Annotated in this window: 93 protein-coding genes and 1 tRNA gene (2 of these 94 running past the window's edge); 54 read left to right on the forward strand and 40 right to left on the reverse strand. The window is 42.1% G+C overall.

Annotated features, from left to right (window positions below; translation table 11 throughout):
• The 6 genes from dapE to PQR79_RS03470 all read right to left on the reverse strand — a co-directional run.
• A protein-coding gene (dapE, locus tag PQR79_RS03445; protein ID WP_238104115.1) for a succinyl-diaminopimelate desuccinylase crosses the window boundary here: on the reverse strand, positions 1-940 show its 5' portion. Its footprint begins 191 nt before the window's first position; 940 of the gene's 1,131 nt are visible here — the first part of the coding sequence; it begins with the start codon at positions 938-940; the stop codon falls past the left edge of the window.
• A complete protein-coding gene (locus PQR79_RS03450) occupies positions 940-1,281 on the reverse strand; it encodes an ArsC family reductase (protein WP_238104113.1) in 342 nt (113 codons plus the stop codon). The genes dapE and PQR79_RS03450 overlap by 1 nt, the downstream gene beginning before the upstream one ends.
• Positions 1,282-1,491: 210 nt before the next feature.
• Entirely contained in the window at positions 1,492-2,001 is a 510-nt protein-coding gene (crr, locus tag PQR79_RS03455; protein WP_188923794.1) for a PTS glucose transporter subunit IIA, read from the reverse strand.
• Between the two features lie 69 nt (positions 2,002-2,070).
• Complete coding sequence (gene ptsP, locus PQR79_RS03460; protein WP_238104112.1) at positions 2,071-3,786, reverse strand: phosphoenolpyruvate--protein phosphotransferase; 1,716 nt, start codon at positions 3,784-3,786, stop codon at positions 2,071-2,073.
• 11 nt (positions 3,787-3,797) lie between these two features.
• Positions 3,798-4,055 carry an HPr family phosphocarrier protein gene (locus PQR79_RS03465; RefSeq protein ID WP_238104111.1) on the reverse strand — a complete coding sequence of 86 codons (258 nt, stop codon included), beginning with the start codon at positions 4,053-4,055 and terminating at the stop codon, positions 3,798-3,800.
• 269 nt (positions 4,056-4,324) lie between these two features.
• Complete coding sequence (locus PQR79_RS03470; protein ID WP_238104110.1) at positions 4,325-5,929, reverse strand: methyl-accepting chemotaxis protein; 1,605 nt, start codon at positions 5,927-5,929, stop codon at positions 4,325-4,327.
• A 273-nt stretch (positions 5,930-6,202) separates the two neighbouring features.
• On the opposite strand from PQR79_RS03470, the gene PQR79_RS03475 reads away from it, so the two are divergent.
• The 3 genes from PQR79_RS03475 (at position 6,203) to PQR79_RS03485 (ending at position 9,102) form a co-directional block, all read left to right on the forward strand.
• A complete protein-coding gene (locus PQR79_RS03475; protein WP_238104109.1) occupies positions 6,203-6,910 on the forward strand; it encodes a DUF3334 family protein in 708 nt (235 codons plus the stop codon).
• Positions 6,911-7,011: 101 nt separating this feature from the next.
• The gene (locus PQR79_RS03480; protein ID WP_238104108.1) at positions 7,012-8,043 is read left to right on the forward strand and encodes a LacI family DNA-binding transcriptional regulator; all 1,032 of its coding nucleotides are present in this window, start codon (positions 7,012-7,014) and stop codon (positions 8,041-8,043) included.
• Between the two features lie 126 nt (positions 8,044-8,169).
• Positions 8,170-9,102, forward strand: a complete 933-nt coding sequence (locus PQR79_RS03485; RefSeq protein ID WP_238104107.1) for a DUF808 domain-containing protein — start codon at positions 8,170-8,172, stop codon at positions 9,100-9,102.
• 130 nt (positions 9,103-9,232) lie between these two features.
• Here the strand turns inward: PQR79_RS03485 and PQR79_RS03490 are convergent, their stop codons facing one another.
• From PQR79_RS03490 to PQR79_RS03510, 5 genes are all read right to left on the reverse strand, one after another.
• Entirely contained in the window at positions 9,233-9,628 is a 396-nt protein-coding gene (locus tag PQR79_RS03490) for a DUF805 domain-containing protein (protein WP_238104106.1), read from the reverse strand.
• A gap of 169 nt (positions 9,629-9,797) precedes the next feature.
• Entirely contained in the window at positions 9,798-12,278 is a 2,481-nt protein-coding gene (locus PQR79_RS03495; protein ID WP_238104105.1) for a glycoside hydrolase family 15 protein, read from the reverse strand.
• 66 nt (positions 12,279-12,344) lie between these two features.
• Positions 12,345-13,883, reverse strand: a complete 1,539-nt coding sequence (locus tag PQR79_RS03500) for an MFS transporter (RefSeq protein WP_238104104.1) — start codon at positions 13,881-13,883, stop codon at positions 12,345-12,347.
• Between the two features lie 389 nt (positions 13,884-14,272).
• Positions 14,273-16,258, reverse strand: coding sequence for a glycoside hydrolase family 97 protein (locus tag PQR79_RS03505; protein ID WP_238104190.1), 1,986 nt, complete (start codon positions 16,256-16,258; stop codon positions 14,273-14,275).
• A gap of 285 nt (positions 16,259-16,543) precedes the next feature.
• Positions 16,544-16,861 (reverse strand): hypothetical protein, encoded by a 318-nt coding sequence (locus tag PQR79_RS03510; RefSeq protein ID WP_238104103.1) that lies wholly within the window; start codon positions 16,859-16,861, stop codon positions 16,544-16,546.
• A 249-nt stretch (positions 16,862-17,110) separates the two neighbouring features.
• Between PQR79_RS03510 and PQR79_RS03515 the strand changes: the two genes are divergently transcribed.
• Entirely contained in the window at positions 17,111-17,353 is a 243-nt protein-coding gene (locus PQR79_RS03515) for a YecH family metal-binding protein (protein WP_238104102.1), read from the forward strand.
• Positions 17,354-17,529: 176 nt separating this feature from the next.
• Here the strand turns inward: PQR79_RS03515 and PQR79_RS03520 are convergent, their stop codons facing one another.
• From PQR79_RS03520 to PQR79_RS03535, 4 genes are all read right to left on the reverse strand, one after another.
• Complete coding sequence (locus PQR79_RS03520) at positions 17,530-19,500, reverse strand: alpha-amylase family glycosyl hydrolase (RefSeq protein WP_238104101.1); 1,971 nt, start codon at positions 19,498-19,500, stop codon at positions 17,530-17,532.
• Positions 19,501-19,612: 112 nt separating this feature from the next.
• On the reverse strand, positions 19,613-21,535 hold the full coding sequence (locus PQR79_RS03525; RefSeq protein ID WP_238104100.1) for a glycoside hydrolase family 13 protein: 1,923 nt from the start codon (positions 21,533-21,535) through the stop codon (positions 19,613-19,615).
• Positions 21,536-21,605: 70 nt separating this feature from the next.
• Positions 21,606-23,123: a tryptophan halogenase family protein gene (locus tag PQR79_RS03530; RefSeq protein WP_238104099.1), complete on the reverse strand. Its 1,518-nt coding sequence runs from the start codon at positions 23,121-23,123 to the stop codon at positions 21,606-21,608.
• A 92-nt stretch (positions 23,124-23,215) separates the two neighbouring features.
• Entirely contained in the window at positions 23,216-25,936 is a 2,721-nt protein-coding gene (locus PQR79_RS03535; RefSeq protein WP_238104097.1) for a TonB-dependent receptor, read from the reverse strand.
• A 502-nt stretch (positions 25,937-26,438) separates the two neighbouring features.
• On the opposite strand from PQR79_RS03535, the gene PQR79_RS03540 reads away from it, so the two are divergent.
• The 4 genes from PQR79_RS03540 to PQR79_RS03555 all read left to right on the forward strand — a co-directional run bounded on the left by PQR79_RS03540 (position 26,439) and on the right by PQR79_RS03555 (position 33,325).
• Positions 26,439-28,070 carry an alpha-glucosidase family protein gene (locus PQR79_RS03540; protein WP_238104096.1) on the forward strand — a complete coding sequence of 544 codons (1,632 nt, stop codon included), beginning with the start codon at positions 26,439-26,441 and terminating at the stop codon, positions 28,068-28,070.
• A 148-nt stretch (positions 28,071-28,218) separates the two neighbouring features.
• Entirely contained in the window at positions 28,219-29,487 is a 1,269-nt protein-coding gene (locus tag PQR79_RS03545) for a sugar MFS transporter (protein ID WP_238104095.1), read from the forward strand.
• Positions 29,488-29,613: 126 nt separating this feature from the next.
• The gene (locus PQR79_RS03550) at positions 29,614-30,828 is read left to right on the forward strand and encodes an RsmB/NOP family class I SAM-dependent RNA methyltransferase (protein ID WP_238104094.1); all 1,215 of its coding nucleotides are present in this window, start codon (positions 29,614-29,616) and stop codon (positions 30,826-30,828) included.
• A gap of 238 nt (positions 30,829-31,066) precedes the next feature.
• Positions 31,067-33,325: a bifunctional diguanylate cyclase/phosphodiesterase gene (locus PQR79_RS03555; RefSeq protein WP_238104093.1), complete on the forward strand. Its 2,259-nt coding sequence runs from the start codon at positions 31,067-31,069 to the stop codon at positions 33,323-33,325.
• Between the two features lie 91 nt (positions 33,326-33,416).
• On the opposite strand, the gene ald is transcribed toward PQR79_RS03555, so the two are convergent.
• Positions 33,417-34,532, reverse strand: a complete 1,116-nt coding sequence (ald, locus tag PQR79_RS03560; RefSeq protein WP_238104092.1) for an alanine dehydrogenase — start codon at positions 34,530-34,532, stop codon at positions 33,417-33,419.
• Between the two features lie 178 nt (positions 34,533-34,710).
• On the opposite strand from ald, the gene lrp reads away from it, so the two are divergent.
• From lrp to PQR79_RS03595, 7 genes are all read left to right on the forward strand, one after another.
• The gene (gene lrp, locus PQR79_RS03565) at positions 34,711-35,208 is read left to right on the forward strand and encodes a leucine-responsive transcriptional regulator Lrp (protein ID WP_238104091.1); all 498 of its coding nucleotides are present in this window, start codon (positions 34,711-34,713) and stop codon (positions 35,206-35,208) included.
• A 286-nt stretch (positions 35,209-35,494) separates the two neighbouring features.
• The gene (locus PQR79_RS03570; RefSeq protein WP_238104090.1) at positions 35,495-38,158 is read left to right on the forward strand and encodes a DNA translocase FtsK; all 2,664 of its coding nucleotides are present in this window, start codon (positions 35,495-35,497) and stop codon (positions 38,156-38,158) included.
• Between the two features lie 8 nt (positions 38,159-38,166).
• Positions 38,167-38,811, forward strand: coding sequence for an outer membrane lipoprotein periplasmic chaperone LolA (gene lolA / locus PQR79_RS03575; RefSeq protein WP_238104088.1), 645 nt, complete (start codon positions 38,167-38,169; stop codon positions 38,809-38,811).
• An 8-nt stretch (positions 38,812-38,819) separates the two neighbouring features.
• Positions 38,820-40,151, forward strand: a complete 1,332-nt coding sequence (locus PQR79_RS03580) for a replication-associated recombination protein A (protein WP_238104086.1) — start codon at positions 38,820-38,822, stop codon at positions 40,149-40,151.
• Positions 40,144-40,518 (forward strand): fluoride efflux transporter CrcB, encoded by a 375-nt coding sequence (gene crcB / locus PQR79_RS03585; RefSeq protein WP_238104085.1) that lies wholly within the window; start codon positions 40,144-40,146, stop codon positions 40,516-40,518. The genes PQR79_RS03580 and crcB overlap by 8 nt, the downstream gene beginning before the upstream one ends.
• A gap of 18 nt (positions 40,519-40,536) precedes the next feature.
• Complete coding sequence (gene serS, locus PQR79_RS03590; RefSeq protein ID WP_238104083.1) at positions 40,537-41,823, forward strand: serine--tRNA ligase; 1,287 nt, start codon at positions 40,537-40,539, stop codon at positions 41,821-41,823.
• Between the two features lie 25 nt (positions 41,824-41,848).
• Positions 41,849-42,028 (forward strand): hypothetical protein, encoded by a 180-nt coding sequence (locus PQR79_RS03595; RefSeq protein ID WP_274408380.1) that lies wholly within the window; start codon positions 41,849-41,851, stop codon positions 42,026-42,028.
• An 84-nt stretch (positions 42,029-42,112) separates the two neighbouring features.
• Here the strand turns inward: PQR79_RS03595 and PQR79_RS03600 are convergent, their stop codons facing one another.
• From PQR79_RS03600 to punR, 6 genes are all read right to left on the reverse strand, one after another.
• Complete coding sequence (locus PQR79_RS03600) at positions 42,113-42,451, reverse strand: TusE/DsrC/DsvC family sulfur relay protein (protein WP_238104082.1); 339 nt, start codon at positions 42,449-42,451, stop codon at positions 42,113-42,115.
• The gene (gene tusB / locus PQR79_RS03605; protein WP_238104081.1) at positions 42,445-42,753 is read right to left on the reverse strand and encodes a sulfurtransferase complex subunit TusB; all 309 of its coding nucleotides are present in this window, start codon (positions 42,751-42,753) and stop codon (positions 42,445-42,447) included. Before tusB ends, PQR79_RS03600 begins: the two co-directional genes overlap by 7 nt.
• On the reverse strand, positions 42,750-43,106 hold the full coding sequence (gene tusC, locus PQR79_RS03610) for a sulfurtransferase complex subunit TusC (RefSeq protein ID WP_238104080.1): 357 nt from the start codon (positions 43,104-43,106) through the stop codon (positions 42,750-42,752). Before tusC ends, tusB begins: the two co-directional genes overlap by 4 nt.
• A 17-nt stretch (positions 43,107-43,123) precedes the next feature.
• Positions 43,124-43,513 carry a sulfurtransferase complex subunit TusD gene (gene tusD / locus PQR79_RS03615; RefSeq protein WP_238104079.1) on the reverse strand — a complete coding sequence of 130 codons (390 nt, stop codon included), beginning with the start codon at positions 43,511-43,513 and terminating at the stop codon, positions 43,124-43,126.
• Between the two features lie 66 nt (positions 43,514-43,579).
• Positions 43,580-44,239 (reverse strand): Bax inhibitor-1/YccA family protein, encoded by a 660-nt coding sequence (locus tag PQR79_RS03620; RefSeq protein WP_238104078.1) that lies wholly within the window; start codon positions 44,237-44,239, stop codon positions 43,580-43,582.
• A gap of 183 nt (positions 44,240-44,422) precedes the next feature.
• Positions 44,423-45,325: a DNA-binding transcriptional activator PunR gene (punR, locus tag PQR79_RS03625; RefSeq protein WP_238104077.1), complete on the reverse strand. Its 903-nt coding sequence runs from the start codon at positions 45,323-45,325 to the stop codon at positions 44,423-44,425.
• A gap of 319 nt (positions 45,326-45,644) precedes the next feature.
• On the opposite strand from punR, the gene PQR79_RS03630 reads away from it, so the two are divergent.
• The 12 genes from PQR79_RS03630 to PQR79_RS03685 all read left to right on the forward strand — a co-directional run bounded on the left by PQR79_RS03630 (position 45,645) and on the right by PQR79_RS03685 (position 57,654).
• Positions 45,645-45,734, forward strand: a tRNA-Ser gene (locus PQR79_RS03630).
• Between the two features lie 104 nt (positions 45,735-45,838).
• A complete protein-coding gene (locus tag PQR79_RS03635; protein WP_238104076.1) occupies positions 45,839-47,164 on the forward strand; it encodes a tyrosine-type recombinase/integrase in 1,326 nt (441 codons plus the stop codon).
• A gap of 488 nt (positions 47,165-47,652) precedes the next feature.
• Positions 47,653-48,048, forward strand: coding sequence for a hypothetical protein (locus PQR79_RS03640; RefSeq protein WP_238104074.1), 396 nt, complete (start codon positions 47,653-47,655; stop codon positions 48,046-48,048).
• A gap of 7 nt (positions 48,049-48,055) precedes the next feature.
• On the forward strand, positions 48,056-48,952 hold the full coding sequence (locus PQR79_RS03645) for a DUF4329 domain-containing protein (protein WP_238104072.1): 897 nt from the start codon (positions 48,056-48,058) through the stop codon (positions 48,950-48,952).
• A 12-nt stretch (positions 48,953-48,964) separates the two neighbouring features.
• The gene (locus PQR79_RS03650; RefSeq protein WP_188739820.1) at positions 48,965-49,552 is read left to right on the forward strand and encodes a hypothetical protein; all 588 of its coding nucleotides are present in this window, start codon (positions 48,965-48,967) and stop codon (positions 49,550-49,552) included.
• 422 nt (positions 49,553-49,974) lie between these two features.
• On the forward strand, positions 49,975-51,204 hold the full coding sequence (locus PQR79_RS03655) for an RHS repeat domain-containing protein (protein WP_238104070.1): 1,230 nt from the start codon (positions 49,975-49,977) through the stop codon (positions 51,202-51,204).
• Positions 51,201-51,611, forward strand: a complete 411-nt coding sequence (locus PQR79_RS03660; protein ID WP_238104068.1) for a hypothetical protein — start codon at positions 51,201-51,203, stop codon at positions 51,609-51,611. Before PQR79_RS03655 ends, PQR79_RS03660 begins: the two co-directional genes overlap by 4 nt.
• Before the next feature lie 238 nt (positions 51,612-51,849).
• The gene (locus PQR79_RS03665) at positions 51,850-52,053 is read left to right on the forward strand and encodes a hypothetical protein (RefSeq protein WP_238104067.1); all 204 of its coding nucleotides are present in this window, start codon (positions 51,850-51,852) and stop codon (positions 52,051-52,053) included.
• Between the two features lie 479 nt (positions 52,054-52,532).
• The gene (locus PQR79_RS03670; RefSeq protein WP_238104065.1) at positions 52,533-54,137 is read left to right on the forward strand and encodes a BCCT family transporter; all 1,605 of its coding nucleotides are present in this window, start codon (positions 52,533-52,535) and stop codon (positions 54,135-54,137) included.
• 341 nt (positions 54,138-54,478) lie between these two features.
• On the forward strand, positions 54,479-55,435 hold the full coding sequence (locus PQR79_RS03675; RefSeq protein WP_238104063.1) for a DnaJ C-terminal domain-containing protein: 957 nt from the start codon (positions 54,479-54,481) through the stop codon (positions 55,433-55,435).
• Between the two features lie 2 nt (positions 55,436-55,437).
• The gene (locus tag PQR79_RS03680) at positions 55,438-55,755 is read left to right on the forward strand and encodes a chaperone modulator CbpM (RefSeq protein WP_238104061.1); all 318 of its coding nucleotides are present in this window, start codon (positions 55,438-55,440) and stop codon (positions 55,753-55,755) included.
• Between the two features lie 318 nt (positions 55,756-56,073).
• Entirely contained in the window at positions 56,074-57,654 is a 1,581-nt protein-coding gene (locus PQR79_RS03685) for a BCCT family transporter (protein WP_238104059.1), read from the forward strand.
• A 71-nt stretch (positions 57,655-57,725) separates the two neighbouring features.
• On the opposite strand, the gene PQR79_RS03690 is transcribed toward PQR79_RS03685, so the two are convergent.
• Positions 57,726-58,442 carry a 3'-5' exonuclease gene (locus PQR79_RS03690; RefSeq protein WP_238104057.1) on the reverse strand — a complete coding sequence of 239 codons (717 nt, stop codon included), beginning with the start codon at positions 58,440-58,442 and terminating at the stop codon, positions 57,726-57,728.
• A 10-nt stretch (positions 58,443-58,452) separates the two neighbouring features.
• Positions 58,453-60,330, reverse strand: a complete 1,878-nt coding sequence (locus tag PQR79_RS03695; protein WP_238104056.1) for a DUF294 nucleotidyltransferase-like domain-containing protein — start codon at positions 60,328-60,330, stop codon at positions 58,453-58,455.
• Between the two features lie 558 nt (positions 60,331-60,888).
• Between PQR79_RS03695 and PQR79_RS03700 the strand changes: the two genes are divergently transcribed.
• From PQR79_RS03700 to PQR79_RS03760, 13 genes are all read left to right on the forward strand, one after another.
• Positions 60,889-61,236: a carboxymuconolactone decarboxylase family protein gene (locus tag PQR79_RS03700; RefSeq protein WP_238104055.1), complete on the forward strand. Its 348-nt coding sequence runs from the start codon at positions 60,889-60,891 to the stop codon at positions 61,234-61,236.
• 118 nt (positions 61,237-61,354) lie between these two features.
• A complete protein-coding gene (locus PQR79_RS03705) occupies positions 61,355-62,035 on the forward strand; it encodes a DUF6781 family protein (RefSeq protein ID WP_238104054.1) in 681 nt (226 codons plus the stop codon).
• Between the two features lie 11 nt (positions 62,036-62,046).
• Positions 62,047-63,729: an ABC1 kinase family protein gene (locus tag PQR79_RS03710; RefSeq protein WP_238104053.1), complete on the forward strand. Its 1,683-nt coding sequence runs from the start codon at positions 62,047-62,049 to the stop codon at positions 63,727-63,729.
• Between the two features lie 914 nt (positions 63,730-64,643).
• Positions 64,644-67,955 carry a transglutaminase family protein gene (locus tag PQR79_RS03715; protein ID WP_238104052.1) on the forward strand — a complete coding sequence of 1,104 codons (3,312 nt, stop codon included), beginning with the start codon at positions 64,644-64,646 and terminating at the stop codon, positions 67,953-67,955.
• Between the two features lie 211 nt (positions 67,956-68,166).
• Entirely contained in the window at positions 68,167-70,725 is a 2,559-nt protein-coding gene (locus PQR79_RS03720; RefSeq protein WP_238104051.1) for a circularly permuted type 2 ATP-grasp protein, read from the forward strand.
• A complete protein-coding gene (locus PQR79_RS03725) occupies positions 70,722-71,600 on the forward strand; it encodes a transglutaminase family protein (protein ID WP_238104050.1) in 879 nt (292 codons plus the stop codon). Before PQR79_RS03720 ends, PQR79_RS03725 begins: the two co-directional genes overlap by 4 nt.
• Positions 71,601-71,665: 65 nt before the next feature.
• On the forward strand, positions 71,666-73,120 hold the full coding sequence (locus PQR79_RS03730) for a circularly permuted type 2 ATP-grasp protein (RefSeq protein WP_238104049.1): 1,455 nt from the start codon (positions 71,666-71,668) through the stop codon (positions 73,118-73,120).
• 1 nt (position 73,121) lies between these two features.
• Positions 73,122-74,075, forward strand: coding sequence for an alpha-E domain-containing protein (locus tag PQR79_RS03735; RefSeq protein ID WP_238104048.1), 954 nt, complete (start codon positions 73,122-73,124; stop codon positions 74,073-74,075).
• Between the two features lie 691 nt (positions 74,076-74,766).
• Entirely contained in the window at positions 74,767-75,210 is a 444-nt protein-coding gene (locus tag PQR79_RS03740) for a hypothetical protein (RefSeq protein ID WP_238104047.1), read from the forward strand.
• A gap of 216 nt (positions 75,211-75,426) precedes the next feature.
• Positions 75,427-76,632 (forward strand): class I SAM-dependent methyltransferase, encoded by a 1,206-nt coding sequence (locus tag PQR79_RS03745; protein ID WP_238104046.1) that lies wholly within the window; start codon positions 75,427-75,429, stop codon positions 76,630-76,632.
• A 215-nt stretch (positions 76,633-76,847) separates the two neighbouring features.
• Complete coding sequence (locus PQR79_RS03750) at positions 76,848-77,993, forward strand: FIST C-terminal domain-containing protein (protein WP_238104045.1); 1,146 nt, start codon at positions 76,848-76,850, stop codon at positions 77,991-77,993.
• Position 77,994: 1 nt separating this feature from the next.
• Entirely contained in the window at positions 77,995-79,830 is a 1,836-nt protein-coding gene (locus tag PQR79_RS03755; RefSeq protein ID WP_238104044.1) for a putative bifunctional diguanylate cyclase/phosphodiesterase, read from the forward strand.
• Positions 79,831-80,286: 456 nt separating this feature from the next.
• Entirely contained in the window at positions 80,287-80,463 is a 177-nt protein-coding gene (locus PQR79_RS03760) for a hypothetical protein (protein WP_238104043.1), read from the forward strand.
• Between the two features lie 93 nt (positions 80,464-80,556).
• Here the strand turns inward: PQR79_RS03760 and PQR79_RS03765 are convergent, their stop codons facing one another.
• The 6 genes from PQR79_RS03765 to PQR79_RS03790 all read right to left on the reverse strand — a co-directional run bounded on the left by PQR79_RS03765 (position 80,557) and on the right by PQR79_RS03790 (position 86,870).
• Positions 80,557-81,633, reverse strand: coding sequence for an OprO/OprP family phosphate-selective porin (locus PQR79_RS03765; protein WP_274408382.1), 1,077 nt, complete (start codon positions 81,631-81,633; stop codon positions 80,557-80,559).
• A complete protein-coding gene (locus PQR79_RS03770) occupies positions 81,630-82,253 on the reverse strand; it encodes a DUF4956 domain-containing protein (protein WP_238104041.1) in 624 nt (207 codons plus the stop codon). The genes PQR79_RS03765 and PQR79_RS03770 overlap by 4 nt, the downstream gene beginning before the upstream one ends.
• 1 nt (position 82,254) lies before the next feature.
• Entirely contained in the window at positions 82,255-83,052 is a 798-nt protein-coding gene (locus tag PQR79_RS03775; RefSeq protein ID WP_238104040.1) for a polyphosphate polymerase domain-containing protein, read from the reverse strand.
• 567 nt (positions 83,053-83,619) lie between these two features.
• Positions 83,620-84,660: an NAD(P)H-hydrate dehydratase gene (locus PQR79_RS03780; protein ID WP_238104039.1), complete on the reverse strand. Its 1,041-nt coding sequence runs from the start codon at positions 84,658-84,660 to the stop codon at positions 83,620-83,622.
• Positions 84,661-84,976: 316 nt separating this feature from the next.
• Entirely contained in the window at positions 84,977-86,128 is a 1,152-nt protein-coding gene (locus PQR79_RS03785) for an MFS transporter (protein WP_238104038.1), read from the reverse strand.
• A 91-nt stretch (positions 86,129-86,219) separates the two neighbouring features.
• Complete coding sequence (locus PQR79_RS03790) at positions 86,220-86,870, reverse strand: peroxiredoxin-like family protein (RefSeq protein ID WP_238104037.1); 651 nt, start codon at positions 86,868-86,870, stop codon at positions 86,220-86,222.
• 118 nt (positions 86,871-86,988) lie between these two features.
• Here PQR79_RS03790 and PQR79_RS03795 point away from each other — a divergent pair, with 118 nt between their 5' ends.
• Together PQR79_RS03795 and PQR79_RS03800 are read left to right on the forward strand one after the other, a co-directional pair.
• Positions 86,989-87,897: a LysR family transcriptional regulator gene (locus PQR79_RS03795; RefSeq protein WP_238104036.1), complete on the forward strand. Its 909-nt coding sequence runs from the start codon at positions 86,989-86,991 to the stop codon at positions 87,895-87,897.
• 133 nt (positions 87,898-88,030) lie between these two features.
• Positions 88,031-89,170 carry an acyltransferase family protein gene (locus PQR79_RS03800; RefSeq protein WP_274408383.1) on the forward strand — a complete coding sequence of 380 codons (1,140 nt, stop codon included), beginning with the start codon at positions 88,031-88,033 and terminating at the stop codon, positions 89,168-89,170.
• Positions 89,171-89,189: 19 nt separating this feature from the next.
• Here the strand turns inward: PQR79_RS03800 and PQR79_RS03805 are convergent, their stop codons facing one another.
• Both PQR79_RS03805 and PQR79_RS03810 read right to left on the reverse strand, forming a co-directional pair.
• Positions 89,190-90,404, reverse strand: coding sequence for a cyclic di-GMP phosphodiesterase (locus PQR79_RS03805; protein WP_238104034.1), 1,215 nt, complete (start codon positions 90,402-90,404; stop codon positions 89,190-89,192).
• 363 nt (positions 90,405-90,767) lie between these two features.
• Positions 90,768-91,550, reverse strand: coding sequence for a DODA-type extradiol aromatic ring-opening family dioxygenase (locus tag PQR79_RS03810; RefSeq protein ID WP_238104033.1), 783 nt, complete (start codon positions 91,548-91,550; stop codon positions 90,768-90,770).
• A 127-nt stretch (positions 91,551-91,677) separates the two neighbouring features.
• Here PQR79_RS03810 and PQR79_RS03815 point away from each other — a divergent pair, with 127 nt between their 5' ends.
• Both PQR79_RS03815 and PQR79_RS03820 read left to right on the forward strand, forming a co-directional pair.
• Positions 91,678-92,580: a LysR family transcriptional regulator gene (locus PQR79_RS03815; protein WP_238104032.1), complete on the forward strand. Its 903-nt coding sequence runs from the start codon at positions 91,678-91,680 to the stop codon at positions 92,578-92,580.
• Positions 92,581-93,014: 434 nt separating this feature from the next.
• The gene (locus PQR79_RS03820) at positions 93,015-93,218 is read left to right on the forward strand and encodes a nuclear transport factor 2 family protein (protein ID WP_438270804.1); all 204 of its coding nucleotides are present in this window, start codon (positions 93,015-93,017) and stop codon (positions 93,216-93,218) included.
• Between the two features lie 93 nt (positions 93,219-93,311).
• Here the strand turns inward: PQR79_RS03820 and PQR79_RS03825 are convergent, their stop codons facing one another.
• A complete protein-coding gene (locus tag PQR79_RS03825) occupies positions 93,312-94,193 on the reverse strand; it encodes a LysR family transcriptional regulator (protein WP_238104031.1) in 882 nt (293 codons plus the stop codon).
• Positions 94,194-94,278: 85 nt separating this feature from the next.
• Between PQR79_RS03825 and PQR79_RS03830 the strand changes: the two genes are divergently transcribed.
• The 4 genes from PQR79_RS03830 to PQR79_RS03845 all read left to right on the forward strand — a co-directional run bounded on the left by PQR79_RS03830 (position 94,279) and on the right by PQR79_RS03845 (position 96,793).
• Positions 94,279-94,710, forward strand: coding sequence for a PACE efflux transporter (locus PQR79_RS03830; protein WP_238104030.1), 432 nt, complete (start codon positions 94,279-94,281; stop codon positions 94,708-94,710).
• A gap of 25 nt (positions 94,711-94,735) precedes the next feature.
• The gene (locus PQR79_RS03835) at positions 94,736-95,236 is read left to right on the forward strand and encodes a phospholipase A2 family protein (protein ID WP_274408384.1); all 501 of its coding nucleotides are present in this window, start codon (positions 94,736-94,738) and stop codon (positions 95,234-95,236) included.
• A gap of 177 nt (positions 95,237-95,413) precedes the next feature.
• Complete coding sequence (locus PQR79_RS03840) at positions 95,414-95,884, forward strand: Dps family protein (RefSeq protein WP_238104028.1); 471 nt, start codon at positions 95,414-95,416, stop codon at positions 95,882-95,884.
• Positions 95,885-96,019: 135 nt separating this feature from the next.
• Complete coding sequence (locus PQR79_RS03845; RefSeq protein ID WP_238104027.1) at positions 96,020-96,793, forward strand: fumarylacetoacetate hydrolase family protein; 774 nt, start codon at positions 96,020-96,022, stop codon at positions 96,791-96,793.
• Between the two features lie 60 nt (positions 96,794-96,853).
• Here PQR79_RS03845 and PQR79_RS03850 read toward each other — a convergent pair whose 3' ends face one another.
• Entirely contained in the window at positions 96,854-97,441 is a 588-nt protein-coding gene (locus tag PQR79_RS03850; RefSeq protein ID WP_238104026.1) for a TetR/AcrR family transcriptional regulator, read from the reverse strand.
• A 483-nt stretch (positions 97,442-97,924) separates the two neighbouring features.
• Here PQR79_RS03850 and PQR79_RS03855 point away from each other — a divergent pair, with 483 nt between their 5' ends.
• Positions 97,925-99,007, forward strand: coding sequence for an L-dopachrome tautomerase-related protein (locus tag PQR79_RS03855; protein ID WP_238104025.1), 1,083 nt, complete (start codon positions 97,925-97,927; stop codon positions 99,005-99,007).
• Between the two features lie 266 nt (positions 99,008-99,273).
• Here the strand turns inward: PQR79_RS03855 and PQR79_RS03860 are convergent, their stop codons facing one another.
• Entirely contained in the window at positions 99,274-100,680 is a 1,407-nt protein-coding gene (locus PQR79_RS03860) for an alanine/glycine:cation symporter family protein (protein ID WP_238104024.1), read from the reverse strand.
• Between the two features lie 399 nt (positions 100,681-101,079).
• On the opposite strand from PQR79_RS03860, the gene PQR79_RS03865 reads away from it, so the two are divergent.
• Positions 101,080-102,477 carry a sensor histidine kinase gene (locus PQR79_RS03865; RefSeq protein ID WP_238104023.1) on the forward strand — a complete coding sequence of 466 codons (1,398 nt, stop codon included), beginning with the start codon at positions 101,080-101,082 and terminating at the stop codon, positions 102,475-102,477.
• 31 nt (positions 102,478-102,508) lie between these two features.
• Positions 102,509-103,060 carry a response regulator transcription factor gene (locus PQR79_RS03870; protein WP_238104022.1) on the forward strand — a complete coding sequence of 184 codons (552 nt, stop codon included), beginning with the start codon at positions 102,509-102,511 and terminating at the stop codon, positions 103,058-103,060.
• A gap of 136 nt (positions 103,061-103,196) precedes the next feature.
• Here the strand turns inward: PQR79_RS03870 and PQR79_RS03875 are convergent, their stop codons facing one another.
• The 3 genes from PQR79_RS03875 to PQR79_RS03885 all read right to left on the reverse strand — a co-directional run bounded on the left by PQR79_RS03875 (position 103,197) and on the right by PQR79_RS03885 (position 107,068).
• Positions 103,197-104,249, reverse strand: a complete 1,053-nt coding sequence (locus tag PQR79_RS03875) for a methionine synthase (RefSeq protein WP_238104021.1) — start codon at positions 104,247-104,249, stop codon at positions 103,197-103,199.
• A 41-nt stretch (positions 104,250-104,290) separates the two neighbouring features.
• A complete protein-coding gene (locus tag PQR79_RS03880) occupies positions 104,291-105,265 on the reverse strand; it encodes a DUF1852 domain-containing protein (RefSeq protein ID WP_238104020.1) in 975 nt (324 codons plus the stop codon).
• A gap of 1,263 nt (positions 105,266-106,528) precedes the next feature.
• Positions 106,529-107,068: a hypothetical protein gene (locus PQR79_RS03885; RefSeq protein ID WP_238104019.1), complete on the reverse strand. Its 540-nt coding sequence runs from the start codon at positions 107,066-107,068 to the stop codon at positions 106,529-106,531.
• A 641-nt stretch (positions 107,069-107,709) separates the two neighbouring features.
• Here PQR79_RS03885 and ltrA point away from each other — a divergent pair.
• Positions 107,710-109,056 (forward strand): group II intron reverse transcriptase/maturase, encoded by a 1,347-nt coding sequence (gene ltrA / locus PQR79_RS03890; RefSeq protein WP_238104018.1) that lies wholly within the window; start codon positions 107,710-107,712, stop codon positions 109,054-109,056.
• 85 nt (positions 109,057-109,141) lie between these two features.
• Here the strand turns inward: ltrA and PQR79_RS03895 are convergent, their stop codons facing one another.
• Entirely contained in the window at positions 109,142-110,083 is a 942-nt protein-coding gene (locus tag PQR79_RS03895) for a DUF4238 domain-containing protein (RefSeq protein WP_238104017.1), read from the reverse strand.
• A 1,508-nt stretch (positions 110,084-111,591) separates the two neighbouring features.
• On the opposite strand from PQR79_RS03895, the gene PQR79_RS03900 reads away from it, so the two are divergent.
• Positions 111,592-113,370, forward strand: a complete 1,779-nt coding sequence (locus PQR79_RS03900) for a protein adenylyltransferase SelO (protein ID WP_238104016.1) — start codon at positions 111,592-111,594, stop codon at positions 113,368-113,370.
• A 68-nt stretch (positions 113,371-113,438) separates the two neighbouring features.
• Here the strand turns inward: PQR79_RS03900 and PQR79_RS03905 are convergent, their stop codons facing one another.
• Positions 113,439-114,311, reverse strand: coding sequence for a hypothetical protein (locus tag PQR79_RS03905; protein ID WP_274408385.1), 873 nt, complete (start codon positions 114,309-114,311; stop codon positions 113,439-113,441).
• Between the two features lie 460 nt (positions 114,312-114,771).
• Between PQR79_RS03905 and PQR79_RS03910 the strand changes: the two genes are divergently transcribed.
• Positions 114,772-115,343, forward strand: the 5' portion of a protein-coding gene (locus PQR79_RS03910) for a SatD family protein (protein WP_238104014.1). The gene runs 79 nt beyond the window's last position; only the first 572 of its 651 coding nucleotides appear in the window; the start codon lies at positions 114,772-114,774; its stop codon lies off the right edge, out of view.

Below are 115,343 nucleotides of genomic sequence, written 5' to 3' on the forward strand. Positions count from 1 at the left end.
AACCTGTGACTTCACGTATTGCGTCACGGGTTGCATCAAGCAGTGGGCCGTCGCCTGTTAAAAAGGGTAAGCCGTTAAATACCCAATCAATATCGTAATCGAGTCCGTGAGCATCGAGTATGTTGACTACGCGACTGATTAACTCTTCTGCGGTCACTTCTGTCGAGTAACGGAAGTTAAACATCACCTTTAGATCCCCGGGGATCACATTCGACGCGCCTGTGCCGCCATTGATATTGGCAATTTGAAAACTGGTCGGCGGGAAAAATTCGTTACCATTGTCCCAATGCATTTGCGCCAATTCTGCTAGGGCGGGTGACGCTTTGTGGATAGGGTTGTCTGCAAGGTGAGGGTAAGCCACATGACCTTGAATACCATTCACGGTTAGGTGGCCGGTTAAGCTACCACGACGACCATTTTTAACAACATCCCCGAGTTTATGTGTTGAAGACGGCTCGCCCACTAATGCCCAAGTGATTTTTTCATTACGGGATTCTAAGGTGTCGATAACTCGAGTGGTACCGTTAATAAATGGGCCTTCTTCATCACTCGTGATCAAATAGGCAATTGAGCCATTATGATCAGGATGTTTTGCCACAAAACGCTCAGTTGCTACAATCATGGCGGCTAACGAGCCTTTCATGTCGGCTGCGCCGCGACCATGAATATAATCGTCAATGATGGTCGGTTCAAACGGCGGTGTATGCCAACGGTTTAAGTCGCCTGCGGGGACCACATCGGTGTGGCCTGCAAAACAAAATACCGGTTGGCCTTTTCCGCGTCTTGCCCACATATTGGTGGTGTCTTCAAATACCATAGGTTCAATATCAAAGCCGATGGCCTCAAGGCGGTTAGCCATTAATGTTTGGCAGCCTTCATCCAACGGGGTCACCGACGGACGCGAGATTAAGTCTTTTGTTAACTCAATAACGTCATTCATTATGCAAACCACGCTTGATATTGTTCTGCTTTAAAGCCGATAAGAATACTGTCTTGTTTAACCAGGACAGGGCGTTTTACTAAGGTTGGATATTGCACCATTAAAGCAATGGCTTTTTCTTGAGTGATGTCAGACTTTTCGGCATCGGTTAACCCGCGAAAACTGGTGCTGCGTTTATTAAATAGCGCTTCCCAGCCGACAACCTTTACCCACTGATTTACGGTCTCAGCAGTTAAGCCATCTTCACGAAAATCATGGAAAGTGAAATCAATTTTTTCGGCTTCTAACCATTTGCGCGCTTTACGCACAGTATCGCAATTTTTTATGCCGTATAAAGTCAAAAGAAAACTCCCTTTTGTCGGTGAGGTTATAAATGGGCTTAGCGGCTGCTTTCAGGCAAGGCCGTTGTTGCTAAAGATAATGCTGATATTGTGGCATTGAGTGGCAGCTTGAACAAGGTTATTGCGGGCTTTTGAATAGATTTCATAAAATGCAAGCTAAGAGCGCTTGCATTTGATTTGTTTGGAAGAGTATGAGCTTAGGCGCTAACGCTACATTTGCACAGTAAAAATCACGTCTTTGCCCGCTACCACACTTCCTTGAGCTTTATCGAGTTGTTTAACATCTTCCATATTGGCAAGCACCACCGGGGTTAATAAACTCTCAACATTGTCTCGTAAGAAAGCTAAGTCAAATGATAGGATAGGTTGACCGGCTTTAACTTGTTGGCCCTCTTCGGCCAATCGTTTAAAGCCATTACCTCTTAACTCAACCGTGCCAACACCAAAGTGCACAAATAGCTCAAGCCCTTGTGGAGACTCAATACTAAAGGCGTGGTTGGTTTCAAATATTTTTCCTATGGTGCCGTCGATAGGGGCAACAATAAACTCGCCCTTAGGGTCGATAGCGATCCCATCACCGACAATTTTTTCGGCAAAAACAACATCGGGTACTTTTTCTATGGCAACAATGTCACCCGACACTGGTGCTAAAATAGCAATACCGCCAGTTAATTGCGGTTGGCCTGAAATGAGTCGTCTAATGCGGCTTAAAAATCCCATAAGGAAAGGCACCTTTTATTAATATTTTTATATGTTTAATTGTAAACAGCTCTGATAACTTTACCAGTTTTAATTACAATTAACAGTGTTTATAGCTGTGCGTATTTCATCAATGCGTGTTAGCCCCTTGACCCGTTGCGCATGTGTTACAAAATCTTGATATCGGCCGTTGATGAGCACGGCTTTTACCTCGAGCAGACTCGTTGGATTAATACTGATTTCATCTAAATCTAGGCCAACTAATAACGGTAATACTTGCGGATCGCTACCCAATTCTCCGCATAAAGACACTTTAACCTTAGCTTGTTTACAGTGCGCTATAGTCATAGAGATCAACTCAATCACTGCAGGTGATAACGCGGGGTATTGCTTGGCTAAATGTGGGTTTGTACGGTCTGCGGCCAAAGTATATTGGGTTAAATCGTTGGTGCCTATGCTGACAAAATCCAGTAATGGCAACATGCTAGGTAAATTAAATACTGCAGCAGGTGTCTCAACCACAATACCGTAACTGAGTTCGCCAAAACCTTTTTCTTGTTCAATCAATTGCGCCTTGGCTTGGTCAATTAATGTCATCGCGTCCTCAAGCTCTTCTATTTGGCTTACCATCGGGAACATTAATCTCACCGGGCCATGATTTGCGGCGCGAAGCACTGCCTTTACTTGACTAATAAAGGTGTCAGGATGGGCCAAGCTATAGCGAATCCCTCGAATGCCAAGTGCGGGATTATCTTCTTGCGATTGTTGTAAGTAGGGGATTTCTTTGTCGGCACCAATATCAAAGGTGCGCACCGACAATACTTGCCCTTGGAGACTGTGCAATGCTTCACTATATAATTTGTATTGTTGATGCTCATCAGGCAAGGCTTTGGCATTCATTAATAAAAATTCTGTTCTAAATAATCCTATCCCTTGTGCGCCAACATCAGACACATGAGAGACCTCACTTAAATTGCCCACGTTTGCTAATAAAGTGATACTGTGGCCATCTTGAGTGACGCTCGGTTTGTCTTTGTAAGCTGTGAGTGCTTGACGGCGCAGGATCTCTTGTTGCTGCTTTTGTTGTAATTGATTCAATAACGCGGCTGTGGGAGAGGTGTGTAACTCGCCAGACATTGCATCTAAAATTAATGGTTCGCCGTCTTTTATGGCCTGATGGTGCTGTGAAAACTGATAATTTAACAGTGCTGGAATGCCTGCCGCACGCGCCAAAATCGCAGTGTGACTGGTTAGGCCGCCAGACTCTAATACAATGCCTTTGATATGCTTTAACGGCAAAATGGCAAATTCTGCTGGGGTTAAATCATCGGCTAATAAAATGGTGTCTTCGATAAGCGTCGATAAATCCCACTGCAAATGGCCATGCAATGCACTGATAAGCCGCTTAGCTAAACAGAGAATATCGCTACTTCGATTGGCTAGGTATGGGTCGTCTAGTTCAGATAATTGTGCAGCTTGTTGATTAAATATGCGATCAATCGCCACCGCCGCACAGACTTTAAATTGCTTGATATGCTGATGTAACTGTTGCTGTAATTCTTCATCTTCAAGCAACAAGATATCGGCATCGATCAGTTGAAAGTTTTCACATTCTTGGCAAAGATGATGCTGGCAATGTTGTAAATGACTGATGAGCAGTTCAATGGCGTGAGTTAATTGTTGTTGCTGCTGGTTAATTTGCTCAGCATTGAGCAGCTTAAAATCCAGCGGCTGCATTTGCGAGGTCATGGTCAATGCTTTACCAAACGCGATGCCTGGTGAAACAACAATTCCATTGAATGACATAAGGTGTCCTTTTAGCTGAGGGTGATCAGCAATGAGGCAATTTTGTCGACTGCCGCTTGCGCTTGCTCCCCTGTGGCAAATACCGTTACAGATACACCTTGGTATAAACCTAATGTTTGTAATTTAAATAAACTTTTGGCACTGGCTTGCTTGCCATTGCACTCTACCATAACGTCACAGTTAAATGCTTTAGCTTCTTTGACTAATAAAGCTGCTGGGCGAGTGTGGATACCATGCGGAGCAACAATCGTAACAGTTTTTTGATACATAGAGAAAATACTCATTAATGAATGACAACTAAATACTCATTTAACGCTATATTTCAGGTGGTTATGTTTTTATTTTTTCGTTGAGTTCCTTTTTATACAAGGCTGAAATACTCTGGTATTTAATCTCAAGCGCTTAATATACCCTAAAGTAAGCAGGGCTAAAAGTGATGCTAAGCGTAAACGCTACACTCCTAAGTCATCTGCTCAGTCAAACAAAGCCAGCAATAACAATTGCTGGCTTTGTTTGACTGAGTGTTTGCGCGGGTGACTTAAACCTTAAATTGTCCCAAGGTTTGGCTCATGTCTTTACTGACAGTTTGCAATGATTGCGCTGCTTCAGAATGGGCTTCATTGGTGCTTAGAGACAATTCAGTTAATTCTGAAATCGTGGTGACATTACGATTAATGTCTTCAGTGACCAATGCTTGCTCTTCAGTCGCACTTGCGAGCTGGGCCGTCATGTTACTGATATTTTCAATCTGCGCTAAAATTTCAATAATGGCTTCGCTAGATTGAATCGCTTTAGACTGTAATTGAGATGACTGCTGCTGAGTGTGGGTATTACTGTCAATAACAGATTGAATACCTTTCTGAATCTGCCCTACAATTTTATTAATTTCGTTAGTAGAGGATTGTGTTCTTGTTGCTAATGCGCGTACTTCATCTGCAACTACCGCAAACCCACGACCGTGCTCGCCCGCTCTTGCCGCTTCGATGGCCGCATTTAATGCCAACAAGTTAGTTTGGTCTGCAATACTGCCTATGACATCTAGAATACTGCCAATTTCAGCAGATGACTGACTCAAGCTCACAGAGACTTGTTCAGACTGTTTTAACTCACTCACCAAACTTTCTGTATGCTCAACGGTTTGTTGCATTAATTGCTGATTTTGTTCTGCCTGATGTTTAACGTTATTAGCGCCTTGTGCTGCATCTTGAGTATTACGAGCCATTTCTTGGCTGGTTGATAGCATTTGATTAATTGCGGTGGCCACGCTTTGGGTTTCATTGTTGACCTGATTGGCACTCTCATTTGATTGCTTAACGGTTTCAAATAAGTGCTGTGCTTGTTCGTTTAAGCTTTGTCCTAACGGTTGTAAATGCGACACCATGTCAGCTATTTTAATCACAAATTGATTAAATCCATCGGCAAGTTTAGTCACTTCATCATCACCGATAGTCGATAAGCGTTGAGTGAGGTCGCCTTCACCTTTGGCAATTTGTTCCATTGCGTAGGTGGCTTCTTTTAAAGGTTGCGTAATAGAATGATTGAGTAATAAAAAGAACGCAAAAATGGGCACGGAAATAAACAACATGATGATTAAGTAATCAATAATAATGCCGGTCATGCTTTGGTTGACTTGATCTAAATTTGCTTGGGTAATGATGGTGAACTGATTTATTGGCAAATAGGCGGCAGCGGCTAATACGGTTTGCGATTGACCGCCATTCGCCTTAAGTGATAGTTGTGCTTGTGTTGTTGACTGTTTCGCGCCATTGATTAATTGACTGTAAGAGGGACTGTTAGCACTGGTAAGTGTATTGACCGTTTGGCCCGCTGCTGCCTTTAGGGTGCTAAAAAGCACTTTATTTTGATTATCAACCACCAGTAAATCCATATACTGACTTATTTGAATATCTGCGATAAAGGCGAGTAAATCGTCTTGTGGTAATTGCTGCTGTTGTTGCAGTACCTTCAGCATGTTGACCATTAAGGTTGCTTGCTCACTAACTTGTTTTTGTTGTTGTTCAACTAAGTGAGTGTATTGTTCTTTTACTGAAAAAGACCCAAACACAACCGTGCCAATCGCGGCTAAAATCAGCATGATAAACAAACGCTTTAAAATAGTTAAACGTCTCAATAATTCAATCATTTACAGTCCCAAACAAAATATCCATATAAGGTGAGCTGATTATAGAGGATTTAAGGTAAATGATAACAGCGTAACCACAAATATGTGAGCAAGTCATAATATTTAACGTTTTTGTCATGTGATGACTAAAGTTATAAAAACACCAATATATCATGCGGTTAATCACACTTTAAGCTTGTTTGGTTATTTTACATGCTAATCAATTGTTTTAATTTTGATTTTTTTGCGTTTTACCCGCAAGATTAGCTTAAATAATGAAAAGGTACCCAAGCCATGACCCCTAATACAGTTAACAACGACGACATTCTTTTAAAACTGTGTCATTCAGTTTCTCATGTTTTATCTAGCACCAGTGCCAGCCAGGTCACTCACGCAGGTATGGTACAAAGTATTTCCCGAACTCGCTTAAAACCAGATTTAGGGTGTTTTTCGATATTTGATGGCGGCTTTTCAGGTTTAGTTGTGATTAATTTTTCTGCCGATGCGGCCATCGAGATTTATCGCCGTTACATGATCAACATGGGTATGCCGGAATCTGAATTGGCGTTTTCGCACACATCAGATGATGTAGGTAATGTGATGGGCGAATTGATGAACCAAATTTTGGGCGATTTTATTGGCAAAATTTCAAAAGAACTACAAACATCGATCAGTCAAAGCCAGCCAAAAATGTTAACAATTAATAAAGAATTAACGATTTCAGTAGATACTAATCTTGATGATGCAGTGGCAAGACGGGTGTCATTTAAAACTGAAAACAACCATATTTTTTATCTTGAGTTTGCCATGGACAGAACCGAATTTATCCGTTCTGCAGACTTTGAGGTAGATGAAGAGTTTGACCTAGACTCATTGATAGAAACTCACGGTAAAAAAACGCCTAAGAAATCAGAATCTAAAACAGATATGCTAAGTGACCCTAATGTCAAAGGATTAGTCGCTGATGATGCTGACGATTTATTGAGTGAACTTGGGTTATAATTTTTCGTAGTAAATGATATAAAAAACAGCCAATAAAGTGATTTATCTTGGTTGTTTTTGTACGTGACAACGACGATAACGATGAAGGGTAATAAATAATAATGACCTCAAAAGCGACCTCTATTGATATTGCGTACCGTGCTGGTGTGTCGCAGTCGACAGTCTCGCGTGCGTTACGAAACAGTCCGTTGGTGAATTTAGAAACTCGCCAACGTATCCAAGCTATTGCCAAAGAACTCAATTATAAAGTCGACAAAAACGCCAGTAATTTGCGAACTCAAAACAGTCTCACCTTAGCCTTGTTAATTTGTGAAGACCCCACAAATGACGATTCAATGATCAATCCATTTTTCTTATCTATGTTGGGCTCTATAACCCGTGCAACAGCACGCCAAGGCTATGATTTATTAGTGTCGTTTCAACAATTGTCGACAGATTGGCATGCAGATTATGAAGACAGCAACAAAGCCGATGGCATTATTTTATTAGGTTATGGCGATTACATGGATTACGCTCATAAGCTAGAAACCTTAATCGAAAAAAACACCCACTTTGTCATTTGGGGGGCAGAGCACAACAATAAAGCGGTGTTATCAATTGGATGTGACAACCATCAAGGTGGTTACATTGCCACTGAGCACTTATTAAGTTTGGGTCATACAAAAATAGCGTTTTTAGGTGACTCATCTAGCCATAGCCCAGAATTTCGCGATCGCTATCTTGGCCATATTGAAGCCATAAATAAAGCGGGTATTCAAGCCGATGAACAGTTACAGCATGACGCATATAATACCGAGGCATCAGGTTATGACGCCGCCAACGCGCTGCTCGACAGTGGCGTGCAATTTGAAGCCATTTTTACCGCCAGTGATCTCATTGCTATAGGGGCAATAAGGGCACTTAAAAAACGTGGTGTTTTAGTGCCTGAGCACGTTGCTGTAGTGGGGTACGATGATATTCCAGTAGCCAGTTTTGCTAACCCTGCTTTAACCACGGTAAAGCAAGACACCCAATTTGCCGGTGAAATTTTGGTCGAAAGTGTGCTTAAACAAATTCGCGGTGAAGAAGTCAGCCAACGGCTATTAAAAACCAGTTTGGTGGTCCGTAATTCTTGTGGTGCTAATATTGATTAGCGAGTAAAAAGACGTGTTGAGTATAGTAAACTGAGACCGACTATCAATGTATACTAGCCAACATAAAAGCCGATAAAACAATACGATATACACTCTATTTTTGATTGATAAAGGATACAAGCAATTATGGCTGGCGCCAGTTTATTAACCTTGTTAGATGACATTGCCACTATTTTGGATGACGTAGCAGCAATGAGTAAAGTGGCGGCTCGTAAAACGGCAGGGGTACTTGGCGATGATTTAGCATTAAATGCCCAGCAAGTGTCTGGCGTCGCATCAGAGCGCGAGTTACCTGTAGTGTATGCAGTTGCTAAGGGCTCACTTCGTAATAAGTTCATTCTGGTGCCTCTGGCGCTATTGATTAGTGCTTTTATTCCTTGGGCGATCACGCCTTTGTTGATGTTTGGCGGTTTGTTTTTGTGTTACGAAGGCTTTGAAAAAGTTTATCATTCAATGACCCATAAAAAGTCCACGCCAGTTGACGATGAAACCATTATTGCTAAAGGCAAAGCGGACATTGATGATTTGGCAGCATTTGAAAAAGATAAAATCAAAGGTGCAATTCGTACCGATTTTGTGCTGTCTGCTGAAATTATTGCCATTAGCCTTGGTGTTGCGGCTCACATGGATTTAATGGGGCAATTTTTAACCTTGTCTGTGATCGCTCTGATCATGACTGTTGGGGTGTATGGCCTAGTTGCGGGTATTGTTAAAATTGATGATTTAGGCTTATACCTTGCGAGGCGTAAAGCCGAAGGCTTAGGGCACAAAATTGGTTTAATGCTGGTATCTGCAGCGCCCTATTTAATGAAAATACTCACCGTTGTTGGCACCATTGCCATGTTTATGGTGGGTGGCGGCATTTTAACTCATGGTATTCATGTGGTATTTGAATGGATAGAACATGCGGCCGTGGTGGTTGAACAAATTAATGTGGTAGGTGGGGGGTTAGGGCTATTAACGCCAAGCGTACTCAACGCATTGTTTGGCGTGGTGGCTGGTGGATTAGCGGTATTGCTCATGAATGGCGTGAAGAAATTAATACCATCAAAAGGTTAACGCTGTAGCGTTAAAGCGCTTCATTGGTAAAACATGATTTAGTTTGATATGTACATTAAAGATGTAAATGAGCGATGAAAAAAAGGAGCAGGGTCATTGACCTTGCTCCTTTTTTAACGATACAAATAACTTAAGCGGTTAAATTGTCGTTATCAGTCAAAGTTGGCTGCGCTTTTGGATTTGGGCCGTATTCGTTGTCATCTTTACTGTTAAAGCACATTACAACCAAAATAATCAGCGCGCCAAGCAGCGGGATAAGTAATAAAAATAACCACCAACCAGAATGGTCTGTGTCATGTAAGCGGCGCACACTCACGGCAATACTTGGAATTAATACGGCTAACGAGTAAACCGTGCTCAATAAACCAGTACCGTAGATGTCATTGTACATTCCGGTACCCATGTCTACTAATGTCAGTACGACACTGATAATTGCGCTTATTAATGCGAACATCCAATATTCTTTACGACGCGCGCGACCTGTAAAGTCGAAATATTGTTTTAATACTTTTAAATACCAATTCATTCGTTAGTCCTTAACGTTAACTATTTTTAATCTGATGTAGTTGTAACAAGATGCTATTGATTTAACAAGAGGTTATTCATATTTTAGACAAAAAAAGCCGCTGCAAAAAGCAACGGCCTTTAATGAAAATCTCAGCCTATTATAGGCTGAGACAAGTAAGCCAAATCGGTTATTTGGCCAATTTTTGTGAGACAACAGGATAAAAGTCCCATACTTGCTCATCGGTCATTGAACGGACCAATTTAACGTATTCAGCATGAGTCCACGCCAGTGGTGTGGCCGAGTTAGTGCCGTCACCCATTTTGTAATTATAGCGTGTTGGGTTACCGACGCCGTCCCATGCTTGTTCTGGCAACATTAACCCCTGGTTAGCAAACGTTTCCATGCCTTGCACGTAGGTGTTAATTAATGCTTTTTTGCTATCAGGGGTTAAATTCCCGGCTGATTTTGCAAGTGCTAATTCGTAATGGCCGCGCTCGCCGGTAAAGAAGGGCCATACGCGGCCGCGTTGATCTTCGGTATTGCCTTTTTCTGCATAGCTTAGACCTGTGACAATGTCTTCACCGTAGCCGTCGTTACCGTAACGGCGAAAACCTGGCACTTTACTGCCATCTTTAGCGGTAAACTCGTATTTAACCCGTAAGTTATCTTCAAGCTGTTGATTATCAATGAGCATCACGCTGTTTTTAATGACAGGGTCTTGTGCATCAACCACACCGTAACGTACTAATTCTAAAAAACCGCCGTCTAAAATCAGTCGTTGATCTAAGCCAGGCTTACCATTGTTGTCTAAAAGTTTGTCCGCAGTGTTGGGATTACCATTAGGACTAATGCGCACATAATAAGGCGCTGCGTTACCCTCAGTATGTGCTGAATCAGTTGCACTGAGTAAGCCGCTGGTGGTGACCATAGTTGCTTCAAGCTGGCTTTGCAGTTTTTGAGCTAACTCAAGGTATGTGCTGGCATGTGCATCTTTTGCCAGTGTAGCCATGTCACTTGCTGCCACTAAACCGGCAATAATGGCAGAGGTAGTCGAAGGTGAAAAGCCTGCCTGTTCTTCCCAGCGTTCTTGTTGGGTGCTTGGCGGGCTAATGTTTGTCTCATTCCAGTCTAGTTTGACGTTACCGCCGCTGACTAAAAAGTCGGCCGCAGGTTTTAGCATGTCTTGATACCACAGAGTGATTTCGGTATCGGTTAATACTCCAGCTTGCCATAATTTCCAGCCGAGCATAATGGGCATTGCGGTTTGGTCAAGCTGTACGCCAACCCATTCGATTTGGCCATCTACGTGGGTTTTTTGTAAAAACCATCCCGGTGTGCCTGCAAAACCTGGGGTTTGTTGGTTAACCTGAACTTTCTTTAAATACTCAAACGCCACTTTAGGGGTTTGAGTGTCGCCCATGGCTAAAAAAGCCATAGCACATTGATAAAAATCCCGTGGCCATACTGCTTTATAGCCCGTACTGCCTACTTTTGCAGATACAGTGTCGCCCCAAGGGTTTGATAAGGATGCGATTAAGGCGCCAGCATGGGTTTTATCTTCTTGTGCTTTTAACACTAATGCACTGGCATACAGCAGTTTGCCGTTATCTGTGGTATTGGCGCTCATGTTAGTTAATGGCGATAAAGAGCCAAGGTAGTCTTTCCAACCTATATGCTTGTCATCACCTAAATAGGCCTGTTTTACGGCATCGTAACCGGCATCTAAAGTGGCTTGAGCTGTGGCGAGGCTGCTGGCTTTGTCTTTAGCAAATCCAATGGCCAAGTTCATTGTTAGGCTGTCATTGGCTTTGGTTAACGTTGGGTATTGCGCAGTTAATGCAACATTACCACCTTGATTGGTATCGCTGGTGGTGTGATAGTAAGAGTCCAGCTGGCCATTATCTTGTAAGTCGATAATGCCGTCTGATGTACCAACAAAGCCTGCACTTGCGTGCACAAAATCAACGTCGGTTTTAATGGTCATTACGGTTGAATTGGCGTCACTGGTGTGCGCCACAAGTGTTTGGCCTTCAACTGAGGCGATGTCATTGGCGCCGCTATTATCAATATGCGGATTAACGTACAAATGCGGCGTGATCCCAGCTTCAAAGGCAGTAAAAGTGACTTTCATCATTAAGCTATTTCTATCAGGATCGGTAAAAATGTGCTTTTCGATTTGGTATTTGCCTTCAATGTCTTTATTGATCAGCTTATATGCCAGCGACAATGGCCGCCCTTGTGCGTCGGTGTCGAGGTATTCAATGGTGCTAATGGTGTTATCTTTTTCTGTGTCAACAAAGCCATTACCACTAATAACAAATTGCAGCTCTTTTAATTGTGCATTATGAATCAGGCCAAACATGGTTTCGGTGAGTATGCCCTGGGCGACAGAAAACCATACTTTACTGACAGGGTTCGTCGCTTGGTCCTGATATTGCCCATTGATGTACGGCTCGTAAGAGGTGCCTATGCCTGTTTTACCCGAAAAAGCCCACGTCGGCTCAGCCCCCGGAGCCCCTGGCGCAACGGTCTGAATTGGCGAAGCACTAGCAGCCGTTTCAACCTTGGTTGCGGTGTCGCTAGGTGAGCAGCCAGTTAATATGAGCCCTAATAGGCTTGCCGTAACGGCGGTTGAAATGGCGCTGCGCGGTGAGTGTAGTGTTAACATATATGTCCCCAAAATATTGTCTGTGATGATGACAGAACGCTGTTATTTTTCTTTTAAGTAAATGATTTAGTTATCTTGTTTGACAAATAGCACGGCAATGCCCGACACCATCATAAAGACTCCACCTAATACCAAGGCATAGATGGGTTGACCATCAAAAAACACAGTTAATAACAAGCCCAAAATACTGGCTGCCAGTAACTGGGGGATCACAATGAAAAAGTTAAAAATCCCCAAGTACACGCCCATTTTTTTAGCCGGTAACGCAGAAGACAACATGGCGTAAGGGACTGACAAAATAGAGGCCCAGGCAAAGCCAACCCCAATCATAGGGATCCATAATTGGTTCGGGTCTTCAATAAACATAAAGCTGATTAACCCCAGCCCACCTAAAAACATATTAATGGTGTGAGTGAATTTAATACCGACCACTTTGGCTAAAAACGGAATGATGATGGCAGCAATGGCGGCAAATCCGTTGTAGGAGGCAAATAGCATTCCCACCCAGTCGGCACCATCGTTATACGCCTGGCTGAGTACGTCGCTGGTGGCGTAATGGTGTGAGGTCACCGCTGCTGTGGTGTAAATCCACATGGCAAAGAGGGCAAACCAAGCAAAAAATTGCACCACAGCTAATTGCTGCATGGCTTTTGGCATATGAAACAAATCATCGACCACATTAAACAACATGCCATTGTTTTCACGTTTGTTTTCACAGAGGCTTGTTTGAGTCAGTTTACGCGCACAAAACAATTGCAGCGGACCAAACGCAAAAATACCAATGCTAAGGATATAAAGCTGTTTATCAAGATCTTGCGTAATAATGGCAGCGGTGAATATGGCGCCAATCACCATCCAGATAATGCCGCCCGTTTGATACTGTTTATGGGTACGATTATTGGTATTTTCTATCGATTGGCTATGTTTTGCGTGCTGTTCAAACGAGGCTAGCTCTTCTGGTGAATATTCTTTGCTGGAGATAATCGTCCAGCCCACGGCGACAAATAACACTGCGCCGCCAAAGTAGAATGAGTAGCGCACAGAGTCGGCAATATCACCTGCTGCAGCGGTATTGGCTACATCAAACACGTTAGTCAACATATAAGGCATGGCCGAGGCGACAACTGCACCTATGCCAATAAAAAAGCTTTGCATTGCGTACCCTTGAGTACGTTGGCTTTTAGGTAGATTGTCGCCAACAAAGGCACGAAATGGCTCCATGGCGATATTGATCGATGCGTCCATAATCCACAACATGCCTGCCGCAATCCACAGGGTAGGCGAGTGAGGCATTATAAATAGTGACAATGTGGTCAGCACGGCACCAATTAAAAAGTAAGGACGACGACGCCCAAGGGCGTTCCAAGTGTTGTCGCTCATGTAACCAATAATAGGCTGCACTATGAGCCCGGTAAGCGGCGCGGCAATCCATAAAATCGGAATGTCGTCGATGGCAGCACCTAAGGTTTGAAAAATACGACTGACGTTGGCATTTTGCAGAGCAAAACCAAATTGAATCCCCAAAAAACCAAAGCACATATTAAAGATTTGCCAAAAGCTCAGTTGTGGCTGTTGGGTCACTTTATGATGTTTATCCGCTGACATGTTATATCCTTTTTATCAGTCGTTATGCTGACTTATTATTATGACTTTTAATGATGCTATGTGGCTCTTAAGTTTGCCAGATCCACTCTTGAGACAAGGGTGTTGATAAAAAAATGGCGAATACGCATCTCCCTAAGACAGGTATTCGCCAAGACCTAAGTGTTATCGATAGATTATTGTCCTAATACGCTATCGATAAAAGCAACAGTGGTACTTAAAGCTGGTTGCCTCTACACGTGGCTTACCAGAAACGACCTAGTCCATCTCATCCTGCAATCTGAGAACGAAATAGCAGGTTTTATAGTAGCCTCGTGCCTGTTGTTGGTTCAACGTGCTACATACGTATTCATGCCATTTGAGCAACCAAACACACACACTTTTGTAACATGCTACAGTGCTTTAAAGCGAATAGCTGTACCACCACTGGGCGCAAGTGACAGCGCAAGGGTATCGTTAGCGCTCACCACTTTGGTTTCGATAACGTAATCATACGGATTTGTTAACCAATCTGCATTTTTTCCATCACGGTATATTTGTGCTTCATAACGTTTTCCAGCGGTTAAAAAATCGAGTTTAATCCTGAGTTTACGCGCATTTTCGTCAGTTAACGCACCTAAATACCAATCTTGCTCTCCGCGCTGCTTACGAGCAAAAACGACATAATCACCAATGTCGCCGGCAAGGGCGATACTCTCGCTCCAGTCTGTTGGTACGTCTTGAATAAATTGAAATACATCAAGACGTTGTACATAGTTACGCGGTAAATCGGCCGCCATTTGAATAGGGCTATATAGCACAACGTACAATGCCAATTGTTTTGTTAGCGTGGTTTGTACGCGGTTTTCAGCGTTTAAACCTTGTGGGGCTAAATTGAAAATGCCCGGGGTAAAATCCATTGGCCCTGCTAGCATTCGGGTATAGGGTAATATGGCTGTGTGTTCGGGGTTATTAGGTGGGCTACCCCATGCGTTAAACTCTTGGCCTCTGGCACCTTCGCGGGCAATCCAGTTAGGGTAAGTGCGGCGTAGCCCCGTATCTTTAATTGGCTCATGGGTGTTTATACTAATGCCTCGCTTGGCCGCTTCGGTCACACTGTGTAAATACTCGTTTACCATAAACTGGCCGTCGTGCCATTCGTGTCTCACTATGCCGTTTTCATCAATGCGTTTGATGTCGCCACCATCGGCCACATAACCGGTTTTAACCTGAGTCACACCATGCTTTTTGTATAAGTCGTATGCGTCTCCCATTTGATTGCGATAGTTAGTCACCGAGCCTGATGTTTCATGGTGGCCAATTAAGCGCACTCCTTTGCTTTTTCCGTATTGGCTAATCGCGTCAATATCAAAGTCTGGGTAGGCTTTAGTAAAGCTAAATACATCGCCATTATGAAACCAACTGCCGTCCCAGCCTTCGTTCCAGCCTTCGACTAACACCCCATCAAAACCGTATTGCGCGGCAAAGTCCATGTAGCGTTTGGTTTCGTTGGTGGTTGCGCCATGTTTTGGGCCGCTACCCCAAGTGTTTTCGTTGAGGTGCATGCCCCACCAGATCCCGACATATTTACCCGGTTGCACCCAAGATACATCGCCTAATTTATTAGGTTCATTAAGGTTAAGGATTAAGTCTGAGTTCAGTAACCCTGGTGCATCTTTGGCTATTTGAATGGTTCGCCACGGCGTAGAAAACCCAGGTTGAGTTTTAACCCGTATACCGTCTGACCATGGGGTTAAATCTGCGCGTAATGTGCCGTCTCGGCCTTGATTTAATACCATGGCGGCATAGTCGGTGAGGGCGGCTTCATGGATACTTAGGTGTATGCCATCAGCGGTTTTAAATGTCATAGGGGTATGGGCGCGGTCGATTTTATCGAGTGTGGTGGTGCGATATAAATACTCGTAGCGGTTCCAGCCTCGGCCAGGGATCCACCATGCTGTGGTGAGTTGCGGGTTGGGGATAGCAAATTCGGTAAGCTCATCGGTAATATACAGCTTGGGTGTGCTGCTTAAAGCTGCTTGTTTGGGGACCAGATAACGAAAGCCTATGCCGTCGTTAAAGGCTTTAAACTCAATGTCAAAATCAGCTTTACCGTTGCTAAACGTGGCCACTATTTGGTTATAATGATCGCGAACATTCTCACGTTCACCCCAGGGTTGCTGCCAGGTTTGGTCAACACTATTGTGGGTCACATGCTTAATGGTAAACTCGCTGCCAAACTCACCTAACTGCTGAAATACCAGGCCAAGTTTACTGGGGGTAATGACGGTGTTGCCATTAAATTGTACTTGGTACTCAGGGCGGCCATTGTCGTCTGTTAAACTGATGCTGATGTGGGTGTCTGGCGAGGTTACTTGCACGGTTTTCGCATTCACCATGCTCGAAAATGCCAAGCCACAAACGGCTAAAGCGCAGGTTAACCCTATGATTGATTTGTTAAATAGAGCTTGAGTATCAACACCTGGGCGCAAAGCCGCTGGCTGTAGGTATGAGGATGTCATACGGTATCCTTGTTGTTTATTATTATATCGTTATCAACAAGTAATATATGACGCTTTTAGATTTTACCGCAAAGATCTGCATACGTATTCAGCGGGCGAATGGCAAGATGGTATTATCATGCCTGCAACAAGTGACATGCTAACTCAGAGGGGTAAGGTAAGTTACTCACGTTTTACTAGCGCAAATTTACCTTTTACTCGTTGGCCACGTGAACGTTCGCACCAAAAGCTGTAGATAGGATAAATGAGTGCAGCGCCAATTAGCGAAAAAATGAAACCTAAAAAAGCATACATCAAGCTAGCGAACCAAAAGGTTGTATCTTCTGAACCTTCCACATGGATTTGTGTTGAAATGACCAAATGAAATGCGATTGAAAAGGATAAGGCTCCACCAAAACAAATCCAAAGTGCGATGGCCATAAAAGAAAAGAAGCTGAGTTGGATCCGCGCTTCGTTACTGTAGTGTTCATGTATTTCCATATTTATTGTTTCTGCCTATGCGAAATGAATTGTTGACCAAGCTCATCAATTTACTCATCGATTAATTGGTTTTTATTGTGGATCAAACCAAGACATATGAACAATAAAAAATGGTCTGTAAACGGGGGGAGTCTTAACTGCCTGTTGCTTTGTTGATAAGGATTTACCGAACTTGTGTGCGAGATCAGGGTTTCTCTGACAATAATAAGATATAAAGTATAAATAATTTACATCTTAATTGGAGATACAATGTCTGAATCAATCCATGGTCATCAAGTGATGCAGATGATGCTAGAACATGGCGCTGCGCTAACAAAACAAGATCTTAAAGAGATGATGCATACAACATTTGGTGTTGATGCGTGTTATCACACTTGTTCGGCAACAGAAATGGATGCAGATATGTTGATTACGTTTTTAGAAAATAAAGGCAAGTTTATCGACAGTGACAGTGGGATCACCACTGCCGCAGATAAGATTTGTAATCACTAAACGACACTATTTTAGTCAGCGCAATATACAAGGCGTTGAGTTAGATTGAATAGAAGGGGCTCTTTATAATGAGATGTCCTTACTAAACAATGATTGGACTGATACATTGATATCAATAACAAGCGCCGCAGATAGCTTATCTGCGGCGCTTTTGTTTAAACGGACACAAATTGACCTTAGTGTTTTTGAGTTAACTCAAGTACCACAGATTGCAACGGTTGTAATTGAATTTGAACACTGGCGTGGTCATTATTATCTACTATCAAAGCGTGTTCATATGGCTGCTGGGTGAGCAAATCAATCAACGTTACGTTTTCAACGATGTGCCATTGGTCGAGAAGTGTTTTGGGTAGCGCAAGCGTAAATGCTTTAGACTTGGTTGGGCTAAAGTTACTGGCAATGAGCAATTGCTGCTCAGCATTATAGCGGCTAAAAGCAAACACCTGATCATCATATCCTTGCGTATTAAGCTTGCGCTGTGGGGTATCTAATTGTAAATATTCGCCGGTTAACGCAGGCGCACTATGGCTAAGGTTTAATAAGGTTTGATAATAAGCACGTAATGCCTTTTCATCTTGGGTGGACTGTCCGCCATCAAACTTGCCGTTATTCATCCAGCGTTGATGTGCAGGCACGCCAACATAGTCAAAGATACTGGTGCGAGTCGGTTGGCCAAACCCAGCCATTTGCGCGCCTTGTTCACCCACATCTTGGCCAAAATACAGCAGCGTGGGTGAGCGGCTTAATGTGGTCGAGATTACCATTGCGGGCAGGGCATTGAATGCATTACCGGCAAAGTCTGCGGTGTTGATACGTTGTTCGTCGTGATTTTCTAAAAAGTGCAGCATATGTTGTTCAATGTCGCTCACTTTTGCTTGCACTGTAGCGATAACCGCTGTGCTGGCTTTGCCTTGAATAATGGCTTTTAAGTTGTCGTATAAATCAACTTTGTCGTATAGATAATCCATTTTACCTAAATGAATATAATCACGATATAAATCAGGGTTATATACTTCAGCTAAAATAAAGGCATTGGGATTAGTGTGTTTAATGTGGCTGTTAAGGTAACTCCAAAATTCAACCGGTACCATTTCGGCCATGTCGTATCGAAATCCATCAACCCCTTTGGCTAGCCAGTATTGGGCAATGCGTTCAAACTTACGCCAGGAGTCTGGAATATCATCTGTGGTCTGTGCTTGCCAAAAAGCCAGATGCTCCGCAGCCGTTTTGTGAGCATATTCAAGTGGCAGTACCGGGAAGTCATGGCTGCCGTCTGGCTTTACACCATAATTTATTTTCACGGTCTCGTACCAGTCGTTGGCATCGGGTTTGGCTAGACGCGAGCCATTACCTGTCCACTTTGCTGGCGATTCAGCAAATTTGCCGTCGCTCAGAGGGTGAACGTCGCCGCCTAGTGGTGCGTAATCATTGGGGGCGTCTGGTACGGTAAAGTCTTCACCGATAACATAATAAAAGTTGTTATGTTTGCTATAAACCTGAGAGGTATCGTCATTGGCACCAAAGTCTGGTTCGCCTTGTGGGGCCGATAGAGAGTGATAGTTACGGGCGATATGATTGGGGACTATGTCGATAATGACTTGCATGCCATTAGCATGGGTACGTTCAATTAAGGCTTCAAATTCTGCCAACCGATTAGCCGGATTGGTCGCTAAATCTGGGTTGACGTTGTAATAATCTTTTACCGCATAAGGTGAGCCTGCACGGCCTTTTACCACATCGGGGTCGTCGTTACTGATCCCTATATTGGTGTAATCGTTAATGAGGGCATGATGTGGTACACCGGTATACCACACGTGAGTGGTACCAAGGGATTTGATGTCTTGTAAAGCGGTATCGGTAAAGTCGCTAAATTTGCCGACGCCATTGTCGGCAATGGTGCCCCAAGGTTTATTGGTAGTATTAGTATTGCCGTATAAGCGAGTAAAAACTTGGTATACCACGGGTTTTCCGGTTGTAGATACTTGCTTAGTTTGAGTCAAAGGCGCTGCCGATTGCCTCACATCTTGAGTCTTTCGTGTGTCTGTATTGGTGGGTTGGCAGCCACTGATACTTAAGCTTAATCCCAGAGCGGCGAGATAAGCGAGGGGACTCATATTAACGAATAATGGTACAGAGGGTAATAGCATAGGGGCTCTTTTTATCTTGGTATCCACTTTGTTGTGGCGAATGAGGTTGTGTGTTTCATCATGGCAACGCTAATCCATAATGCATTAGCGCAGCCATCATCAATCTGGTGATTTACTGACGACTTAACGATAAAATAGTCACGCCTTTATGCTCAAGCTTAAGCGGAGTATCTAATTGATAAGATTGTTTATTGATGATATCAGTGCCTTGGGTATTACCATTAAATACGCTGCTAAAGCGTTGTAAGTCGAGCTCAACGCTTTGCTCATTTTTGTTGTAAATAATTAACAAGGTTTCATTATCAGCATGGCGACTTTGCACGTAAACGCCATCTTTAGGCACAAAATGACGCAAATTGCCATGTTGTATTGCCGCAGAATGTTTACGGTAATTAAGCAAGCTGCGCATAAATGATAATGTGGCTTGTTGCTGATTATTTAAGCCTTCACCAGTAAAAGCGTTGACTTTATCTTGCGGCCATCCCCCCGGAAAATCACCACGCACGGCACCATCGTTTCTTCCTTCACTTGGGCTTTGCATTAGCACTTCTGTGCCATAAAAAATCTGTGGAATACGGTTACTGGTGACTACGTATGCCATTGCAATATTAAACAAGCCTAAATCGTTTTTCATTAAGCTGTATAAACGGTTGGTGTCGTGATTACCTTCAAATAACACCAAATCTGTCGGTTTGGCATACACTACATCGTCGGCTAAGCGTTGGTACAAATTAATTAAACCTGTGTCCCAACCTTCGGGTTCGGTTAAGCTGGCAATTAACGTGTCGTAAAGTGGAAAGTCCATCATGCTTGGGGTGTATGAGGTGTAACCATCGCTATTTTGCTTACCTGCCTGCCAGTAACTGACAGTAATAGGATTGCCCGTCCACTCTTCGCCAACAATATTAAAGTTAGGGTATTCGTCCATAATGGCTTTAGACCAACGGGTTAAAAATGCTTTATCTGCGTAAGAGTAAGTGTCTTCGCGTATACCACTCAGGCCTGCATATTCAACCCACCAAATACTGTTTTGAATTAAGTAAGTCGCCATGTGTGGATCGGTTTGATTCATGTCGGGCATGGTGTCGGTAAACCAGCCTTGATCAAAATCAGCGGTGTCACTGGCTACAGCGTATGGGTCTTGTACTGTGGTGCGACGGTGGCTGGTGTATAAAATATCTTGCGGATTTTGCTGCCAGGCTTGCTGGCCGTTAACCCAGGTTTCGCTCGGAAAATCGGCCATCCATTGGTGACCTGAGCCCATGTGGTTAACGATGACATCTTTAATGACCCCAATGCCAAAGCTGCGTGCTTCTTGCACAAGTGCTTGGTACTCTTCATTGGTACCAAAACGTGGATCAATTTGATAAAAATGGGTGGTGGAATAACCGTGATAAGAATACTTATCTTGGTTGTTTTCAAGCAGTGGGTTAATCCACAACTGAGTCACCCCTAAATCGTGTAAGTAGGGTAGCGCTTTACGGATCCCCATAATGTCGCCACCGTGGCGACCACCATCAAAGCTGCGATCGGCTTTTTCAAGCATGCTTGGGTGATTATCGTTGTCTGGATTGCCGTTAACAAAACGATCTGGGGTGATTAAGTAAATGACATCTTTATTGCTAAACCCTTGGCGTTCGCGCGCACCGGGCTCACGTGCTTGAATAGCATAATCAAATTGCTCAACTAGCTGATCATTATTATAAAGGCCAATTTTTAGTTGTTGTACTTTGGCATCTTGTAAATCTAAATTAATAAACAAATGATTGGGGCTTGCGGTTTGCTCAACGTTAACCAGCTTGACGCCCTGGGCGTTGAGCAGTTTAACCTGATGGCCGCTAATGTTGTCACCAGCAACCAATAATTGCAGTTGTGGATTATGCATGCCAGCCCACCAAGAAAGCGGCTCAACGTTGACCTGTGCATTTACAGACAATACACAGCAATTCATTGCCAATCCTAAGAAAACTGAGCCGGCTAACAAACGGTTTTTTGTTGGCTTTACGGTGTGTCTATAGCGAGTTGATAACGTCATTTTGTGTCCTATGAAATTTTTGTTTGGTTATTGGTATTGTTTTTGAGTCTCGTTGCGTAATTTGAACGCGTTAAAGTCCCCGAATAAACGCGCTATGTTCAGGCATGCTGGCAACCGTGGTGTTAATCACTTTGCTTATGTTGCCTAAGTAGTCATGTAATGCAGTCGGCTCAACCGCTGCAGCAAGCGGATGAAAGTCTGTCGGTTTAATGCCTTGGCCGAGCATCACCTGTATCCAGGCGGCTTCGGTAAACAGTTCATCTTGATGCCTAAATACGCAGGCGGTTTGGTTAAATAAATCAATTTTTTGTTGCAACCCCTCTGGAATACTCATGTCACGGCAATGTTGCCATAACCCTGCATTTTCAGGCTCTTTTTGTTTGGCGTTGAGGTGATAGTGCAAAATAATAAAGTCGCGAATTTGTTCAAACTCAGTTTGTGATTGGCGATTAAACTCATCGATTTGCTGCGATTGAATGCCGTGATGCGGGAACAATTTCGTTAAGCGAATAATCGCCGATTGCACTAAATGCAAGCTGGTGGATTCTAGCGGCTCTAAAAATCCACTCGATAAACCAATCGCGATACAGTTTTTATGCCACTGCTTAACTCGTCTACCCGTGGTGAAATTGATTTTACGGGGCTCAGCTAATGGTCTGCCATCAAGGTTGTCGAGTAACAGCTGTTTTGCTTGCGCATCGCTCATGAATTGGCTGCTATAGACAATGCCATTGCCGGTACGGTGTTGTAGTGGAATTCGCCATTGCCAACCTGCATCATGTGCAGTGGCTTTAGTGTAGGGCAGAAGTGGGGTTGTACTTTCACATGGAACGGCGTAAGCGCTGTCACAGGGTAACCAATGTTGCCAGTTTTCGTAATCGACACCGAGCGCTTGTTCAATTAATAGGGCGGCAAAGCCTGAGCAGTCGATAAATAATTCGCCGGCTATCGTCTGGCCGTTTTGCAAGATAACACTGGCGATATTGCCACTGTTATCAAGTGTAGTGTTATCTATTTTACCTTCAAGGCGCTTAACGCCTCGCTGCAAACAATATTGTTGCAGCAGGGTGGCATATAAGCTGGCATCAAAATGGTAGGCATGAGTAATGCCCGACATTTGTGCATTGGGGATATTAGCAATAGGTTGAAATTTATTGTGTTTAGCGGCCTGATAATTAATGGAATAACGCCAAAAGTCTGCCGGATTGTATTGTGTGTCTGAGGTGTGAGCTGCTTGGGCGCAAAGCCAGTAATGATGAAATGAAGTAAAGCCTAGGTCGCGACCTACATTACCAAAGGCGTGCATGTAAGTATCACCTTGTTGATACCAGTTTTCAAATTCGATGCCCAATTTATAAGTCGCTTGGGTTGTGTGAATAAAATCACTTTCTTTAATGCCCAGAACACGATTAAAAATTTGCAGTGGCGGAATAGTGGCTTCGCCCACACCAATCGTACCAATGGCCTCTGACTCGATGAGGGTAATATTGAGTTGGGTGTTAAATAATCGGCTCAACATGGCTGCAGTCATCCACCCAGAGGTGCCGCCGCCCACAATGACAATGTTTTTTATTGTTGTTTGGTTCATTGTAATCGCCTTTATATAATGTGTGATGAGGTTAATAAAGAAAAAAAGCCCCTGTATAAAGGTACAGAGGCTTTTTGTCAGCTTATTGCAAATTAAAACTTGTAGTTGGCACCTAACATAAAGTTACGGCCATAGTTTTGATAATCGCGAACTAAGCGTTGGTCATCACCTGTGTACGAGGTAAAAGGCTCGTTGGTCAAGTTATTCACTTGGAACTGAACCGATAAACCGTATAAGGCATCGATTCCGCTCTCGGTAAAGTCATAACCAATTTGCGCATCGACTACGGTTTCTGCTTTCACGTTAACGTTGACACGCGTTAAGCTGATTGCGGTGACTTCACCTAAGAAGTCACTACGGTAGCGAGAACTGATACGCGCTTCAAAGCCTGCATTTTCATAATAAACTGTAGCGTTAAAGGTTTTTTCAGATAGACCTTCTAGCTTTTGTGGATCACTGTCTGCAGTTTCTTTTACTTCGCTGTCATTGTACGAGCCACTTAAGATAGTACCAAACCCTTCTAGTTGGTCGGCAAACAAACCAAAATCTAGCGATAAAGAGGCTTCAATACCTTGAACATATCCGCCGTTACCATTTTGTGGTTGGGTGACTAAACCAATTGGATTGTCTGTTGGTGCTTGTGGTAAAAAGGTACTGAAATCAAGCGCTGTCTGTTGATCATATACGAAGTTTTCAAGGTCTTTGTAGTATACCGCTAATGCAAAGTAACCTTGATCGCTAAAATAGTTTTCGTAGCTTATGTCATACTGACGCGCTAACCAAGGGCGTAACTCAGGATTACCTGCACCACCTGACCAGTTAACACCGTCAGTTGGATTCTGATTGTAGCTAAAGTTAACGTTGGCATTCATTTTGTCCATGCGCGCACGGGTTAGGGTACGAGCGGCGGCAAAGCGAACCATTTGACCATCGGCCACTTCAAAACCTAAGTTTAAGCTTGGCAACCATTCAACGTAAGAGTCACCTGCGGTGCGAGGAGTGACGATAACCTCGCCATCTTCAACCGTCGCCACTGTCCCGTCTGAACTTTGGTCAGTGTGCACTGCCTGAATACCAATATTACCTGTTACCGGTAAACCAAATAATTCAGATTCTAAATTGGCTTTAACGTATAGCGTTGACACTTCTTCTGAAATGGCCCAAGAGTTAGTTGCGCGAGATAAATCGACATCTGCTACGTCAGTTTCGGTGTAACCGCCAGCATGATAAAATGCCAGCGCGTCGTAACTTAATACATCACCCATACCGAAAAAGTCTAATGACGTTGGCGATAACAAGAATTCATCAGGCACGGTTTCTAAGTAGTTATCTGAGCCGTCATAACCCGCTAAGGTGAGGTAATAACCTTTGTCTAACTTGCTCTTATCACGGTTAGTGCGGTTAACACCAAATTCAACGCTACGAACAGCACCTTCATCGAATATGTATTCAGCACTTAAACGGAACGAGTTTAGCTCATCTTCAATTTCTGGTTTATTGATAAAACCGTCTTGGGTGTTAGGCCCTAATGGACTGCCCCAGCCAAGTGGATCACCTAATTTAATGACATTAGGGTCTGCGTAATCTAAGTTGTGAGTAAAGTCGTAACCGCCATTACCATTATAGGCAAAGCCTAAGTCATCAACAGCGCCAACACCGGTACCACGACCAGTACCGCTGTAGGTTTCCATACCGATGTCGGTACGGTCAACTTTTGACATCGCGATGTCAGCTTCAATGCTCCAGTTGTCGTTGATGGTGTATTTATTGTTCCAACCGATTGAAATTGAGTCAGCATCACGTTTGTTAACGTCGTTACGTACAACCACTTCTGCACCAATAATGGTGCCTTCAGTGACAAGGCCGTTTTCAGTTGCTGCAGCCGTTACGCCGCCATTAGCACCCCATGCTGCAGGGATTTCAATGCCGCGTAAGCGTTGGTCGTCGGTAAATTTAGTGTAATAAACATCAACGACAGAGGTAAATTGCTCGTTAGGTGCATATTCAAATACCGCTAACACACCGTCACGTTCTAATTCACTTGAACGTACAAACGGTTTTGCTCCGCCTAGTATGCTATCACCCGCGTCATTTGTTGGGTAACCCCAAGCTTGCCAGCGCTCTTCTTGGTTTGGCGACACCATACGGGCGTAACCTAATGCCACACCAATGGTATCGTCTGCAAATTGGTCAATGTACGAAATACTGCCACGGTAGCCAGTGTCATCCGAACCACTGTTTAACGAGCCTAAATCGTTCATTTCGCCGCGTAAAGACACCGCAATCGTTTGCTCGCCATGTGTTAATGGGCTAATGGTTTGCATGTCTACTGTGCCGCCGATGGCTTGTGCCATAACAGATGCATCAGGGGTTTTATACACCACCACACGGTTAAGTAATTCTGAAGGGTATTGGTCAAATTCAACGCCACGGTTGTCGTTGACTGACGCTTGTTCGCGACCGTTTAAGGTAGCAGTGGTAAAGTCTGGGCCTAAACCACGAATTGAGATTACGTTTGCACGGCCGTCTAAACGTTGTGCGGCAATGCCGGGTAAACGTGCTAGTGACTCAGCGATACTGACGTCTGGTAATTTACCTATGTCTTCTGCAGAAATAGCTTCAACAATTGAAGATGAAGACATTTTTAATGATTGTGATTCTTGTAAGCTGCGGCGAATACCTGTGACTTGAATCACTTCAATATTTTCTTCAGCAGCTTCAGTTGTTTGAACATCATCAGCAGCGTAAGCACTCATACTTGCACCTGCAGCGGCTAATGCTAGCGTTAGTAGGCTCGGTTTAAATAGCAACATTCATCTTTCCCCTTTGTTGAACACTTAACTCGTTAATTTAGGTCGCGAGTTAGTGTCCTTTTGAATTTTGGTTACAGTCTTTTATTGTGTTTATGCTCCGACATGCTTAATTAACTTTATAAGTGACTGCATAAGTGCCGAAGTTATGACCAAATTGTTGCACAACAGTAACGATATTACTCTCAGTTCACTTTTGCCGACAATGTTATGCATACGTATTCAAAGGTTGGCGACATGATGTTGTGACGCTTTATTACATTTATTAAACATCTTTTTAATCCTGCATTTTAATTGTAAGTTATTGATTGTGATTGTATTTTGTTGGTCTGTATTTTGTGAGTGATAAACGTATTTCTTTGCATACGTATGCAGACGTATTGAACCTGATTTCCTTATTCACGTATCCTCGGGGATAATAAATAACAACAGCGTTCTATTACGCGAACGCAACATTAAGTTAACTCACGGGTCGAAATTGGGTTAACTCATTCAAGGGGAAGTAATGAATCAGGTTACCTGGTGGCGTGGTGGAGTGATATATCAAGTCTATCCTCGTAGTTTAATGGATTCTAATGGCGACGGTGTGGGTGACTTGCAGGGCATTATTGCTAAGCTTGACTACATTGCGAGCCTCAACGTGGATGCGATTTGGATATCACCTTTCTTTAAATCGCCAATGAAAGACTTTGGTTACGACATTAGTGACTATCTTGAAATTGATCCTTTGTTTGGCACCATGGCTGATTTTGAACAGCTTATTGAACAGGCACATCAACGCAATATTAAAGTGGTGATTGACCAAGTGTTAAGTCATACCTCAGATCAACATGCGTGGTTTGAACAAAGCCGCCAAAGCCGTGATAACGATAAGGCTGATTGGTATGTGTGGGCAGATCCTAAAGATGATGGCAGCGCGCCTAACAATTGGCTTGCTATCTTTGGTGGTTGCGCATGGGAATGGGAACCTCGCCGCCAGCAGTATTATTTACATAACTTTCTTAAAAGCCAACCGGATTTAAACTTCCATAGTCCGCAAGTTCGCCAAGCGGTGTTAAATAACGTGGAATTTTGGCTTAAAAAGGGCGTGGATGGTTTCCGTCTGGATGCCATCACTTTCTGTTACCACGATGAACAATTACGCGATAACCCTGCAAAACCTAAAGACCAACGGCAAGGTCGTGGCTTTAGCGAAGACAATCCGTATGCGTATCAATACCATTATTACAATAATACCCGTCCACAAACGGTGGGTTTTATTGAAGAGTTGCGGGCATTGATTAACCGCTATCCTGGGGCCGTGACATTAGGTGAGGTCTCATCAGAAGATTCACTCGCCACTATGGCTGAATATACCCAAGGTGAAGACCGTTTACATATGGCCTACAGTTTTGAGCTGTTAACTGATGATTTTAGCGCGGCCTATATTCGCCAAACCGTAGAAGAATTAGAAGCCAGTATTGGTGATGGTTGGCCATGTTGGGCAATTGGTAACCACGATGTTCAACGAGTTGCTACGCGTTGGGGCAAGCAGCAAGCTAACCCGACCATGATAAAAATGCTCAATGCAATGTTGTTTTCATTACGCGGCAGTGTCTGCAGTTATCAAGGTGAAGAGCTTGGTCTGACAGAAGCGCCAATTGAATTTAACCAGTTACAAGACCCGTTTGGTATTGCATTTTGGCCGATGTTTAAAGGTCGTGATGGTTGTCGTACGCCAATGCCATGGGTTAAGTCTGAAGACAATGCAGGCTTTAGCCATACGCAGCCTTGGTTACCGATATCTGCACAGCACATTTCTAGTGCCGTTGATGTACAAGAAGCCGACAGTGAGTCTGTTTTAAACAGTTACCGTCACTTTTTAGCATGGCGTAAACAGCAAAACGTGTTGATCGCTGGTGACATTCAGTTTGTAAATGCTCATCCTAATGTGTTGGCTTTTGTCAGAACGCTGGGTTCACAGCGGATGTTGGTATTGTTTAACTTATCAATACAACAATCACAGTTTGAGTTAGCTGATATTAAGGTTAACACCGTGCTGGATGACCATGGGCTAGCAACAGGGCATCAAGATAAGCTGCAACCAAGTACCATTGTGCTACCAGGGTTTAGTAGCTTTTATGCCTTTGTCGATTAACGTGATTAAGCCGAAGTGCTATGAGCATTTCGGCTTTTTAGATCTCAAGGCTACTCTTGAGCTGTATCGGCCTTGTATGGCATCACTGTGACATAGCAACAGTGAGCAAAATAACTAAATAACAATAACTAACGAGAAGAGACCAATTATGGCTTCAACAATGCAAAGTACAGAATACACGGCTACTGACGGTGGTAATGGTAATTACCGGTTTGCGTTAGTGTCATTAACCTCGCTGTTTTTTATGTGGGGATTTATCACCTGTTTAAACGACATTTTAATTCCGCACTTAAAGGCGGTGTTTTCACTTAATTACACCGAGGCGATGCTGATCCAATTTTGCTTTTTTGGCGCTTACTTTTTGGTGTCGTTGCCCGCGGGTAAGTTAGTTAAAAAAATGGGTTATCAAAAAGGCATAGTATGTGGATTATTAATCGCCTGCTTAGGTTGTTTGTTGTTTTATCCCGCCGCGGCGTTTGCTACATACGGATTGTTTTTAGGTGCATTGTTCGTATTGGCATCAGGCATTACCATTTTACAAGTCGCAGCCAATCCTTATGTTAATGCATTAGGCAGTGTTGAAACCGCATCGAGCCGCTTAAATCTGACCCAAGCATTCAATGCACTGGGTACCACGGTTGCACCTTATTTTGGTGCTGTACTCATCTTGTCTGTGGCAAGTGGCGCTGCTGAAGGTTTAAGCCATGCGCAAGCCGAAGCGGAAGTGGTTAAACTGCCATACCTTATTTTGGCCGCCATGTTAGGTCTTTTAGCGTTTATTTTTGCCAAACTTAACTTACCGACCATTGCTGAGCACAATGAAGTGTCTGACAACAAAGGGGTTGTTACACATAACGGCAAAACCAGCGCATGGCAGAGTACCCATTTAGTGTTGGGCGCGGTGGGTATTTTTGTTTATGTGGGCGCTGAAGTCTCCATTGGTAGCTTTTTGGTTAACTTTTTAGGCGAAGAGCATATTGCCGGTTTACAAGAAGCCGATGCGGCTAAATACATTACCTATTATTGGGGCGGGGCGATGGTCGGTCGTTTTATTGGCTCTGCGGTAATGCAAAAAATTCCGGCGGGTACCATGCTCGCTTTTAATGCCTTAATGGCTGCTGTGCTTGTGTTAGTGGCAATGACTAGCAGTGGCGCTATTGCCATGTGGTCAATTTTAGGTGTGGGACTGTTTAACTCAATTATGTTCCCAACCATTTTTAGCCTGGCATTGCGTGGCTTAGGCCCACACACCTCACAAGGCAGTGGTATTTTATGTTTAGCCATTGTGGGCGGCGCGATTGTACCGTTATTGCAAGGTGTCATGGCAGATGCCATGGGCTTACAACTGGCGTTTATTTTACCGGTTGTGTGTTATGGCTTTATTTTATTTTATGGCGCTAAAGGCTCAAAAATGTAATTGGTGATATCCAGTTTACTGGCATACCAACTCAGCGACCTTCGGGTCGCTTTTTCTTGCTATCAGTGGCCTAAATCCCTATGATCGGCACGTTTTTACACTGATTGTTATTTTATGAGAGAGCCCATGTTAACGTACCCGCTGTCTGGCAGTTCATCTGAATTAGTATTAAACGTACTGACGATGGTGTTAACCCGAGGAAAACCACTAGATCGCGCTTATTCTGAGCATTTTTCTGGTTTATCGCTTAACCCGTCAGAGCAAGCGCGGATCACCCAAGTTACTGGCGATATTTTACGTCGGCTTAATCTGTATTGTTTTTTAGTCGATATCACCCCTGACGAGTTTGATCGCCAAGGGTCGAAACTGCTTAATGGTTGGCATGTCTTTCATGGCCTTGATTTACCTAAGATGCAGTACTCGTTACAAATCGAGCAAGCATCATTTGATGCCAATCTTGAAAAAGCCAAAGCCGATCCTGTGTTGTGGGATGGTTGTCCTGAATGGTTAAACGAATTAGGTCAAACCCAATTAGGCGATAAGTGGCCGGCAGAACGTGCTGCATTAGCAGAGCAACCTAAGCGCTATTTGCGCGTTAATGAGCTTAAGTGCGATCGTGAAAAACTGATTGCTCGTTTGCAAAAAGAGGGCGTAACGGCCGTTGCATTGCCCGATGTTGCCTCTGCCGTTGAGGTGACCTCAGATTCGGCACTGTTTCGTACCGATGCCTTTAAAGATGGTTGGTTTGAACAACAAGATGCCGGCTCGCAATTAGTGGCCGACGCAGTAGGCGCTAAACCGGGTATGCGTGTCGTTGATGCCTGCGCGGGTGCGGGGGGTAAAACGCTGCATATTGCTGCGCAAATGCAAGGTAAAGGCCGCTTACTGGCAATGGATGTTGAGCAATGGAAACTCGACAATTTAAAAGCTCGTGCCAAACGTGCAGGTGCGCATAATGTTGAAACCCGCATTATTGCCAGCTCTAAAACCATTAAACGTTTAAAGCTCAGTGCCGACCGAGTATTACTCGATGTGCCTTGTTCAGGACTTGGCGTGTTAAAGCGTAACCCAGATTCAAAATGGCGTGATACCCCCGAGCGTTTGCCCGTATTGATTGATTTGCAAAAGCAGATTTTGCAAAGCTACAGTCGCATGGTCAAAGTGGGCGGCATGCTCATTTACGCAACATGTTCAATTATGCCAGAAGAAAATCGTCATCAAGTGGACGCTTTTTTAGCTGAAAACCCGCAGTTTACTTTATTAGAAGATGAGAATATTTTAGTGTCAGAGCGCGGCTTTGACGGTTTTTATCTTGCTAAGATGGAACGCGTTGCCGAATAATATTTGTGCAAGATTTTATCAACGCTATTGGATTGCGCCTGGTGTAACTTATAATTAACAATTACTTAACAGTGCTTTTTGGGCACTGTTTTTTTATTCGTATAATAATAATTAGATTTTATAGCGCGGAATAGAATAAAAGAATAATTTAACATTGATAAACGTTCTATAAATGCATAATGTTATTAACATATTATTCAGTTGTATTATGAGTTAACTCATACCATTACGGAGCCACATGGATATAGGACCGAATATCGATAATTCAGCACAGCAACCTCAGCAAGATGGTTACCATGAATCAAGATTAGAGCGCTATAGCACGATCTTGAATATGGTTTTACAAGGTCTGCCACTCGGCGAAATGCTAAATGCTTTGGTGCTACTGATTGAAGCGCAAAAAATCGGCACAAAAGCATCGGTTCTGTTGCTCAGTGAAGATGGTAAACGCTTATTGTCTGGTGCTGCGCCCAATTTACCCGATACCTATAACCAAGCCATTAACGGTCTCGAAATTGGCCCTGAAGTCGGCTCATGTGGTGCGGCGGCTTTTTTAGGCGAGCGTGTAATAGTCGAAGACATGGATACCCATCCTAATTGGCTGCAATATAAGGAAATTCTTATTGGCTGTGGTTTAAAAGCCTGCTGGTCGGAGCCGATTACAGACAGTGAAAATAAAGTGCTTGGCACCTTTGGAATGTATTACGACACCTGTAAATCTCCCACAGAACAAGATTTAATCCTTATTCAAGAGGCGGCGCGCTTAGCAAGCTTGGCCATTGAGCGTAGTCGCGGTATGCACGTTCAACGTTTAAGCAGTAAGATTTTTAACAGTCTGCCTTTGGCATTGGTTATAACCAGTGAAGACAACTCGGTGCTTTCTGCAAACCCCGTGTTTAAATCGTTAACTTCTACTTACTATGCCAACCTTAAGTTGTTTGATGTGCAGCGCTTTTTAAGTCATTCTCCCAAAGAACTCGTTGATGACTTATTTGAGCATTTATCTTGTGGTCATGCTTGGCATGGCGAGCTTAAAGGCTTACGAACAGATAATGACATTATTGATATCTCGTTAACTGTTGCGGTTATCCGCGATTCATTTACTCAACAAAATTGTTTTGCGTGGCTTATCAATGATATTTCTTCTAGAAAAAATGCTGAGCAAACCATTCATTTTCAGACTAATTATGATCAACTTACCGGCTTAGCCAACCGTAATTATTTGTTTCAAAGCCTGCAAGTTATGGTTGAGTCAAACGACATTCATCATGAAGGAGAACATGCCTTTAATTTGATTTTGATCGACATTGACCACTTTAAGCAAATTAACGACACATTAGGTCATGACAAAGGTGACTTAGTCTTAAAGTTAATTGCTAAACGGTTAGTGAGTGCAATCCCTGAAAATGTGTTGCTGTCGCGCATTGCCGCCGATGAGTTTGCATTAGTATTGCCGGGTAAAATGACCACAGAATCATTAGTTGATATGGTTAATGAGGTCACTGCGGTACTCGACAACCCTTTTTCGGTTGGCGGGCAACATCTTAAATTAACTATCAGTGCTGGTATTGCGCGTTACCCCGAAGATGCTAATAAAGTGGAGCAGATACTCAATTGTGCCACTCAAGCGATGTATAATGCAAAGTCACGTGGTCGAGATGGTTTCCAATTTTTTAATCAGCAAATTCAAAAGGATGCTGAACGTAATGCAGAGTTACACTTACGTTTAAAGTCAGCTATTAGTGGTAATGAATTTGCTTTGTACTACCAACCCATTGTTAATCCGAATACGGGCAAAATCGTTAAAGCTGAAGTCTTATTACGCTGGCAATATAACGGCCAATTTATCTCTCCTGATGAGTTTATTCCGATTGCAGAAGAGTCGGGGTTTATTGTGCATATCGGTGAGTGGGTTAGAACTGAAGCCTTAGCTACATTAAAGCAATTACAAAGTAAAAAACTCGCGGTGCCGCTGGCGATTAATGTCTCGACCATTGAGTTTTGGACCGATGATTTACAACAACGATTTTTAGCATATTTCGACAATAAACAAGTTGAACTTGGAAATAATCAGTTGCCGTATCATTTGCTGACACTTGAGATCACTGAATCGTTAATGATGAAGCAACAAGACAACGTTAGTCAGTTGTTTATAGAACTTCGTCGACGTGGCATGCAGATTTCAGTAGATGATTTTGGTACCGGGTATTCGTCACTGTCTTATTTAGCTAATTTCCCTGTCGATCAGGTAAAAATTGATAAGTCCTTTATACAAAAAATTTCAATGGGAACTCGTCACGAGGCACTCATTGAAGCGATTGTTAGTATGAGCCGCGCTTTGGATTTGTCGATTGTGGCTGAAGGGGTTGAAACCCAAAACGAACTGGACTTTATTAAACAACAAGACATTGAGGCTGTGCAGGGGTATTTCTTCTACAAACCTATGCCGAAAGAGGCTTTTTTTGAACTGCTTGCCAAACAAGCACAATTAAATTAACAAGTTAATTTGGTTGTTTACCCATAAAAATGCCGCATTTAATGCGGCATTTTTAGTAAAACAAACCGTTGCACAATGCGCTCAGCTGAGATTAGTTAAGCATGCTCTTTGGTTCAGTAAACTCAAGGCTTAATGCTTCAGCCACTTCTTTACAAACTAGTTTGCCATGGATAACGTTTAAGCCATTTAATAAATGTTTGTCATTTAATAATGCTTGTTTGTAACCTTGGTTAGCTAACTTAATGATGTAAGGTAGCGTTGCATTGTTTAATGCAAACGTCGATGTACGTGCAACAGCACCAGGCATGTTAGCAACACAGTAATGTACTACATCATCAACAATATAAGTTGGCTCTTGGTGAGTGGTTGCGTGTGAGGTTTCAACACAACCGCCTTGGTCGATAGCAACATCAACAATGGCACTACCAGGTTTCATGCGCTTAACTAATTCTTTAGTGATTAATTTCGGCGCAGCAGCACCTGGCACTAATACACCACCAATCACTAGATCGGCTTCAAGCACGTGACGTTCAATCGCATCTGCTGTTGAATAAATGGCTTTAACAGCAGAACCAAACTGAACATTTAAGCGGCGTAATGCATCGATGCTACGGTCTAAAACAACCACATCAGCACCCATACCTACAGCCATTTGTGCCGCATTAGTACCCACCATGCCGCCACCGATAATGACAACTTTAGCGGGTTCAACACCTGGAACACCGCCTAATAACATGCCACGACCACCGAGTGATTTTTCAAGGGCTCGCGCTCCCGCTTGAATAGACATACGGCCAGCGACTTCAGACATGGGTGCAAGTAGCGGTAAACCACCACGGTCATCTGTTACTGTTTCGTAAGCGATACACACGGCACCACTGGCAATTAAGTCATTAGTTTGTGCTAAATCTGGTGCAAGGTGTAAATAAGTAAATAGGATTTGATCTTCGCGTAGCATTGCACGCTCAACAGCTAATGGCTCTTTTACTTTCACAATCATTTCAGCTTTGGCAAATACGTCAGCTGCAGTAGCTAAAATCGAAGCGCCAGCATCAATATAATCTTGATCGGTAAAACCGATCCCCACACCTGCGTCAGCTTGAACATAAACGTCATGACCTTTAATGGTCAATTCGCGCACGCTTGACGGTACCATGCCTACACGGTATTCGTGGTTTTTGATTTCTGTAGGTACACCAATAATCATCTTAAAGCCTCGATTTATAAAAAACCCACTTTAAGTGGGTATAGTTGTTATTAATTGTGACCTGAACGTGCTTATTTCAGGGAACTCTAGTATAGTGCCGGTTAGGCAGATTATGCTGCTGAAGATCCCTCTTAAAAAGGTTTAAATATTGTTTTAGGGACAAAACAAGGTTAAATATATGGCAAATAGCAAAAGCTTCTCAATTAAAGATTTAGACCGCATTGATCGTAATATTCTCCATGAACTGCAAATTGACGGCAGGATTTCGAATGTTGAACTGTCAAAAAGAGTTGGCTTAAGCCCGACTCCCTGTCTGGAAAGAGTTAAAAGGCTTGAAAAACAAGGGTTTATCAATGGTTATACAGCATTGGTTAACCCGCATTTTTTAGGGGCATCCTTGCTGGTTTTCGTTGAAATAACCTTGAATAGAGACACACCAGACATTTTCGATCGCTTTAATCGTGCTGTTCAGCTGCTAGATGATATTCAGGAATGTCATCTAGTCTCTGGTGATTTCGACTACCTATTGAAGACTAGAGTGTCAGATATGTCTGCTTATAGGCGATTATTAGGTGAAACCTTGCTGAAATTACCTTCAGTTTCAGATACTCGTACCTATGTGGTGATGGAAGAGGTAAAGCAAACCAACAAAGTGGCACTGTACAACTTAGGATAACCTTAACTTAATGAATAAGTGGTTTTACCTGTTTGTATCATTTTTATTTGCCATATCACGATGAAAAACACTGCCGCTAATTGATGTGGTTTTGTTGTTTCATTAGTGATTAATTTACCGGAAAACTCCTCCGTTTTATCGTTAACAATATCACTTTTGATGGGCTGGATTAATTCGCTGTCACAATCCATTGAGCTTCAGCAAATCAAGGTGCATAATCACTGCAAATACAGTGATATTCTGTTATCTTAACCCTTATTTTTCACTCTTTTATGGATGTTTTCGTTTGACTCAGGAAAATAGTCTAAAAACACTCAGCGGCTTACAACGCTTGCTTGAAGGTGGTTTAATTCTTTGTTGCATGGTTGCAACCTACATTCTATTGGCGCTGTCGAGTTTTAACCCTAATGATCCGGGGTGGAGTCAGTCGCATTTTCAAGGTGAAATCCATAACTGGACAGGCGCTGTAGGTGCTTGGACGGCAGATGTGCTGTTTTATTTTTTTGGTTTTATCGCGTTTTTAATCCCAGTGATTATTGCTACAACCGGTTGGTTTATCTTCAATCGTGCCCATCGTATTTTTGAAATCGATTATTTTTCAGTAGGTTTACGTATTATTGGCTTTATGTTGATGCTTTTGGCCCTTGCGGCTTTAGTGAGCATGAATGCCGACAACATGTTTGTTTTTTCTGCGGGTGGGGTTGCTGGAGATGTAATAGGCCAAGCTATGCTGCCTTATTTTAATACCCTAGGCACCACTTTACTCTTGATGTGCTTTATTTGCGCAGGGTTTACCTTAGCCACAGGCATTAGCTGGCTTACCATTATTGAGCTCACAGGATTTGCCGCAATTTGGTGCGTTAAACGGGTGTGGAGTTTACCAAGTTTATTTAAACGTGAGCGTGAAACAGAAGACACCAAAGGTTTTATGTCCTTGGTCGACAAATTTAAACAGCGTCGTGAAGAGCTCGACGAGCTAGCACCATTAGAGGGTAATCACAATGCAGCGTCGCAGACAATAAAAGAAGCGGTTGCAAACAACGTTGACTCTGAAAATGACGATATTGCCCCCGTGGTAGAGAAAAAACGCCGCTTCTTTGGCCGCAAACCAAAAGTCGTCGACGTGTTTGAACCTCGCGACATTGACGATGAACACGTAGACAGCGATGACCGTCATGAGCCGTCGATTAAACTTGAAGACGACGACCCGACATTTGCGCCTTGGGTTGCGACCAAAGATGATGACGATGAAATCAGCTTTAATGCAAATGATGACAGCGAGATTGACGATGAAAACGCTGATGGGATAAGAGTCGACTCATTTGCTGGCGCATTTGAAAAGCCGCATTCGACAGGGGCTCTTGTTGCACAGCAGCAACCCAAGAAAGAAGCCAAAATTGTAGATGGTTTGGTGGTTATTGATGGTCAAGCACCACAAGAAAAACGCAAAATGGACCCTTTACCGAGTATCACCTTGCTCGATGTACCCGATCGTAAGAAAAACCCGATAAGTGAAGAAGAGCTTGATCAGGTTGCAAGGCTTGTTGAAACCAAGCTGGCCGATTTTAATATCATTGCCAATGTCGTTGGCGTGTACCCAGGTCCTGTGATTACCCGTTTTGAACTTGAGTTAGCACCTGGGGTAAAAGCCTCAAAAATCTCTAACCTTGCTAAAGATTTAGCCCGTTCTTTGTTAGCAGAAAACGTGCGAGTAGTAGAGGTGATTCCAGGTAAAGCCTATGTGGGGATTGAATTACCCAACAAATTCCGCGAAACCGTGTTCATGCGTGATGTGTTAGACAGCGCAGCCTTTAATGACAGTAAATCGACTCTGTCTATGGTGCTAGGCCAAGACATTGCTGGCGAACCTGTTGTAGTTGATTTGGGCAAGATGCCGCATTTATTAGTAGCAGGTACTACAGGTTCGGGTAAATCTGTAGGGGTTAACGCGATGATCACCAGCTTACTGTATAAGTCTGGGCCTGATGATGTTCGGTTTATCATGATTGACCCTAAAATGCTTGAACTGTCAGTATATGAAGGCATTCCGCATTTATTGTGTGAAGTGGTCACCGACATGAAAGAAGCCGCCAATGCACTTCGTTGGTGTGTGGGCGAAATGGAACGTCGTTACAAATTAATGTCGGCATTAGGCGTACGTAACTTAAAAGGTTACAACTACAAAATTAAAGAAGCAGCAGCTAAAGGCGAGTACATACCCGACCCATTATGGAAGTCATCTGAAAGTATGCTAGATGAAGCGCCGCCATTAGAAAAATTACCGTCAATCGTGGTAGTGGTTGATGAATTTGCCGACATGATCATGATTGTCGGTAAAAAGGTTGAAGAGCTGATTGCCCGTATTGCTCAAAAAGCGCGTGCTGCTGGCATTCACTTAATTTTAGCGACGCAGCGTCCATCGGTGGATGTCATCACCGGTTTAATTAAAGCCAACATACCAACCCGGATTGCGTTTCAGGTGTCGTCACGTATCGACTCGCGTACCATTTTAGATCAACAAGGCGCAGAGACCTTATTAGGTATGGGTGACATGTTGTATTTACCACCAGGTACCAGTGTGCCTAACCGGGTGCATGGCGCATTTATTGACGATCATGAAGTCCACAAAGTCGTTGCCGATTGGTGTGAGCGTGGCCAGCCACAATATATTGATGAAATTTTAAATGGGGTATCAGAAGGTGAGCAAGTATTGTTACCGGGTGAAACCTCAGATACCGAAGAAGAATATGACGCGCTTTATGATGATGCCGTGGCGTTTGTAACCGAAACCCGCCGAGGCTCCATTTCAAGCGTACAACGCAAATTTAAAATTGGTTATAACCGCGCCGCCCGTATTATTGAAATGATGGAAGCTCAAGGTATTGTGAGTGCACAAGGCCACAACGGTAACCGTGAAGTGTTGGCTCCGCCACCACCAAGAAGCCAATAGGAATAATGATGAAAAAACGTATTACAGTATTAGGCTTACTATTATCAGCCAGTATGTTGTCAGCCGCTGCATATGCAGACGATGCCACTGAATTACGCGCTAAGTTAGCTAAAATAGATAATTTACATGCCACCTTTACCCAACAAGTGACTGACATCAATAAAAAGCCTATTCAAAGTGGCAATGGTGTGTTTGCTTTAGCTTATCCTAATCAGTTTTATTGGCACTTAACTGAGCCAGATGAGTCGCTCATTGTGGCCGATGGCGCTAACTTATGGGTATTTAACCCGTTTGCTGAAGAGGTCACCGTAATGGACGTATCGCAAGCTGTTGATGCATCACCCATGGCATTATTGGTACATCGCGACGATGAAACATGGAACAAATATTCTGTGATGAAGCGTCAAAACAAAGCGCAATCGAGCTGTTTCGATATTCAGCCTAAGCAGTTAAACAGCAGTGTCGTTGCCGTGAGCGTGTGCTTTAACGACAGCAAGCTTACCCAATTTAACTTAACGGACGAACAAGGTAACCTCAGCCAATTTCAACTGTCGGCTCAGCGTGCAGTATTACCTGCAGAAAGTGACTTGTTCAAATTCGCCATCCCAGACAATGTTGATATTGATGACCAACGTTTAAAACAAGCAAACTAAGTGGTGGCATGGCTAATTTAGGTTTTGATTTTGCTCCAGATTTTCGTCCTTTGGCTGCACGTATGCGCCCAAGGGCGATCAGTGAATACATTGGCCAAGCTCATTTGCTTGGTGAAGGCCAGCCGCTGCGTAAGGCGCTAGAGGCTAATCGGGCCCACTCAATGTTATTGTGGGGGCCACCCGGCACCGGTAAAACCACCTTAGCAGAACTGATAGCACATTACGCAAATGCCCATGTAGAGCGCATCTCAGCTGTTACATCGGGTGTAAAAGACATTCGTGCCGCCATTGAACAAGCTAAAGCCATTGCTCAAAGCCGTGGCCAACGCACCTTATTATTTGTCGATGAAGTGCACCGTTTTAATAAAAGCCAACAAGATGCCTTTTTACCGTTTATTGAAGACGGCACGGTGATCTTTATTGGTGCCACCACTGAAAACCCCTCATTTGAAATCAATAACGCCTTATTGTCCCGTGCCCGTGTTTATTTAATCAATCGGTTAACGCCGGATGAAATCGGCTTAATTGTCAATCAAGCCTTAACGGATGTTGAGCGTGGTTTAGGTAAACGACAGTTAACTTTACCACATGACGTTGCCCAGCAACTCGCTGACATTAGTGATGGTGATGCTCGTAAAGCACTCAATTTACTTGAGCTTATGAGTGATTTAGTGAGCGATGGCGGTGAATTTACCACAGACATGCTTACTCAAGTTGCCGGCCATCAAGCGGCAGGTTATGACAAAAATGGCGATCAGTTTTATGATTTAATCTCTGCCGTGCACAAATCAGTACGAGGCTCGGCGCCAGATGCCGCACTCTACTGGTTTTGCCGAATTTTAGAAGGCGGCGGCGATGCGTTATATGTTGCCCGCCGTTTATTGGCTATTGCCTCTGAAGACATTGGTAATGCTGACCCAGTTGCCATGACCGTTGCGCTCAATGCCTGGGACTGTTATCACCGCATTGGTCCAGCAGAAGGTGAGCGCGCGATTGCACAAGCGATATTGTATTTAGCCAGTGCGCCTAAAAGTAATGCGGTATATAGCGCATTTAATCAAGCGCGTGAACTTGCTAAACAAACCGGCCATGAACCCGTACCTAACCATTTGCGCAATGCGCCGACCAAACTGATGAAAGAAATTGGCTTTGGCAAAGAATATCGTTATGCACATAATGAACCTAGTGCTTATGCGGCAGGTGAAAACTACTTCCCAGAATCTCTTCAACACAGCCAATTTTATCAGCCGACTAACCGTGGGTTTGAGAAACGCATTCAAGACAAACTGACTCAACTTAAGGAGCTTGATTTGCAAAGTGAGGTCAAACGCTATGACTAATGTGTTGCTGGTGGCGATTGGAGGCTCAATTGGTGCAGTTTTGCGCTATCTTCTGTCAATATTTATGATCCAGCTATTTGGAAGCAGTTTTCCTTTTGGTACACTGATGGTCAATATATTGGGATCGTTTTTAATGGGTGTTGTTTATGCGCTCGGGCAATTGAGTCACGTTAGCCCTGAAATTAAAGCCTTGGTAGGCGTGGGTTTATTAGGTGCGCTTACCACGTTTTCGACTTTCTCGAATGAAACCTTATTGCTGATGCAGGATGGCCTTTGGCATAAGGCTATTTTAAATGTGTTGTTGAATGTCACCTTGTGTTTATTAATGGTGTATATAGGTCAACAACTTGTATTTTCTCGCGTTTAACTAAAAAGAACTGACGACATGCTAGATCCAAAATTTTTGCGTAACGAACTCGAAGTCACCGCCGAGCGTTTAGCCACACGTGGTTTCACTCTTGATGTAGAACAATTGACCACACTTGAAGAAAAACGTAAATCACTTCAAGTTGCTACAGAAGACTTACAAGCATCGCGTAATGCGATTTCTAAGTCGATTGGCCAAGCAAAAGCACGTGGCGAAGACATTAGTTCCATTATGGCGCAAGTGGGCGATTTAGGTTCGCAGTTAGATGCGAAAAAGGCTGAGCTTGCTGAGCTTTTACAACAAATTAACTTAATCGCCATGAGCGTGCCTAACCTGCCAGACGAGTCTGTACCCGTCGGTAAAGATGAAAACGAAAACGTTGAAGTACGTCAATGGGGCACGCCTAAAACCTTCGATTTTGAAGTGAAAGACCATTTAGATCTTGGCGAAGCATTAGGCGGATTAGATTTTAAAAGTGCGGTTAAAATTACTGGTTCACGCTTTATTATTATGCGTGGTCAAATTGCCCGTTTAAACCGTGCTTTAGGTCAGTTCATGTTAGACCTACACACCACTGAACACGGCTACACAGAAGCTTACGTGCCGTTATTAGTTAACGAAGACAGCTTATTAGGAACAGGTCAATTACCTAAGTTTGGTGAAGACTTATTTCACACCAAACCGGCGACTGAAGAAGGCCAAGGTTTATCACTTATCCCTACCGCTGAAGTGCCATTAACTAACTATGTGCGCGACATGATTGTTGATGAAAGCGAACTACCAATGAAGATGACTGCATTAACGTCATGTTTCAGAAGCGAAGCGGGTTCATACGGCCGTGATACGCGTGGATTAATTCGTCAACATCAGTTTGATAAAGTTGAGTTAGTGCAAATTACACATCCAGATCACTCAATGGCAGCATTAGATGAAATTACTGCCAACGCAGAAAAAGTATTACAGTTATTGGGCTTGCCATACCGCACAGTTGTATTGTGTACTGGTGATATGGGCTTTGGTTCAAGCAAAACCTATGACATTGAAGTATGGCTTCCTGCGCAAAACACCTACCGTGAAATTTCATCGTGTTCAAACATGAAAGATTTCCAAGCGCGTAGAATGCAAGCCAGATACCGCAGTAAAGCTGACAACAAACCGGCTTTATTACACACATTAAATGGTTCAGGTTTAGCGGTTGGGCGCACGTTAGTGGCGGTACTTGAAAACTATCAAAATCAAGATGGCACCATTACTGTGCCCGAAGTTTTGCGTCCATACATGGGCGGTTTAAGCGTTATTGGTTAATGGGTTTTATGCATTGTCGTGCTTAATGAGCACGACTAATTACCCCTGTTTTGATACTTTCAGAGGACAACAAGCGGTGGCTACTGGTCAGCGTAATAACAGTAAATTTGTATCGTCTTCAATTGGGATGTTTTTTGTCTTATTGGTATTCGTATTACTTGGACAAGTGGCATTTATCGTATTAGACAACATATTTCCGCAATAATGATTACGACAGCAAAAAAGCCCGGTTAAATGATTTAACCGGGCTTTTTTTTAAAAGGAGGTTAAGTTATTCCTGTTCGATAAGCTATAAGCACTTTGCCGGTTTCGGCAGCCCAGCAATTTTAGTGGCTTGCTTGGCAGGGCCTATTGGGAACAGGGTGTAAAGGTATTTAGAGTTACCTTTATCAGCGCCCAAGCTTTGACCGATGGCTTTAACTAATACTCTAATAGCTGGGCTGGTTTTGTACTCTAGGTAAAAATTGCGTACAAACCAAATCACTTCCCAATGCTGTTCTGTGAGTTCAATGTTTTCAGTTGCCGCAATTACGGGTGCCATGGATTCTTGCCAATCGGCGACATTTTTTAAATAACCTTGATGATCAACTTCAATGTGCCGACCATTAAATTCAAAAGAGTTTACCAAGTGATGACCTTGTTATGCTTAAGTGATTGTTCTACAAAATCTGAGTAATCAATAATATGAAAAAATTCGGCTGACATATGTTCTGCAATGGCTTCAACTCGCGGCTGTAATCCCCGCGCTTGAATATCATCTTGCAACACAAATAGGTTCACCGAGGCTAAACGCTGTTGCCACTGAATTTGTAATAAGCAATTAACCGCATCACCAGCCAATAATATGCTGTCATTTGGTTGAATGTACCGTAAGCAAGTACTGAGTGCACTGTCGGTTAATGCTGACGTTTGAATATGATGTAAAATCAAAATACTAATACCTCATCAACTGCTTGCAGTGTTTTAGTTATCATATCAGCACCCACTACTTCAGCCTCAATATTCAATTCGCTGGCGTTAAGCCCTAATTGTTGCAACGAGTCGCTACACACTAAAACCGTCTCAATATCATATAATGGCAGTGCTTTTAGAGCTGATAAGTAATCCTTTGCACCTGCTTGCTCTGGGGTTTGCCCACCAAGAAGATGCAGTACCGCTTCGTCAGTAAAAATGAGACTGACCTGTTGCTCAAAGCTTGCGCTAAGCATCGCCACATCTAGGCCTTCTCGGCCACTTGTTGACCCAAAAGGTGCATGGCGAAATACAATGGCCAAAGATTTCATTATTGATCCTATCGATTTTAAAAGCTGATTAAACGATCGGCTTTTTCTATGCCAATCACTAATTCACCCAAGCCGCCCATGGAGAAATGCTCACTACTATTCCAATGGTTTTTACCGTTTTCAACGGCTTCTTGTTCAGACAGCACACCGCGACGCAGTGCAGCTGAAACGCAATTGGTTAACGGTACTTTATGCTGTTGTGCAAAGGCTTGCCATTTAGCATGCATGTCTAGTTCGTCAGACGCTGGGCAGGTGAGGGCATTACTGTTTGTTACGCCATCTTGGTAGAAAAACACATTGATAATACTATGACCATTCGCCAATACACTTTTGCAAAAGGCTAATGCCCGAAAACTGGCACTGGAGCCATAAACGCTGCCGTTTACTTGGATGATAAATTTACTCATGATAATAAAAAATGGCCCTTAATTAGGGCCATTTTATCTTAATTTGAAGGTGAACTCTATCGACGATTAATCGTCGTTGCCCATACCCATTAAATGTAAAAGACTCATAAATAAGTTTAAGAAGTCTAAAAATAATGACACAGTAGCGCGGATATAGTTAGTTTCTCCGCCATTTACGATACGGCTAGTGTCATATAAAATAAACCCGGTCATCAATAATGCAATACCCGCATTCATCGCCATGAACATGATTGAGCTTTGCACAAATAAGTTGATGACTAAAGCACCAATCATCACAAGCATACCCGCAAATAAGAACCCGCCCATAAACGAGAAGTCTTTTTTGGTAGTCAGAGCATAAGCTGATAGCGCAATAAAGATGACGGATGTTAAGCCAAGCGCTTGCATAATTAGGCCAGGACCATTTGCCATGCCAGCATAATGGTTAAGAATGTAACCCAGTGACGCACCTTCCATACCGGTAAAGGCAAATACCCAGAAAATACCCGCAGCGGTGTCAGCTTTTTTCAAGGTCACAAACAATAATACTAAACCACCAATTGATAAACCTAGCGAAGGCCAGCGACCAATTTCAAATAACATGCTTAAGCCAGCGGTTAGCGCGGCGAAAGCCAGTGTCATTGATAACAGCATATAAGTGTTTTTTAGCAGTTTATTGACTTCAGTAGTCGATAGACTTGGGGATAAAACTGATTGTTGACTCATTATCGTCTCCAGAGATTAACTCAATGATTTGTTCAGAGTGAAAACCTATTGTTTTCACTCTGACACTAAACCCAGCGTAAGCAATATTCATTAAATATAAATTAATTTATCATATCGTTTAATGCCGCTACGTTACCATAAAGTTAACGTTAATATAACCTTATCATCGTCAATGGCTTCCGTTTAGCTCAACCATTCTTTTTTAAGCTTGGGTGTATCGCCCAAATAATCCAATACCCACTGCATAGCAGGGGTCATATTGGCGTTATTCCAGGCTAAACAGCAAGCGGTATCTTGTTTTGGTTTGTCTAATTGTTTTTCAATTAATGCCCCAGCTTTAATAAACACATCAGCCAAATGGTACGGCATATAACCTACACCTAAGCCTTCACGGAAACAATTTAATGCACGGATCCAATCAGGCACCACAATGCGGCGTTGGTTATTGAGTAGCCAATTAGGCCTGTGAGCAATATTACTGGCAGTATCTTGTAAGCAAATTGATGGGTAGGGCAGTAACTCGGCATCAGTGAGTAAGTGTTCTGCTTTAGCTAAAGGATGGTTTTTACTCACCAAAAAGCTCCAAGGTATCATACCCATATCTCTAAATTTAAACACACCACCCACCGGAATGGTGGATGTTGCGCCAATTGCGATATCACTCTTGCCAGTAGACAGGGACTCCCACACACCGTTATACACTTCAAGACGAATGATTAATTCGATATCAGTAAAATGGCGATAAAAGTCGGCAATTAACACACTGATTTTGTCGGCGCGAACCATGTTATCAATAGCGATCGACAAAGAAGGGCGCCAACCATTAGCAACTTTCTGTGTGTCACGTTTAATATTGTTAAGTTTGGTGATAATTTCACGCGACTGTGCCACAAAGTGCTCACCTGCTGGCGTCAAGCTGACACTGCGATGATGACGTTCAAATAAGATAACTCCAAGGTCATCTTCAATTTGTTTTACGGCATAACTCACCGCTGAGGGGACTTTATTTAATTTATTCGCAGCGGCGGTAAAACTGCCCACTCGGGCAACTATATCTATCATTTCGAATGCTTGTTCTGAAAGCATCTCGCTATCCTTGGCATCGGTAACATTACTTGCAGTAAAGGTAAACATTAACCCCAATCAAATCAAGCAAAGTCACCGTTATTAGTTGTTCAATCACATAATGTGCTTAGCAGAATATGAGGTAATCTAATTAAAGAGTGAAGATTATTTCAACATCTTGTAAATGATAGCTAGGTGAGTGGTTACAGACTGACTTTCCCCACAAAGCGTTTTCTTTTCCCGTTTTACTTATCATTCTGAGTGTTTAATCACCACTTGAACAATTATTTTTAATTTAGCCTTTACACAAAACTTTCATTGTCATATTATTCGCCCGCTCGGAGGGATGGCAGAGTGGTCGAATGCACCGGTCTTGAAAACCGGCAACGGTTTATCCCGTTCTAGGGTTCAAATCCCTATCCCTCCGCCACATTAAATACGAAAAAAGCCGTTGATTATCAACGGCTTTTTTTGTTTCTGGCGTTTGAGGGGCTCTCCATAAGGATTGACTCAGACAATGTATCTGCTCTTTACATGAGCAGAGCACCCAACAACGTATACTTCACACGTATCTGTTTAGCCAAATATTTACGCGACAAGGGCTTTCCCTTTGACGTAAAAGTCTCCTTACTGACTCGTGACAGAGCAGAAGCGGTTATCCGCAACATTGAGGTTGCCGGAACACTCAAAAAAATCATCAAGTCTATTGACCATAAAACCCGTATTAACGACTTTATTCGCTACGTTGATGAAGTCATTAACAATCTTAGAGCTCAGTTTGATGCTGATGATTCTGATATTACGTTCAACATCACGCCGAAACCTCATTTCATCCCAATCAGAGACACTAAGTTGTCAGAGCATCGTGAAACCACAGCTGTTGCGCAAGCAAAGCCTGTTATTGGGTTAAACGAAGCATTAAGCGCATTTATTATTTCAAAACAAAAATCAGCCATCAGACCTCTATCTATTAAGCAGCTTGAGCAGCGTACTCGACATTTTATTGATACCGTATCATCAAAATCCGCTCTTAAAACCAAGTTTAAAACTGATGATAAATGTGTGCACGATATCACCAGCGCTGATGCGATGACCTATCGCGATGAGTTGCTGACTCAAGGCCGAAGCTACAAAAGCAATAAAGAATACTTAGCCGCCATATTTCAGTTCTTTAAATGGTGTCAGCTAATGAACTACTCAAATCACAACCCATTCGAAAGTGTCACCGTCGGTCAAAAACCGAAAGCCAAAGCGAATCAAGGTCGCAACCGCTGGACTGCATCTGAATTAAAACGATTAATACGCTCGACTGCATTTAACGACTCAACCGACGATTTTAAGTGGGTCACACTCAAGATGCTTTATGGCGGTTTAAGGCCATCTGAAGCGTGCCAGCTGCTATTAAGTGATATCAAGCAAGTAGATGGCGTTGACTGCATAAGCGTTGATGACAGCGGTGCAGGGCAACGAATAAAAAACATCAATGCTAAGCGCTATGTACCAATTCATAGTGCATTACTCGAACAAGGCTTTATGGCCTTTGTGACTCAACGCAAAACACAACAAATACAGCTGTTTGACTATAAACCCGTTGGAATTAACGAAGACTGGTCAAAAAACTACTGTAAACAACTCGCAAAGCTTCAAAATGAAATCGGCATGCAAGCGAATAAGCGTCCAACCGCATACGGCCTAAGACACACGTTTATTGATGAAATGAAGCAATTAGGTATCAGCGAGCATATCGTGGCGCAAATCGTTGGTCACGCTAATCCCAACATCACTTTCAGTCGTTACGGCAAAGATGTAAACGTTGCTGCATTGCTGAAGGATATTGAGAGAATTGAATATCAAATTTGATGATCGGGTAGCGTTAAGCGACAAAATTTATACTGAATTAACAACCTGTCCCAATAGGCAGCAACAGTGCCAAATGAGGCACAAACACTGCCAAAGCTGTCATTATTTCACTACAGCAGAGAGTGAAATATAATGGTATTGAAAATGGCTCACTGTCAGTGAGTGCGAAGCAAAAAACAGCCCACAATTATGTGGGACCAGTACGTAACCCGGTACGCTTGTATCCCACTTTTTGTTCCAAAAAGGTCGGATACAAGCTCGGGCAAGGGGAACCCCTTTGAACCCCAAAAGCCAAACACAGTTGAGCGCAATCGCACCCAAGCTTCACCTATGACAATAACGGTAACCGGCTCACGGGCGATGGCGTAACGTTAACCTATAACGACCAAAACAAGCCGTTAACGGTTGACCGCAATAATGTAAAAAGCACATTCAGTTACGATGCCAATGGTAACCGCTATAAACAGGTTAAGCAGCAAAACGGTAGTGTGGTATCGACCACGTATTATGTGGGCAGTTTCGAGCGTGAAGCGACCCTAAGCAGTACGGTAGATAAAACCTACATTGGTGACCACACCATTAAGATGAAAGCCCATGTGGGCAGCTTAGGTAATCAATCACCGTTCCAGCATGTGCTGCGCGACCACTTAGGCAGTGTCGATACCTTGATGGATGCCAAAACCGGAGCTGTACTGCAGCACCGTGGTTATGATGTGTTTGGTCGTCCAAGAGACATAGCATCAGGTAATACATTATTATCTGGAACTAATTGGCAAGGTGTCACTAAAGGCTATACAAATCATGAGCATTTGATTGACCAAGAGCTCATTCATATGAACGGGCGGATATACGATTTCAACATCGGCTGTTTTTTTAAGTGTTGACCCGTTTTTGCAGTTCCCAGAGAATAGTCAAAGCGCCAACCCGTATTCGTATATTTTGAATAACCCGATGAGTGGGGTTGATCCTACGGGATATATATATGAAGAATTAGATGAGGTTATATCAGGAAAGACGTTTGAGAAGCTTGAGAAAGATGAAAGTGGTAATCTCTATGTGACAGCTGATGGGGAAACTTATAAATTAACTTCAGTCTTAAATGGCGAGAAGAACTTTTCCATATCATTTGACGGTAATGGCGGCGGTACCGCGCAAGTTGGTAAAACTACAGGAACCGTTAGCCTACATAAAGGAAATAGTAGTACCAGTGGAAATGAAAGCGTTGATTTAGCAGGTTCTGGCGGTGACGAAAACCCCGGCGTAGCCAACTCTAAATCGGCCGAAAAATTTCTGCTTGAAGATGGAGAGCGTGCAGGGGAGCTGTTTTGCCAAAGCGACTGTTCCGCCAATGAGAATCTGGCTCACATTGGCGCTGCCAACCGGTATCTAGGGGCGTCAATAGCCGCCAATAGAGAAGCTAGCTGGAGAGTTTATGAGCTTGACGATGGCACATTTTCTTTTACCTATGCCAATATAGGGTCTAAAGGGAGTGCCTACGTCAGGCTGCCAACGCCGAATGAGTCGCTGAACCTTGCTAGTGCAGGACATACGCATTGGGATTCAAATGGTAACTTCAGTCCTCAAGACTGGCGGCTAATCACACAAGAAAAAAATAGAGGGTTTGGAATAAAACTTTATCTAGCAAGTAGGGATGGGAAGCTACAATACAGCACCCCGAAAATGGCTCGTAAACACGGAATTAGTCGTGGGGCAGGTTATTTCCCGCCATACAAAAACTTTTCAGGAAAAGATGTTTCGGGTTCTAACCTTTCAACATCTTGGAAATAATAGGTAATAATTATGAAAAGCTTATTCAAAATCACAATGCCTTTTCTTGTTTTGTGTAGCCCTTTTTTAGTGGCTCAAGAGCAAGAAATCGATAATAGAATGCTAGAGTCATGCGTACTTGGAAATCTACCTCAAGAAATTCAGTTTAACATGGTAGGTAACCCAATTTTTTTGAGTGGGAAGGTGTTTCCCAAAGAGAAAGCTGTTGAATTGCAGAATCAATTAGATGGTAGGTTGATTGGCTTAATTGAAAAGTCGGTATCAAGAACTAACTCTGAGTTTAATGTTGAAGCCCTTGTACTTGATGATTTGAATAGTGAGTATGTAAGCGGACTCGTTTCAAATATGGCATTGTATGCACCTGACATTTTTGGAGTGGTCTTTTGTGGGCAAAGTGAGCTTGTAGCAAATTTTATATTGGCGCAATTGTTTCAATACCTAGCTAAGGCATCAATTGGCTCTGATGAAAGGGAAGTCGATTGGCTCAAATCAAACAAAGAGGAGTTGAATGATTTGGGTGTGATTATAACTATTGTTGCCATTTATCTAGCTGGTAAGGATGAAAATAAGCTGCATAAGTTTATCGAATCTTTGGGTTAACTCTACATGTGATGATGGAGTTGACAACTCTATCATCACAGCTTCGCACCGACTTCAGCATTACTAGCAATCTTCATAAAACATAATTAAGACACCCATAATTATTTCATCGTAACTGCGACTATGACGCCGCAGATAATATCCTTGTTAAAGGCGATTACGGCAGTCAGTATCTTTACGGTAGTGTAGGCAAAGGTGCTGGCGGTAATGCAGGCCCTAACGCTATTAGGCAGTTTATCCGTGGTGGTACAAAAACCTTCACCTATGACAATAACGGTAACCGGCTCACGGGTGATGGCGTAACGTTAACCTATAACGACCAAAACAAGCCGTTAACGGTTGACCGTAATAATGTAAAAAGTACATTCAGTTACGATGCGAATGGTAACCGCTATAAACAGGTTAAACAGCAAAGTGGTAGTGTGGTATCGACCACGTATTATGTGGGCAGTTTCGAGCGTGAAGTGACCCTAAGCAGTACGGTAGATAAAACCTACATTGGTGACCACACCATTAAGATGAAAGCCCATGTGGGCAGTTTAGGTAATCAATCACCGTTTCAGCATGTACTTCGCGACCATTTAGGCAGTGTCGATACATTGATGGATGCCAAAACCGGAGCAGTACTGCAGCACCGTGGTTATGATGTATTTGGTCGCCCAAGAGACATTGCATCAGGTAATGCGTTATTAAGTAGCTGGCAAGGCGTCACTAAAGGCTATACAGACCATGAGCATTTGATTGACCAAGAGCTTATTCACATGAACGGGCGGATATACGATTTCAACGTTGGCCGTTTTTTAAGTGTTGACCCGTTTTTGCAGTTCCCAGAGAATAGTCAAAGCGCTAACCCGTATTCGTATATTTTGAATAACCCGATGAGTGGGGTTGACCCGACTGGGTATAGATCTGAAGAATTAGACGAGGTTATATCAGGTAAGGCGTTTGAGAAGCTTGAGAAAGATGAAAGTGGGAATCTTTATGTGACAGCTGATGGGGAAACTTATAAATTAACTTCAGTTTCAAATGGCGAGAAGAACTTTTCCATATCATTTGACGGTAATGGTGGCGGTACCGCGCAGGTTGGTAAAACTACAGGAACCGTTAGCCTACATAAAGGAAATAGTAGTACCAATGTAGGTGTAACAGGTAGCACTGAAAAAGCTAGTGATGCTAAGTTTGCAATACCTAATAAGGATGTTCTAGGTACAAAAGACACGCATAAGCAAGCCACTGATATTCTTACTAGCTTTGAGATTGGAGGTACTAAGGAGCAAGGGGTGGCAGTGAAAAATGCGGGGGGTAACATTACACCTGATTCTTGCGACAATGAGGGATGCACCTTTAATAAGCTCCCTGCAAATATTCGCTTTGTTGCTCATTCGCATGTTGAAAGCAATCATTACCATAGCGGCATGGCAGAGGCTGTAACAAAAAAACGGGAGATGCCAGGGCCTGGCGACCACGCATTCTTAGTCAAGAGGAGTGCGCCTAATTATTTTCGAACACCTTCAGGGGTTATCAAGGTACTGGAGTTTAAAGGTGGTCAGTATCATGTCAGAACCTTGAGTACAGGCTCTATTTCACCAAACTGGAACCCTGCTAATGCAGAGTTATCAAGAAGAGAAAAGGGAAAGGCTATGAAGCTATGAAGTTATTTAAATTGATATTTGTGCTTTTATTAATGAGCACCTCTGTTTCTAATTTTTTGCAGGCGAAGGAGGATATTGGATTTTCTTCAATTTCCATATATGAAGTACTTGTTAACCCTACCAAGTTTCATGGAGAAATGGTTGAAATAACAGGGGTGTATAAGTTTGATATAGATTCAGCTACTTTATTTCCTAGCAAGGAGTATTTAGTTGAAGACGTCTTTGAGTCATCGATAAGTGTTCGTTTGCCTATGGATATGAGTCAGGAAAAATTAGAATATCTCACTAAGCTAGATGGAACCTATGTCAGGGTTTTTGGAGAGTTTGATGCTAAAAATAAAGGTTACGGCGGCTTCAATAAAGGCAAAGTAATCAATGTTCAAAGGATAGTAAGGCACTCTAATTAGTCATCCTGTTGCCTGTCAGTTTGGTGTGACAGGCAATTTTCATCACCGTGTAAAGAAAACCGTCGTTTATGAACCACTGCCATCATCATGGCTAATCATGGTCAAAACAGCCGATAATCGGTAAAGAAACTTGTAAAGTTATCAATGTTCACACCTACTTCAGCATTACTAGCAATCATCATCACCGTATAAAATATTCCCATTTCCAGCTATAATCGGGAAAGTTAACGGAGCCAATATGAGTAAAGTTGTAGAGTTCAAGCGTCATCACAGTACCACCCCAGACATCGAAAATCGGAAAATTCTTCCAACCCCACCCAAATACAGCCAAGTTCGTGAACGTGAATATCTAACAACATCAGAAATTGAACGCATCAGTAAAGCTGCCAAGTCCATTATTTATCTTAGCTATAGCGCCATGGATAAAACCAATTTGAATTGACAATTTTTCATTTCAATCATATAGTCAATCTTAGTTAGCAATTGCAGACTTTGAAGATGCAAATCTCTGCAACCAAATGAATTTAAACGACTATTTTACCTATTTAATTCGAGAGTCTGGGTTCAAATCCCTATCCCTCCGCCACATTAAATACAAAAAAAGCCGTTGATTATCAACGGCTTTTTTTGTTTCTGGCGTTTGAGGGGCTCTCCATAAGGATTGACTCAGACAATGTATCTGCTCTTTACATGAGCAGAGCACCCAATAACGTATACTTTACACGTATCTGTTTATCCAAATATTTACGCGACAAGGGCTTTCCTTGTTGATATATGTGATCTATACGCGATAAGGGCTTCCCCTTTGATGTATGTGATGGCATGCAAACCCCTTGTACTTTATTATCTATCTAATCAGTACCAATCAAAAATGGAGTTAGTTTCTCTTATTCCTTATTCGAATAGTGAAGCCTGTTAATTATGAAATTTAAGTCAAAAAAATACAGTATAGAATCAACTGATTATCAGGTTGGTCAAGATAATATTTTCAAGTGGGGCATGGATGTCCACAACACCGTTTTTAGCGTTTCCGTCGGTTTATCCATTTTATTTATTGTGGCTCTGCTGGTTTTCCCCCCCGCGGATGCTAAAGCTGCTATCGATTCAGTGAAGGGCGCCGCTTTATCTCACTTTGACTTCGTGTTTATGTGGACTGCTAACATTATGCTCATTTTTGCTATTGGGATTGCTTTCTCTCCATTAGGCAAAATTCGCTTGGGCGGTGACAACGCCACAACGGATTACTCGACAGTGTCCTGGGTATCCATGCTATTTGCTGCAGGTATGGGCATTGGCCTTATTTTCTGGGGTGTGGCAGAGCCAACAGCGTTCTACACTGATTGGTTTGGCACCCCGCTGGACGTGGCCCCCTTTACACCTGAAGGCCGTGAATTAGCGCTTGGTGCTTCTGTATTTCACTGGGGATTTCATGCTTGGGCTATCTACGGTATGACTGCGCTCTCATTGGCATACTTTGTTTATAATAAGGGCTTGCCACTCTCAATGCGTTCGGTTTTCTATCCCATGCTAGGTGATAAAGTCTGGGGCAAAACTGGTGATGTGATCGACATTATGGCGGTACTGGTTATTTTGTTTGGCCTTGCAACGTCACTGGGTTTAGGTGGCTCTCAAGCTGCCAGCGGAATAAGCCATGTGTTTGGTTTTGAAAATAGTATTTTTCTTCAACTGACGATTATTCTGGTCATTATGGGGCTTGCTATTCTCTCAGTGGTTCGTGGCATGGATGGCGGGGTTAAATTGTTGAGTAACATCAACATGATTATTGCCTTTATATTCCTTGGTTTTATCAGCATTCTTAATTTCACGACTGTGCTTGATTCATTGGTGACAGGTGTTGTCGGTTACGTCAAAAACATCATACCATTAAGCCAGAATTCAGGTCGTGAAGACACTAGCTGGTTACACGGTTGGACGGTATTCTACTGGGCTTGGTGGATTGCGTATGCACCGTTCTTTGGTATGTTTGTAGCGCGAATTTCACGTGGCCGTACCGTACGCGAGTTTCTGGCTTGTGTGTTGATTATCCCCACTTTAGTGACCACAGCTTGGATGTCATTTTTTGGCGGTATTGCGATTCAACAAATCATTGATAAAGTTGGTCAACTAGGCGTAGAGCAAGGTATTACAGACGTTTCCTTGAGTTTGTTTTATATGCTTGATGCTTACCCTATGGGAGATATTCTGTCCATTATTGCGGTGATACTGATTATCGTGTTCTTTGTGACGACTTTAGATTCAGGCTCTATCGTGGTCGATAGCATGACCGCAGGCGGTAAGTTAGAATTACCGATGAAGCAAAAGATTGTATGGGCGGTTATCTCTGCGCTAATCGCGATGGTGATGTTGTGGATCGGTGGCACTGACTCTATCAAAGCGCTTCAGTCGGTTACCATTATCGCAGCACTTCCGTTTGCGATTATATTAGTGCTTGCTTGTGTTAGCTTGGTGCTTGGCATGTTTACTGAGGTAAAAAAGCCGCAATTAAGTCGTAAACAATCCGCTTAATTACTATGAAGGGGCTTACATGGTACATTCTTGTAAGCCCTTGTTTTAGTATACGTCATACCCCTTTCGCATAAGTTCGTCCCATTGTGTTCGCACCCTCCAAACGTCAAGAAACAACCGCATAATTATTATGGCCAAACCAAGACTGGCAATCGTTAGCCTAGAGAACAGTTAGCGGTTATTTTTTATTAATTAATGCGTGTTAATTCAACAAGGCGTACTGTAGTAATGTTGATCAAGATCAAGCGTATTGTTTGTTTGTAGGCCTAAACTTATTTATGTTGAATGAGTTAAAACCAGTTTGATGCTCCGTTGCAAACGTGTTTTTGTTAGGGGATAAAATGAATTTTAAAGACTATTACATGGTATTGGGTATCGATCCGCAAGCGAATGTAAAAGCGGTAAAAGCCGCTTATAAAAAACTGGCGGTAAAATATCATCCCGATGTCAGTAAACATGCTGATGCCGAGGCAAAATTTAAAGAAATTGGTGAAGCTTATGCGATATTGAGTAATGCTAAAAAGCGTGCTGAATATGATGAAGTTCGTCAGCATCATCTAAATAGGTCACAAAGACATTACGCCGGTCAAACAGGCGCCAGTGGTGGTCAAGATTGGGGACAACAGGAAAGCGACCAAGAGTTTGCCGATTTCTTTAATTCAATCTTTGGTGCACGCCATTCAGGCTTTGACCCAAACCAACAGTATCAAGGCCGTCAAACCCAACCCGCTAAAGGTCAAGATGTAGAAATTGAATTCCCAATGTTTCTTGAAGAAACATTGGTCGACACTCTTAAACCTGTCTCGTTTACCCTGCAACAACGCGATGCTCATGGTCATATTGTTGAACATCCCAAATCTTTAAAAGTGAACATTCCAGCCGGTGTGAGTAATGGCCAACGTATTCGTTTAAAAGGCCAAGGCGGACCCGGTCAAACCAAAGCCGATAACGGCGATTTGTATTTAACCATTCGTTATGCACCACATCCTTTATTTGATGTTGATGGTCGAAATTTAACGATTGTTGTACCTGTGGCTCCTTGGGAAGCGGTATTGGGTACCAAAGTTACATTGCCTACCTTAACAGGGCATATTCAATTGAGTATCCCAGCGAATAGTCAATCAGGTCAGCGATTACGTATAAAGGGTAAAGGGCTATTGAGTAAAAAAGAGCAGGGCGACTTATTTGCTGTGCTTAAAATAGTGGTGCCGACGGTACCAGATGCAGCGAGTAAGCCTTTGTGGACTGAATTAGCTGAAAAAAATACATTCGACCCTCGTGCCAGTTGGAGTAAATAGTGATGCTGCAGATTAATATAAGCGAACAAGATTGTTGGTTGAGCAGTGACGAACTGTGCGAATGCAGTGAAATTAGCTCGGCATTATTACTTGAGCTTGTAGAGCACAGTATTGTGATCCCGCAAGAGGGCGAGGTAATAGAACAATGGCAATTTAGTATTGATAATTTACATCAAGTTAAAAAAGCCACGCGCATTCAACGTGATTTAGCGCTGGAATGGAGTGGTATTGGGCTAATTTTACAATTACTCGATGAAAGAGACCAACTGGAAAATGAAGTGCATAGGCTCAAGCAGCAATTAAGTCGATTTAAAGCATAGATAGATGAACCGCATCGTTACCGTCGTGTATGACGCACCTAAACCTGAAGATAGGCGCTTGGATTAAGCCATCATTCATCAACAGCATATGATGATTAAGCGGTAACCAAGTTTCCTCGATTTACCGCTACAAAATTTAACCTGCAAAGATCAACTGGTCTTAGTGAGTTGTGAGTTAATATTTTAAATAAATCATATGGCTAAATAAGTTTGAACCTTAAATAAGCCTGAAATTATTATCTATTTTTGCTAAAATCAGCCAGATAAATTATATCGACCGTCACTTTCAAAGTGTCAGGTCGCGCTAACAGAGGTTTTGTGATGATGAATAAGGACAAGTACAGTATAGATAATACCGATTATACTGTTGGGCAAGATAACATTCAAAAATGGGGTTTTGATATACATAACGCCGTCTTTGGAATTAGTGCAGGATTAATCCTTGCTTTTTTAATTGCCATATTATTAATTGATCCGGGGACATCAAAAGATTTTTTAGACGGTTTAAAATGGCAAATTATTGGTACATTTGACAGCCTCTTTATGTGGTCGGCAAATATTTTTGTGGTTTTTTGCTTGGCATTAATCGTTTCTCCTTTCGGCAAGATCCGCTTAGGTGGTGATGGTGCAAAAGCCGATTATTCAAGACTTTCCTGGATTGCGATGCTATTTGCTGCTGGCATGGGAATTGGCTTGATGTTTTGGGGGGTTGCTGAACCGTTAGCCTATTACACTGGCTGGTATGAAACGCCATTGAATGTGGCAGCGAACACGCCAGAAGCGGTAGAGATGGCACTTGGTGCGACCATGTTCCACTGGGGATTACACCCTTGGTCAATTTATGGTGTGGTTGCCTTGTCTATGGCTTTCTTTGCTTTTAACAAAGGTTTACCACTTTCTATTCGTTCGGCTTTTTATCCAATTTTGGGTGACCGTACATGGGGCTGGCCTGGACATATTATTGATATTTTTGCCGTATTAGCCACATTGTTTGGTCTTGCAACGTCTTTAGGCTTAGGTGCTCAACAAGCCGCATCTGGATTTCATCATGTGTTTGGCATTGAGGCAGGCTTAACCTTGCAAGTCACTATTATTGTTGTTGTGACGCTGTTAGCTGTTATCTCTGTTGTCCGAGGCCTAGAAGGTGGGGTTAAAGTCATAAGTAATATCAATATGTTACTTGCTGTTGCTTTGCTCATCTTTGTTGCTCTTGTGACTTTTGCTGTTTCGATGGGAACCATTCCGACAACTGTGATGGGTTATATTAAGAATATTATTCCACTGAGCAATCCTATCGGTCGTGAAGATGAAGCCTGGATGCACGGTTGGACTGTGTTCTATTGGGCTTGGTGGATCTCATGGTCACCATTTGTGGGCATGTTTATTGCTCGTATCTCTCGTGGTCGTACAGTACGTGAGTTCCTTGCCACCGTATTGATCGTGCCAACAGTCGTGACTATCTTATGGATGTCTGTGTTTGGTGGTGCCGCTATTGACCAAATTATCAATAATATCGGTACGTTGGGGAGTAAGGGATTAACTGAGGTTCCGCTTGCTATGTTCCAAATGTTTGATTCGTTGCCATTAGGTAATCTGTTATCAATGTTGGCTGTGTTATTGGTATTGGTATTCTTTATTACCTCTTCAGATTCAGGCTCACTCGTTATCGACAGTATTACTGCAGGTGGTAAAATTGATGCTCCTATTCCACAGCGTATCTTTTGGGCTGTTATAGAAGGTGCAATTGCTGCTGTTTTATTGTGGGTTGGTGGCACTAAGGCGATTGAGGCATTACAAGCGGGTGCCATTTCGACAGGCCTTCCGTTCACCATTATTTTATTGTTGATGTGTGTTAGTTTGTTGATGGGTATGCGTACCGAAAAGCATAATAAAAACTAGCTTTTGAGTTACAACAAAATGCCGATGATAAATTCATCGGCTTTTTTTATGCATTTTGATTTAGGTTAACATTATACCCATAAGTTTTTAATTGCAGTGTCGGGACTAAAGTGATACTTGATTTGTGCCTGCAGTAATTCAGCCGTGGCAATAGCATCAGTTAATGCATCGTGGGGCGCGTAAGCGGGTAAGTTATAACGTTCACGGCTATTCGCTAGCCGAATTGAATGCGGACGCTTACGTTTAAATAAATTAAATAAACTCTGAGATTTTGCCCGATGCAAATTGGCTTCAATTTGCATGGTGTCTATTACCGGAAACACAATTCCCTCATTGATTAACAGGCGTAGCGTGTGATTAAGAAAATCACGCTCAATATGTCGATAATGTACCACCACCACTTTACCCGCAAGTTGATCTAAAAGCTGTTCTAAAATCAATAGTATATCAGGTGCACCTTGTAAATCTGAGTGGGTGATGCCGTGAATAATAATTGAGTTTTCTTGGAGCTTATCTTGTGGGTTGAGATACCATTTTTTGGCTTTACGGCAATAAATACGCTGTAATGTAAAAGGCACTAAACCAATGCTAATGATGCTATTTTTCTCTGAGTCTAAGCCGGTTGTTTCAAAGTCTAGGGCAACAAAATCAATGTCACTTAATGGGGTTTCATTGTGGTAGGTGCCTGCATGGTAAAAATCAAACAAGCGTCGATCTTTGCTGTTTTGCATTTTTAATTCGAGAAAGGCTTGCCAATTTAAAATCTCCGTTTTACTGAAATGTGTCATAAGTTCGCCTTTAACGTTTGTTGGAGCTGTAGCGATATTTCAAAAAGTTCTGCGCATTGCTTAACACTAAAAAAGCATCTTTAAGATTACGGCGTTCAAAGTCAGACATATTTTCGGGTTCAATATTATTATCAGGTTCAATCCCCGATTCAATGTCGGATGATTGGTGACGCAGGCGTACCAGAGAGATAAGTTCCATCGCATGTTGTAAATCTTCCGCCTTTGAAGTGGGAAGAATGCCAGCGTCGATAATATCCTCTAAGCGTTCAAATGAGTTTTGCGATTGTGAGCCAATGGCGAGTGCATGTACTCGGATCAAGTCTGCTAATGGCGCAGTGCCACGACGTTTTAAATTGATGGAGTTGTTATGACGGCCATCTTTTTCCATTACAAAATCTTTAAAAAATCCCAGTGGGGGGGTGCGGTTGAGTGCATTGTGCGCAAGGCAAGCTAAAAAGCGGTTGTTTTTCTTGGCTTTATTCAAGATAAATGCATTTAATTGTTCAGCCCATTTAACCCGACCATAAACCCCAGTTAGATCGAAGAAGATAGAGCAGTTTAATAAGGCTTGCGGGTTAGGTTTTTCTATCCAATCACCAAAACAGGCTTCCCATTCTGAGCGTGTTTTACGGTATTCTGGGTTACTGGCCATGATTTCTCCAGTACAATAACTGTAACCGCAAGCGGCCAAGCCATCACACACAAAGTCTGCTAACTTTGCAAAATACTCACCGTGCACGGCGGCTTTATAGCTATTATCCAGAATAATCGCATTGTCTTGATCGGTTACCATTAATTGCTCATCGCGAGCCATTGACCCCAGTGCTAAAAAACAATATGGAACCGGTGGCGGGCCGAATTTTTCTTCTGCAAGTTCTAATAAACGCTGCTTAAAGTTACGACCAATTTCAGACATTGCCCGCCCGACCATATGTGAGTTGGCATCTTCATTAACCATGCGCACAAAGCAACTTTTTAATTGCGACGATAGCAACACTAAATCTTCACAACTTTTCTGCTGAAAGATACTACTAACAAATAACAAACTATTTTGCGACTCGTAACGAATGATATCGGCAACTTCAATCAGGCCTATGGGGATTTTATTTTTAAGAATAGGCAGGTGGTCAATTTTATTACGAAGCATAAGTAACATAGCTTCAAATATATATGCGTTATGATCCAGTGAAATTAGCTCGGTCGACATGACTTGTGAAATAGGACTATCGACATTCACTCCTGCAGCAATCACTTTAGCGCACAGATCATGTTCGGTAATAATACCCACAAAACTACTGTCTTGTTGATCGTCTTTATCGGGGTCATTAATTAATACCGCAGAAATATTTTCTTCGGTCATGATTTGGGCAACAGTTTGTATCGTGCTATTACAAGGGAGAATCACAGGCTCTCTAGTCAGTAAAGTTTTCACTTTAGAGGTGGTAAGTGCATTAGCATCGGCGGTTTTGCCCTTTACTGCTTGTTTTAAGCGAGTGGTATCCTCTGCTTCAACAAAATCAGCAAAATCATCATAATTTTCGCATAAGTCATTGAACACTGATTCTGGAATACAGTATACGAGAGTGTCTTTTACCGCTTTGGCTGGAAAGCGCACTTTATTATTGGTCAATAACCCCATTTGACCAAATAACTGCCCCTGATCAAGACGATTATAGAGCTCACCCTTACGACGATATAACTCTACGACGCCACTGCGGATCATATAAAGTTCGGTAATCCTGTCATTAAAGTTAACAATCATACTATCGGTACGGTAATAAGAGATCTCAACACTTTTGGCAACGTCAATTAAGACGTGTTCTGGAAGCTGATCAAAAGGAGCGTGCTGTGCAATAAAGCTCTGAATTTCGAGTAGTTCGGCTGACATGAATAGGCCTGCTAATGTGTAATAAATGGCGCTGTGTTTATGACTATGTCGTTATTATACGAGTAAATGACTCAACATGGGGATCTATCGGTGCTATTGAATCTTTTGCAGTGGAAAAGCTTTCAATATCGAACAAAGTCGGAGCTTTAGTGACCATTTGACTAACAGAAAACCTAAAATGCCCTGACCAAAAACGACAATCGTGAACATCGAAGGTACCCCTGACAATTACTATTCTAGGTTGACGGTTTTGGCAAAGTCATTGTTATTTGTTGTTGATAATACTTTCTGACAACCAATTCATGAAACCCATAATTAAACAATAAGGGCTAACTGATTTTATGGAATGATTTGAGTGCTTTTTTTATGGCATATTTGTTTTTTGCTATTTAATGATGGCTATTAATCATTGTTTATTTATTGCTCAGTATTTGCTGTGGCATTGAGGTACATCAAGGTTTCAAGGAGATATTTGACTTAGATTTATTAGGTGAGCGTCATTTTATTTAACGGTTAGCTCGCAGCTGAGTTCAGTGCGAACACTAATGAGGCAATCCTATGACAAACTTTCCTGAACGCTATAAAGAACTCAGTCTCTGGATGGATAAACTTGGGGTGGCTATTCCTCAGACCATGAAAGGGTTTTCTGAATTGCATCAATCATCTATTGCTCCCGGCGTTTTGGACAGTAAAACGAAAGAGCTTTTAGCCCTTGGAATAGCTATCGTGGTGAGATGTGAGGGATGCATTACTTTTCATGTCCATGACGCTTTGCATGCAGGAGCCAGTAAAGATGAAATTGCTGAAACCGTGTCAGTAGCCATACTTATGGGTGGTGGTCCCGCTGTGGTTTATGGTATCGAAGCCTTGCAGGCTGTGAGTCAATATCAAGCGCTGGGCTTATAAACCATAACAGAATACTCAGAAGCCAAGAACACTGTGAAACTGAATTAACTTTAGTCGATTAATCAGTCCATTTTGTGTGGCTTATCCGAGCAGTGTTACATTGTGTAGGAGAATAGTGATGGGTACAGTTAACAGCGACACAAGCCATAATCAACCTCTCGAAGGCGCTATTAAAGATGTGGTTGAGGCAGATAATAATATAAGAGAAAACGTTCGTCGTATTACCCTTAACGCATTGAGTGACGGTAAATTAGATCTTGATGAGATTTCTCAAGTTACTCGACTCGTGGCGAACGGTGCGGGGGTAGGGGCTGTTATTTATGGACCCGATGGTCGAAACCCGTTGGCAAAAGCGGTCGAGGGGCTTAATGATGCATTATGCACTGCTGCTGAAGCATCAAAATTAGCCATTGAAGAAGCCAGTTCTCACGTCAACACATTCGGGAAACAAGATTTACAGCACGCGATTAATGACCTTAACGAACTTGAAACGATGTATTTAGAGACATTGAATGACGTGGCTAAAGAGACAAGTGAGACAGTGTCAGAAACCCTCAATGATTTGGTTCGTCATGGTCGCTTAAGTGGCACCGCCATTGGTCAAAAAGCATCAGAAACGGCAAAACTGTTAAATGACCAATTGAGTGAGAGGTTAAGCGAAACCGTTTCTGCTGGCGTTGATTCTGCATCGAAAGTAACCAGTAACCTAGCATACGCGGCGGCAGGATTTCTTGAAGCGATTGCACAAACCTTGGACAAAAAACTGACCTCTAAATCTTCAGAAAATGCACATAAATAGATAGGTGAGCCATGCTGTGGGAAACGTTAAGTACTGCACGAGATATTGGTCGACTGAATGAACTCGCTTCGGTGTTAATTCGTTATGGCTTCGGTGATGTGCTTCGCCGCCTAGGCTTGGTGAATATATTTATTGGTGCTGGTAAAGCACTGAATTGGAAACAGACTTCGGATATCTCTAATCTAGAATCTCCCGTTAGGTTTTGTCATGCATTGACCGAAATGGGTCCCACATTTATTAAACTCGGTCAGATCCTTGCGACACGCTCAGATTTGTTTTCTTCTGAATGGACGACTGAGTTTAAAAAGCTACAAAATCAAGCTTCTCCGGTATCATTTGATTTAATCATTGAACAATTACAACAAGATTTGGGGTGTAGCCCACATGAGGCTTTTGCCGAGTTTGATCCTACCCCTTTTGCCGCGGCATCTATTGCCCAGGTTCATCGAGCCCGATTACAAGATGGAACAGAGGTGATTGTCAAGGTGCGCAGGCCGGGTATACAACCGTTAATGGAAGCAGATTTGCGTTTACTTGCGCGTGTTGCTGAGTTAATGGAGTCTGAGTCAACAGCTTTACGCCGTTTTAAACCTCGTGAAGTGCTTCGTCAATTTACCCGTTCTTTGAGGCGGGAATTGGATTTGTTGGATGAGTGTCGCAATGCTGAAAGAGTCGCTAAAAATTTCGCTGATGATCCTAATATCGTTGTCCCTAAAATGTATTGGCCGTGGTGCAGTGAACGTGTGAATGTGCAGCAATTTATTGATGGCATTCCTGGCCGAGATATCGCAGCAGTGGAGCAGGCGGGTTTAGACAGACACCTGTTAGCCCACTATGGAGGACAAGCTGCTTTAAAAATGATTTTAATTGATGGTTTTTATCATGCAGATCCTCATCAAGGTAATATTTTTTATTTGCCAGGAAATAAGATTGCCTTTATTGATTTTGGTTTGGTGGGACGTTTGTCTTTTGAGCGCCGCCATCAAGTGGTCACACTGTTACATGGCATGGTTGAGTTAGATGCTCCTCGAGTGGTTGAAGTGTTGCTCGATTGGGCTGGCGATCCTCCGTTAAATGGTCAAAATTTGAGTGTTGAAGTTGAAGAGTTTATTGATAAATATCACGGTGTGTCATTAAAAAACTTCCATTTAGGCATGATGCTCACTGAATTGATGTCACTGCTCAGAGAGCACAGGCTTAGCTTACCTCCTGATATCATTATTTTGATTAAAGCGTTGATAACACTTGAAAGTGTTGCGCAACAGTTAGACCCTGAATTTAATATGGTGTCTGATGCAAAGCCTTTACTACACCAGCTAATGTTAGATAGAAACACCCCCGATGCCATCGCTAAAAGAGGTTGGCAGGCCTTTGTGGACACCACAGAACTACTTGCGGGGTTACCGCAAGATTTACAACAATTGCTACGTTCGGCACGCAGTGGAAAATTCCAGTTACATGTTGATATCACGCGGTTAAAAACCTTTGGGAATCAACTTGACCGAGCGGCTAGCAGGGTGGCTATTGGAAATGTGGTAGCGGCGATGATTATTGGCTCCTCTATCGTCATGACGGTTGACGGTGGGCCAACCTTATTTGGTTTACCAGTATTTGGTATATTGGGGTTTATAAGTGCTGTGATAGGAGGAATAGGGTTGTTGTTCTCTATCTGGTCGAGTGGCAGGTGGAAATGAACCTATATCGGTTGTGGCTTTAGTAACGTTTAGACCCAAAAACGTCGACAAGGTGTTGTAATACCAATCCGGATTAAAAAGTGAACATCAGAATGTGTCCAGCGGTTTTTGATTAAGACATCGCGATGTCGAAATGGTTATCCCCTTTCAAATAGCGATAACGCAGAGCAAAAACGGTTGGCATTCCGTTAAGCTCTCGCTAAGTCATCACTTATTAACGCACAATGGTTTAAATGCCAACCTTAGCTGTGCGTTTAAGTATTCATTGCAAAAGCCACAATTTGCTTATACCAGATTTCAACATTTTATGTTGTATTGGGTTAAGTCGATTTATGACATATAAATTTTTTAAGCTATTTCCTGTCAACGAGGTTAGATGTCGGTAAGTTGATTGTATCAAACTGGGCTATCGGCAAATCAATCAAAACAAGTTGTGTAACTGGTTAAAAAAATGGGTTATCCATTTAGCAACAATCAAAGTTAATGGTGTTTGTCTTAATGGCATATCACTATGGGCGGACTTCTATTGTTTACTCACCATTCATCGCATGCTGTTTTGTTATCCGTACAATGTCAATTGGGCTAAACATATGGTGATAACATGCTTAACTTCGTAAAATTTATCTCTTTATGTGAACGGTTTTCATGTAGGCTTTCTTTAAGAACAATGTTCGGTTACTGTTTGATTTACAGGGCATAGTACTTATTTGGTGCGCTTGCTGCACTATGTTAGAACTGTGCATTTGAATTTAACATTTTTTGTAAAGACAATGTCTACCAACAAGACTTATTTACTCGATTTAACAACGTAATTGCCATAATTTAATTGGAATAAATATTGCTAGAGCAACAATAGAGTACGACGTGTTTTAGAGTTTTTATATGGTTGCACACTATTAAAGAGGGGTTTATTGATGACAATTACAGTTGGTATAGCGCACCATACTCAATACAAGTACGATCGGTTAGTGAATATGGGGCCGCATATATTCCGCTTACGTCCAGCACCGCACAGCCGCACTAAGATTAAAAGTTACTCTTTAAAAATCATTCCAGAAGATCATTATATTAATTGGCAACAAGATCCTTTTGGTAATTATCAGGCGAGGGTAGTGTTCAATCAACCCACTAATGAGTTTAGTTTTACCGTTGACTTAGTGGCTGAAATGACGGTGATTAACCCTTTCGATTTTTTCTTAGAAGACTACGCTGAAGAATTTCCGTTTGTTTATGATGCGGTCACAAAAGCTGAACTTAGCCTTTATTTAAAAAAACGAAAACCCAGCAAAAAGTTCCAAGAGCTCATCGAATCATTAAAACCCAAAGAGCCACTGCGGAGTGTTGACTTTTTGGTTGCCGTGAACAGAGCCATTTATGATTTAGTCGATTATGGTATTCGCCTCGAGCCTGGTGTGCAAACGCCTAATGATACCCTCACCAAACAATCAGGATCATGCCGTGATTCTGCCTGGTTATTAGTACAACTTTTTCGTCATTTAGGGTTAGCCTCGCGCTTTGTTTCTGGCTATTTAGTGCAATTGACCTCGGATCAAAAATCGTTAGATGGCCCAAGCGGTCCAGAACAAGACTTCACTGATTTACATGCTTGGACTGAAGTATATATCCCAGGAGCAGGTTGGATTGGCTTAGATCCTACCTCTGGTTTGTTTGCCGGAGAAGGTCATATTCCGTTAGCATGTACCCCTGAACCAAGTGCCGCCGCACCAGTGACGGGTGGGATAGATGAATGTGAATCTGAGTTCAGCTTTTATAATAAAGTGACTCGGGTCCATGAAGACCCACGTGTAACTAAACCTTATTCAGAAACACAATGGACTTCAATTAATCGCCTCGGCTTACAAGTTGATAAAGCCTATGATGAACAAGGCATACATTTGACTATGGGCGGTGAACCGACATTTATTTCTATTGATGATATGGAGCATCCGCAATGGAATACTGAAGCCGACGGTAAAGAAAAAAGGGCATTGGCTCAACATTTATTTGTTGAAATGAATAAGGTCTTTACTCAGGGTGGGTTTACTCATTATGGACAAGGCAAGTGGTATCCGGGAGAGCCTTTACCGCGTTGGCAATATGCGTGTTATTGGCGTAAAGACGGGGTGGCGTTATGGCATGATGCGAGTTTACTTGCTGACCCAAACAAAGATTATAAATTAGATCATACTGACACCAAAAGGTTTGCCGAAAAGTTATGTGAAATCATTGGTATTGATGATAAAGCATTGACCACAGCTTACGAAGATATCCTCTATCATTTATGGCAAGAAGCCTCATTGCCGATAGAAATTGGACCCAAACAACCCGAATTGCTGCATGCTATGAGCCGTAAAGGCTTATTAGAAAAAATGGAGCGCGGCATTGAAAAGCCTGTAGGTTATGTGGTGCCATTGCAATGGAATGATAGTCGTCATTGCTGGCAATCTTGCACTTGGGAATTTAAACGTGGTCATTGCTTTTTATTGCCCGGAGAGTCGCCATTAGGTTATCGCTTACCATTAGACAGTCTTGAGTGGTCGGGTAATATTATAGACCGTGATCCATATGATATTCCTGATACTTTTGCGAAGACAAAAAAAATTAAAAAAGGCTTTGTCGGCAAAGAGATGATTAAAACCGCGCTGGCTTTTGAGGTGAGAGAAGGGCGTTTATATATCTTTATGCCACCCACAAGTCATTTCGAGCATTACATGGGATTATTAACTGCCATTGAAGCTGCGGCAAAAGCACTGAGTATCCCAGTTGTCATTGAAGGTTATAGCCCGCCTAAAGACAGTCGTATTGAAAAATATGCCGTAACCCCCGATCCTGGTGTGATTGAGGTGAATATTCATCCTTCGAATTCTTGGCCGCAGTTAGTTGAAAGAACCACCACACTATACGGGCTAGCTAAAGCATGTCGTTTAGGCACCGATAAGTTTATGGCCGATGGCCGCCATACCGGTACCGGTGGCGGTAACCATGTGACGTTAGGTGGCGAAACCCCAGACCAAAGTCCTTTTTTGCGTCGACCAGATATTTTACGCAGCTTTATTACTTACTGGCAGCATCACCCTGGGTTGTCATATTTATTCTCTGGTTTATTCATTGGCCCAACGAGCCAAGCGCCTCGTGTTGATGAGGCTCGAGATGAAGTGCTATATGAACTTGAGATTGCATTTTCACATATGCCAGAAGGAGAGGTGCCCCAGCCTTGGTTAGTTGACCGTTTGTTACGTCATTTACTTGTTGATTTAACTGGTAATACTCATCGAGCTGAATTTTGTATCGATAAGTTATATTCCCCAGACTCTCCTACAGGTCGCTTAGGCATCGTAGAGTTTAGGGGCTTTGAAATGCCGCCTCATGAGCAAATGAGCCTAGTGCAAATGCTTTTGCTGCGTACCTTGTTGGCTTGGTTTTGGAAAAAACCTTACCACAAGCCATTGATCCGGTGGGGAACAGAATTACATGACAAATTCTTATTACCACAATATGTCGAAAACGACTTAGCTCAAGTCTGTAGAGACTTGCAACAGGATGGTTTTCAGTTTCAATTTAACTGGTTAAATCCATTTTTTGAATTTAGATTTCCTGTTTGTGGTACGCGTGAGCTTGATAATGTGACGTTAGAGTTAAGAACAGCCATTGAACCCTGGCATGTCCTCGGTGAAGAAGCGAGTGCTTCGGGCACGGCGAGGTATGTTGATTCGTCATTAGAAAGGGTGCAAATAAAAGTCAAAGGCAGTATTGGTGATCGTTATGTGGTGACTTGTAATGGCCGTCATGTCCCACTGAAACCGGTTAAAGGTAACGCTAAAGATGAACAGTTTGCTGGCATTCGATATCGAGCCTGGCAGCCACCATCAGCGTTACATCCAACCATTGGCGTTCATGCTCCGCTTGTTTTTGACCTGATAGATACATGGGAAGGTCGGTCGTTAGGTGGTTTTGTTTATCATGTTAGTCATGCGGGCGGACGAAACCCTGAAACATTGCCTGTTAATGCATTTGAAGCAGAAGGGCGCAGAGTGGCAAGATTTTGGGAGCATGGGCATACACCGTCGATATTACCATCGGATCTGCCAAGTTGGTTGCCATCTGCGGTGACTCATCGATTTGAGGCGGCTGACAAGGTTTGTGAGTTTGTTGTACCAGAGGTAGAAAGTATCAATCCAGATTACCCCAATACTCTGGATTTACGCCGACAACCTAAGTTTAAGTAATCATAGCGATTTTTGTATCATTCCACCGTAAATAATTTTAAAGTGGAATGATACAGGGTCGACTGATTTTTCATGGCAGTAGCGTCAAATGACGTTGTTTTAATCTTGCTTTATGACTCAGAGTAAAATGATTGTTGCCTTACTTTTGGACAGCAATTCACAGACGAAACAGACCCTCGTGACCCTATGCATTTATCACGGTTTATCATAGATGAGTGTGATTATTGATGTTAAAACGGAGCTCGTTCAATTGTATATTAACAATAGCACTATGGCTGAATTGCCTGACTGGCTTTTTAAATACCTAAATACATCACATGCTCATGATGAACTCGCCAATCACAGCGGTAAGAGTCCAGATCATTGGGACACCTTGTTCAATGGATTATCTAGCTTAACTGCAGAAGATGTCAGCGAGCGCGCTATCGAAATCAGCCAATTATTTCAAAATGGCAATATTAAACTCGACAGAAACCAAAAATGGCATTTTGATCCCTTACCCTTTATGTTTTCCAAAAGTGACTGGGCTTTATTGGAAGCAGGCATAAAGCAAAGGACAATATTACTCAATAAAATTCAACAAGATATTTATGGTGAGCAAAAGTTATTGCTTGATGGACATATTCCTGCTCAGCAATTATTTCAAGATAATAACTACTTGAGAGAAGGGTTTAACCTGCCTCAAAATGAACTCAAACTGTTTTTTACCGCGCTAGATATATACCGCGCTCCGTCTGGCGAATTTAAAGTGTTAGTCGATCACTGCCAGTGTCCATTGGGGTTAGGTTTGTTGCTCGAAAGCCGAATTATTGCGCGGCGTGTGATGGCCGAAGAATTTGCTGAATGCAATGTTCAACAAATTAAAGGCTTTTTGAAGCGATTTACTGATGCTATCAACGAATATACCCGATATATGGATGACCCAAGGATTGTTATCCTCACCCAGGGAGTCGATGATCCTAATTATAATGAGCACGCATTTTTGTCGACTTACTTTGGTTATACCCTAGTACAAAGTGCTGATTTAACTGTGCGTCATGGTGAAGTTTGTTTAAAGTCGTTACCCGGCTTAGGTAAAATAAACGTGATTCTTCGGTGGATACCGGATCGCAGCATTGATTCGTTAGAACAAACCGAATACTCACTTCACGGGATCCCCGGGTTACTTCAAGCGGTAAGAGAAGGCACGGTTAAAGTGTTAAATCCATTTGGCAGTGGAGTATTGTCATCACCCGCTATTCAATGTCGACTCGATGAGTTGTCTCACCATCTTTTAAACGAGCCTTTGCTTATTGGCGAGCCGAGTCATTATGACCTTGAACAAGCAAAAAACCTCGATTGGAGTCTGCTTGAATTAGTCAGTTATAACGATAAACATTTTAAACTCGACGGCGCGAGTGAAGCAGATAAAATTCGAGTTGCAATTAATGAACATCCCGATGCGTATTTTTTTCAAGAGAAACCAATATTTAGCTGTGCACCTTTTTGGAGCGAAGGAAAGCTGGTGGCCAAACCTGTGTTGTTTAGGTGTTATGCATTAACCACCGAAAATGGGATAGAAGTACTGCCTTCAGCCTTATGTTTTTCTAACGAAAACGATAAAGACCCGAGTGTGTCGGGTTGGCTTAAAGACACCTGGATAAATGCCGCAGATAACCTTGTGGCAGGCGCTCATAATATACCTGCTCCCGTGAAAAAAAGAATGGATGTGACTTTACTCGAAGGGGTTGTTTCGAGTCGCACCGCAGAACATTTATTTTGGCTGGGCCGCTATCTAGAGCGCAGTGAGAACACGATTCGCATCTTACGTATTTTTATCGATAGATACACTGAATTGGCCATTTACCCCAGTACCATGCGGCGAAATATTGTCACGCGATTGTTAAGTGCCATTAAGTCTCAGCACATTGTTTACCCTTATATTGAACCTACTGACATCTCTGATGAATATGAGCCTAAGCAGGCTAAACAAACTGCTTTTCAATTGCTTGCAGATGAGCAATGCGCAGGGAGTATTATTAATACCCTCACATATTTGTTTAATGCCACGTTGCAAATTCAAGAGTTGTTATCCAATGACAGTCGCCGAATTATTGAAGACATTAATGATCAAATTCAAAAACTTAAGCGTGTCGCGGTTAATATCTCTGCCCGTGGGATGCAAAGCAGCTTAGATCAAATCATTGGGTTTATTATGGCGTTTAACGGCTCTATTACTGATTGTATGCCTAATAGTAATGGTTGGTTTATGTTAGAAATCGGCCGCAGAGTTGAACGTAGTATTCAAATTAACTCACTCACTGCGTCGTTATTGTCTGAAGAAACGCTTGAGACAGAAGAACTTGCCATATTAGAAGCGGTATTGAGTTGCCAAGTGAGTTTGGTTACTCACAAACGCCGTTATCGCATGTACCAAAGTATTGGAACCGGTATCGAATTATTGATGCTAGATGCTGAGTATCCGCGCTCATTATTATTTCAATTAGAACAAATTGATTTACTTTGTCAAAATCTCCCAATAAAACGGCGACCCGGAGTCATATCTGCACATGAAAAAGCTATTTTGCTATCTAAAACAACGTGTTACTTAACAGAGAAAGATTATTTACAACACAGTGAAGATGGACAGCGTAAGCAGTTAAAGGAGTTTAGCCATAATATTCGAACGAATTTGAATACGTTTTGTGATGTATTGCTAGTTCAGTATTTCTCTCATACCCAAACGGCTAGTAAATTGAACTGGTCGAATATTGAGCAAATTCAGTCGTGAAATATAAAATTAAACACTCAACAACATACCAATATGCTGACTTTGTTAGTTTATGTCAGAATCATGCCCGATTAACGCCAAAAACAATTCGTGGCCAAATATGCCATAGCAGTCGGATTGAAATTACACCCCCAACAAGTTATTTGCAGCAATTTACCGATTACTTTGATAATACCGTCACTGTGTTTGAGATCACTCAGCAACATAATATGTTGACTGTGACCATGGTAAGTGAAGTCGAATTATTAGTCAGTAGCAATGACAATTTAAATAAAGTGGATATGCCATGGACTAAGGCACGGGATTTATTAAATAAGCCGACAACACATGAATTGTTAAAAGCATCCGAATTTGTCATGCCATCACAACATACGCCAATCGATGAGATGGTTAAAGCCTATGCATTAGTGTCATTTAAACCCGACGTCAGTTTAATTTCTGCATGCAAAGATTTAATGGCACGAATTTTTCATGAGTTTTTATATGATCCTGGTTTTACAACCATTAGCACGCCTTTAAGTGTTGTATTTGCACAAAAAAAGGGCGTTTGTCAGGATTTTGCTCACTTTGCGTTAGCGTGTTTACGTAGCATGGGGTTAGCGGGAAGGTATGTGAGCGGCTATATCGAAACATTGCCACCAGAAGGTGAAGAGAAATTAGAAGGCGCTGATGCAACCCATGCATGGTTTGCGGTGTTTGTCCCTAATTTTGGTTGGGTCGATTTTGATCCAACAAATAATGTATTACCTAAAGAACAACATATTACTTTGGCGTTCGGTCGTGATTTTTCTGATGTCACCCCTCTCAAAGGAGTGGTATTTGGGGGGGGCAATCAGCTATTAGGTGTAGCAGTGGATATGATTAGGTTAGATTAGATTAATTTGTATCAATCTTATCATTTCATATTCGATATGACTCAATGGTTTATAGGCGGAAGTGTATGAGAATTGATTGGAAAGCGTACAACACCAAAGGGTTTTTTGATGAATTAATTGACGGCCAAGGAAACGTAAGATTACACGGACAAAAATTAGCTCAATTTTTTGCTAATCTTTCAGCAGATGAATTAAAAAAAGCCAGAGCCGTGGCTGATTTAGCCATTAAAGAAATGGGCATTACTTTCACTGTTTACAATGAAGGTAGCATGATCGATAGGGCTTGGCCTTTTGATATTATCCCTCGTACGATTGGCAAAAATGAATGGCAAAAAGTCGAACTGGGTTTAAAGCAACGTGTTGAAGCGTTAAATCTGTTTATTGATGATTTATATCATGATCAAAAGATCATTAAAGACGGTGTATTTCCAAGAGGCTTACTCGAAAAGTCGGTTAATTTTAGGCAACAGTGTGTCGGGATTAATCCGCCAAATAAAATTTGGGCACATATATGTGGTTCTGATTTAGTCCGCGACGGTAAGGGAACTGTGTATGTATTAGAAGATAACTTACGCGTTCCTTCTGGTGTCTCTTATATGCTCGAAAACCGTTCAGTTATGAAGCGGGTTTTTCCTGAGTTATTTGAGCAAATGTCTATTTTGCCTATCGATGATTACCCCTCGCAATTGTTTGACATGCTAGCTGCCATGTCGCCTCGTCCACAGGACAAACCTGAAGTGGTTGTATTAACCCCTGGGGTATTTAATTCTGCTTATTTTGAACATTGTTATCTTGCTCAAGAAATGGGCTGTGAATTAGTAGAAGGTCGTGATCTTGTTGTTGAAAAAGATGATTGCGTCTACATGAGAACCATTACAGGTTTGCAACGAGTGGATGTGATTTATCGTCGTATTGATGACTTGTTTTTAGATCCAGAAGTGTTTTTACCCGATTCTCAATTAGGCGTACCCGGATTAATGCGAGCATGGTCTAAAGGGAATGTCGCGTTAGTTAATGCGCCTGGAGCTGGGGTGGCAGACGATAAGGTGGTATACGCCTATGTACCAGAAATCATTAAATATTACCTTGATGAAACCCCTAAATTAGAGAATGTACCAACGTACAAGTGTCTTGATGAAAAAGAATGCGATTATGTCATCAAAAATATTGATAAATTGGTCGTTAAGCCCGCAAATGAATCCGGTGGATACGGTTTATTAATAGGCCCTAAGTCTACTCAAAAAGAACAACAAATTTGTATTGAACAAATAAAAGTCGATCCCCGTAATTGGGTTGCCCAACCTACATTAAATTTATCTACTGTTCCAACTTTCGACGGCCTTGAACCCGATGGACGCCATGTTGATTTAAGACCCTTTATTTTATCATCGGGTAAAGATATTCAAGTCACTACAGGCGGATTAACTCGTGTTGCCATGAATAAGGGATCGTTAGTGGTGAACTCATCTCAAGGTGGTGGCAGTAAAGATACATGGATTGTTGACGAAGAGGCGGAATAATATGCTATCAAGAGTGGGTGAAACCTTATATTGGGTGTCTCGTTATATTGAACGTGCTGAAAATGTTGCGCGGGTCATTAATGTAAACAATATGTTGTTGCTGGATTTGCCAAAAGGTGTTTGTACCGGCTGGGGGCCTTTAATTGACATTATTGGTGCACGACAAGCTTATCTAGAAAATAATGCCGATTTTTCAGAGTCTAAAGCGCTTAAGTATTTATTAGTCGGTAAAGATAATCCTTCTTCAATCTTAAACTCTATTATATCAGCACGAGAAAGCGCTCGAACCATTAGAGATGTCATCCCAAGAGATGTCTGGGAAGAGATAAACTCGTTATATTATTATGTTAAAAATAATCAAAGCGAAGGTTTGAGTAAGCGTGGACGTTTTGCCTATTTAAAAAAGATTATTGAGTCTGCGCATCTTATATTTGGTACGTTAAACGCGACAATTAATCATGATAATGGCTACATTTTCATTCGGTTTGGCTCAATCATTGAGCGAGCGGATATGTCATCACGGATTTTAGATATCCGCTCAGAAACGCTGATTACTAATGAAGAAGCAAAACCTTATGAAAATATACAGTGGATCAGTTTATTGCGCTCACTAAGTGCATATCAAATGTACCGTCAAGAAATGGGAGTGAGAGTGCAACGTGCGGATGTGATTGAGTTTGTGATGCACAGTGAAGTGTTTCCGCGATCAATTTTATTTTGCCTCAATGAAATGAAATCGTTAGTTGAGCCACTGGTTAATTCGGCCGCTATTATTACTATCATAGATAATGCGAGAGATGATCTAAAAGGTAAGAACGTTAGGGAGCTTAAAAATGGCTTTTTGCATAACTACGTTGATGAAATACAAATAAAGTTAGCGGCAATTCATAACGTATTGGCTGAGTCATATTTTTTAAAATTGCCTTCTCAAACACAATCTCAATCACAAGGTTAGTTAAGTTTGTTTAGCGCCAGTAAAACAATACTGGCGCTTGTATTTTGTGTTTGTCATGTCGCCTTACTCCGAAAATCCTGATATCAGCCCCCGAATGCTTTTTACCCAGCGATGCCATCATTAATTTAATGTGCCGATAGCTCTACGTTAACAACCACTAAATACTGTAACTGCGTTTTACAACAGAACAAGGTAGTTGATTCGATCGCTTTGTGTAATTTTTAGCGCCGGTATGGGTCTCCACAGTGCCTAAGATGCGTCACAACATAACTCAATACAACAGACTAAATGTTTGCATCAATCTTGATAGTATCAGGTCGGGTCCTTTAGATTAATGCCCTTTCAACCATGCTAATTATGACAAGAAGGTAAGTAAGAATGAACGATGTTCAGAATTATATTCGTGGTGGTTATGCATACTATAGATATAAAGGGTTTTCTCATTCTAGTTCGATTTCCATGATTTTACTTTCATCATTAGGTTTTATTTTACAATGTTACCCATGTTGTGTTGATTTTTTGCAAGCCTTTTATGGCTATATTGTTATTTGTTGCTTTGCAAAAAATGTAAAAAATACGAGTTTGATTTTGTAAGCTATATAGATTCAAAGTACGTTAGGTTACATTGTTATGTCACATACCTTTTGATTGCGACATTCATTATTGTTCGATTGTTTATTTAAAGGGATTTATGAATAAGTTTATTGTGTGTTTATTTATTTTATTCTTGTCTGCCTGTGCCACTATTCCTAAACAACAAGTAGAGAAGGGGTTTAAGGTTGAGTTTGGTTACATCACTGACGTTGATGAGGCTTATGTCATCAGTCCTAATTTAAAAATAATATCAAAGGATGGCGTTCCTCTTAATCGGTTTGGGGGTAGAGTTGAAAACATCGATAAAGTAAGTTACTCATTGGGCTACTATATTTTTAAGTTTAACTCTGTCACTGAGAGCTATGAAAAATTCGCAGCAGAGGGTTACTGGATAATTAAGCCGCCGATGAATTTAGAATATGAAGCTTTTTTATTTGAAGATAAAAAGCCGTTCTTCCCTGGTGCATATCAGTTTGTTGTTATAGTCGAAGAACAAATTCTGCAAGCCATAGCGTTTGACGTGGTAGATAGCGACCTTTAGGCACATCTATCCATGTCAGTACTTGTGGTTTTCTGATGATGAGCGGAGCCCGTTAGTTACTCAAAATAAACTAATCCAAATCAATAGGGGAGTCGTACCCGCGATATGGTGTAGAATAGGCCATCATAATCAGTCGCAAGTGATGCTCTCGGATCAGGTGTACTAAGATCATTTGTGGCATGCCGCTTTAAATTTTTTACTGTAAACGAGATTTTAATGTCAAACGTAACTTCCCTCGAACTCAATGGCTTTGTACAAGAATGCGCTAACGCGTTAACAGACAATACATTACAACGTTTAGTGTTTTCTAAATACCGTGGCGACGACAAAGAGCTTAATCGTATTGCTGTACGCAGCGTAGAGCTTAAGGGTCAACGTCTTGCATCTTGTTTATATGAATATCGCACCCATCATATTACCAAAAATGTTGAGCAAATAGATGCTGCCGCACTTTGGCTGCAGTGGTTAGAGGGTGATTTTCAAAGTGCACATTTAATCACTCATGAGTGGGAAGTGCAGTTGAGCATCAGTAAAAAAGGCAAAGTGCTAATCAATAAATACCGCAATAAAAATGCGCCAAAAAACCACGACAAGCAACTTAGCGTCGATGACACACTGTCACACAATCGGGCCAAAAAGCGCTTTGTTGAACAAGATCGTCCTTATTTACGCGAGCTAGGTATTACCGATGCAAAAGGCGAGATTATTCCGTCGATGTCACGAAAGTGGAAGCAAATCAATAAGTTTATTGAAGTATTATCACGCGCCATTGATAACACCGGCTTAGCCGATAAAAAGGAAGTGCACATTGCCGATTTTGGCTCGGGTAAGGCCTATTTAACCTTTGCGGTACATGACTATTTTATTGATAAGCTACAGGTGAAAACCCTGGTGACAGGCGTCGAGTTACGCCAGGGGTTGGTTGATTTGTGCAACCAAACCGCGGCAAAGTTAGCGTTAACCGGAATTAAGTTTGAACAAGGTGATGTACAGCACTTTAAAGCCCAGGGCATTAACATCATGATTGCCTTGCATGCGTGTGATATTGCGACTGATTATGCACTGCATATGGGGATCCGAACTGGTGCAGAAATTATTATGTGTTCGCCATGTTGTCACAAACAAATTCGCCCACAAATGCAAAGCCCACAGTTACTTGCGCCATTATTGCAACATGGTATTCATTTAGGTCAAGAAGCTGAAATGGTCACTGATGGCCTTCGTGCACTGTTATTAGAAGCACATGGTTACGACACCCAAGTATTTGAGTTTATTTCACTCGAGCACACCAGTAAAAACAAAATGATTTTAGCGCAAAAACGTAAGCAACCAAGAGATAATAGCGCTATTTTAAAGCAGATTGCTGACATTAAAGCGTTTTACGGTATTAAAGAACAATGTTTAGAAACCTTACTAAGCTAAGCGATTAACGTTTGCGATAGAGCGGTTGTTCCGTGTATTGGGCCTAGATAGTGCATTGTTTTATGGTGTAAAACGTAATAATGAAGTTGATTTATCATTTGTTTATAATGGCTTAGTGTGACTTTAACCACAGTTACCTATTTACTGTTTAGGCATGGTTGTATTTTAGGCTATGATTATTAAGCCATTTAATGATAGGGAACATCAAATAAACAATGACAGCCATATTTACCAACATCGAGTTTTTAGATGACGCCACTGAAAAGGATGTTGTCGCATTGATAGCGCAAACTGTCAGCAAAGATGCACAATATATTTTAGTGGTCATTGGCAGTCAGTCGACAGTCTCTATTGAGTCTATACCCGCAATAGCAGCGACAACATCTGTTCCTGTTAATGCCTGTGTTATTCCTGGTGTGGTGTTTGGTCGGCATTACAGTTATAGCGGCACACTGATACTGGGGTTTAAAGGGCCCGTCACAAGCTTGTTAATTCCTGATATTGGTGCAAGCCACGAGGTATTGTGCCAACAATTACAGCAGTTCGTGGCAACCAATGGTACCTATGGATCTGCTGGTATTTTTGTTGATGGTTTAAGCCATGCTGTTGAGCCATTTATTGCCACCGTGTATGAAAATTTAGGCAGTGACAGAATTTTAATTGGTGCGGGAGTTGGCGATCTTAATCACCCGACGAATGTGTCAATTGCCAATGAGCAGGGATGTTATCGCAATGCGGCAATTATTTTTTGTTATTCTAACTCTTTTAAACTGCAAGTTGAGGGCAAACACGACTTGCCTCAAGTCGCTGGGCCATATTTAGTCACAGAAGCCAGTGCCAACCTCATCCATAGCTTGAATTATCAACCTGCGGCAGCAGTGTTTAGTGATGCGATTTCAGCCGTCAGGGGTATTGAGATCTCCCAAGATGAAATAGTGCAACATATACACAGTTATCCTTTTGGTTTAAAACAATTAAATGAAGAGTATTTAGTTAGAGATATTATTGCGGTTAACGGTAATAGTCTTTTGTGCGTGGGTAACGTTGCTGAAAATAGTTTGGTGTATATTCTGAATGCCACCCAAGATATTTTAATTACAGCGGCAAGCGATGCGGGTAAACAATTTTCACAAAAATTATTGCCTGCTACTGCAGACCAAATGCGCTATGTCGTGTTAATTGACTGTATTTCGCGCGCGCTCTATTTAGGTAATGACTATCAATTAGAGTTAGATGCCATTTGTGAGCAACTGCCTGAGGGTAAAATACTTGCCGGAGTATTATCCATTGGTGAAATTAAAAATACATGCCAAGGTGCTATTCAGTTTTTAAATAAAACAATAGTGCTAGGAGGCCTGTAAAGTGTCAAATTCATTTGCCAATTTAGCCACATTAGAGTTGGTATCAATTCAGTATGAAATTACGCGTAGCCTCAATGCAAATGCTGACCTAAGGTCGTTGTGCCGTCGATATATGGAAACCTGCATTCGCCGTTTGTCGGTAAAGGCTGCTTACCTCTATATACCAACACAGATGGCTGGCGATTTATTTACCAATACCGAAGTCAGTCATCATGATTGGGGGCGGGTGAGTATGCCAAGTGTTACGGTATGTTATCCGGATCAAATTAGCGCCATTAATCATATTTTTAATCAAGTATTGAGCCAACCTGCAACAGAACAAATAGAGACTCAATTAATAGAACATAGTGGCACTTTTTATCAGCTTTTTTCCTTATCAAACCAGGCTATTTATATTCTAGAGCGCAATGATAGCCCATTACCGCTTCAGGTCATTAATGCCATAACGCCAGCCGTTAAAGATTTGTTTTATGCATGCCGAGCTTCTTTGCAGCATTCACAAGTGGTCAATGAAGTTGAGAAACGAAAACAAGCCGAACAACAATTAACGTATATTGCTTTTCATGATGAGTTGACCGGTTTACCAAACCGCACGCGATTAATTAATGTGCTAAATCAACAAATCGAATTGTGCGCACAATATGACAATTCTGGCGCATTAATGTTTATTGATTTAGATAATTTTCGAGATATTAATGATTCGCTTGGGCATCAAGTGGGTGATGAATTGTTGTGTCAAGTAGCGCAGCGACTACAACAGATTTGTATTAAGCAAGAAATCTTAGGGCGTTTTTCTGGAAACGCATTTGTTATTGTTTGTCCTAATCAATTAATGCAACAACAGTATATTGATGAATTATTATTGCATGTTCACCAATGTTTTGACGAAAACTACAAGATTGGTAATCGCAGTATTGATGTTAATGCGAGTATTGGACTGACGTACTTTACAGCGAACAGCTGCGATGCATACACCGTTTATATGCAGGGTGACTTAGCCATGTCGAAGGCAAAAGCATCCACAGGAACCAACTCGGTGTTTTACCAACAAGATATGGAAAAACAAACTCGTCGCCGTTATTTACTGGATGCCGATATGCGCACTGCCTTAGCCCAAAATGACTTTTTTATGGTAGCGCAACCTCAAGTTAATCAACATGGTGACATTATTGGCGCCGAGTTACTTATCCGCTGGCAACATGCCGAGTTAGGGTTTATTTCACCAGATGAATTTATTGGTATTGCTGAAAAATCAGGATTTATTATTCCCTTAGGTGAGTGGATTTTTGAACAAGCATGTTTATGCATTACTAGGCTGCAACACACGCCTTTGAAGCAACACATTAAAGTGGCGATTAATGTCAGTGCCAAACAGTTTTATCAAGCTGAGTTTATTGAACGGATCAGTGGCTTAATCAGTAAACATAAGATTAAGGTCAGTGACATCGAACTTGAATTAACCGAAAGCGCCATGCTTGAAGATATTCAATTGGCGGTAACTAAAATTACAGCGTTAAAACAAATTGGCTTTGAGCTTTCTATTGATGATTTTGGTACCGGTTATTCATCGTTAAGTTACCTTAAGCATTTGCCTGTTGATAAAATAAAAATTGATAAGAGCTTCGTGTCGCTTATTGATAAGCGTGAAGATAGTCGCGCTATTGTAGAGGCTACCATGTTAATTGCCAGAACCTTTAAATTAGGTTTGATTGCAGAAGGGGTTGAAACCGCAGCAGAAGTGGCCACCTTAAGTAACATGGGTTGTAACGAGTTTCAGGGATATTATTTTCATAAACCAATGGCGTTAAACGACTTCATTTCACTGCTTACCGCCTGAAATTGGCAATAGGTAAAGTATTTTACATGCTAAATTAATGGTTTATCACTATTTGATGGGGCATTGAAATACCATGGCGATTTGATTACGACAAAACGGTTAACGTGACGGATTAATGTCGATTTCCCGGACCTGAAAGTCTATAAAGGCGAAGGTTTCAGCTTTGTCTATATCAAGAAAAATGCCTTTGAGACCAACGGTATGTCCGTTATTTACCAGAATGCAGTCTTTAGGTCCCCCTTACTATTGAAACTGCGACCTTATACCCATTTTTAATTTGAATAAATGGTTGTGTTGTTCCGTTAGTCATGACGTTCATCCTTTTATGTTTCATTGATGGTTTAGGGTATGATGATGAGACTCGGTCAAAAATATGGCGAGGGCAATGATAGTTAAACCATTGAAAAGTCAAAGTGTGAAACTTGATCGTATTGATTAACATAAGTAGGAGTGAATATGAGTAACGCCATAAAATATTTATTATTGGGCGCATTAGTTTGTTTAGCCCTAATTTGTTATTCCGTTGGTAGTGCAACAGGTGCAGTGGCGTTTATTATCATGGGGGTATTGCTTGAGATAGCATTTTGGCTTGGTATTATTAAGTCTACTCGTTCTCGTAGAACATCACGATAATAGTAAGATGCGGTGATAAAAACGGTAAGTCAAACAACACAAATTTTCATAATCTGTGTTGATTGACTATATACTTGGTAAAGGGTTTAGCCTTTAAAAGCTGTATTGCGCACGAAACGAAAACGCATTGTCATAACCATAAGTTGCGCCATCTTCCTGATGTTTTGCTCGTATAAAGTTGGCTTTAAACATTAAGTCTTGATTGACCAAATAGTTTACCCCAACAGCAAACGTTTGCGCCTTACGATTTTCTTGATCTAATTCGAACTGACTCATTCGCCATGTGAGTTCCCAATCATGTTCGGCTTTAATTGTGTCCAGTTTCCCATCTTTATAACGACGATTTTTACCTGATAATGGGTAACTCATTTGGTAATATCCGCCTTGGTAGTGGTAAGTTCCACGGCTGGGATCGTCTATATCGGTTTCAATCCATTCAGCCATAGAGACAAAACCTAAGTATTGCCACATTAATTCAACACTGGCTAATGACATATCTTCGGCGTCTAGGCGGGTGCCTTCTAGTAATGAGTCGCTTGAATACACTTCTAATGTCTGATTAACTCTATATTCATCGCCACCGAGTTGCCGTTCACTTAACGCCGAGCCGAGATGAAAAAAATTGTCGTCGTCATCGACTAAAGCCCAAGTTAGTCGGCCAGTGATACCATAACTGTTTTGTGAGTTGTCTTCTTGAAAGTAACCTAAATCCCAGGTGAAATCACCAGGAGTCCCGCTGAGCTTTACGCCAATGTTGCGCCCAGGAGCTAGGACTTCGGTGACCATGCTGCGTTCAATCATAAAGGTATCTCTAGAACTGGTGAGTTTTTCCAGTCCCAAAGGCTCTTTTTGCTGGCCAACCGTGATATCAACCCAATCAAATCCTTTATATTGAACATAAGCATCTTTAATATTGAACTCACCATCAGCAACGTCTACCTGAAATTTACTGCGCCAATTTTCACTAAATTTGGTCTTAACGCTTAATCTTGCACGGCGTATGTCAGTGCCATGATTAGATTTTTCATCATCTTCTAGATAAAGATCTGAAAACTGATCATGGTCGAGCATGATATAACCACCAAAATTTAATTCAGGATATTCTGTAGCCATTGCGCTGGTCGTGACGACCAATAAAGCGGGCACGATATATGATATTAATGTTCTCATGAATTTGCTTCTACTTGATTATTACGATTAGTGGCGAGCGTTTGTTGAGCAGGAGTGGGGATGTAGTAAACGATGAGTTCGGCAGTATCTCTCAGGAAGTCAATGTGCTCTATTTCTGCATTGGTAACATGCAAACCTGTGCGGTCACGTAAATCTTCGAGTAATAACGCTTTGTTTTGCGGTTTAATATTGTCGATTCGTTCATACGAAATACGTTGTATTTTATGTTGTCCTTGAAAAAAGCGTGTATCGACTAAAAAAGCAATGAAACATAAAAATGCATTGATTAAAAAGAGCTCAAATGTCGGTAGTTTACTCACAGCACAAAGTAAAGCAATAGCCGTTACCATAAACAAATACGTCATTTCTTTAATTGAGATGGTGTCTGTGCGATAACGCAACATACCAAATACAGCAAATAAGCCAAATGCAAACTCCATTGACATATCAACACCGTGGAGTAAGTACGTAATTAAAAATATCCCGATACCAAATAAAACAAGCGAACCTGCTACCGTTGCATTTTTATTGGTTCGGAAATAACAACCGTAACATAACATCACAATTGATATAAAGTTAACTAAAAATAAAACAATAAATTCTGGGGTGATTTCTGTCATATTAATGATTCCATAATACGGTATGTTGGTTTGGTTGGTTTAAAGTAGAAAGTTTCATGAGTGTCGGTTTGAAACGATTATATTTAATTGCTTGTTGGCGTAGTAATACACAACCAATGCAATATTTACTGAATGGGGTCGGTGAAAAATAATGTTGTGGTAACAACTGATAAAATGGCGAACTTTTTGAGTGTTTTTGCTGTTTTAACTCAACAATAAAAAAACCGTTTAGATCAATACGGTTTTCTCCTGTCGATGATTGATACCAAAGGTTAAAGTCAATCGTTATGCGCTCAGGAATCGCTTCATTTGCAAGAGCTATGCGTTGATAACCACCTTGCTGCGAAACAGACAGTCGAGTAAGGTCATAACCCAAATGTTGCTGAATAAAAGCGTGGTTATTGTCGTCTGATAGCGCATTATCATTGCAGCGTATACGGCTTTTTATGGTGCGTTTGTGATTGTTTTTAAATTTAACTTCAAGGTATTGTGTTTGTGTATCGAGGTAAGTCCGTTTACGTACTTTAAAGCGGTTTAGTTTACCATTGTGATGATCTTTATAAAAATGCATATCTTGAGTATCAAAGTATTGATTAAAATAATTTGACGTACGCTTGCCATTGATCTCTAACACGCTGTAATGATGATGAGCAGCTTGTAGTAAATGAGGTAAAAATGCCAAAGGTAAAATGAATTTTGAGTCCACTCTATCTTGTAAGTTAGCATGTTGTAAATCGTTTAAACTATGGCTCTTAAATGTTGATAGCAACTGCTCAATGTTCGGATTGTTTATATTCATTTGAGGTACTTATTATTATCGATATGGTTTTTGTTTTATTTAGTTATCGTTGATTTAAGTCAAAGTGAAGATGGTTTTTTAATAATTTATTTTGAATGTGATCAATATTAAATCAGTGTTAATTGTACAAATACAATGTGCAGAAAGTATGATGTAAGTGTGGAGAAAGGCTGAAGATGGTAGATTTTATTTGTTTTTATATTTTAAAAAATGATTTACGCTTTCATATAGTGTTAGGTGATATTAATTTGGGCATGAATATTCGTTATATATGTGGGATATAAATGACTATTTGGGTGTTAATTAATGACCTCAGTGACCTTTATTCTTGGCTTACAATGCGTTGCATGACTTCGAAAGAGAACCACTATTCATTCAGTCATGTGTCTTGTTTAAGCCCTTTTCACCGCTCGCTGAGTCATTACTTATTAATGCACATTGGTATGATTTAAACGACATGATAATACTGAGCAGTAAGTCAATCACACTCAGGCTAATGAATGTAACGTTAACAAATAGGTCGTGAGCGACAGCTGATCATTCACGGCGTGTTAATTATGATAAGTGCTAAACGTTTATTGGCTTAACGTTTGTAATTTGCTTAATGGCCTTTGGGATATAGTCAAGTAAGTCACTGGCGAGCACTGAATATTCGCTTAATGCCTGCGCGGCTAAATCACCTGCTAGTCCGTGCAAATATACACCTAAGCAAGTTGCATTTAATGGACTTAGGCCTTGAGCGCAAAATCCGCCAATAATGCCGGTTAATACATCTCCGCTGCCAGCTTTTGCTAGGGCGTTATTGCCTGTGGGGTTAATAAATGCGTATTCACCGTCGCTTATCACCGTGTGGTAACCTTTTAGCAGCACGATGGTGTTTAATTGCTTGGCTGCTTCTGTTGCATAGTGAACGCGATCTGCTTGGATTGCTTCAACGTCAATATTAAGTAGACGTGCCAGTTCTTTAGGATGTGGGGTAATAATACTGTTTTTAGGTAAGTGCAACGGTGTTTGTGGTTTACGCGGGGAATGATGTAAAAAATGGCTAATAAAATTGAGCGCATCAGCGTCAAATACCATACTTTGACTGCGAGTTTGCAGGGCGCCAAGTAAGGCCAAGAAAAAACAATGATTCCCCTCGGCAATTGCCATGCTGCTTAAAGGTGCTGTTGAGTCGTTAAACTCATCTTTACTTTGGCCAATACTTAGGCCACTGCCCACGGTGATAACCGATGCTTTCTCTAATAAATCATGCAACTGTATTACCGCTTTTTCATCTATTGACTCAGTATCGATAGATTGTAATCCGATACACACTGAATCGGTCATTTGCGGACTTAATTCGGCGTAAATAACCGGTCGAGTCGGTAACGGCCGCATGACAATGTTAGGCGTTAATGCGCTTACGCTCTGACAAACACCAGGACTGCTGGCCAGTGTGACGTAACCTGCGCCAGTTCTAAGTGCCGATAAACTCGATAAATACGCTGCACCGCGATAATGCATTGAGCCGGCAATATTGAGCACATGGCCAAAGGTCGCTTTATGGCTATTATCAGGGCGCATTGGTAACAATGAGGTAATGTATTCTTTGGTGAGAGTTTGCATATTAGCGCCCTAAAATGATTATCTAACATTAACCATAACATAAGTGTGGTCAATTTTTGTGCGCTAACGCATAAAATGACAACAAGTTAAGCTGTTGTCATTTATGCATATTAAGCTTTATCGAGGGTTAAGCGTATCGCGTTGATACACCGACTTATCTGCTACATACGTTTCAAAGATGTTACGGTCATCACCGAGCATAGCCAGTGAAAATAGTGACTTATTAATGCGGTTGGTATAACAGTAATATGCTGCTTTTAAATTAAGTGTCTACGGATTGAATCATCACTGCGTTGCGACTGGAGCTTAATTGCTCCTATTGCGAGCAGATTACCTTGTTGTCGTTGTGTTGCATGAGGATCAATACCACCGATACTATGCCTGCCAACAACATACAGGCATAAAAACTTGCTGCGGCTCCACCAGGAATAAACTCAACAAATGACGTAATAAACTGCCCGCCAAACACTGCCATGGTAAAATAGGATAAATTTTTACCTCTAACATTGGCTGCACTTTTTTCTACTGTCATATGATTAAGTAATGGAATACTGAAGCCAAAACCAACACCCGCAAACACAGAACCCACGAAAAATATCGACAAGCCATTGGCGTTTGCAAATACAAAATGGGCGATAACATAGGCAAAAAATGCAATCGCGAGTAAATAGCTTGTGCTCATGTATCTGGCTACTTTTGGCATAAAGTGCGCTGCAACAACGGCAACTAATGAGATAAACGCTAAAACATTACCCACTAGCGCTTCATTAAACCCTTGTTGTGCCATGCTATTGGGGAGTTGAACAATCGCGGTAAAAAACACCACCATTGCCAATGTAGCAAATAGATACACGTGCTTCAGTGCTAAGCCTTGTTGGGGCTGGGTGCTATTGATTTGTGTTTCAGCGGTGAGAGTTGGGTGTTTACGTGGCACAAACAGCAACAACATCAGTAAAAATAACCAAGCAACCAAGTATAAACTTAAAGGATAAGCCCAATACAAGCTGGCCAGTTTACCGCCCAAAAACAAAAATAAAACCCCGCCAAGTTCAATCGCCATACCTTGTTTAGCAATCATGTTGAGGCGTTCATGACCCACATACCATTGCGAAATCAATATCGTACTACTCGCCATCACCACAGCCGTAATGCCGCCTAATAAAATACGATTAGATAGTACAAACCACGGACCTTGTAGCCAATACACGGCAAACCCCAGCGTGCCATACAATATCAAACCGATGATAAGTGAACGATAAGCGCCAAATTTATCAATTGATTTACCTGCAATGGGGGCAAATAAAACCGCGCCTAAGGCCGGAAATGTCACTAACCATACAGCATACTCATTGATGCCTAATGCCGTAGATATACTGATTAGCCCAGGAGCGACAAGGGCACCAACCATAATGGTCAGACTGGCAATACACAGCAGCGTAAAACTGCCCAATTTAGATAAATGAGTCATGGGTATTTCCTGTGAAATAGTCGCTCAATGGCCGCTAAATAGAAGCGACCCTACGAGTGAACCTGTAATGCGAGGACGAAAGAGTCGGAGGTTAAGATAATGCTGTCAGTGCATTGATAATATCGTCGGGCTCTGAGCGGGTGCGGTAATCAACATCCACAAAGCGCCAGGTCACTTTGCCTTCGCGGTTAATCACAAACGTTGCCGGGATGGGTAATATCTTGCTGTTGCCATTATTAATGGCCTCTAAGTCCAGCTCGCGATCTACGCGCATATGCTCACTCAAAAACTCAGGAACCTGCCAGGCGACGCCAAATTGCGCTGCGACTGTTGCATCTTGATCCGATAGCACCTCAAAATCCAACTTGCTGATTTCATCTTGGGTCATTGTACCGTCGGGTATTTGTGGGCTAATCGCAACAAGCTGCGCGCCGAGGGCGTTAATATCACTCAAGCGTGCTTGCAATGCCCGCAGTTGTAAATTGCAATATGGGCACCAACTGCCACGGTAAAATGTCACCACCACAGGGCCTTTTTGCAATAAATTAGCCAATGAAATGGTTTGTCCATTGGCATTAGGCAGTGAAAATTGAGGCGCTGTTTGTGCAAGTTTTAACGCGTCGTTACCTTGTAGAAACGATTTTGATTGAGCAATGATTTCGTCTACTTTTTGCATAAACGCAGGATTTTTTTGTCTTCCTTCTGCGATTTTCGCATCGGTTTGCTGTTGTAAGCTTTGCATGGTGTTTCCTCTCTTTTACAGCCTTAAATCAGATTGCTTGTAGAATAAACACAATGGATCTATAACAAAAATGTTATTATTTTATAGAATCTATACAAATTATGTATTTGAGGTGGTTGTGGACATTAAAACATTAAAGAGTTTTATTAGCGTAGCGGTACATCAGAGTTTTTCAGCTGCCGCGCGCGAACTCAACACGGTACAGCCTGCCATTAGCCGACATATCGCCATGCTTGAAGACGAGCTTGGAGTGGCGCTGTTTATTCGTAACTCGCGCGAAGTCATCATTACCAGCGCAGGTGAGCAGTTACTGCATGACGCAAAACAAATTATTGCCTTAGCTGATAAAGCCAAAGATCAGGTTAAGCGCGCGCAGCAAGGGCTGATGGGCGAGTTAAACATTGCCTATTTAAGTTCAGCTTGTTTAAGTTTTATGGCAGATCTTATTCGTGATTATTCTGAGCATCACCCTGATGTGCATGTCAGTTTATTTGAGATGACCGCGACAGAACAAATAGAAGCATTTAAGCATAATCAAATTGATGTCGGTTTTTCTCGGCCATTACCAACAGGGATCCAAGATGAATTTATCAGTACCGATATCTATATCGACAAGCTCGTTGCCGTTGTCGGAGCACACCACCCGTTAGCCCAATACACTGAGATTGCGTTGAGCCAGTTACAGCAACAAAAATTAATTATATTCCATCGAGATGAAGCCGTCGGCTTGTTTGATGACACTATTATGTTGTGTAAACAAGCTGGGTTTTCAGCCAATATTGTGAGCCAGCCTCGGCATATGCAAACCTTACTCACCGAGGTGGCCGCGGGGTTAGGCGTGGCTATTGCGCCGTATTGTATTAGTAAATTATACCGCCAAGGTTGCCATTTTTTAACGCTTACTGATGCGCATAAATCAATTGCGACACAGTTGCATGTCAAGTCAACTAATCACAGTGCTACGGTCGATGCTTTTGTGGCGCTTGTCATCGCTAATCAACCAAGCATTGCAAAAGGTATGGCCTAGTAAAAATCGGGCTTTTTGTTGCCGTATGCTACTCATGCCCTAAAATAGCCTTAATAGTATTTTATTGCTGATATTGATCACTACACCATCACGGCATACTTCTACACGAATAAGCCAGAGGAAGGCATTGATTATGGACAAGGCTTTACCCCAAAGTAGACGCTATTGTGAACTTGATTGGTTACGGGTGATATTAATTTTTGCTGTTTTTCTGCATCATGTCTTTATGCCATTCAATGGTGATGACTGGCATGTCATGAACAGTGAGTCCAGCAAAGTGCTTGATGACATAATGGTTTATTTTGAACAACTGAGGCTACAAACGTTATTTTTTATTGCAGGGGCCGGTAGTTTATTGTTACTGCAAAAAATGTCGGCAAAGTCATTTATGATCAGTAAATTTCATCGGTTATTTATACCATTGCTGGTGGGGATGATATTGATTGTACCGCCGCAAAATTATATCGAAAATATCGCCGATTATGATTCGTTTTTATCAGCCTACGGTCAGCTCATGCTGTCGTTTGATACCAACCACTTATGGTTTATCGAATTTCTGCTGGTATTTATGCTATTGGCCATTCCTTTTAAACACTTTTTAGCCAGTAATATAGGCAAGCGTTGGCTCAATTGGCTTGAGCGATTAAGTCAGTTTAAATGGGGGTTACTGGCGTTAGTTATCGTGTTGGCACTGATCCGAGGCTGGGCAAAATACCTGATGCCTGATGACAGTCATCATATTGAAAACCTGTCTCTGAGCGTGTTTTATGTGTTTTTCTTTTTTGCAGGCATGAGTTTTATATACAGTGCGCGTGTTTGGCAAACATTGGCTTTACATCGTCGCACCTATTTAATCAGTTTACTTATTAGCACGTTACTGTTTTATGCATACTATTACTCGCCAGACTTAAGTGCGTATTTGTCGTTAACGGCTCGCTGGCAGATTTGGTGGTGGGTGTGCTGTTTAGTGTCGTGGTCTGGATTATTGACCATGGTCGGATTTGCCAGTGCGTATCTTAACAAAACCCCCATCTGGCTGAAGCAAACCAATGAGCTCATTTATCCATTTTATATTTTGCATCAAACGGTCATTGTGATGTTGGCGTTTTATATTGTGCAGTGGCAGGTGGGGATCATGGTAAAATCGCTCAGTTTGCTTATTAGCGCCTTTATTATATGTACCGCGCTGTGCTACTGGGTAATCAAACCTTTTAATCTGATACGTTATTTATTTGGCCTAAAAAAGGGCACTCGTGAACATCAAAACACCTGAGTTTTGTTGAATGTTGTCATTAACCTTCGTGAGCCAAAAACTCGATAATTTGTTCCATATTGAGATTGTAATCGTCAGCCCGAACGCACTTTACAATTAAATCGTCGGTGACGGTGGCCAGGTCAATTTTCTGGCCAGCTTCAAAGTGATCTGGCTTTAAATGGTAAAACGGTTTCACTAATGGGCGGATAGGATCTTTAGGGTTATGCCCTTCAACAATGGCCAATCTGTTAGATTCTAATTGCACCACTGAGCCAACAGGGTAAACCCCCATACAGCGAATAAATTCGTCGACTAAATCTTTGTCGAGTTCATTTTTGTCTCCCAAAGCCCGTAATATGCTAAAGGCTTTAACTTGGGCATAACCTTCTTTATAACAACGGTGAGACGTCAGCGCATCGTAAATATCGCAAATGCTGATCATCCGCCCATATAAAGTAATTTTTTCGGCCGGTACCCCAAAAGGATAACCTTCACCGTTGAGTTTCTCATGGTGTAAGCTGGCGACCTCAAGGCTTAATGGACTGATACCTGGGGTGCTTTTCATGATTTCAATCGAATAGCTGGCATGAGTTTTCATGATATGAAACTCATCTTCAGTCAGTCGATCGGGTTTATTTAAAATCCGATCGGGGATCATGATTTTGCCCACATCATGCAAAAATGCCCCCACGGCTAATTGATTAACAATGTCTTTGTCTATTTTTTTATAAACAGCAAACATGGTCATTAATACAGACACAGAAACCGAATGCTCTAATAAATACTCGTCTTTATTACGGATGTTAATCACGCACGACAAGGCATTGGGATTATTAAAAATAAGGTCGGTTGATTCAGTGGTAATTTTTTGTACCGGATCCATGTCTAATGGCAAGCCATGTTGCGCATTATGAAACAGCTTTTTTTGAATATCTTTTGATTCGTTAAACACTTGGCGCGCTCTAACGATTTCTTGATTAAAGAAATTAGGCTTGGTTATTGGGCGTGTGCTACTGACTCTATGAGGTGGTTGCAGTGGTGCTTTGGCTTTTGCCACACTGGGCTCAACAATGACTTCGGTTTTACTGGTGTCAATTAATAGTTTAGTGACAGATTTACGCCTTAATGCCTCAATAACACGTTCACTTTTAAGCACGCCGGGCTTGGTCAGTGTAAATGTATCTTTAGGCTCGGTGATTTCGACCACATACATCCCAACTCGTACGTCAGTAATGTCATGTTCAATCAGCATAAATCGGTTCCTTGAGGCTACTTATCAACATCAAATATATCAACGAATTTGTCTCTATATTTATACGCTATGTTACAAGATAACTCATTTGATAAAGTAATATAAGCGAAATTATACGAGGTTTCGTTAGCTTTTAGACAAAGCTCAAAAAGCATTATTTTGTGATGTGAATCAATGGTGTTTAGCAACACATGCTTCTGAGTTTATGCTGATTTACGCAGTAGATCCATTAGCTTTGGCAAATTGTGACTTTTTTGGAGTATTTTTGTTCAGTTAAAGTCAGTTTATATCGTAAATACAGTTATTTAATGTTACTGAGGTCTTTTAATACTCGGTCGTGATTGAATTTATATTTCTAATCGCTTAAGAGAATGAATAAGCATCAAGTGCTAACAATTCATACTCAACATCTTGGTGTATTTTGTGAGCTTGAGTGTTGCCACTTGCACCAAGTACCGACATTAACGGTAAAAAATGCTCCTGAGTTGGGTGGTTAAATTGAGCATGCGGAGCAAGTTGTTGATAGTTCAATAGCGACTCAATATCATTATTTATCAGCTTGTGTTCAACCCAATGCCTAAACTGGTTCATCATGTCGATCCCATTAGGTGTTTTAGTGCGTGCAAATACCTCCGCTAAATTATGACTTATCCCGCCCGAACCTATAACAAGAATATTGTCATTTTTTAATTGAGCTAAAAGCTGGCCATAACGATAATTCTGCGCGGCGCCAATACGGGTGTTAATTGAAATCTGTACGATGGGAATATTGGCCTGTGGGTACATTAACCTGAGTGGGATCCACACACCATGGTCCCAGCCTTGTTGGTTGTCTAACTTGGCATTGATATTGGCGTCGGCAAACAGTGTGGCAATGCGCAGGGCAAGCTTTGGCTCCCCGGGTGCCGGGTAGCGGATTTGGTAAAGTTCATCTGGAAAATGATAAAAATCGTGAATAGTTTCAGGCTGCTGCCCTGCAGTAATGATCACATCGTGTTTAACATCAAAATGGGCAGAAAACACCACAATGGCACTCGGTGTAGGAATAGCTTGGCCTAATTGTTGTAAAAACCGTGACGTTTGGCTTTTTTCTACTGCCATCATTGGCGAGCCGTGAGATATAAAAAGTGGTTTTTGCTGCGTCATATCATGAGTCTCATGTTGGTTGTGCCGAAACGGCGACTTTACACCTGTGCTAATCACTATATTGTTAACCTATTTATAGATAAATATGCTAAAAAGAGATAAACAATCAACAATATGTTGTTAATCAATGGATAAACTCGACACCATGCGGGCCTTTTTGACCGTAGTGCAAGAAGGGGCATTTACTAAAGCGGCCGATAAATTAGCCGTTTCGCCACAATTGGTAAGTAAGTACATTTCGGCTCTAGAGCAAAGTTTGCAAACGCGGTTATTGCAGCGCACCACTCGTCGATTGAGTTTGACCCAAGCGGGCAGTGACTATTACCAACGCTGTGTGCAAATTATTGCTGATATTGATGATATGGAGAGCCGTTTAACAGAGCATGCTCAAGTTGTCTCGGGGACTTTAACCATTAGTGCGCCTATGTCTTTTGGCACTTTGCATTTACCTCATCTATTGATGAGTTTTCAGCAACTTTATCCGCAAATCAAATTGAAAATCACCTTAACTGATATCAAAGTTGATATTGTTGATGAGGGGGTGGATGTGGCAATGCGTATTGGACAACTGGCTGACTCGTCTTACATTTGTAAAAAAGTGGCGCCAATCAATATCGCTATTATGGCTTCACCAGATTATCTTGCTACACGCGGGTTACCTAAAACACCGGCTGAATTACAGCATCATCACTATTTGAAGTACGCTTATTCTGATGATGCAATGCTGTTTTCTGGGTTTGATAACATGCGTCATACTATTGATTTTAATGATAACTTAATTGCCAACAATGGTGAGTTGCTGGTCAATACAGCAATATTAGGCGGCGGTATTGTTATTCAACCAACGTTTATTGCGGGTAAGGCGCTCGCCGAGGGTAAGTTAGTGCGCATTTTACAAGGTTATGAGCCTAAGCCTGTAGGCTTGTATATGGTGTATGCAAATCGGCAATATTTAACGCCTAAAGTGGCCTGTTTTATTGAGTTTGTTAGCCAATATTACTCAACGCCGCCATCTTGGGAACAAGTGTAAAACCGAGGTTAACAGCTTTTATTTTTTAGGAATTTATTATGTCTTTGACTAGGGCCTGTTGATCTTTGCTGGTTAAATTTTGTTCGAGTTAAAAACGTGTTAATCGAGGCGAATGGATTGATGCCTAGCCATCTAAGCAACTCTTTATTCGCAAAGAGTCATTCAACAAAAAGTAAAACGTTTTTAGCCGAACCCTTCGGGTAGCGTTTGTTGGCCATTTTTACGGCGTTATCGACTTTTTATGTAGAATAACTACACCTCGAAGTCTCTGCCGCGCAGTTGTAAATGTGAGTAATGGCCAACAATTCGCCGCAAAAACAACCTTGAAAGATCAACAGGTCCTAATCAACTTGGGTTAATTGTTCACTGAGCTTATGGCGATGGTTAATAATATGGTCAGCGCCTAAATCTTCTTGCCTAAAATGGACATGCCAATGGTGGTAAAAACTAACCATAAAATACTGGGCGAAGGTAACTTTGTGTTGTCGATTAGCGAAGGCACATTCATGCAGCAACATGTCGCATTTTATGACTTGTTCCGTGTACAAGAAGGCAAAATTGTTGAGCATTGGGATACGATTGAAACTATTCCTGCTCAACAAGATTGGAAAAACAACAACGGTAAATTTGGCTTTTAATCAAATCGCTTATTTACATACAAAAGCCGCATTTGCGGCCTTTGTTGTTTTTAACGAGGTGATGTTGAGGTGATCATCATTGTGATGTCAGCCCTAAGGCGTGAGTAGTTGCCTTAATGCATGTCTAAATTGCTTAAACATCGGTTCTAGGCTGTAACGATGATGTTGGATTACATCGACACTGGCTTGCCAACCCATATCGTGAAATTCGCTGGGGAGTAACACCAATTGGCCACCTTTTACATATTCATTGGCGATATGATTGGGCAGTAAACACCAACCATTGCCCTGTAGTGTTAGTTCAAGTAGCACATAATAATTGTCTGCGTACCAAATGTCGGGGCTCAAGGCGAGTTGAAAGTTACTCGATTTGTTATTACGCGATCGCATCAGCAACTGCCTGTGCAGCTTTAGGCTGGCTAAGTTATTCGTTTCTTGTTGGGCTAATGGGTGAGCGCTCGCAACATAGATATCAAACTTAATAGAACCAATGGATTCATAATCAATGTGCGATGGAATAGACAGTTCGCTAAAAATTATCCCGGTGACGGCTCTCTCTGTGTCAATCAAGTCGATAATATCGATGCTCGATGCGGTAAAAAATTCCAGAGCGGTATTGGGAAAATCGATTTCCAACTGATTGACAATACTCGAGAGTTTTTGAAAAGGTATGCCTTCATCTAGGCCGATAGTGAGCTCTGAAATAAACGGTTTATCGAGATGTTGAACGCAAGAACGTAAGCGTTGATGCTGCGCTAATAACACTTGAGCGTGAGATAAAAGCTTTTTGCCTGCCTGTGTTAATTGCGGATAACGCCCACTTCGGTCAAACAATATCGCATTGCAATCTATTTCAAGGTTGATGACATGCTGACTTACTACGGATTGGGCTTTGTTAAGTGTTCTAGCCGCCGCCGAAAACGAGCCTGTTTTAGCCGTTGCTACAAATGCTTCTAGCTGATCAATGCTATACATATCGCTTTTCCAGATAGTATCTAACTATTAAGTATCCTTATATTGGATGAGAATAACTCAAACGTCACCAATAATTGAGTTCAGTATGCAAACAAAAGAGAGAATATTCCACGCTGTGTCTTTTGAGATATTGGCGGCAGCCATCATTGTCCCTGTGAGTGCAGTATTAATGGATAAAAGCACTACAGATATGTTGGTGGTCAGTATTGGTTTGTCACTTCTTGCGGTGATGTGGAACTACGTCTACAACATTTGGTTCGACAAGCTGTTGGGTAGCGACCGAATTAATCGTACATTATCAATGCGTATCGTTCATGCCACGGGTTTTGAAGGCGGCTTGTTAGTGGTAACCCTGCCATTAGTATCCTGGTATTTAAGTTTAAACCTTATCGATACCTTGATGCTGGAAGGTGGCGTGTTATTGTTTTTCTTTGTTTATACCGGCGTATTCAATTGGGCCTACGATAATTATCAACCTTACCAGCGCTGGTTTGGTAAAACGTTAGGCATTAGCTAAAAGCCTTTACGAGGGAGTCGATGCAATGTCGACTTCACTATGGCATCATTACTGCGTTTTTTTACCCAGCAGGATGCCAAGCGAAATGCATTATCGGTTAAGTGTATTGTTACTTACTGTGTTCACCATACTGCTCCCGATCCACTTTGTGCGAGCGGATACATTAGCGCCTTTTACCAGCGACGGTTGCAGTGCTTTTCCTGATGGCACCTTTGAACAGGGGGAATTATGGCTTGGTTGCTGTCAAAAACACGATTTTGATTACTGGAAAGGCGGTACGTTTGATGAGCGACTGGCTTCAGATAAAGCGTTGCGAGTATGTGTTGCTAAAGTCGGCCAGCCACAAATTGCCTTGTTGATGTTAGCTGGGGTGAGGGTTGGCGGTACACCGTACTTGCCTACTCAATTTAGGTGGGGCTATGGCTGGCCTTATCCCAGAGATTATGGCGCATTAACTGCCGATGAACTCAAACAAGTCGAGTTATTATCGACAAACACAATAATCCGCACGACCTCAAAAAAATAGATTAAAAAATGTAAATCTAATAGTTTTTTTGATTTTAAAATGATCTATTATCACCTCAATAAAGTATAAATATGCAGATTTAGACAATATTGCGCCAAAGGCGACAGAGATCACGATTTCGCTGGGTATATGCGTTGTATTGTCTTGTTGATTAATTCATTAATATAAGGAGTTAACATGACTGACATCGATATTGGTATCAAAAAGGATGACCGCCTTAAAATCGCAGAAGGCTTAAAAAGTTTGTTGGCCGATTCATACACACTTTATCTGCAAACTCATAACTTCCACTGGAATGTCACAGGGATTCATTTTCGCGAATTACACCTGATGTTTGAAGAGCATTACACTGAGCTTGCGACCGCAGTGGATGATATTGCAGAGCGTATTCGTACCCTTGATGTTGCCGCACCAGGCACATACAAAGAATTTGCTCGTTTAAGCTCAATTAAAGAAGTTGAAGGTGTACCGTCTTCAGCGGATATGGTTGATTTACTCACAAAAGGCCATGAGCAAGTGGTAAAAACCTCGCGTGAAGTGCTTAAGTTAGCCCAAGAGGCTGATGATGAGTCAACGTCAGCGTTAGTGTCTGACCGTATGCGCATACACGAAAAAACCGCATGGATGTTACGCGCTACCCGCAAGTAACTTAACCTCAATTCAGATTAATAATATTAAAATGATTTTAGAACCGTTGGCTTACCGCCAACGGTTTTTATTTGGCGCTAGAAAAAGCCAATCAAACCCGTTAATGTATGATTTTTATTTTATGATGATGCAGCCGTGACCGACAACACACACCTTACTGAACTTGCTAATCACTTATTTGCACAACGAAATCACGCTAATCCTAACGCCCATTTTGACGCTTTTACTGCACAAAATATTGACCAGGCTATCACCGTTCAACAAAAAATGGCTGAGTTAAATGGTCATATTTCTGGCTGGAAGTGCCTTGTGCCGCAAGCAAACGATCAACTTATTGTGGCGCCTATTTTACAAGCCGCTAAGCGGGGTCAACAGTGTAGCATTATCCCAACGTTCAAAAGTGAGCAGGCTTTAGCATTAATAGAGCCAGAAATTGCCTTTATCTTAGGCGAGGATATTGAGCCTTATCGACACTATAGTCATCAAGAGATTGACAGTGCAATTAGCGCGACTCACATGGCCTTAGAGTTAATTCAACATCGTTTTAGCCGCGACAGTCAACCAAGCTATTTGCAAAAATTGGCTGACGGTTTAAGTAACCAGGGGGTGTATATTGGCCCTCAAATTCCTAAGTCGGTTGCTTATCAAGCAAGTCAGGTTGATATTGTGGTAACTGCAAATAACGATACACAGGCATTTAACGGTAAACATCCGTGTGAATTACCCCAATTACCCGTTTACTGGATGATTAACTACTTAGCACAAAAGGGCATTAAACTCAGTGCAGGGCAGGCGATTATTACCGGCTCATATTGTGGGGTGGTTAACGTGCCAATGGCGACTGAAATCAGTATTGAATATAAAGACATTGGTCAATTTACCGTGAGCTTTGTAGATGCATTAGCTTAAATTAGCTTAGGATTTAGCCGAAAAAAAAGCGCCTCAGGCGCTTTTTTATTGAGCTTCTATTTATTGTGCTTCTAATTGAGTAAAAAACTCTTCAAGTTGTTGGCTAACCGTGTCGGTATCGCCTGTGGCTTTTAAGTACGAACGTAAGCCAATAATGTGAACCTGGAGTTTTTTAGCAACCTTTTGTTTATCAAACTCTGCAGACAAATCACCTTGCTGTTGTGCTTGTTCAACAATATCAGCAAAACGGTTTTCAACTTGGGTGAGTAAATCCTTGGCAATATCAAGGGTTTGCTGATGCGATTCATCAAGCTCGGCAAGTGTTCGCATCACCATGCATAACTCACTAGGTACTTGTGCACTGCAAGGCACAATTAAGCCGCGAAGATATTGTTTTAATCCATCCCAAGCATGATCATGCTGGGCTAAATGCTCATTTAGTACATGTGCTGACGTTTGAGCATAATGAATTAACGTTTGATGAAACAAATCTGCTTTGCTACCGAATGCGGCATAAATACTACCTGGTCGCATGTCCATGGTAGTTTGAATCTCTCGCGTAGAGGTGGCCAAAAAACCTTTTTGCCAAAATAGATTTTTTGCTTTTTCTAGTACGTCTTCGCGATCAAATTTTGAAATATTAGCCATGTGCCCCTCTTTAGTTACCCTTATTTTACGATATCGCAAGGAGGTAAGGCCAGTTTATTGCATTAATTTTTAATCACGAATGAGTATATTCAATAATGTTCCACCATGCACACTGCATAACGTCTGTAATAACGCCTTGAGATATCACGCTATAACTCACGAGCGTTAAGCCTCTGCCGTTCTGAGTATTTTACACACCTTTGCATCACTTCTGACCATTTACAGTTATGAAGCAAATTCAAATCCATTACCTCAATGAGCCGCATATAGATTTTGCTGAGTGATGTTAGACCTGCCAAACCAATGTATGTTTTTTAAACTGCATTTTCTCACACGATTATCAAATAATATTTGATAATAATTCGTTTATTGGCGCGTTTATCTCTATGTGATTGGCCGTTAATATGCCCCCATCAACACTAAGTCGTTCTGACAATCGCAAACGACTTTTTACTTACATTCAGGTTTATCTCGAGGTTTATTATGAAAAAGATGACAACATTATTTGCTGTGGTGACAGCGCTTATATGTAGCACAACACAAGCTGCTGAACTCGAAGTCGTAGCAAGGTTTGATGGAACACGTCCTGGTAATGTAACGGTAACCGAACAGGGACGTACATTTCTTTCAATGCAACCGCTTGATGCTCCAGAGTTTCGTGTCGTTGAATTATTAAAAGACGGCTCAGTAGTCCCATTTCCAACTGTCGATTGGGCCAATGGGCCAACCAAAGGTGAGGTGGGTTTATCATCTGTGATTGGTATTGATAGTACATCAGACGGCGTTGTGTGGATCCTTGATATGGGCAGTACGGATGCTGCGGCGCAAATTGTTGCTTGGGACACTGTTAACAATAAACTTTTTAAGCGTATCGAGATAAGTAAAGGTGCCATGGTCGACAACTCATTTTTACAAGACTTCGTCATCGACACTCAACGCCAACAAATTTATATTGCCGATACCAGTTTAGGTAATTTATACGGAGAGCCAGCGCCTGCTTTTGTTGTGGTTGATTTAGCCACCGGTAAATCACGCCGCGTATTACAGTCTAATAAAGCGTTATTATCACCAAAGCATGATGTGATTATTGATGATTCGTTATTAGCAACAAAACGTGAAGATGGCAGTGTTGATGCGCTTTACCTTGGTATAAACCCAATCACAATCGATGCTGAACAACAGTGGGTTTATTTTGGTACCGTTAACGGTAGCGCTGTTTATCGTATTGCCGCAGCGGCGTTAGCCAATGACAAATTAACGGATAAAGAACTTGCCAACAATATTGAGTTTTATAGCGAAAAACGTCCCAGTGATGGCATGATCATCGATAAAAACAACAACATTTATGTGGGTGATGTTGAACGTAATGCCATTGGTGTTATTGGTCAAGACGGCTACAAAGTGTTTGCACAAGATGACAAATTATTGTCTTGGGCAGATGGTTTTTCTATTCAAGGTGGATACTTGTATGTGACCCAAAATTCATTGCATTTAAATCCTGCACTTAACGAAGGCGAAGAAGGTGCTGCAAAACCATTCCATGTGTTACGCATCAAACTAGATTAATTTATTTGCACCGCTTGCAATACAATGGGGTAGAGCGTTGGGTTTTTCTAACGAGATGACTGCGACGTAAGATTATCAGTTTTGCTGTGCAGAAAAAGATCTCAATACCGTGGGAAAAGGGGTTATACGAGCATTGTTAATCAACACAACTTGGTGTGTTTAATCACAAACAACCCGTAATGGCATGACCAGTACGGGTTGTTTTTATATTCACTCACTTGGTTAAAGTGGTTAAAAGAACGAGGTGGTCATTCAGCTTTATGGACTTAGGACCATACACCGTCTTCGGTTTTACCTTGAATTTTTACATCGGCCAGTTTGAATTCAGGTTTGTTGGTGGCGTGAAGTTTGATTTGATAGTCGCGGGTTAAGTTAACAATGGTTGGCGTTAACAGCATCAATGCGCTGATATTCACCACCGTCATTAAGCCTAGCGCCATGTCGGCCATGTTCCACACTTCTTTTAAACTGGCGTTTGCGCCCCAATACACCATGCCTAAATACAATAAGGTGTAACCCGTACGGCCATAAATATTATCCAGTTTAAACAGGTGTAAGTTACTCTCGGCATAGGCGTAATTGGCCACCACAGAGGTAAAAGAGAATAGGGTGATAATTATGGCCACAAACATATCGCCACTCATGCCCATGTGATGAGTCATGGCATTTTGAGTAATACGAATGCCTTCCATTTCGCTGCCGATATTACCTTGCGCCAGTAAAATCACAATGGCGGTACAGCTACATAACACCATGGTGTCGATAAACACCCCAAGCATTTGCACGTAACCTTGCGCAACCGGATGGTTAGGCACAGGCGTTGCTCCCGCTGCGGCATGGGGAACACTACCGGCGCCGGCTTCGTTAGAATATAACCCACGTTGAATACCATTTTTTATCGCCGCACCTAATGCACCAGCGCCAGCTTCGGTTAAGCCAAAGGCCGAGTTAAAGATATCCATTAATACTGCAGGCACTTGCTGAATATTGATTAAGGTCACCGCCACGGCTGCCAAAATAAAGGCGAGGCCCATAAACGGCACAATTAATTCTGCAAAGCGGGCGATACTGCGCAGGCCGCCCATTACAATAATGCCGGCAATCACTGTAATGACAGCACCTGAGTATACGCTTGATATTTCAAAGGTATGATTGAGGGCGTCGGTGATGGTGTTAGCTTGCATGGCACTAAAACTAATGCCGTAACCTAAAAATAAACACAGGGCGAACAATACGGCCAGCCAGGGTTTATTTAGCCCTGCACGAATGTAATAGGCCGGGCCGCCGCGGTATTCTTTATGGTCATCGCGTACTTTATACAGCTGGCCTAAAATACTTTCGGCAAACCCCGTTGCCATACCAAGCAGTGCTATTACCCACATCCAAAATACGGCGCCGCTGCCACCAAGGGATATCGCCATGGCGACGCCTGCTAAGTTACCGGTACCCACCCTTGCTGATAACCCAGTGCACAAAGCTTGATAAGAACTGATCCCTGATTTATCGCCCTGGGTACTGCCTTTCATCACTTTAAACATGTAAGCAAAGTGGCGCAGTTGAATAAAACGTAACCTCAATGAAAACCACACACCGGCAAATACTAATATGTAGATCAGTACTTGGTATTCGCCCCATAACACATTGTTGGCGAACGACACAATTTCATTAATCATTGAACAAATCCCTAGTTTTATATTATTTTTTGAGGCTTTTATTTACCGTATTACACTGCTTATCGGTAGGTCGACAGCCAAAAACTCAAGCAGTCAGTAAGCATTTTTATCGCTAATAGCTTAATAAATAGACTTAAATAGAAATGAATTAAAGTACTTGGGTGAATAGCTATGCAGTAAAATTACATTAGTAACACTAAAGCCGTTAAATTTGAAGCGTCGTTAACAACATACGGATAAAAAAGTCACTCACAAACCCATTTCACGGTAGTCTTGAGAGGTATGAACAATATAGATCTGTTTTTGCGGGTAAGATTTACGTCATTAATCCGTGACGTTAGGTTGATTATTGTTTGCTGTGAGATAATTAGGTTGCGTGGTTAAGTTAGGATGTTAAATATGGCGAATCTGAATGTGCCTTTTAGTGCTAATCAACAACAATTAGCACTATTACGATTGGTTAACTGGGGCCTAAAAATAGGCCTTATTGTGTTTGCAGCTGATTTATTTGGTTTAACCACCCCCCCGACAACATTAAATTATGTGCTTATCTTCGAAGCTTGCTATGTGGGCTTTAGTTATCGATTTCATCGCCTGAGTATCGACAATCATGGTTTATTGTTTTTAACCTTACTACTGGATACTTTATTTTGGGCCACTTGGTTATATTTCACCGGTGGTGCAACCAATGCCTTTGTATCATTACTGTTGTTGCCGATAGCGATTTCAGCCATTACCTTACCTCGGTGGGCGCCTTGGTCGCTCACTGCGCTGTCGACGGCGATTTATAGTCTAATGATTATGACTATTCCAGAACATGGCGTTGATGATACAGCTAAGCCTGCTGCCGCTATGGCAGATATGCATGCAGGCCATGATATGAGCCAAATGGCAATGGACATGCCTGCCAGCCCCAATATGAGTCACAGCATGGACATGGGGTCGCATTATTTAGGTATGTGGTTTAATTTTGTTATTTCAGCGTTAGTGTTAACCATTACTGTCGGTTTTATTGCTAAGCGAATTAGGCAAAAAAATATTGAGTTACGCTATTTACGTGAAGCGCAATTAAGGCAAGAAAAAATCCTTGCATTAGGTACCGCATCTGCGCAAATGGCGCACCAACTCGCCACGCCTTTGGCAACGTTACGCTTATTAGTGGATGAAATATCAGACACAGCCCATGTTGCAGAGCAAACTGAATTACTGGCTGAGATGCAACAAGCACTCAACCGCTGTGAAGTGACCTTAAGTGACTTACGCTTAGCGACTGAGTCAATTCGAGAGCAAAAACTAGTGCAACAATCGGTTGAGCAGCTGGTGGCGCTGTTGTCAGAGCAGGTCAGTTTATTAATGCCCAAAACACAATTAAGCCTGCATATTTCCCCTGAAGCAGAAACCGCCATTTTGCATACTGACATGAGTTTACTGCCGGCGTTATTGGCGCTTATTCAAAATGGTGCCCAGGCTAGCGAAGATAATCAGCAGGGAGCCAAAGTCGATATTAATATCAGCGTGTCGCAATCGCCATCTCGTTCGCCATCTACTCAGATCATGCCTCAAGAGATCAGTATGATTATTCGTGACTATGGCGTGGGTATTGCGACACATATATTACCTACATTAGGCCGTAATATGGTCAACAGTCCTAAAGGCATGGGGATTGCGGTATTATTAAGCCACACCAGTTTTGAGCGTTTAGGCGGTAAGTTATACCTTAAAGCACATCCGCAAGGCGGGACTGAAGCTATTGTGATTTTACCATTAGATGCCAAGGTGGATCACATCGGGGTTTAACGATTATCGTTAGAGGTAAATTGAGAAGTCGATGAATAAATTACTCATAATTGAAGATGATATTGCGTTAGCCGCGATTTTATCTCGGCGGTTAGCGCGTCACGGTTTTGACTGTAAAACCTGTGACAATGCCAGCGACAGTCTGCTCATGGCCAGACAATTTATGCCAACGCACATTGTACTCGACATGAAGCTGGCACAAAGTAATGGTTTGTCGTTAATTAAACCGTTAAGACAACAATTGCCCCATGTGTATATGGTCGTGCTGACTGGTTTTGCCAGTATTGCCACTGCGGTAGAAGCCATTCGTTTAGGTGCCGATAACTACCTTGCTAAACCTGTCGACACCCAAACCTTGCTCAATGCACTGCATTCATCCAGCACGACTTTTAGTGCAGAACCCAATGAATTTGAAGCCATCACTGAACAGCCCCTCAATCCCAAACGCCTAGAATGGGAGCACATTCAGCAAGTGCTCGCCAATAATAATGGCAACGTATCAGAAACCGCCCGCCAACTCGGCATGCATCGCCGCACTTTGCAGCGCAAGTTATTAAAAAAGCCCACAGCAGATAATCGATAGTGTTGATGGTTGTAAAAGGTCAAGGGAGATATTGCCTGTAATCATTAACGCGTTGATCCCTGCCAATGCTATGACTTTTAATCAGATAAGCGTTCCCTTATCTGATGACAGGCTAACTAAAATGTTAACCGTATAGCTAACGTGTTTTAGCCAAAAGCTCTTTTCTGACAATATCTGCACCGGCAGTTAAGGCGTTGAGTTTACCTCTTGCTACTTGGTGAGATAACGGCGCCATGCCGCAGTTGGTACAAGGGTAGAGCTTATCAGCATCAACAAACTGCAATGCTTTGCGTAAGGTGTCTGCCACTTCTTGTGGTGTTTCTATGGTGTTGCTTGCTACGTCAATTGCGCCTACCATGACTTTTTTGCCGCGAATGAGTTCAAGTAGCTCCAGTGGCACATGAGAGTTGTGACATTCGAGTGAGATGATATCAATATTCGATTGTTGCAGTTTTGGAAACGCTTGTTCGTATTGACGCCACTCGGAGCCTAAGGTTTTTTTCCAGTCGGTGTTAGCTTTAATGCCATAGCCATAACATATATGTACTGCTGTTTCGCATGTCAGGCCTTCTATGGCGCGCTCTAAACATGCGATACCCCAGTCATTCACTTCATCAAAAAATACGTTAAACGCCGGTTCATCAAATTGGATAATATCGACTCCTGCAGCTTCTAATTCTTTGGCTTCTTGATTGAGTATTTTGGCAAATTCCCAGGCGAGCTTTTCACGGCTTTTATAATGGTCATCAAATAGCGTATCAATCATGGTCATGGGGCCAGGTAGCGCCCATTTAATGGGTTGTGTGGTTTGTTGACGTAAAAATTTGGCGTCTTCAACAAAAACTGACTTTTGCCGACTCACAGGCCCAACAACCGTGGGGACGCTGGCATCATAACGGTCACGAATTTTAACGGTTTTACGTTGTTGAAAATCAACGCCGTTGAGGTGCTCAATAAAGGTGGTAACAAAGTGTTGCCGCGTTTGCTCACCATCACTGACGATATTAATACCAGCTTGCTGTTGGTCGTGTAATGACAAACGCAGTGCATCTTGTTTACCGGTGACTAACTCTTCACCTTGCAGTTTCCAGGGGGACCAAAGTGTTTCAGGCTCTGCAAGCCATAAAGGTTTAGGTAAACTGCCTGCCGTTGAGGTTGGTAATAGCGTGTTTTTAAGTGATGTTTTCATAATTTTAATGCCATAAATTGGGTTAAGGTTTAGCGTAGCGATTACGCATAATTCGCAGACCATTGCTCAAGCACTGCTTGATAGGGTTTAATAAAGTGCTCAGCTGCAAATTTGCCTTGTTCACTAGCAAGTTGACTACGTTCAGCGCGATCGTAAACAATCTGAGTGAGTGAGTGGTCAAGGTTGTTTAAGTTCGGTTGATAGCATTTACCGGCAACGGCATTGGCATTATAAATCTCAGGGCGGTAGATTTTTTGAAAGGTCCCCATGGTGCTAATGGTGCTTATTAACTCTAGGTGGCTGTAATCATTGAGTAAATCACCAACAAAATAAAACGCTAGTGGCGCTACGGTATTTGGCGGCATAAAGTAACGAACGTGTAGGCCCATTTTTTGAAAATATTGCTCCGTTAACGACGACTCATTAGGGCAGTATTCAACCCCTAATACGGGATGTTGATTTTCTGTGCGGTGATAGGTTTTGTTATCGGACACACTGAGGCAGATAACCGGTGGCTTAGCAAAGTGCTGTTTGTAAGCATCTGAATTCACAAAATACTTAAACAGCTTGCCATGCAGTTCGCCAAAGTTAGCTGGAATACTAAATTGAGCTTGATTTTTGTTATGTTCTGGCAGTAAAACGCTAAAGTCGTAATCGCGTAAATAAGATGAAAAATTATTGCCCACAATACCGTCAATGCGTTTGTTGGTTTTGTTGTCAACAATCGTGGTTTTCAAGATTTCAATCGACGGGAAGGGTTGTCCACTGCCTTCGATATCCATATTGACCGAAATGATCTCAATTTCGACAGTATAACGATCGCCTTTGGGGTTATCCCAATGCGCTAAGGCATTAAAACTATTGTTTATCATTGTTAACGCGTTGCGTAAGTTGGCTTGACGACAATTTCCACGGGCTAAATTAGCAAAGTTAGTGGTGATGCGCGTTGTGTCTGAGGGATGATAATTTTCATCAAGACAAATGCGATTAATTGTAAAGGTAAATTGTGTATTCATGATGTTTAAGTTCCCCATTGTCTTATACCCACTCGAGCCGTTGCCTAGCGCTTTAAGACACTGCTCATCTCGCTGAAGATTGCAGTGCCTTTTTCAAACTGACGGCTTAATTAACAGCTTAATATCAACTCTAAATAAGCTTGTTTGCTAAGCGTTGAGTTATTTATACGTGGTTTATGACATGAACAAAAACGGGTTTATTTCACCTGCTACATGAGCGTAATTCATCATCAGTAAACAGTGTGATCAGCATAGGTTGTCGCCTGACGTTAACATGGGTTGTTAGCGACTTTCTCGTCGTCCCGGCAATGTTTTTGAGCCGGGATCCAGGTTTTTGCATTGTACTTTTGTATTCATGGCCTGCGGCCACTAACGTCGTGGTGCTTCGCCCACACCAGACCAAGAGGAAACCAACGGCTATTCCCTCTTTACTTTTTATAAAAGAATTGGCCCAGCCGTCACCTCAAAATTATCATTATTGACTAAAAAACAGCTGAGATAATTTCGCGACGTGGTCAGATCCAGCTTTTAACCGCATTTGAAGTCTGCTTCGGCCACCTCTTTATGGTAAAGAATGAAAATGCTAACGCTTCAGATGGGGCGTCCATTCCCTTCTAAAGCTAGCTCGCCGTCTATGGCCAGCTCACGTATTCTTTTGTAAAGAGTCTTCAACGGCCTCAAGTTCGGAGTTGAATTTGGGCACTTCAAGCTGAGACATCTAACTCATTTTTGTATAGAAGCTTGTTAGCTACTTTCTCGTCGTCCCGGCAATGGTTTTGAGCCGGGATCCAGGTGTTTTGTTCTTTATGGCCTGAGGGCACTAACGTCGTAGCGCTTGTGATACTCCACAAAGTGTTTTGGGTATCACAAGTTAAGGCTCTGGCGTAGTTCGACTTTTGTTTTCAGTGATGATTAGGGACACAGAAATAATATTGAGTAATGCCAAGCTCGAATAAACAAGCTCGAATAAACAAGCTCGAATAAATAGATAAGAAAGCAGGATTATATTCACCAAGAGATGGATCGCAGTTCATTATTGTAATAAATAGCTAACCAGAAAGTGAGTTAAGTCATTTCTTTAAAGAGAGTAAATGAACCGCGCTCGGCAACATGCTCCTGCGTTGCTCTACCTCTTGAATCTGACCGCCATGGACGGCGGGAAAGCCATATTGATGCCTGGAGCATAATTGGCCATTCAGTCGTGTGCGGAGCCGCATGCAGGGTGGTGTGGGGGCTGGAGGCTAGATACCTCCGGCTACCCGATTATGCTTTTTGACTCGACTCAGAAGTCTTAGTTTCACTGTTCGGTTGCTTCATAACTTCAGCTAGAAACTCGAGCCTCATCTCAGGCTTATCTGACGCGATGTTAATTTTTCCAAAATAACTGTTTTGCCAATGCCAAAACTCAACTTCAAAGTATTTGGCTATATATTTAGAATCAGCTTCCTTTATGCTAACCATGAAATTTAACTTTTTATAGAAATGTTCAATTTTTGAAATTTTTTGCCACTCTTCTGTTGATAAATTGTGGTAAAGATTATCCCAAGAAGGACTCTCAATATCATTAAATGCTTTTCTTAACGCCAGCCCCGCATCGTTCCGAATTTGAATATAGCCTGGCGATGTATATTCTTGAATTAAATCAAGAGCCCTATTTTTCCTCTCTCGATTTGTTTCATGGAGAACAATGAGTGTTGCAGAAATTCCGGCACCTATTGCGGCACCTAATAATGCAGCACCAACACTTCCCGAAAGTGCACCGATTATTGCGCTAAAAATACTTGTAATTGTTATTGTTTCCATTTAATTCCCATAAATTAGTTGTAAACATTGTACTATTGCATAACGCTTGTATTTGGCGCATTTTTTTTTTGTGTTGCTTGGTCTTTTTCAAGCGACGCAAAAAATGTCGCTCAAGATACTTTTGTGTACGCCCAGCATGGGCATGAACTAATGAGGTGAAAGTCCTCTGTAGGAAGGTCACCGTTTAAATAACATACTGTTATTAAACGTTAACTACTAGCGAATGGCAAGGGCTTAATTGCGAGGTTTGGTCCGGAGGAAGCCGCTAGCAAATTTGTGAGCTGATGAACAAGAACATCATATGAGGCGTAGGCTAGAGATGAGTTGGCACAAGACGACGAAATCACGTGATCTAATGGCCACCGTAAATGATGCAGCAGTGCAAAGAAAGTTCATGTTCTTATCTGGGGAGATCTGCTTAACACGCGATCGGTCATTAACCAGTAAGGCTCTGGTTTATAAGTGCCTTGGCTTTTCAATTTCATCGACTGAAAAGAGCGAACCAGATGGAAACCGATAGCGCATGACGGGGTAACTTGGCATGTGATTAAGCAGAAGTCAGCAGACGGCATAGTAGCCCAACGCCCATTGTAATGATTGGGACATGGTGAAGGCCTGAACATTTAGAAGAAGGAGGAGTCTTGTCAAACTTGTCGATACCCACTACGTCGCCAGACGATTACTATCGGCAGCGTATTGATATGCAACCGGCCTTCAACCGCGATCTATTTCAACAACTGCTCGAACCTGAAAATCTGCACCGAGCTTGGCGTCAAGTTAAAGCCAATAAAGGCGCGGCGGGCATCGATGGCATGACCATCGAAGCCTTCCCGCTCTGGATGCAACAAGGCGGCTGGCAACGGTGTAAATCTCAATTAGAGCGAGGTGAATACCAACCCTCTGCGGTCAGGCGCGTGGAGATCGACAAACCCGATGGCGGTAAACGCAAATTGGGGATCCCTAACGTCATTGACCGTGTGATACAGCAAGCTATTGCTCAAATACTCACGCCACTGTTTGACCCATTCTTCTCAACCAACAGCTTTGGCTTTAGGCCGAATAGAAATGCCAAACAAGCGGTACTGCAAGTAAGGGATATCATCAAACAGAAACGCAAATTTGCCGTCGATGTTGATCTGTCTAAGTTCTTTGACCGAGTTAATCATGATCTCTTGATGACTCAACTTAGGAGCAAGGTGCAGGATAAGCGTCTGTTGGCGCTTATTGGTAAGTACCTTCGAGCAGGTGTGATGGTCAATGGCCAATTTGAAGCAAGCTTTGAAGGCGTACCTCAAGGCGGCCCACTCTCGCCATTACTATCCAACACTATGTTGGATAGTCTGGATAAAGAGCTTGAAAGCCGAGGGCATAAATTCGCCCGTTACGCGGACGACTTTATCATTTTGGTAAAGTCTATTCGAGCGGGCGATCGGGTACTCAAGAGCATTACTCAATATCTGGCCACGAAGCTAAAACTGGTTGTTAATGAACAGAAAAGCCAAGTGGTTAAGGTAGGTCAAAGCAAGTTCCTAGGTTTTACATTTAACCGAGGAAAGATCCAGTGGCATGCTAAAACATTACACATTTTCAAACAAAAGATGAGACGACTGACGAACCGAAATTGGGGAGTTAGTATGGGATATCAATTGTTTAAAGTGCGGCAGTACATGCAAGGCTGGATCAACTACTTTGGCATAGCCAATGCTTACCAAGGATGTGTCGATTTAGACCATTGGATCCGTCGTCGCATACGTATGTGCTACTGGCGTCAGTGGCGAAAACCACGGACTAAGGTGCAAAATTTACTTAAGCGTGGCGTCAGGATCCAAGTAGCTGTTGCTTGTGGTATCACAAGTAAAGGCCCTTGGCGTAGCTCGAAAACACCAGGAATACAGCAAGCGCTGAGTAATGAGTATCTGAAGAAAGCAGGATTATATTCACTAAGAGATGGATGGGTCGCAGTTCATTATCCTAACCAGAAAGTTTAGTTAGGGGTTCTAAATGAACCGCCCTGTGCGGAGCCGCATGCAGGGTGGTGTGGGGGCTGGAGGCTAGATACCTCCGGCTACCCGATTAGGCTCCGATTTCCCGCAGCAAGTCTTTACCACTTAAAATATCATTGTTTTTACCAAAAAATTTGAAGTCAAATTTAGGTGCATATATTTGGCAATTTAAGTTAAAAAGCATTTTACTATTGAGTACCGCTACTAGTCCCTCATTAGCTTCTATTGTTTTATCTTCTCCATCAAACTCACCAATTAATGCTAACTCTTGGGAAATAGGAAAATAAACTTCTGTACCCATTAAGCCGAAACCAGGGCTAGCTCTATAAAACGGGGGGATTTTTTCAGGCTCTTTCCAAGACAGATTCATGGGTCTATCTGTTGTAATAAAAGGGCCTGTTTCGTCATTTGCAACTACTAGTAGCCATTTGCGATTGAACAAGCAAGGCAATATTGCATCAATTTGAATCATTTCCATTCTAATATGATGCTCTCTTGCGACGTCGATAGTGTATTTTTTGGAATCAAAAAATTCTTTAGCGTCCTCGTAACTTACATTATTAGCTTGATTACTATCATCTTCCAATTTACTAATTTGGCTCTCCCACCTACCTTTAGAGTCTAAAGTCATTCCCATTATTCTTTCAGCGATTTGAGCCTGAAATTTTCTCATGTGCTCTCTGCGTTCTGGGGAGCGTACAGCAATCAACGCGATTAGGTTTAACAAAATGTCTTTTGTTTCCCCCGAAAAATCTAATGTTTCTCGCAGTTTTTTAAGTGCTGTAGCGGCTTGTCCTTCAAACTTAGATAGTTCTGATTCCAAATGATTAGGATCGACCCCCTCAATTTCAACTCGATTAAAATCGCGTACACCACCAACATTACGAGGTGTTGTTTCAAAGGACTTCTTTCCTTTAGCGTCAATTACAGCAAGCTTTGATTTCTTGGATTTACCCTTAGTAAATCCTTTTAGATAACATTGCGATAAGAAATGGTGATGTCTAGCAGTCATAGGAGCCTAACAGCTTATTGAATGGCAAAGTAAATTTAAAATCGGCCGTTCAAGTTATTGATTAATAACATCCTACATTTGCTAACTTATTGTTGTAAAGCAGTTTTAGTTAACTCTACTGACAAATAAAAGTGGGCTTGCGCATTAAAAGTGGACTCAAGATGCTGCAATAAATAAAAATTCTTTTATTTCAGTGTATTACAAAATAAACAAATTATTCATCGTACTACTTTAGTTTACTTATTAGCCGATTTGCCTTAAAAACACGCCAAAAACCATTACAACTGTTTTTGTGGCCCGAGTAGAATTCAGTTGAATAAATGGAAATCAATTAATAAACAATAGCTTATGAGCGCTTCTTGTTTTTATAAATGAATTTTCATATCTTTAAAAATTCCTAAATTCAACTCCTAAATTGAGGCCGTTGAAGAAAATGACGTGAGCTAGCCATGGATGGCGAGCTAGCTTTAGAGGGGAAGGGACGCCCCATCTGAAGCGTTAGCATTTTCGAATAAGGCTGAAGAACACCGAAACGCGGTCAAAAGCTGGATTCAACCACGTCGCGAAATTATCGCTGCTATTGCTTAGTAAAGAATGATAATTTTGATATGTCGGCTGGGCCAATTCTTTTATCGAAAATAAAGAGGGAACAGTCGTTGGTTTCCTCTTGGTCTGGTGTGGGCGAAGCGCCACGACGTTAGTGGCCGCAGGCCATGAGTATAAAAGTACAAAGCTAACACCTGGATCCCGGCTCAAAAGCATTGCCGGGACGACGAGAAAGTAGCTAACAAGCTTCTATCCAAAAATGAGTTAGATGCCTCAGCTTGAAATGCCTAAATTCAACTCTGAACTTGAGGTCGTTGAAGACTCTTTACAAAAGAATACGTGAGTTGACCAACGCATGCACCTCACTAAACTACTCTTTAAAACTTGCTGATAAGACAAACATTAACAGCTTCATCATGGTGGTTTGCGAGCCGACCGTCCGACCCATGGACGGGTCGGTCGAGCTACATGGATGTACTAGCGCGTGTCGGTAAGTGAATGCCATGTTGAAGCCAAATAAAACCTTACAGCTATATGTTTTGCAATGTGTGAAGCGCCACGACGTTAGTGGCCGCAGGCCATGAGTACAAAACAAACACCTGGACCCCGGCTAAAAAGCACTGCCGGGGCGACGGTTAAATTAGCCTGCGTCAGTTACAACTTACTACCTTAATTTGGTGTGGGCGACGCGCCACGATGTTAGTGACTGTAGGCCATAAGTCAGAATCTATCCCTATGACAAATTATCACTTTTGTCGATATCGCAAAGTCTGCTTTTCATTAGTACAAGCTGTCGTTACCATAGGTTGGGTTATCTTAGGCTCTTTCAAATAATACAGCGCAGGCCTTCGGTATATCTGCTAACCAGTTCCATTACATAACTTGAATAAATCGACTGATTGTCGATACGCTGAGCCATCAAGTTGTGAACAAACCTTCTACTTAATTAACCAGGTATCCCTATGACTAATCAACTGTCCCAGCAAACATCAGCAACGGTCGATACCGTCGACGATCTCGCTAAATGGGTAAACTACTCGTTGATGAACACGCTTAAACGTGATCCTGATGCAACATCTGATGGTGCTGATCATAGGCCTAGGCAAGTCTTTTCGGGCCACTATGTTCCCGTTAACCCCACACCGATTGAAAACCCTGAGTATGTGGCACACAGCCATACTTTTTTTAAAGAATTAGGGTTTGCCGACAGTATGGCGCAGTCGTCTGATTTTATGCGTTTGTTTTCTGGTGATCTTACACATGTCCCTGAGCCAATGAGTAAAGTGGGTTGGGCGTGTGGTTATGCATTGTCGATTTATGGCACTGAATACATTCAACAATGCCCGTTTAGAACCGGTAATGGTTATGGTGACGGCCGAGCTGTGTCTGTGGTTGAGGCGGTTATCAATGGCAAGCGTTGGGAGATGCAACTTAAAGGTGGTGGCCGCACGCCTTATTGCCGTGGTGCAGATGGCCGTGCGGTATTGCGCTCAAGTGTGCGTGAGTTTTTAGCGCAAGAGCATATGCATGCGTTGGGTGTACCCACGTCTCGCTCGCTCAGCTTATATGTGTCTAAAACCGACACGGTGCAGCGGCCTTGGTATTCCGAAGGATCGCGTGAGCAAGACCCCGACCGAATGATCACCGAGGCGGTGGCAATTTCGACCCGTGTGGCGCCGTCATTTATTCGGGTAGGGCAGCTTGAGCTTTTTGGCCGCCGCGCCCGCAAACATGAACATCCGCAAGCGATGGCAGAGCTTGAACAGCTGGTGCTGCATTTAATTGATCGTGAATATGCTGATGTTATTGACCCGAAGTTGTCTTTAAACGACAAAGTACTCAAGCTTGCGTATGAGTTCCGTCACCGTTTAACCTCATTGGTGGCTAACTGGATCCGTGTGGGCTACTGCCAGGGTAATTTTAACAGCGATAACTGCGCAGCGGGTGGCTTTACCCTAGATTATGGCCCATTTGGTTTTTGTGATGTGTTTAACCCACAATATCAACCTTGGACCGGCGGCGGACAGCATTTTGCGTTTTTAAATCAAGACGCCGCTGCAGAGCGTAATTTTTTGATGTTTTGTACTGCATTAAGCCCATTACTGGCCAATGAAGCCGATGCTATAGATGGGCTTCAGCAATTGGTTAATGATTTTGCTACCGATATGCAAACAAAAATGGAGCAGATGTGGGCGGCTAAATTGGGGCTTAGCACGTTTAACGCGCCGCTGTGGGCTGAGCTTATCAGCCTAATGCAGCAAACGTCCGTGGATTACACCTTGTTTTTCCGTGAGCTTTCATCCTTGCCTGATGATATTGAGCCGTTAACTAAAAGCTTTTACCGAGATTTGTCGCAAGGGCAAGGATTAGCGCAACGCTGGTCGGCGTGGTTAGCACAGTGGCATTTGCTACTAAGCAGTGAGGCCAATAGCACTGTAATAAATAGCCCTGTAACAAATAGCCCTGCGGGCATGACTGACACGACCATACCACGCAGCCGTGACGATATCGCCAAGCAGATGAAACAAGTTAACCCTAAGTACAGTTTACGCGAGTGGTTGTTGGTGCCAGCATACCAACAAGCGAGCCAGGGGGATTATACCTTGCTGCGCGAATTACAGGCGGTGATGACCAATCCTTATGCTGAGCAATCTCAAGAGGTTGAGGACAAATACTATCGCCTTAAGGCATCTGAATATTTTGGGGTTGGTGGGTGTTCGCACTTGAGCTGCTCGTCATAACGTTTAGTTAACGATTTAGTATCGACGACAAACTCTATTGGTGAATTGATAAATAAGAGTAGGAAGGCTTAAGGCGTTGCCTTCCAAAATTCATCTAAACTGCCACAATCTGTTTTTCCATAAAGGACATCACCATAGTCAAACTGCCTGGTATAGAGTTCAAACATTGAAAAATGTTCTATCCAAACAACGACTCCGTCTTTAATACCGTAAGAATAAGACGGTCTGTTGTAGGTTAATACGTTGGTATCGATTACAGAATGAGTTTGCTCAGGCTGACCTAATACGGCGAGTATATGTGTTTCTGTGTCGCCGAGTTGAATGGTGCTTGCTAGCTCGTAGCGATTCGTAATGGTTTTCTGCTCATTTTCATTCTTTCCAGTCATTTCATCATGAATCATAAAAGGTGCAGCGACGAGCAGTGCGGGTGAATACACAATGAGCGTTAAGGTATTGGCTATCACTGTATTGGCTGGCGTTTTGTCTGTGGTTGCTTTTGGATGATTAACGCGAAAATTAAGCCCCTTACTTAATTGGTCTTTTGATTTTATCCAATCATGGTAGGGCGTTATCCCTGCACTTAGCCAGTGTTTTCTTTTGGTTTTAAACAGTGTTCTGCAGGAGAATAAGTCACGAACATCGTCATCTAACATGACTGATTGTAATGTGTCGTCTTTAAAGTAAAGACCGATGTTGACGTTGGTGTCGACATTGATTGCTTCAATATAAGAGTAAGTACTCTGACCTTCTATAACATCAAATGCATTAATGCGTGGGTAAGTTATCAGTTTGAGGACATCTTGCTTCGATTTACCTAAAAAAAGTTTTTTAAGGATATGCTCTTGCGCTGAAACGTACTGTTCAGCCGGTATGTGTTCTATTGGCTGTTGGGTACTACAACCAGTGAGTAATACCGTGATCATCATTACCATTCGTAGCATCGAGTTTTCTCACTTTCGAAGAATGTAGCAGTATTATATTGATCCGTGGGCAATGTAAATAACCTGAGCTCGGAAACAGTCCTTTGCTCTGCTCACTGCGTTGAATCGACTTACAATAGGCTAGCTATTGACGCGTCAATTCGCCTTGTTAGCAGAACAAATGACAAGCTTGAAAGTGAGAATGGGTAACATGTTGATTTTAAATAGTATAAGTTCATCCCTTATCCCGAGATCAGGTTAAATAACCTAAGTCCCAAATCTTAAAACCCAATGCTCTGTGCATAATAAAACGACAATTGACATTAGCTGTTAATGGCTAAATGTTAATATTTAGCCATTAACGGCTAAATTTATCGATAGGGCTTGGATTATTAATTGCTATTAGCCAAAAAAGGCTAAATTTGCATTATTAGCCTAAAATGGCTAAATTGGTATTAGTCTGCAAACAAAGGAGCGTTATGTGGAGCCTATCTATAAACCCATCGCGGTGATTGTTGGCGATGTTGTTGACTCAACCAAGCTTACATCAACCCAATTTGAGCACCTGCTTGAACGGATTAAATCGATTCAGGCATGGATAAGTAAAGGGCATAGCGCCAATGCGCACAGTATTGAGCGCGGAGATGAATTTCAGTCTGTGGTGCATGATATTGAAAATGCCTTGCGATACACGATTATTTACCGAATTGGCATAAAAGCACTGGGTAAAGCCTTTGATAGCCGCATTAGTTTTGCCATTGCTGCGCATGCTGAGCTGCGTGAGTCGGTGTCGGAGTCAATGGGGCCTGCCTTTGTGCTTTCTGGGCGAGGACTTAATAGCCTTAAGCATGACCGATTATTGTTTAGCTCAGATAATGTGGCTTTGGCAGAGTATTTTGACTTGTTGTTTAAGTACCTTGATAAGCAACTGACCGAGCTAACTGCGCGCCAATGTGAAGTCATGCTGCCCATGCTGCAAACACTTAATGAATTATCAATTAGTGAGTTAGCAGAACAGCTTGATGTGGCGACTGCGACTGCCAGTAAGTCACT

This window comes from Shewanella metallivivens, assembly GCF_028750675.1.
Classification (GTDB): Bacteria; Pseudomonadota; Gammaproteobacteria; order Enterobacterales; family Shewanellaceae; genus Shewanella; species Shewanella metallivivens.

Excerpts from the sequence above, each read along its gene's own strand:
- PQR79_RS03885 (WP_238104019.1), bottom strand. The coding sequence starts at position 107,068 with ATGGAAACAATAACAATTACAAGTATTTTTAGCGCAATAATCGGTGCA.
- PQR79_RS03535 (WP_238104097.1), bottom strand. The coding sequence starts at position 25,936 with ATGTTGCTATTTAAACCGAGCCTACTAACGCTAGCATTAGCCGCTGCA.
- PQR79_RS03860 (WP_238104024.1), bottom strand. The coding sequence starts at position 100,680 with ATGATTAATGAAATTGTGTCGTTCGCCAACAATGTGTTATGGGGCGAA.
- PQR79_RS03855 (WP_238104025.1), top strand. The coding sequence starts at position 97,925 with ATGAAAAAGATGACAACATTATTTGCTGTGGTGACAGCGCTTATATGT.
- PQR79_RS03830 (WP_238104030.1), top strand. The coding sequence starts at position 94,279 with ATGCAAACAAAAGAGAGAATATTCCACGCTGTGTCTTTTGAGATATTG.
- PQR79_RS03495 (WP_238104105.1), bottom strand. The coding sequence starts at position 12,278 with ATGTTAACACTACACTCACCGCGCAGCGCCATTTCAACCGCCGTTACG.
- tusC (WP_238104080.1), bottom strand. The coding sequence starts at position 43,106 with ATGAAATCTTTGGCCATTGTATTTCGCCATGCACCTTTTGGGTCAACA.
- PQR79_RS03840 (WP_238104028.1), top strand. The coding sequence starts at position 95,414 with ATGACTGACATCGATATTGGTATCAAAAAGGATGACCGCCTTAAAATC.
- PQR79_RS03850 (WP_238104026.1), bottom strand. The coding sequence starts at position 97,441 with ATGGCTAATATTTCAAAATTTGATCGCGAAGACGTACTAGAAAAAGCA.
- PQR79_RS03730 (WP_238104049.1), top strand. The coding sequence starts at position 71,666 with ATGAGAATTGATTGGAAAGCGTACAACACCAAAGGGTTTTTTGATGAA.
- PQR79_RS03695 (WP_238104056.1), bottom strand. The coding sequence starts at position 60,330 with ATGTCAGCCGAACTACTCGAAATTCAGAGCTTTATTGCACAGCACGCT.
- punR (WP_238104077.1), bottom strand. The coding sequence starts at position 45,325 with ATGCTTTCAGAACAAGCATTCGAAATGATAGATATAGTTGCCCGAGTG.
- PQR79_RS03505 (WP_238104190.1), bottom strand. The coding sequence starts at position 16,258 with ATGGTGAATGCGAAAACCGTGCAAGTAACCTCGCCAGACACCCACATC.
- PQR79_RS03705 (WP_238104054.1), top strand. The coding sequence starts at position 61,355 with ATGGGTACAGTTAACAGCGACACAAGCCATAATCAACCTCTCGAAGGC.
- PQR79_RS03555 (WP_238104093.1), top strand. The coding sequence starts at position 31,067 with ATGGATATAGGACCGAATATCGATAATTCAGCACAGCAACCTCAGCAA.
- PQR79_RS03815 (WP_238104032.1), top strand. The coding sequence starts at position 91,678 with ATGGATAAACTCGACACCATGCGGGCCTTTTTGACCGTAGTGCAAGAA.
- PQR79_RS03500 (WP_238104104.1), bottom strand. The coding sequence starts at position 13,883 with ATGTCAGCGGATAAACATCATAAAGTGACCCAACAGCCACAACTGAGC.
- PQR79_RS03710 (WP_238104053.1), top strand. The coding sequence starts at position 62,047 with ATGCTGTGGGAAACGTTAAGTACTGCACGAGATATTGGTCGACTGAAT.
- lolA (WP_238104088.1), top strand. The coding sequence starts at position 38,167 with ATGAAAAAACGTATTACAGTATTAGGCTTACTATTATCAGCCAGTATG.
- PQR79_RS03805 (WP_238104034.1), bottom strand. The coding sequence starts at position 90,404 with ATGCTGATTGAACATGACATTACTGACGTACGAGTTGGGATGTATGTG.
- PQR79_RS03650 (WP_188739820.1), top strand. The coding sequence starts at position 48,965 with ATGAAAAGCTTATTCAAAATCACAATGCCTTTTCTTGTTTTGTGTAGC.
- PQR79_RS03745 (WP_238104046.1), top strand. The coding sequence starts at position 75,427 with ATGTCAAACGTAACTTCCCTCGAACTCAATGGCTTTGTACAAGAATGC.
- ptsP (WP_238104112.1), bottom strand. The coding sequence starts at position 3,786 with ATGTCATTCAATGGAATTGTTGTTTCACCAGGCATCGCGTTTGGTAAA.
- PQR79_RS03715 (WP_238104052.1), top strand. The coding sequence starts at position 64,644 with ATGACAATTACAGTTGGTATAGCGCACCATACTCAATACAAGTACGAT.
- PQR79_RS03875 (WP_238104021.1), bottom strand. The coding sequence starts at position 104,249 with ATGAAAACATCACTTAAAAACACGCTATTACCAACCTCAACGGCAGGC.
- PQR79_RS03530 (WP_238104099.1), bottom strand. The coding sequence starts at position 23,123 with ATGAACCAAACAACAATAAAAAACATTGTCATTGTGGGCGGCGGCACC.
- lrp (WP_238104091.1), top strand. The coding sequence starts at position 34,711 with ATGGCAAATAGCAAAAGCTTCTCAATTAAAGATTTAGACCGCATTGAT.
- PQR79_RS03870 (WP_238104022.1), top strand. The coding sequence starts at position 102,509 with ATGAATAAATTACTCATAATTGAAGATGATATTGCGTTAGCCGCGATT.
- PQR79_RS03765 (WP_274408382.1), bottom strand. The coding sequence starts at position 81,633 with ATGAGAACATTAATATCATATATCGTGCCCGCTTTATTGGTCGTCACG.
- PQR79_RS03865 (WP_238104023.1), top strand. The coding sequence starts at position 101,080 with ATGGCGAATCTGAATGTGCCTTTTAGTGCTAATCAACAACAATTAGCA.
- PQR79_RS03515 (WP_238104102.1), top strand. The coding sequence starts at position 17,111 with ATGTCTGAATCAATCCATGGTCATCAAGTGATGCAGATGATGCTAGAA.
- PQR79_RS03690 (WP_238104057.1), bottom strand. The coding sequence starts at position 58,442 with ATGACACATTTCAGTAAAACGGAGATTTTAAATTGGCAAGCCTTTCTC.
- PQR79_RS03635 (WP_238104076.1), top strand. The coding sequence starts at position 45,839 with ATGAGCAGAGCACCCAACAACGTATACTTCACACGTATCTGTTTAGCC.
- PQR79_RS03790 (WP_238104037.1), bottom strand. The coding sequence starts at position 86,870 with ATGCAAAGCTTACAACAGCAAACCGATGCGAAAATCGCAGAAGGAAGA.
- PQR79_RS03510 (WP_238104103.1), bottom strand. The coding sequence starts at position 16,861 with ATGGAAATACATGAACACTACAGTAACGAAGCGCGGATCCAACTCAGC.
- PQR79_RS03485 (WP_238104107.1), top strand. The coding sequence starts at position 8,170 with ATGGCTGGCGCCAGTTTATTAACCTTGTTAGATGACATTGCCACTATT.
- crcB (WP_238104085.1), top strand. The coding sequence starts at position 40,144 with ATGACTAATGTGTTGCTGGTGGCGATTGGAGGCTCAATTGGTGCAGTT.
- tusD (WP_238104079.1), bottom strand. The coding sequence starts at position 43,513 with ATGAGTAAATTTATCATCCAAGTAAACGGCAGCGTTTATGGCTCCAGT.
- ald (WP_238104092.1), bottom strand. The coding sequence starts at position 34,532 with ATGATTATTGGTGTACCTACAGAAATCAAAAACCACGAATACCGTGTA.
- PQR79_RS03525 (WP_238104100.1), bottom strand. The coding sequence starts at position 21,535 with ATGACGTTATCAACTCGCTATAGACACACCGTAAAGCCAACAAAAAAC.
- PQR79_RS03550 (WP_238104094.1), top strand. The coding sequence starts at position 29,614 with ATGTTAACGTACCCGCTGTCTGGCAGTTCATCTGAATTAGTATTAAAC.
- PQR79_RS03700 (WP_238104055.1), top strand. The coding sequence starts at position 60,889 with ATGACAAACTTTCCTGAACGCTATAAAGAACTCAGTCTCTGGATGGAT.
- PQR79_RS03825 (WP_238104031.1), bottom strand. The coding sequence starts at position 94,193 with ATGTATAGCATTGATCAGCTAGAAGCATTTGTAGCAACGGCTAAAACA.
- PQR79_RS03595 (WP_274408380.1), top strand. The coding sequence starts at position 41,849 with ATGAGCACGACTAATTACCCCTGTTTTGATACTTTCAGAGGACAACAA.
- PQR79_RS03780 (WP_238104039.1), bottom strand. The coding sequence starts at position 84,660 with ATGCAAACTCTCACCAAAGAATACATTACCTCATTGTTACCAATGCGC.
- PQR79_RS03580 (WP_238104086.1), top strand. The coding sequence starts at position 38,820 with ATGGCTAATTTAGGTTTTGATTTTGCTCCAGATTTTCGTCCTTTGGCT.
- serS (WP_238104083.1), top strand. The coding sequence starts at position 40,537 with ATGCTAGATCCAAAATTTTTGCGTAACGAACTCGAAGTCACCGCCGAG.
- PQR79_RS03905 (WP_274408385.1), bottom strand. The coding sequence starts at position 114,311 with ATGCTACGAATGGTAATGATGATCACGGTATTACTCACTGGTTGTAGT.
- PQR79_RS03775 (WP_238104040.1), bottom strand. The coding sequence starts at position 83,052 with ATGAATATAAACAATCCGAACATTGAGCAGTTGCTATCAACATTTAAG.
- PQR79_RS03665 (WP_238104067.1), top strand. The coding sequence starts at position 51,850 with ATGAGTAAAGTTGTAGAGTTCAAGCGTCATCACAGTACCACCCCAGAC.
- PQR79_RS03735 (WP_238104048.1), top strand. The coding sequence starts at position 73,122 with ATGCTATCAAGAGTGGGTGAAACCTTATATTGGGTGTCTCGTTATATT.
- PQR79_RS03820 (WP_438270804.1), top strand. The coding sequence starts at position 93,015 with ATGGTGGTAAAAACTAACCATAAAATACTGGGCGAAGGTAACTTTGTG.
- PQR79_RS03475 (WP_238104109.1), top strand. The coding sequence starts at position 6,203 with ATGACCCCTAATACAGTTAACAACGACGACATTCTTTTAAAACTGTGT.
- PQR79_RS03835 (WP_274408384.1), top strand. The coding sequence starts at position 94,736 with ATGTCGACTTCACTATGGCATCATTACTGCGTTTTTTTACCCAGCAGG.
- PQR79_RS03480 (WP_238104108.1), top strand. The coding sequence starts at position 7,012 with ATGACCTCAAAAGCGACCTCTATTGATATTGCGTACCGTGCTGGTGTG.
- PQR79_RS03895 (WP_238104017.1), bottom strand. The coding sequence starts at position 110,083 with ATGACTGCTAGACATCACCATTTCTTATCGCAATGTTATCTAAAAGGA.
- PQR79_RS03900 (WP_238104016.1), top strand. The coding sequence starts at position 111,592 with ATGACTAATCAACTGTCCCAGCAAACATCAGCAACGGTCGATACCGTC.
- PQR79_RS03720 (WP_238104051.1), top strand. The coding sequence starts at position 68,167 with ATGAGTGTGATTATTGATGTTAAAACGGAGCTCGTTCAATTGTATATT.
- PQR79_RS03760 (WP_238104043.1), top strand. The coding sequence starts at position 80,287 with ATGAGTAACGCCATAAAATATTTATTATTGGGCGCATTAGTTTGTTTA.
- PQR79_RS03770 (WP_238104041.1), bottom strand. The coding sequence starts at position 82,253 with ATGACAGAAATCACCCCAGAATTTATTGTTTTATTTTTAGTTAACTTT.
- PQR79_RS03545 (WP_238104095.1), top strand. The coding sequence starts at position 28,219 with ATGGCTTCAACAATGCAAAGTACAGAATACACGGCTACTGACGGTGGT.
- PQR79_RS03800 (WP_274408383.1), top strand. The coding sequence starts at position 88,031 with ATGGACAAGGCTTTACCCCAAAGTAGACGCTATTGTGAACTTGATTGG.
- PQR79_RS03490 (WP_238104106.1), bottom strand. The coding sequence starts at position 9,628 with ATGAATTGGTATTTAAAAGTATTAAAACAATATTTCGACTTTACAGGT.
- PQR79_RS03810 (WP_238104033.1), bottom strand. The coding sequence starts at position 91,550 with ATGACGCAGCAAAAACCACTTTTTATATCTCACGGCTCGCCAATGATG.
- PQR79_RS03670 (WP_238104065.1), top strand. The coding sequence starts at position 52,533 with ATGAAATTTAAGTCAAAAAAATACAGTATAGAATCAACTGATTATCAG.
- PQR79_RS03620 (WP_238104078.1), bottom strand. The coding sequence starts at position 44,239 with ATGAGTCAACAATCAGTTTTATCCCCAAGTCTATCGACTACTGAAGTC.
- PQR79_RS03880 (WP_238104020.1), bottom strand. The coding sequence starts at position 105,265 with ATGAATACACAATTTACCTTTACAATTAATCGCATTTGTCTTGATGAA.
- PQR79_RS03660 (WP_238104068.1), top strand. The coding sequence starts at position 51,201 with ATGAAGTTATTTAAATTGATATTTGTGCTTTTATTAATGAGCACCTCT.
- PQR79_RS03520 (WP_238104101.1), bottom strand. The coding sequence starts at position 19,500 with ATGCTATTACCCTCTGTACCATTATTCGTTAATATGAGTCCCCTCGCT.
- crr (WP_188923794.1), bottom strand. The coding sequence starts at position 2,001 with ATGGGATTTTTAAGCCGCATTAGACGACTCATTTCAGGCCAACCGCAA.
- PQR79_RS03785 (WP_238104038.1), bottom strand. The coding sequence starts at position 86,128 with ATGACTCATTTATCTAAATTGGGCAGTTTTACGCTGCTGTGTATTGCC.
- PQR79_RS03675 (WP_238104063.1), top strand. The coding sequence starts at position 54,479 with ATGAATTTTAAAGACTATTACATGGTATTGGGTATCGATCCGCAAGCG.
- PQR79_RS03465 (WP_238104111.1), bottom strand. The coding sequence starts at position 4,055 with ATGTATCAAAAAACTGTTACGATTGTTGCTCCGCATGGTATCCACACT.
- PQR79_RS03740 (WP_238104047.1), top strand. The coding sequence starts at position 74,767 with ATGAATAAGTTTATTGTGTGTTTATTTATTTTATTCTTGTCTGCCTGT.
- PQR79_RS03470 (WP_238104110.1), bottom strand. The coding sequence starts at position 5,929 with ATGATTGAATTATTGAGACGTTTAACTATTTTAAAGCGTTTGTTTATC.
- PQR79_RS03680 (WP_238104061.1), top strand. The coding sequence starts at position 55,438 with ATGCTGCAGATTAATATAAGCGAACAAGATTGTTGGTTGAGCAGTGAC.
- PQR79_RS03540 (WP_238104096.1), top strand. The coding sequence starts at position 26,439 with ATGAATCAGGTTACCTGGTGGCGTGGTGGAGTGATATATCAAGTCTAT.
- PQR79_RS03750 (WP_238104045.1), top strand. The coding sequence starts at position 76,848 with ATGACAGCCATATTTACCAACATCGAGTTTTTAGATGACGCCACTGAA.